The sequence below is a fragment of the Streptomyces sp. NPDC043861 genome (assembly GCF_056435905.1).
Genome location: NZ_JBWKDP010000003.1, coordinates 594,987 through 684,756, shown reverse-complemented (window position 1 = coordinate 684,756; position 89,770 = coordinate 594,987). Strand labels below are relative to the sequence as shown.

80 protein-coding genes, 1 tRNA gene and 4 pseudogenes (1 of these 85 running past the window's edge) are annotated in these 89,770 nt (G+C 70.0%); 32 read left to right on the top strand and 53 right to left on the bottom strand.

Annotated elements, in window-relative coordinates:
- Positions 1 to 321: 321 nt before the first annotated feature.
- The 4 genes from nhaA to AC068D_RS10745 all read left to right on the top strand — a co-directional run bounded on the left by nhaA (position 322) and on the right by AC068D_RS10745 (position 3,589).
- Positions 322 to 1,719 carry a Na+/H+ antiporter NhaA gene (gene nhaA, locus AC068D_RS10760; protein ID WP_478822590.1) on the top strand — a complete coding sequence of 466 codons (1,398 nt, stop codon included), beginning with the start codon at positions 322 to 324 and terminating at the stop codon, positions 1,717 to 1,719.
- Between the two features lie 42 nt (positions 1,720 to 1,761).
- On the top strand, positions 1,762 to 2,277 hold the full coding sequence (locus tag AC068D_RS10755; protein ID WP_478822589.1) for a phage holin family protein: 516 nt from the start codon (positions 1,762 to 1,764) through the stop codon (positions 2,275 to 2,277).
- Positions 2,274 to 3,236, top strand: coding sequence for an alpha/beta fold hydrolase (locus AC068D_RS10750; RefSeq protein ID WP_478822588.1), 963 nt, complete (start codon positions 2,274 to 2,276; stop codon positions 3,234 to 3,236). Before AC068D_RS10755 ends, AC068D_RS10750 begins: the two co-directional genes overlap by 4 nt.
- A 176-nt stretch (positions 3,237 to 3,412) precedes the next feature.
- Entirely contained in the window at positions 3,413 to 3,589 is a 177-nt protein-coding gene (locus AC068D_RS10745) for a hypothetical protein (protein ID WP_478822587.1), read from the top strand.
- A 100-nt stretch (positions 3,590 to 3,689) separates the two neighbouring features.
- Here the strand turns inward: AC068D_RS10745 and AC068D_RS10740 are convergent, their stop codons facing one another.
- From AC068D_RS10740 to nth, 3 genes are all read right to left on the bottom strand, one after another.
- Complete coding sequence (locus AC068D_RS10740; protein WP_478822586.1) at positions 3,690 to 4,889, bottom strand: MarP family serine protease; 1,200 nt, start codon at positions 4,887 to 4,889, stop codon at positions 3,690 to 3,692.
- Between the two features lie 114 nt (positions 4,890 to 5,003).
- Positions 5,004 to 5,699, bottom strand: a complete 696-nt coding sequence (locus AC068D_RS10735) for an NUDIX hydrolase (RefSeq protein ID WP_478822585.1) — start codon at positions 5,697 to 5,699, stop codon at positions 5,004 to 5,006.
- 79 nt (positions 5,700 to 5,778) lie between these two features.
- Positions 5,779 to 6,747, bottom strand: coding sequence for an endonuclease III (gene nth / locus AC068D_RS10730; protein ID WP_478822584.1), 969 nt, complete (start codon positions 6,745 to 6,747; stop codon positions 5,779 to 5,781).
- Between the two features lie 283 nt (positions 6,748 to 7,030).
- Here nth and AC068D_RS10725 point away from each other — a divergent pair, with 283 nt between their 5' ends.
- On the top strand, positions 7,031 to 7,705 hold the full coding sequence (locus AC068D_RS10725; protein ID WP_108150862.1) for a Crp/Fnr family transcriptional regulator: 675 nt from the start codon (positions 7,031 to 7,033) through the stop codon (positions 7,703 to 7,705).
- 118 nt (positions 7,706 to 7,823) lie between these two features.
- Here the strand turns inward: AC068D_RS10725 and AC068D_RS10720 are convergent, their stop codons facing one another.
- The 5 genes from AC068D_RS10720 to AC068D_RS10700 all read right to left on the bottom strand — a co-directional run bounded on the left by AC068D_RS10720 (position 7,824) and on the right by AC068D_RS10700 (position 11,382).
- Positions 7,824 to 8,708 carry a prohibitin family protein gene (locus AC068D_RS10720; RefSeq protein ID WP_478822632.1) on the bottom strand — a complete coding sequence of 295 codons (885 nt, stop codon included), beginning with the start codon at positions 8,706 to 8,708 and terminating at the stop codon, positions 7,824 to 7,826.
- A gap of 117 nt (positions 8,709 to 8,825) precedes the next feature.
- Complete coding sequence (locus tag AC068D_RS10715) at positions 8,826 to 9,656, bottom strand: MBL fold metallo-hydrolase (RefSeq protein ID WP_478822583.1); 831 nt, start codon at positions 9,654 to 9,656, stop codon at positions 8,826 to 8,828.
- A complete protein-coding gene (locus tag AC068D_RS10710; protein ID WP_478822582.1) occupies positions 9,653 to 10,528 on the bottom strand; it encodes an NUDIX hydrolase in 876 nt (291 codons plus the stop codon). Before AC068D_RS10710 ends, AC068D_RS10715 begins: the two co-directional genes overlap by 4 nt.
- 219 nt (positions 10,529 to 10,747) lie before the next feature.
- Positions 10,748 to 11,215 carry a RidA family protein gene (locus tag AC068D_RS10705; protein ID WP_478822631.1) on the bottom strand — a complete coding sequence of 156 codons (468 nt, stop codon included), beginning with the start codon at positions 11,213 to 11,215 and terminating at the stop codon, positions 10,748 to 10,750.
- A gap of 8 nt (positions 11,216 to 11,223) precedes the next feature.
- Positions 11,224 to 11,382, bottom strand: a complete 159-nt coding sequence (locus AC068D_RS10700; protein ID WP_003967454.1) for a Sp36 family protein — start codon at positions 11,380 to 11,382, stop codon at positions 11,224 to 11,226.
- A gap of 163 nt (positions 11,383 to 11,545) precedes the next feature.
- Here AC068D_RS10700 and bagA point away from each other — a divergent pair, with 163 nt between their 5' ends.
- Positions 11,546 to 12,520, top strand: a complete 975-nt coding sequence (bagA, locus tag AC068D_RS10695) for an ATPase BagA (RefSeq protein WP_478822581.1) — start codon at positions 11,546 to 11,548, stop codon at positions 12,518 to 12,520.
- Positions 12,517 to 13,839: an ATPase BagB gene (gene bagB / locus AC068D_RS10690; RefSeq protein ID WP_478822580.1), complete on the top strand. Its 1,323-nt coding sequence runs from the start codon at positions 12,517 to 12,519 to the stop codon at positions 13,837 to 13,839. The genes bagA and bagB overlap by 4 nt, the downstream gene beginning before the upstream one ends.
- 384 nt (positions 13,840 to 14,223) lie before the next feature.
- Here the strand turns inward: bagB and AC068D_RS10685 are convergent, their stop codons facing one another.
- Positions 14,224 to 14,568: a WhiB family transcriptional regulator gene (locus AC068D_RS10685; RefSeq protein ID WP_177149633.1), complete on the bottom strand. Its 345-nt coding sequence runs from the start codon at positions 14,566 to 14,568 to the stop codon at positions 14,224 to 14,226.
- A gap of 370 nt (positions 14,569 to 14,938) precedes the next feature.
- On the opposite strand from AC068D_RS10685, the gene AC068D_RS10680 reads away from it, so the two are divergent.
- Positions 14,939 to 17,212 (top strand): transglycosylase domain-containing protein, encoded by a 2,274-nt coding sequence (locus AC068D_RS10680; protein WP_478822579.1) that lies wholly within the window; start codon positions 14,939 to 14,941, stop codon positions 17,210 to 17,212.
- 204 nt (positions 17,213 to 17,416) lie between these two features.
- Here AC068D_RS10680 and AC068D_RS10675 read toward each other — a convergent pair whose 3' ends face one another.
- Positions 17,417 to 17,881, bottom strand: a complete 465-nt coding sequence (locus AC068D_RS10675; RefSeq protein WP_478822578.1) for a GatB/YqeY domain-containing protein — start codon at positions 17,879 to 17,881, stop codon at positions 17,417 to 17,419.
- 278 nt (positions 17,882 to 18,159) lie between these two features.
- Between AC068D_RS10675 and mptB the strand changes: the two genes are divergently transcribed.
- The 4 genes from mptB to AC068D_RS10655 all read left to right on the top strand — a co-directional run bounded on the left by mptB (position 18,160) and on the right by AC068D_RS10655 (position 22,007).
- A complete protein-coding gene (gene mptB, locus AC068D_RS10670; protein WP_478822577.1) occupies positions 18,160 to 19,605 on the top strand; it encodes a polyprenol phosphomannose-dependent alpha 1,6 mannosyltransferase MptB in 1,446 nt (481 codons plus the stop codon).
- On the top strand, positions 19,602 to 20,948 hold the full coding sequence (locus AC068D_RS10665; protein ID WP_478822576.1) for a glycosyltransferase 87 family protein: 1,347 nt from the start codon (positions 19,602 to 19,604) through the stop codon (positions 20,946 to 20,948). The genes mptB and AC068D_RS10665 overlap by 4 nt, the downstream gene beginning before the upstream one ends.
- Positions 20,831 to 21,769: a metallophosphoesterase gene (locus AC068D_RS10660; RefSeq protein ID WP_478822575.1), complete on the top strand. Its 939-nt coding sequence runs from the start codon at positions 20,831 to 20,833 to the stop codon at positions 21,767 to 21,769. Before AC068D_RS10665 ends, AC068D_RS10660 begins: the two co-directional genes overlap by 118 nt.
- Before the next feature lie 164 nt (positions 21,770 to 21,933).
- Positions 21,934 to 22,007: transfer RNA gene (locus AC068D_RS10655), tRNA-Pro, on the top strand.
- A 77-nt stretch (positions 22,008 to 22,084) separates the two neighbouring features.
- Here AC068D_RS10655 and AC068D_RS10650 read toward each other — a convergent pair.
- The 6 genes and pseudogenes from AC068D_RS10650 to AC068D_RS10625 all read right to left on the bottom strand — a co-directional run.
- Positions 22,085 to 22,945, bottom strand: a pseudogene (locus tag AC068D_RS10650) (tyrosine-type recombinase/integrase); the annotation flags it as partial.
- A 62-nt stretch (positions 22,946 to 23,007) separates the two neighbouring features.
- On the bottom strand, positions 23,008 to 24,822 hold the full coding sequence (locus AC068D_RS10645) for an FG-GAP repeat domain-containing protein (RefSeq protein ID WP_478822574.1): 1,815 nt from the start codon (positions 24,820 to 24,822) through the stop codon (positions 23,008 to 23,010).
- On the bottom strand, positions 24,711 to 25,733 hold the full coding sequence (locus tag AC068D_RS10640) for a hypothetical protein (protein WP_478822573.1): 1,023 nt from the start codon (positions 25,731 to 25,733) through the stop codon (positions 24,711 to 24,713). The genes AC068D_RS10645 and AC068D_RS10640 overlap by 112 nt, the downstream gene beginning before the upstream one ends.
- 274 nt (positions 25,734 to 26,007) lie before the next feature.
- Positions 26,008 to 26,325, bottom strand: a complete 318-nt coding sequence (locus tag AC068D_RS10635) for a hypothetical protein (protein ID WP_478822572.1) — start codon at positions 26,323 to 26,325, stop codon at positions 26,008 to 26,010.
- A 93-nt stretch (positions 26,326 to 26,418) separates the two neighbouring features.
- Positions 26,419 to 26,754 carry a hypothetical protein gene (locus tag AC068D_RS10630; protein WP_478822571.1) on the bottom strand — a complete coding sequence of 112 codons (336 nt, stop codon included), beginning with the start codon at positions 26,752 to 26,754 and terminating at the stop codon, positions 26,419 to 26,421.
- A 689-nt stretch (positions 26,755 to 27,443) separates the two neighbouring features.
- Positions 27,444 to 27,710 carry a hypothetical protein gene (locus AC068D_RS10625; RefSeq protein WP_478822570.1) on the bottom strand — a complete coding sequence of 89 codons (267 nt, stop codon included), beginning with the start codon at positions 27,708 to 27,710 and terminating at the stop codon, positions 27,444 to 27,446.
- Between the two features lie 136 nt (positions 27,711 to 27,846).
- On the opposite strand from AC068D_RS10625, the gene AC068D_RS10620 reads away from it, so the two are divergent.
- Complete coding sequence (locus AC068D_RS10620) at positions 27,847 to 28,242, top strand: hypothetical protein (protein ID WP_478822569.1); 396 nt, start codon at positions 27,847 to 27,849, stop codon at positions 28,240 to 28,242.
- A 487-nt stretch (positions 28,243 to 28,729) separates the two neighbouring features.
- On the opposite strand, the gene AC068D_RS10615 is transcribed toward AC068D_RS10620, so the two are convergent.
- Complete coding sequence (locus AC068D_RS10615; RefSeq protein WP_478822568.1) at positions 28,730 to 28,894, bottom strand: hypothetical protein; 165 nt, start codon at positions 28,892 to 28,894, stop codon at positions 28,730 to 28,732.
- A 113-nt stretch (positions 28,895 to 29,007) separates the two neighbouring features.
- On the opposite strand from AC068D_RS10615, the gene AC068D_RS10610 reads away from it, so the two are divergent.
- Both AC068D_RS10610 and AC068D_RS10605 read left to right on the top strand, forming a co-directional pair.
- Complete coding sequence (locus AC068D_RS10610; RefSeq protein WP_478822567.1) at positions 29,008 to 29,349, top strand: hypothetical protein; 342 nt, start codon at positions 29,008 to 29,010, stop codon at positions 29,347 to 29,349.
- A gap of 943 nt (positions 29,350 to 30,292) precedes the next feature.
- Positions 30,293 to 31,195 carry a hypothetical protein gene (locus AC068D_RS10605; RefSeq protein WP_478822566.1) on the top strand — a complete coding sequence of 301 codons (903 nt, stop codon included), beginning with the start codon at positions 30,293 to 30,295 and terminating at the stop codon, positions 31,193 to 31,195.
- A gap of 231 nt (positions 31,196 to 31,426) precedes the next feature.
- Here AC068D_RS10605 and AC068D_RS10600 read toward each other — a convergent pair whose 3' ends face one another.
- Positions 31,427 to 31,834 carry a hypothetical protein gene (locus tag AC068D_RS10600; RefSeq protein WP_478822565.1) on the bottom strand — a complete coding sequence of 136 codons (408 nt, stop codon included), beginning with the start codon at positions 31,832 to 31,834 and terminating at the stop codon, positions 31,427 to 31,429.
- Between the two features lie 361 nt (positions 31,835 to 32,195).
- On the opposite strand from AC068D_RS10600, the gene AC068D_RS10595 reads away from it, so the two are divergent.
- Positions 32,196 to 32,744 carry a hypothetical protein gene (locus AC068D_RS10595; protein ID WP_478822564.1) on the top strand — a complete coding sequence of 183 codons (549 nt, stop codon included), beginning with the start codon at positions 32,196 to 32,198 and terminating at the stop codon, positions 32,742 to 32,744.
- Positions 32,745 to 32,845: 101 nt separating this feature from the next.
- Here the strand turns inward: AC068D_RS10595 and AC068D_RS10590 are convergent.
- The 3 genes and pseudogenes from AC068D_RS10590 to AC068D_RS10580 all read right to left on the bottom strand — a co-directional run.
- Positions 32,846 to 32,995 (bottom strand): annotated as a pseudogene (locus tag AC068D_RS10590) (SDR family oxidoreductase); the annotation flags it as partial.
- A gap of 45 nt (positions 32,996 to 33,040) precedes the next feature.
- The gene (locus tag AC068D_RS10585; protein WP_478822563.1) at positions 33,041 to 33,511 is read right to left on the bottom strand and encodes a GNAT family N-acetyltransferase; all 471 of its coding nucleotides are present in this window, start codon (positions 33,509 to 33,511) and stop codon (positions 33,041 to 33,043) included.
- Between the two features lie 168 nt (positions 33,512 to 33,679).
- Positions 33,680 to 34,420 (bottom strand): SDR family oxidoreductase, encoded by a 741-nt coding sequence (locus tag AC068D_RS10580; RefSeq protein ID WP_478822562.1) that lies wholly within the window; start codon positions 34,418 to 34,420, stop codon positions 33,680 to 33,682.
- A 202-nt stretch (positions 34,421 to 34,622) separates the two neighbouring features.
- Here AC068D_RS10580 and AC068D_RS10575 point away from each other — a divergent pair, with 202 nt between their 5' ends.
- Positions 34,623 to 36,449, top strand: a complete 1,827-nt coding sequence (locus AC068D_RS10575) for a S9 family peptidase (RefSeq protein WP_478822561.1) — start codon at positions 34,623 to 34,625, stop codon at positions 36,447 to 36,449.
- Between the two features lie 178 nt (positions 36,450 to 36,627).
- Positions 36,628 to 37,377, top strand: a complete 750-nt coding sequence (locus AC068D_RS10570) for an SURF1 family protein (protein ID WP_478822560.1) — start codon at positions 36,628 to 36,630, stop codon at positions 37,375 to 37,377.
- A 510-nt stretch (positions 37,378 to 37,887) separates the two neighbouring features.
- Here AC068D_RS10570 and AC068D_RS10565 read toward each other — a convergent pair.
- From AC068D_RS10565 to AC068D_RS10545, 5 genes are all read right to left on the bottom strand, one after another.
- Positions 37,888 to 39,309 (bottom strand): hypothetical protein, encoded by a 1,422-nt coding sequence (locus AC068D_RS10565; protein WP_478822559.1) that lies wholly within the window; start codon positions 39,307 to 39,309, stop codon positions 37,888 to 37,890.
- Positions 39,306 to 40,019, bottom strand: a complete 714-nt coding sequence (locus tag AC068D_RS10560) for a SigE family RNA polymerase sigma factor (RefSeq protein WP_478822558.1) — start codon at positions 40,017 to 40,019, stop codon at positions 39,306 to 39,308. Before AC068D_RS10560 ends, AC068D_RS10565 begins: the two co-directional genes overlap by 4 nt.
- Positions 40,020 to 40,297: 278 nt before the next feature.
- A complete protein-coding gene (locus AC068D_RS10555; RefSeq protein ID WP_478822557.1) occupies positions 40,298 to 41,416 on the bottom strand; it encodes an aspartate-semialdehyde dehydrogenase in 1,119 nt (372 codons plus the stop codon).
- Positions 41,413 to 42,693 (bottom strand): aspartate kinase, encoded by a 1,281-nt coding sequence (locus tag AC068D_RS10550; RefSeq protein WP_478822556.1) that lies wholly within the window; start codon positions 42,691 to 42,693, stop codon positions 41,413 to 41,415. The genes AC068D_RS10555 and AC068D_RS10550 overlap by 4 nt, the downstream gene beginning before the upstream one ends.
- A gap of 321 nt (positions 42,694 to 43,014) precedes the next feature.
- The gene (locus AC068D_RS10545; RefSeq protein ID WP_478822555.1) at positions 43,015 to 44,043 is read right to left on the bottom strand and encodes a YncE family protein; all 1,029 of its coding nucleotides are present in this window, start codon (positions 44,041 to 44,043) and stop codon (positions 43,015 to 43,017) included.
- Between the two features lie 55 nt (positions 44,044 to 44,098).
- Between AC068D_RS10545 and AC068D_RS10540 the strand changes: the two genes are divergently transcribed.
- The gene (locus tag AC068D_RS10540; RefSeq protein WP_478822554.1) at positions 44,099 to 45,097 is read left to right on the top strand and encodes a LysR family transcriptional regulator; all 999 of its coding nucleotides are present in this window, start codon (positions 44,099 to 44,101) and stop codon (positions 45,095 to 45,097) included.
- On the opposite strand, the gene AC068D_RS10535 is transcribed toward AC068D_RS10540, so the two are convergent.
- The 4 genes from AC068D_RS10535 to AC068D_RS10520 form a co-directional block, all read right to left on the bottom strand.
- On the bottom strand, positions 45,071 to 45,814 hold the full coding sequence (locus tag AC068D_RS10535) for a hypothetical protein (protein ID WP_478822553.1): 744 nt from the start codon (positions 45,812 to 45,814) through the stop codon (positions 45,071 to 45,073). The genes AC068D_RS10540 and AC068D_RS10535 overlap by 27 nt on opposite strands.
- A 418-nt stretch (positions 45,815 to 46,232) precedes the next feature.
- Positions 46,233 to 46,901, bottom strand: coding sequence for a DUF5063 domain-containing protein (locus tag AC068D_RS10530; RefSeq protein ID WP_478822552.1), 669 nt, complete (start codon positions 46,899 to 46,901; stop codon positions 46,233 to 46,235).
- Positions 46,894 to 47,493, bottom strand: a complete 600-nt coding sequence (gene recR / locus AC068D_RS10525; RefSeq protein ID WP_351571506.1) for a recombination mediator RecR — start codon at positions 47,491 to 47,493, stop codon at positions 46,894 to 46,896. Before recR ends, AC068D_RS10530 begins: the two co-directional genes overlap by 8 nt.
- Before the next feature lie 55 nt (positions 47,494 to 47,548).
- Positions 47,549 to 47,890, bottom strand: coding sequence for a YbaB/EbfC family nucleoid-associated protein (locus AC068D_RS10520; RefSeq protein ID WP_262006490.1), 342 nt, complete (start codon positions 47,888 to 47,890; stop codon positions 47,549 to 47,551).
- A gap of 326 nt (positions 47,891 to 48,216) precedes the next feature.
- On the opposite strand from AC068D_RS10520, the gene AC068D_RS10515 reads away from it, so the two are divergent.
- On the top strand, positions 48,217 to 48,996 hold the full coding sequence (locus tag AC068D_RS10515; RefSeq protein WP_478822551.1) for an SLATT domain-containing protein: 780 nt from the start codon (positions 48,217 to 48,219) through the stop codon (positions 48,994 to 48,996).
- Positions 48,997 to 49,059: 63 nt separating this feature from the next.
- Here AC068D_RS10515 and AC068D_RS10510 read toward each other — a convergent pair.
- From AC068D_RS10510 to AC068D_RS10490, 5 genes and pseudogenes are all read right to left on the bottom strand, one after another.
- A pseudogene (locus AC068D_RS10510) lies at positions 49,060 to 50,916 on the bottom strand (hypothetical protein); the annotation flags it as partial.
- 336 nt (positions 50,917 to 51,252) lie between these two features.
- The gene (locus AC068D_RS10505; protein ID WP_478822630.1) at positions 51,253 to 51,903 is read right to left on the bottom strand and encodes a hypothetical protein; all 651 of its coding nucleotides are present in this window, start codon (positions 51,901 to 51,903) and stop codon (positions 51,253 to 51,255) included.
- Between the two features lie 80 nt (positions 51,904 to 51,983).
- Positions 51,984 to 54,431, bottom strand: coding sequence for a dolichyl-phosphate beta-glucosyltransferase (locus AC068D_RS10500; protein WP_478822550.1), 2,448 nt, complete (start codon positions 54,429 to 54,431; stop codon positions 51,984 to 51,986).
- Positions 54,428 to 55,108, bottom strand: coding sequence for a GntR family transcriptional regulator (locus tag AC068D_RS10495; RefSeq protein WP_478822629.1), 681 nt, complete (start codon positions 55,106 to 55,108; stop codon positions 54,428 to 54,430). Before AC068D_RS10495 ends, AC068D_RS10500 begins: the two co-directional genes overlap by 4 nt.
- 78 nt (positions 55,109 to 55,186) lie before the next feature.
- Positions 55,187 to 56,542: an aminotransferase class III-fold pyridoxal phosphate-dependent enzyme gene (locus AC068D_RS10490; RefSeq protein WP_478822549.1), complete on the bottom strand. Its 1,356-nt coding sequence runs from the start codon at positions 56,540 to 56,542 to the stop codon at positions 55,187 to 55,189.
- A 187-nt stretch (positions 56,543 to 56,729) separates the two neighbouring features.
- On the opposite strand from AC068D_RS10490, the gene AC068D_RS10485 reads away from it, so the two are divergent.
- From AC068D_RS10485 to AC068D_RS10475, 3 genes are all read left to right on the top strand, one after another.
- Complete coding sequence (locus AC068D_RS10485) at positions 56,730 to 57,359, top strand: DJ-1/PfpI family protein (protein WP_478822548.1); 630 nt, start codon at positions 56,730 to 56,732, stop codon at positions 57,357 to 57,359.
- Positions 57,356 to 57,847, top strand: a complete 492-nt coding sequence (locus tag AC068D_RS10480; RefSeq protein WP_478822547.1) for a MarR family winged helix-turn-helix transcriptional regulator — start codon at positions 57,356 to 57,358, stop codon at positions 57,845 to 57,847. Before AC068D_RS10485 ends, AC068D_RS10480 begins: the two co-directional genes overlap by 4 nt.
- A 284-nt stretch (positions 57,848 to 58,131) precedes the next feature.
- A complete protein-coding gene (locus AC068D_RS10475; RefSeq protein ID WP_478822546.1) occupies positions 58,132 to 59,718 on the top strand; it encodes a right-handed parallel beta-helix repeat-containing protein in 1,587 nt (528 codons plus the stop codon).
- A gap of 260 nt (positions 59,719 to 59,978) precedes the next feature.
- On the opposite strand, the gene AC068D_RS10470 is transcribed toward AC068D_RS10475, so the two are convergent.
- Positions 59,979 to 61,103 (bottom strand): CapA family protein, encoded by a 1,125-nt coding sequence (locus tag AC068D_RS10470; protein WP_478822545.1) that lies wholly within the window; start codon positions 61,101 to 61,103, stop codon positions 59,979 to 59,981.
- A 211-nt stretch (positions 61,104 to 61,314) separates the two neighbouring features.
- Here AC068D_RS10470 and AC068D_RS10465 point away from each other — a divergent pair, with 211 nt between their 5' ends.
- Together AC068D_RS10465 and sigJ are read left to right on the top strand one after the other, a co-directional pair.
- Entirely contained in the window at positions 61,315 to 62,130 is an 816-nt protein-coding gene (locus AC068D_RS10465; RefSeq protein ID WP_478822544.1) for an SCO4651 family lipoprotein, read from the top strand.
- A 542-nt stretch (positions 62,131 to 62,672) separates the two neighbouring features.
- Complete coding sequence (gene sigJ / locus AC068D_RS10460) at positions 62,673 to 63,557, top strand: RNA polymerase sigma factor SigJ (protein WP_478822543.1); 885 nt, start codon at positions 62,673 to 62,675, stop codon at positions 63,555 to 63,557.
- A 224-nt stretch (positions 63,558 to 63,781) separates the two neighbouring features.
- Here sigJ and AC068D_RS10455 read toward each other — a convergent pair whose 3' ends face one another.
- From AC068D_RS10455 to AC068D_RS10440, 4 genes are all read right to left on the bottom strand, one after another.
- A complete protein-coding gene (locus tag AC068D_RS10455; RefSeq protein WP_478822542.1) occupies positions 63,782 to 65,428 on the bottom strand; it encodes a right-handed parallel beta-helix repeat-containing protein in 1,647 nt (548 codons plus the stop codon).
- A gap of 254 nt (positions 65,429 to 65,682) precedes the next feature.
- Positions 65,683 to 67,515: a right-handed parallel beta-helix repeat-containing protein gene (locus AC068D_RS10450; RefSeq protein WP_478822541.1), complete on the bottom strand. Its 1,833-nt coding sequence runs from the start codon at positions 67,513 to 67,515 to the stop codon at positions 65,683 to 65,685.
- Between the two features lie 351 nt (positions 67,516 to 67,866).
- Positions 67,867 to 68,751 (bottom strand): glycoside hydrolase family 19 protein, encoded by an 885-nt coding sequence (locus AC068D_RS10445; RefSeq protein ID WP_478822540.1) that lies wholly within the window; start codon positions 68,749 to 68,751, stop codon positions 67,867 to 67,869.
- Positions 68,752 to 69,331: 580 nt separating this feature from the next.
- Positions 69,332 to 70,249: a LysR family transcriptional regulator gene (locus AC068D_RS10440; RefSeq protein ID WP_478822539.1), complete on the bottom strand. Its 918-nt coding sequence runs from the start codon at positions 70,247 to 70,249 to the stop codon at positions 69,332 to 69,334.
- Between the two features lie 72 nt (positions 70,250 to 70,321).
- Between AC068D_RS10440 and AC068D_RS10435 the strand changes: the two genes are divergently transcribed.
- Together AC068D_RS10435 and AC068D_RS10430 are read left to right on the top strand one after the other, a co-directional pair.
- Positions 70,322 to 71,053, top strand: coding sequence for a maleylpyruvate isomerase family mycothiol-dependent enzyme (locus AC068D_RS10435; RefSeq protein WP_478822538.1), 732 nt, complete (start codon positions 70,322 to 70,324; stop codon positions 71,051 to 71,053).
- 197 nt (positions 71,054 to 71,250) lie between these two features.
- Positions 71,251 to 71,877 carry a hypothetical protein gene (locus AC068D_RS10430; RefSeq protein WP_478822537.1) on the top strand — a complete coding sequence of 209 codons (627 nt, stop codon included), beginning with the start codon at positions 71,251 to 71,253 and terminating at the stop codon, positions 71,875 to 71,877.
- 286 nt (positions 71,878 to 72,163) lie between these two features.
- Here AC068D_RS10430 and AC068D_RS10425 read toward each other — a convergent pair whose 3' ends face one another.
- From AC068D_RS10425 to AC068D_RS10410, 4 genes are all read right to left on the bottom strand, one after another.
- Positions 72,164 to 73,054 (bottom strand): GNAT family N-acetyltransferase, encoded by an 891-nt coding sequence (locus tag AC068D_RS10425; protein WP_478822536.1) that lies wholly within the window; start codon positions 73,052 to 73,054, stop codon positions 72,164 to 72,166.
- 112 nt (positions 73,055 to 73,166) lie between these two features.
- Positions 73,167 to 73,547 (bottom strand): ArsR/SmtB family transcription factor, encoded by a 381-nt coding sequence (locus AC068D_RS10420; protein WP_478822535.1) that lies wholly within the window; start codon positions 73,545 to 73,547, stop codon positions 73,167 to 73,169.
- Positions 73,548 to 73,745: 198 nt separating this feature from the next.
- Entirely contained in the window at positions 73,746 to 74,120 is a 375-nt protein-coding gene (locus AC068D_RS10415) for a hypothetical protein (RefSeq protein ID WP_478822534.1), read from the bottom strand.
- Between the two features lie 488 nt (positions 74,121 to 74,608).
- Positions 74,609 to 75,892, bottom strand: a complete 1,284-nt coding sequence (locus AC068D_RS10410) for an adenylosuccinate synthase (RefSeq protein WP_478822533.1) — start codon at positions 75,890 to 75,892, stop codon at positions 74,609 to 74,611.
- Between the two features lie 142 nt (positions 75,893 to 76,034).
- On the opposite strand from AC068D_RS10410, the gene AC068D_RS10405 reads away from it, so the two are divergent.
- Positions 76,035 to 76,844: a diacylglycerol kinase family protein gene (locus AC068D_RS10405; RefSeq protein ID WP_478822532.1), complete on the top strand. Its 810-nt coding sequence runs from the start codon at positions 76,035 to 76,037 to the stop codon at positions 76,842 to 76,844.
- Positions 76,845 to 77,076: 232 nt separating this feature from the next.
- Here the strand turns inward: AC068D_RS10405 and AC068D_RS10400 are convergent, their stop codons facing one another.
- Both AC068D_RS10400 and AC068D_RS10395 read right to left on the bottom strand, forming a co-directional pair.
- Positions 77,077 to 78,162: a DNA polymerase III subunit beta family protein gene (locus AC068D_RS10400; protein WP_478822531.1), complete on the bottom strand. Its 1,086-nt coding sequence runs from the start codon at positions 78,160 to 78,162 to the stop codon at positions 77,077 to 77,079.
- Positions 78,163 to 78,230: 68 nt separating this feature from the next.
- Positions 78,231 to 78,743, bottom strand: a complete 513-nt coding sequence (locus AC068D_RS10395; protein WP_478822530.1) for a GbsR/MarR family transcriptional regulator — start codon at positions 78,741 to 78,743, stop codon at positions 78,231 to 78,233.
- 90 nt (positions 78,744 to 78,833) lie between these two features.
- On the opposite strand from AC068D_RS10395, the gene AC068D_RS10390 reads away from it, so the two are divergent.
- Together AC068D_RS10390 and AC068D_RS10385 are read left to right on the top strand one after the other, a co-directional pair.
- Positions 78,834 to 79,745: an ABC transporter ATP-binding protein gene (locus AC068D_RS10390; protein ID WP_478822529.1), complete on the top strand. Its 912-nt coding sequence runs from the start codon at positions 78,834 to 78,836 to the stop codon at positions 79,743 to 79,745.
- Positions 79,742 to 81,391 (top strand): ABC transporter permease, encoded by a 1,650-nt coding sequence (locus tag AC068D_RS10385; RefSeq protein ID WP_478822528.1) that lies wholly within the window; start codon positions 79,742 to 79,744, stop codon positions 81,389 to 81,391. Before AC068D_RS10390 ends, AC068D_RS10385 begins: the two co-directional genes overlap by 4 nt.
- A gap of 154 nt (positions 81,392 to 81,545) precedes the next feature.
- Here AC068D_RS10385 and AC068D_RS10380 read toward each other — a convergent pair whose 3' ends face one another.
- Together AC068D_RS10380 and AC068D_RS10375 are read right to left on the bottom strand one after the other, a co-directional pair.
- Positions 81,546 to 83,018: an MDR family MFS transporter gene (locus AC068D_RS10380; RefSeq protein ID WP_478822527.1), complete on the bottom strand. Its 1,473-nt coding sequence runs from the start codon at positions 83,016 to 83,018 to the stop codon at positions 81,546 to 81,548.
- A 5-nt stretch (positions 83,019 to 83,023) separates the two neighbouring features.
- Positions 83,024 to 83,596, bottom strand: a complete 573-nt coding sequence (locus tag AC068D_RS10375) for an NADPH-dependent FMN reductase (protein WP_478822526.1) — start codon at positions 83,594 to 83,596, stop codon at positions 83,024 to 83,026.
- 112 nt (positions 83,597 to 83,708) lie between these two features.
- Between AC068D_RS10375 and AC068D_RS10370 the strand changes: the two genes are divergently transcribed.
- Positions 83,709 to 84,500, top strand: a complete 792-nt coding sequence (locus tag AC068D_RS10370) for a TetR/AcrR family transcriptional regulator (protein WP_478822525.1) — start codon at positions 83,709 to 83,711, stop codon at positions 84,498 to 84,500.
- Positions 84,501 to 84,617: 117 nt separating this feature from the next.
- On the opposite strand, the gene AC068D_RS10365 is transcribed toward AC068D_RS10370, so the two are convergent.
- Positions 84,618 to 85,850: a cytochrome P450 gene (locus AC068D_RS10365; RefSeq protein ID WP_478822524.1), complete on the bottom strand. Its 1,233-nt coding sequence runs from the start codon at positions 85,848 to 85,850 to the stop codon at positions 84,618 to 84,620.
- A gap of 109 nt (positions 85,851 to 85,959) precedes the next feature.
- Between AC068D_RS10365 and AC068D_RS10360 the strand changes: the two are divergent.
- Positions 85,960 to 86,166 (top strand): annotated as a pseudogene (locus AC068D_RS10360) (universal stress protein); the annotation flags it as partial.
- A gap of 30 nt (positions 86,167 to 86,196) precedes the next feature.
- Here AC068D_RS10360 and AC068D_RS10355 read toward each other — a convergent pair.
- From AC068D_RS10355 to AC068D_RS10340, 4 genes are all read right to left on the bottom strand, one after another.
- Positions 86,197 to 86,856: a response regulator gene (locus AC068D_RS10355; RefSeq protein ID WP_478822523.1), complete on the bottom strand. Its 660-nt coding sequence runs from the start codon at positions 86,854 to 86,856 to the stop codon at positions 86,197 to 86,199.
- On the bottom strand, positions 86,853 to 88,211 hold the full coding sequence (locus AC068D_RS10350) for a sensor histidine kinase (RefSeq protein WP_478822628.1): 1,359 nt from the start codon (positions 88,209 to 88,211) through the stop codon (positions 86,853 to 86,855). The genes AC068D_RS10355 and AC068D_RS10350 overlap by 4 nt, the downstream gene beginning before the upstream one ends.
- Positions 88,212 to 88,295: 84 nt before the next feature.
- Positions 88,296 to 89,132 (bottom strand): SDR family oxidoreductase, encoded by an 837-nt coding sequence (locus tag AC068D_RS10345; RefSeq protein WP_478822522.1) that lies wholly within the window; start codon positions 89,130 to 89,132, stop codon positions 88,296 to 88,298.
- Between the two features lie 66 nt (positions 89,133 to 89,198).
- On the bottom strand, positions 89,199 to 89,770 hold the 3' portion of the coding sequence (locus AC068D_RS10340) for an alpha/beta hydrolase (protein ID WP_478822521.1). The gene runs 328 nt beyond the window's last position; 572 of the gene's 900 nt are visible here — the last part of the coding sequence; its start codon lies off the right edge, out of view — the gene reads right to left on this strand; its stop codon occupies positions 89,199 to 89,201.

Sequence of the window (89,770 nt, the reverse complement as noted above, 5' to 3'; positions counted from 1 at the left end):
CCGCCAACTCGGCGACATCACCACCCTCACCGACACCTCCGTCATGAACCTCATCCAATCCAAACTCCCCACCACACCCCCCAACGACTGACCCCAGGTCCACGTACGGCACGGGGCACCCGGCAGCAACGAGCCGGGTGCCCCTTTTGCGCTTAATGTGAAGATCATCGGATGCACCTTGGTCACCCGGCTACGTTCTTAGGTAAAGTAATGACCGCATCAACAGCGCAACAAGAGAACCGCCACACGAAGACCTAGGTGCGCCGGGAAGTCTGGTCGGCATGTGCTCAGCCATGCCCATCACACCGGAGGTCCCCGCTCGTGGCAGCGCCCAGCCGCACTCCCCACAAGTTCCTCGGACGTCTCTCCCTCCCCGAGCGGACGTTCGTCGGGGACGCACTGCGCACGGAGACGGTCGGCGGCGTCCTGCTGCTTCTCGCCGCAGTCGTCGCGATCATCTGGGCGAACAGTCCCGTGAGCGCGAGCTACAAGACCGTGAGCGACTTCCACCTGGGCCCGGCCGCACTCGGCCTGGACCTGTCCGTGGAACACTGGGCCGCCGACGGGCTGCTCGCCGTCTTCTTCTTCGTCGCCGGTATCGAACTCAAGCGTGAGCTGGTCGCCGGTGAACTGCGCGACCGCAAGGCCGCGGCCCTGCCGGTCGTCGCAGCGGTCTGCGGCATGGCCGTCCCCGCTGTCGTCTATACCCTCGTCAACGTCACGGGCGGCGGCTCCCTGGACGGCTGGGCGGTGCCCACCGCCACCGACATCGCCTTTGCACTCGCGGTGCTCGCGGTCATCGGCACCTCGCTGCCGTCCGCGATAAGAGCCTTTCTGCTCACCCTCGCCGTCGTGGACGATCTCTTCGCGATCCTGATCATCGCGATCTTCTTCACCAGCGATCTCAACTTCGCCGCGCTCGGCGGCGCGGTCGTCGGGCTCGGCGTGTTCTGGCTGCTGCTGCGCAAGGGCGTACGTGGCTGGTACATCTACGTTCCCCTCGCCCTCGTCGTCTGGGGCCTGATGTACAACAGCGGCGTCCACGCGACCATCGCCGGTGTCGCCATGGGCCTGATGCTGCGCTGCACCCGGCGCGAGGGCGAAACGCACTCCCCCGGTGAGCACATCGAGCACCTCGTACGGCCCCTCTCGGCCGGACTCGCCGTACCGCTGTTCGCCCTGTTCTCCGCCGGTGTGAGCGTGTCGGGCGACGCCCTTCACCAGGTCTTCAGCAGGCCCGAGCCCATCGGTGTCGTCCTCGGACTGGTGGTCGGCAAGACCGTCGGCGTATTCGGCGGCACCTGGCTCGCAGCCCGGTTCACCAGAGCCGAGCTCAACGAGGATCTGGCCTGGCCCGACGTCTTCGCCGTGGCATCGCTCGCCGGCATCGGCTTCACGGTCTCCCTCCTCATCGGCGAGCTGGCCTTCGCCGGGAACGCCGCACTGACGGACGAGGTCAAGGCCTCGGTGCTCATGGGCTCGCTCATCGCCGCCGTGGTCGCGGCTGTGCTTCTGAAGCTGCGGGTACGCAAGTACCAGGCACTGTGCGAGGAGGAGGAGCGCGACGAGGACCACGACGGCATTCCCGACGTGTACGAGCAGGACAATCCGGAGTACCACCTGCGGATGGCCGCGATCCACGAGGAGAAGGCCGCGGAGCACCGGCGCAGGGCCGAAGTGGCGGGGGCATCGCGCGACGACAGCCACCGTCCGGCATGATCTGACAACGGATCCGAAGCAGACATGATGAGGGAGTCAGCGATGAGCGACCCCGGCAAGCGGTCGGCGACTGCCGCCCGCGCCGTCGAAGCAGCAGGTGACACGGTCGGTCCGGTCCGGTTGATCGGCCCGGACCGCACCCTCGGCCAGCTGGTCGCCACGGCGACGGCCGAGATGTCCGCACTGGTGCACGACGAGATCGCCCTGGCCAAGGCGGAGATCCGGCAGGACGTCAAGCGCGGAGTGACGGGCGGGGCATCGCTGACCATCGCGGGCGTACTCGCGCTGTTCTCGCTGCCGGTGCTGAGCTTCGCGGCGGCGTACGGGATCCACAATCTCGGTCTCGGGCTGGCCTGGTCCTTCCTGATCGTGGGTGTGGCCTTTCTCCTGGTGGCAGGGCTGGCGGCGCTGCTCGCCATGACGAAGTTCAAGAAGGTCAAGCCGCCGGAGAGGTCGATGGCCTCGGCCAAGCAGACCGCAGCCGTGCTGGGGAACGTCAAACCGCACCCCCGTCAGGACCAGGACTCGGCCGTCGTTGTGGCACGCTCATCTGCATGACGGTCCCTGATACGAGCTCCGGCGGCACCGGAAACGGCAACGGCGCGGGCACTGGCGGCCCGGTACGGATCGATGGTCCCTGGACCCATCGCGACGTGGCGGCCAACGGTGCGCGCTTCCATATCGCGGAGCTGGGCGACGGGCCGCTGGTGCTGCTGCTGCACGGCTTTCCGCAGTTCTGGTGGACATGGCGGCATCAGCTGACGGCCCTCGCCGACGCCGGGTTCCGGGCGGTGGCGATGGATCTGCGGGGAGTGGGCGGCAGCGACCGTACGCCGCGGGGTTACGACCCCGCGAATCTCGCCCTCGACATCACCGGCGTCGTGCGGTCCCTCGGTGAGCCCGACGCAGCACTCGTCGGCCATGACCTGGGCGGCTATCTCGCCTGGACCGCCGCCGTGATGCGCCCCAAGCTGGTGCGCCGGCTCGCGGTCTCCTCGATGCCGCATCCACGCCGCTGGCGCTCGTCGATGCTCGGTGACTACGCACAGAGCCGTGCCGGCTCCTACGTCTGGGGCTTCCAGCGGCCGTGGCTGCCGGAGCGTCAGCTCGTCGCGGACGACGCCGCGCTCGTGGGCACGCTCATCCGGGACTGGTCGGGGCCGCGACCGCCGGAGGACGACGCGGTCGAGGTGTACCGGCGGGCGATGTGCATTCCGTCGACCGCGCACTGCTCGATCGAGCCTTACCGGTGGATGGTGCGTTCGATGGCCCGTCCGGACGGCATCCAGTTCAACCGTCGGATGAAGCGTCCGGTACGCGTGCCGACGCTCCATCTGCACGGCTCCCTCGACCCGGCGATGCGCACCCGCAGCGCGGCGGGCTCGGGCGAGTACGTCGAAGCGCCGTACCGCTGGCGCCTCTTCGACGGGCTCGGTCACTTCCCCCATGAGGAGGATCCGGTGGCCTTCTCCACGGAGCTCATCAACTGGCTCAAGGATCCCGAACCCGACCGGTGACCTCACCCGTTGCGCCCCGCGGTACCCCCCGCACGGCGTAACCGGACCGGCGTGTCGGGTCGATGACACGTGTGGCACCGAACGGGCGTACGACGAACGGGCATTGCCTGGCGCATAGGCCAATTGGCGGGCCCCGATGCGGTTACCGACCTTGGGGCACGGGCACACGTCGGGGTATGGGCTGGACGCACGACTACGGTGACACAGCAGGCAACTCCCGCTCGGCCTCCGCGCCGATCAGCTACGAGAGGGGCGGCCCGCAGACACAGGGCCATCCCCGGCTCGGGATTCCCCGTATCCTCCGCCGCCGGGCCCGCTGGGTCTCGGCGCGGCTGCGCCATCCCCGCGGCTGACGGCGCCGACGGCGCACCCGACGAGGTCCGCCGGACGCCGACCGTCGGCGTCCGGCGGCGTCCGGCGGACACTCCTTACGGCGTCACAGGGCCAACGGCGTCACAGGGCGCAGCCCTGGCTGTCGACCTGCTGATTGGCCGTGGCACCGAACTCGATGTCGTCGCGGATCTCGTCAGCGGTCAGCGCATAGCCGGTGCTGGCGTCGTCGAGCGACCGGGCGAAGATCACTCCGTACACCTCGCCGTCAGCGGTGAGCAGCGGACCGCCCGAGTTGCCCTGGCGCACCGTCGCGAACAGTGAGTAGACGTCGCGACGCACCTCTCCGCGGCGGTAGATGTCGGGACCGTTGGCGTCTATCCGGCCGCGGACGCGTGCGGAACGCACGTCGTACGAACCGTTCTCCGGGAAGCCTGCGACGATCGCGCTGTCGCCGGTGCGGGCGTCGGTGCCCGTGAACCGGAGCGCCGGGGCCTTGAGGTCCGGGACGTCCAGGACGGCGATGTCGCGCTGCCAGTCGTAGAGGACGACCTTGGCGTCGTACCGCTTGCCCTCTCCCCCTATCTGGACGGTCGGCTCGTCGACTCCTCCGACGACATGGGCATTGGTCATGACCCGGCGCTGGGAGAAGACGAAGCCGGTGCCTTCGAGAACCTTGTTGCAGCTCGGTGCGGTGCCGACGACCTTGACGATGGACCGCTGGGCGGCCGCCGCCACCGGGCTGTTGACGAGCGCCGGGTCGGGAGCGCGGACCTCGGTGATGGGCTCGTTGGCAAAGGGGCTGAAGACCTGGGGGAAGCCGTTCTGCGCGAGCACCGAGGAGAAGTCGGTCGTCCAGGTGGACGCCTGGGCGGGCATCACGCGGGAGACGCCGAGGAGGACCTTGGAGTTCCGGACCTCCTTGCCGAGCGTCGGCAGTGAGGTGCCGGCGAGGGCGGAGCCGATCAGCCAGGCGACGAGCAGCATCGCGACGACGTTGACCAGGGCGCCGCCCGTGGCGTCCAGTGCGCGAGCAGGCGACCACGTGATGTAGCGGCGGAGTTTGCTGCCGAGGTGGGTGGTGAAGGCCTGGCCGACGGAGGCGAAGACGATCACGATCACGATCGCGACCACTGCGGCTGTCGTGGAGACCTCGGCCTCGTCGGTCAGCTGGTCCCAGAGCACCGGGAGCAGATAGACGGCGATGAGTCCGCCGCCGAGAAAGCCGATCACCGACAGGATGCCGACGACGAAGCCCTGGCGGTACCCGACGATCGCGAACCACACAGCGGCTGCCAGCAGCAGGATGTCCAGCACGTTCACCGTCGTCAGCCTCGCAGATTCATCGTCCGGCGCTCCGTCCGGCCAGGGGTTCGTCCCGGGAAAGGTGGGGAGTCCCGGGGGTGCGGCCCCGGAGTGACCATGAGGGCAACGGTCTCATGACCGCCAGTCGAGCGGGACCTGCTTCCCCCGGTCCCAGGGGTGCTCCCAGCCGGCGAAGTGAAGGAGACGGTCGATCACTCCGGCGGTAAAACCCCAGACCAGAGCCGATGCGACCAGAAATGCGGGGCCTCGGTGACCGCTCGGATGAACGGTTGTCGCACGATTCGCCGGGTTCGTGAGATCCGCCACGGGAACCGTGAAGACCCGGGCGGTCTCGGCAGGGTCGACGGCCACGACCGGGCTGCGGTCCCGCCACCAGCCGAGTACGGGTGTCACGACGAAGCTGCTCACGGGGATGTAGAGGCGGGGCAGCACCCCGAAGATCTGGACGCCCGAGGGGTCGAGCCCGGTCTCCTCCCGGGCCTCCCGGAGGGCGGCCCGGAGCGGGCCGCTGGTGGCCGGGTCGCCGTCCTCGGGGTCGAGGGCGCCACCGGGGAAGGACGGCTGGCCGGCGTGTGAGCGGAGGCTGCCGGCACGCTCCATGAGCAGCAGCTCGGGGCCTTGGGGGCCTTCCCCGAAGAGGATCAGCACGGCGGACTGCCGGCCGCCACCGCCCTCCGGCGGCAGGAACCGGCTGAGCTGTTCCGGGGCGATGGTCCTCGCGGCCCGGTCCACCGGCACCAGCCAGTCGGGCAGGCCGTCGCTCGTCACGACCAGCTCGCCGTCGTTCATCTCATCCGTGCGTGTCATGGGCACCCCCGTCGTGTGCAACGCGTGTGGCGACCGGGATCGTTCCAGCCTTCCCCGGATGTCCGCGACCGCCGCGCGGTCATGAGGCCCCCAGGGGAGGAGCGGGCTTGCCGGGATAGTCCGCCGGGGGGTTCAGCCGTTGGCCCGGGTAGCCGCCCATCTCGTACTTCAGGAGTTTCTTCGCCTTCTCGGGGTCCGTCTCGCCCTCGCCGTACGCCGGGCACAGATGGGTGATGGGGCAGGCGCCGCAGGCGGGCTTGCGGGCGTGACAGATACGGCGGCCGTGGAAGATCACACGGTGGGAGAGCATCGTCCACTCGTTCTTGGGGAAGATCGCGGCGATCTCGGCCTCGATCTTGACCGGGTCGTCCTGCTCCGTCCACTTCCAGCGCCGGGCCAGCCGCATGAAGTGCGTGTCGACGGTGATCCCGGGCACGCCGAACGCATTGCCGAGCACGACGAAGGCCGTCTTGCGGCCCACCCCGGGGAGCGTGACCAGGTCCTCGAGCCGGCCGGGGACCTCGCCGCCGAAGTTGTCCCTGAGGGCCGTGGAGAGGCCGATCAGGGACTTCGCCTTGGCCCGGAAGAAGCCGGTGGGCCTGATGACCTCCTCCAGTTCCTCCGGGACGGCCGCGGCCATGTCCTCGGGCGCCGGGTACTTCGCGAAGAGGGCAGGGGTCGTCTGATTGACCCGCAGATCGGTGGTCTGGGCGGACAGAACCGTGGCCACGAGCAGCTGGAAGGGGTTCTGGAAGTCGAGCTCGGGATGGGCGTACGGGAAGACCTCGGCCAGCTCTCGGTTGATCCGGCGGGCGCGGCGCACCATCGCGAGCCGTGATTCCGGCTTCGCCGCGGCCTTGGCGGCGTTCGCGGGCTTCGTCCTGGCGGGCCTGGCGGCCTTCGACTCAGAAGCGTCGGCAGCCGTGGCTCCCGCAGCCTCGGCCGGCTTGCCGGACTCGGTGTCCTTGGCAGGGTCCGGCGCGGCGGACGAGCTCGACGAAGCTCGGGAGACCTTCCTTTTCACCCCTTTTGCAGATTTTGTCGGCATTGGTGGAACCTGTTCGCCCACAGCGGAATCCTGCTGCCCTGACACTCTTCCGGCCCCCTTGGCCTGCGCTCTCACCGGCGAATTGGACACCCGGCCAGCCTAAGGGCCGCCACCGACATCTGCCCCGGGCCCTGCCGATCGCCACCCGAATCCACCCCTGGCGCACAACCGGACACGCCGGTGCGTCAAACTTGTGTTGGACCCTTGTGATCGATCGCACTGTTTTTCTGTGCGGCATCATGGGGACCACCGTCCCCTGAGCAGGTCGACAAGGAGAGAACTCGTGGACGACGTTCTGCGGCGCGCCCCGCTCTTCGCGGCGCTCGATGACGAGCAGGCCGCGGAGCTCCGCGCCTCGATGAGTGAAGTGACGCTTGCCCGCGGCGACGCGCTCTTCCACGAGGGCGACCCCGGCGACCGCCTCTACGTGGTCACCGAGGGCAAGGTCAAGCTGCATCGCACCTCCCCCGACGGCCGCGAGAACATGCTGGCGGTGCTCGGCCCCGGCGAGCTGATCGGCGAGCTGTCCCTGTTCGACCCGGGCCCGCGCACGGCCACGGCGTCCGCCCTCACGGAGGTCAAGCTCCTCGGCCTCGGCCACGGCGATCTGCAGCCCTGGCTGAACGCACGCCCCGAGGTGGCCACCGCCTTGCTGCGTGCCGTCGCCCGTCGGCTCCGCAAGACCAACGACCAGATGTCCGACCTGGTCTTCTCCGACGTCCCGGGCCGCGTCGCCCGCGCGCTTCTCGACCTGTCGCGGCGCTTCGGCGTGCAGTCGGAGGAGGGCATCCATGTCGTCCACGACCTGACCCAGGAGGAGCTGGCCCAGCTCGTCGGCGCCTCCCGCGAGACCGTCAACAAGGCGCTCGCCGACTTCGCCCAGCGCGGCTGGCTGCGCCTCGAGGCGCGTGCCGTGATCCTGCTGGACGTGGAGCGCCTCGCCAAGCGCTCGCGCTGAGACGTATGCACTGAGACGTACGTGTGAGTCGTCGATGTGAAGGGCCGCCCCGGACGATCCCGGGGCGGCCCTTCATCTCCTCAGGCGCCGTACGGGCGCACGGCGTGCGACTCCCGCGTCAGTTCTTCGTGCCGTCCACGATCAGCGGGTTCCCGCTGCCGCCGCCGCACGGGACCGCGTACACCGGGTTCTTCGCCGAGGCGTCCTTGTAGGCGTCGATGCACTGGTTCATCAGGACCTTGTCCGTCAGCGAATCGTTGAGGATCCTGTTCGCCTTGGCGATGCCCTCCGCCTCGATCCGGCGCCGCTCGGCCTCGGCCGTCGCCGTACGCGCCGCCTCGGTCGCCCGTTCCGTGGCCTGCTGCTGCTGGATCTTGCGGTCGATCTGGTCCTGGAGACGGTCCGACGGCTTCACATTGCGCAGGTTGACCGCGGTGACATCGATACCGCGCGGAGCCAGGCGCTCCTTGACCAGCTCACCGATCTCGGTGTTGATCTTCTCGCGGGCCGAGGCATAGCCCTGCTCGCTCGTGTAGCGGGCGAAGACATTGCGGACGATCTCCCTGCTGTCCGGGTAGACCAGTCGCTGCTGGATGGCGTCCTCGCTGCCCGCGAGCTTGTAGAGCTCCACCGCCTTGGACGGGGTCACCGCCCACTTGACCGTGACCTCCGCGTACATCACACCGCCCTGGCTGGAACGCACCTCGACCACGTCCTTGTCGGAGAGGTTGAGGTCGACCGGGCGGGTCGAGAACGTCGTGACGTTCGTGAAGGGCGACTTGACGTGCATACCGGAGGTCATGGGCGAGCCGACCTTGCCGAAGGCGACCGGCACGCCCACCTCGTACGCGCTCACGACGTAGACCATGCTGGCTATGCCCATGAACAGACCTGCGATCAGGGCGCCCGCCGCTCCGATCTTGAGACCGCGGCGTTCACCGCCGCGGGCGACGAAGTACATCACCACAGCGGCGACGACGAGCAGGATGGACAGGACGAGCACGGGTTCCCCCCAGGACGAACGCATACGCAAGGCCGAAAGTAAGCGGAGCGTAAAGCACAGGGGGGCGCGGTCGGGAGCCGGGGTGGCGCCCGGGTCCCGGGCCCGGCGGGACGACCCTCAGATCAGTCCGTGTTCCCGCAGATACTCCAGCTGGGCCTGCACCGAGAGCTCGGCCGCGGGCCACAGGGACCTGTCCACATCGGCGTACACATGGGCCACCACTTCGGCCGCCGTGCCACGGCCGCTCTCGACCGCCGTCTCGACCTGGGCGAGGCGGTTGGCGCGGTGGGCGAGATAGAACTCGACGGCGCCCTGAGCGTCCTCCAGAACCGGACCATGGCCGGGGAGCACCAGCTGGACCCCGTCGTCGACGGTCAGCGAGCGCAGCCGGCGCAACGAGTCGAGATAGTCGCCGAGGCGGCCGTCGGGATGGGCGACGACCGTCGTGCCACGGCCGAGGATCGTGTCGCCGGTCAGCACGGCCCGGTCGGCGGGCAGATGGAAGCAGAGCGAGTCGGCGGTGTGGCCCGGTGTGGGGACGACCACCAGCTCGAGGCCACCCAACCGGATCGTGTCACCCGCCGCGAGCCCCTCGTCCCCGAGACGCAGTGCCGGGTCGAGGGCGCGCACCTTGGTGCCGGTCAGCTCGGCGAAACGGCCGGCCCCTTCCGCGTGGTCGGGGTGCCCGTGCGTGAGCAGCGTCAGGGCGATCCGTTTTCCCGCCTTCTCGGCGGTCGCGACGACGTTCTGCAGGTGTATGTCGTCCAGTGGACCGGGGTCGATGACGACCGCGAGCTCGGAATCCGGCTCGGAAAGGATCCAGGTGTTGGTCCCGTCCAGGGTCATCGCGGACGCATTGGGGGCCAGCACGTTGACCGCCCGCGCCGTCGCCGGACCGGAGACGACCGCGTCGCGCGGCTGGCCGGGAAGGGCCGCGGCATCGCTCATCGTGGGTCTCCCGTCGGTCCCGTCGGAATGTGCTTGGTGAACTCGTCGTGGCCGGGCCAGCTGAGGATCAGCTCGCCCTCCTCCAAGCGTGCCTGAGCGAGGATCGGAGCGAGATCCTGCTCGGCGGCCCCCGCAAGAGCCTCCGCGGCGGCGCCGTATCTCCCGAGCACCCGAAGCGTGGCGATCGTGGGCGGCATCATCAGCAGCTCGCCCTTGTCGTACCCGGCGGCGGCCTCCGCCGGTCTGATCCAGACCGTGCGGTCGGCCTCCGTCGAGGCGTTCCTGGTCCGCTGGCCCTCGGGGAGGGCCGCGACGAAGAACCAGGTGTCGAAGCGCCGCGGCTCGAACTCCGGGGTGATCCAGCGGGCCCATGCACCCAGCAGATCCGAGCGCAGCACCAGTCCGCGGCGGTCCAGGAACTCGGCGAAGCCGAGCCCCCGATCGACCAGGGCCGCCCGGTCCGCCTCCCAGTCGTCGCCGGTGGTGTCACCGACCACGGAGTCCGGGGTCTCGCCGGCGAGCAGAACGCCCGCCTCCTCGTACGTCTCGCGGACCGCCGCGCAGACGATGGCCTGCGCGGACGCCTCGTCCTCGACCCCGAGACGCCGCGTCCACTCGGTCAGTGACGGTCCCGCCCAGCGGACCGGACGGGAGTCCCGCTCGTCCACGCCACCGCCCGGATAGACGTACGCGCCCCCGGCGAACGCCATGGAGGCTCGGCGGCGCAGCATGTGCACATGCACGCCCTCTGGTGTGTCCTTGAGCAGCATGACGGTCGCCGCCCGCCTGGGGGTGACGGCGGTGAGTTCACCGGCGGCGAGCGCCCGGATCCGCTCGGGCCATTCGGGTGGGTACCACTGACCATTGGACATGGGCGGATGCTATGCGTTCACGCGTGGATGTTCGAGGGGTGGCCGAGGCCCCGTGGGTCTCGGCCACCCCTCGCATCCGCCCGGGCCGTCCGGTGTCCGCCGTGGAGACGGACGGCATGCCGACGAGCGGCCGGCGCCGATGGCCCGCCGGCCGGAAAAGGTTCACCGGCTCGCGGAGTCCGGCACGGTGCATCGCAACCTCGCCGGACCGGCGCTTCGTCAGCTCTGGACGAGCTCCACCTGGATCTCGATCTCGACCGGCGCGTCGAGGGGCAGCACCGCCACGCCCACCGCGCTGCGTGCGTGCACGCCCTTGTCGCCGAGCACCGCACCGAGCAGCTCGCTGGCGCCGTTGATGACGCCCGGCTGACCGGTGAAGTCGGACGCCGACGCGACGAAACCGACAACCTTGACCACACGGGCCACACGGTCCAGGTCACCGGCGATCGACTTCACGGCGGCCAGCGCGTTCAATGCGCACGTGGCGGCCAGCTTCTTGGCCTCCTCGGCGGTCACTTCGGCACCGACCTTGCCGGTGACCGGAAGCTTGCCCTCCACCATCGGGAGCTGGCCCGAGGTGTAGACGTACGGGCCGGACTGCACGGCCGGCTGGTAGGCGGCCAGCGGCGGCACGACCTCCGGCAGCGTCAGGCCGAGTTCGGCGAGCTTCGCCTCCACGGCGCTCACTGCGGTCATCAGGCCTTCTCCCGCTTCAGGTAGGCCACGAGCTGCTCGGGGTTGTTCGGCCCGGGGACGACCTGGACGAGCTCCCAGCCGTCCTCGCCCCAGGTGTCCAGGATCTGCTTGGTCGCGTGCACGAGAAGGGGCACGGTCGCGTATTCCCACTTGGTCATGGAGCCGACTGTAGCCGCACAGCAGGACGGCACCGCGACACGGTCGGCGCGGCACCGCGACACGGTCGGCACGGCACCGCGGCGCGATCCGGGAGGGGCTGGTGACGCAGCCCGCACGCCACCTCGTGCGTAGCCCGCGGGCCGACTGGTTAGGCTCGAAGGCGTGAGCAGGCTTCAGGTCGTCAGCGGCAAGGGCGGTACCGGTAAGACGACGGTGGCCGCAGCCCTCGCGCTCGCCCTCGCGACCGAGGGGAAGCGCACCCTCCTCGTCGAGGTCGAGGGCAGGCAAGGCATCGCGCAGCTCTTCGAGACGGAGGCGCTGCCGTACGAGGAACGGAAGATCGCCGTCGCCCCTGGCGGCGGCGAGGTCTTCGCGCTGGCCATCGACGCCGAGCGCGCTCTCCTCGACTACCTCCACATGTTCTACAAACTCGGCTCAGCGGGCCGCGCGCTCAAGAAGTTGGGCGCCATCGACTTCGCGACGACCGTCGCCCCGGGGGTCCGGGACGTGCTGTTGACCGGAAAGGCCTGCGAAGCCGTACGCCGCAGGGACAAGAAGGGGCGGTACGCCTACGACCACGTGGTCATGGACGCTCCGCCCACCGGCCGGATCACGCGCTTCCTGAACGTCAACGACGAGGTGGCGGGCCTGGCGAAGATCGGCCCCATACACAATCAGGCGCAGGCCGTCATGAGGGTCCTCAAGTCCCCCGAGACCGCAGTGCACTTGGTGACCCTGCTGGAGGAGATGCCGGTCCAGGAGACCGCGGACGGCGTCGCGGAGCTGCGCGACGCGGACCTCCCCACCGGCAAGGTGCTCGTCAACATGGTCCGGCCGCACATCCTCGACGAGGAGGCGGTCCGTGCCGCCGCCACGGCCGCCCGGCGCAAGGACATCGCCAAGTCGCTGACCTCGGCGGGTGTGACCGGCGGGGCCAGGCTGGTCGGTTCGCTGCTCGAGCAGGCCGCCGAGCATGCGCAGCGCGTCGAGCTGGAACGCGAGCAGCGGGCGGTGCTCCGTGCGCTGGAGCTGCCCACGTACGAACTCCCCCTGCTCAGCGAGGGGGTCGATCTGGCCGGGCTGTACCAGCTGGCGACCGAACTGCGGAAGCTCGGTGTGAACGGGGAGAACGGATGACGCCGCCCATGACGCATGGCATCGCTCTGCAGGACACGCCGCTGCTGGACATCGACCCGCTGCTCGACGATCCGGACACCCGGATCATCGTGTGCTGCGGCGCCGGCGGTGTGGGCAAGACGACGACCGCTGCAGCCCTGGGGGTACGGGCGGCCGAGCGCGGCCGCAGGGCGGTCGTTCTCACCATCGACCCGGCGCGTCGGCTGGCCCAGTCGATGGGCATCGATCTGCTCGACAACACCCCGCGCCAGGTGGACGGCGTCAAGGGCGACGGCGAGCTCCACGCCATGATGCTCGACATGAAGCGCACCTTCGACGAGATCGTCGAGGCGCACGCGGACCCGGCGCGGGCCCGCGCGATCCTGGAGAACCCGTTCTACCAGTCCCTGTCGGCCGGTTTCGCGGGCACGCAGGAGTACATGGCGATGGAGAAGCTGGGGCAGCTGAGGGCGCGCGACGAGTGGGACCTCATCGTGGTGGACACTCCCCCGTCCCGCTCGGCCCTGGACTTCCTGGATGCGCCGAAGCGCCTCGGGTCGTTTCTGGACGGCAAGTTCATCAAGCTTCTGATGACCCCGGCGAAGATGGGCGGCCGGGCCGGGATGAAGTTCCTGAATGTCGGTATGTCGATAATGACCGGCACGCTCGGGAAGCTGCTGGGCGGTCAACTGCTGCGTGATGTACAGACCTTCGTGGCCGCCATGGACACGATGTTCGGCGGCTTCCGCACCCGCGCGGATGCGACCTACCGACTGCTGCAGGCCCCCGGCACGGCTTTCCTCGTGGTGGCCGCCCCGGAACGGGACGCGCTGCGCGAGGCGGCCTACTTCGTGGAGCGGCTGGCGGCGGAGGAGATGCCGCTGGCCGGGCTGGTCCTCAACCGGGTCCATGGCAGTGGCGCCGCTCGGCTCTCGGCCGAGCGTGCGCTCGCGGCCGCAGAAAATCTTGACGAGGGTCGCATTGTGGATCAGGGGGCCGGGAAGGCTGGTGTTCGTGACTCCACGGGCTCCTCTCCCACCTCTCCCGCCGTGGGGTCCGGGCCGGAATCCGCACCCGAGGCGAAGTCCGAGCTCGACGGCACCGAAGATCGCGTACTCCCGCCCACGTCACAGCTGACCGCCGGTCTGCTCCGCCTGCATGCCGAACGCATGCAGGTGCTCGCGCGTGAACAGCGAACGCGCGATCGCTTCTCCGCACTCCACCCCGAGGTTCCGGTGGCCGAAGTGGCCGCCCTGCCGGGCGATGTGCACGACCTCTCGGGGCTTCGGACCATCGGTGAACGGCTCGCGGCCGGTGGTTCTCCGGCCGGAGTCGCGTAACGCCCGCGGCACGACGTGCTTCCCGGGCCGCACCGACGTCGCACGACGCGCCGTACCCGCGCGATGTGCGAAGGTCACGTGTGATGCCACCGGCCGCGCGCCGTGCCGACGTCACGGCCCCGGTTCGTCGACGACGTGCGCATCACGCGTGCCTGTTCATGGTCGACGCGGGTCGCGCGAGACCTCGCGGGCCCGTCGGCGATGCCCTCGCCGGCACCTCATCGGGCCTGCCGGGCCTCTCGGGCTTGTCGACATAGTGATTCGGCGCACGTCTTCGCCGTGGCGGGGTCGCCACAACGCGCCCCGCGTCACCGCCCTCGCCGTACGACACCGCCGCGACGACGCCGCCACGAGTGCCGATGCCCGACTTCGACCGCGACCCGGCTAGCCCACTGCCGCGTATGTCTCGTACGTCTCGTCGTCGTCCAGGCCCACGGGCAGGATGCCCGCGCTCCGCTCGTACTCGGTACGTGCGGTCTCGAGCAGCCGACGCCAGGAGGTGACCGTGGGGCGCCTGCGCAGCAAAGCGCGCCTCTCCCGCTCGGTCATTCCACCCCATACGCCGAACTCGACACGATTGTCGAGCGCATCGGCCAGGCACTCGGTCCGCACCGGGCATCCGGTGCACACCGCCTTGGCCCTGTTCTGCGCCGCTCCTTGTACGAACAGTTCATCCGGATCGGTAGTGCGGCAGGCTGCCTGCGCACTCCAGTCGGTTACCCAGCCCATGCCGGCGCCGTCCTCTCCCGAATCGAGGCTCCCCCACGGCGGTAGCGGCATATTCACCGCTGCCAGTTGAGGACGTTACGGAAGGCGGGCACAGCGCAACACCCCCTTCGGGCCCAATCTTGAATGGCCCGAACGGACTATGCGTACGCGGCAGATCACCCAGGGGAGTGACCTGAGGGCATACGTGACAAATCCGGCAATTCAGAGCAGTTGAGTTCAGGCAACGGGGAGATCGCCGCCTGGGAATGTCTCAAGGGAGTAGCCGGGTGCCGCGGGGTATTGATACGCAACCGCACTGCTGTGACAGTTGGGAGCAGCTTAGGCCAAGGCCTATACGCATGTCCGGCGAATGAGAACGTAGGCTGCCCCCATGGCAAACAAGCGCTCGGGCGGAGGTCTGACCGGGACCCAGCAGGCCGCCAAGTTCCTCGGTGTCAGCGTGCTCTCCGGAGCAGTGCTGGCGGGCCTCGCCCTGCCCGCCGCCGGCGCACTGGGGCTCGCGGCCAAGGGCACGGTCGAGGGATTCGACGAGATTCCCTCCAACCTCAAGACTCCCCCGCTCAGCCAGCGCACCACCATCCTCGACGCCAACGGTGGCCCGATCGCCACCGTCTACTCGCGTGACCGCACGGTCGTCCCGCTCAAGGACGTCTCGCCGAACATGCAGAAGGCGATCGTCGCGATCGAGGACGCCCGCTTCTACGAGCACGGGGCGGTCGACCTCAAGGGCGTACTGCGCGCGCTCAACCGCAACGCGCAGGAGGGCGGTGTCGCGCAGGGCGCGTCCACCCTCACCCAGCAGTACGTGAAGAACGTCTTCGTCGAGGAGGCGGGCGACGACCCCGACAAGGTCGCCGAGGCCACTCAGCAGACGATCGGCCGCAAGGTCCGCGAGCTCAAGTACGCGATCCAGGTCGAGGAGGAACTCGGGAAGAAGAAGATTCTCGAGAACTACCTCAACATCACCTTCTTCGGTCAGCAGGCGTACGGCGTCGAGGCAGCGGCGAAGCGCTACTTCTCGAAGTCCGCCAAGGACCTGAAGCTGGAGGAGGCGGCACTGCTGGCAGGCATCGTCCAGTCGCCGAGCCGCTACGACCCGGTCAACGACAAGGAGGAGGCCACCAAGCGGCGCAACATCGTGCTGCAGCGGATGGCCGACATCAAGAGCATCTCGCGGGAGGAAGCGGACCGGGCGAAGGCGACACCGATCACGCTGAAGGTCAGCCGTCCGAAGAACGGCTGCATCACCGCGGTCGACGGCGCCGGCTTCTTCTGCGACTACGTACGCAAGACCGTGCTCTCCAACCGCACCTTCGGCAAGACGAAGGAGGAGCGGCAGAAGCTGTGGAACCTGGGCGGTCTGACCATCAGGACCACGCTCGACCCGCGGGCCCAGGAGGCCGCCAACGAGGCCGCCACCTCGAAGGTCAACAAGGACGACAAGGTCGCGGCGTCGGTGGTGCAGGTCGAGCCCGGCACCGGCAAGATCCTGTCGATGGGTCAGTCCCGCCCCTACGGCCTGGACCAGAAGCGCCATGAGACGGTGCTCAACCTCGCCGTCGACAGCAGGATGGGCGGCACCACCTACGGCTTCCAGGTCGGCTCGACCTTCAAGCCGATCACCGCGGCGGCGGCACTGGAGAAGGGCCTGAGCCCGGCCCAGTCCTTCTCCAGCGGCTGGAAGGTCTCGCTCCCCATGAGCTCCTACACCGATTGCTCGGGAGCCCCGGCCGGCGGCGGCACCTGGCCCGTGCAGAACGAGCTGAAGACGGAGACCGGCTCCTGGGACATGACGAGCGCGCTCGGCAAGTCCATCAACACCTACTTCGCCATGCTGGAGCAGATGGCCGGGCTGTGCGAGACGGTCGAGATGGCGAAGAAGGTGGGCTACAAGACCGGCGACGGCAAGAAGATCGAAGAGGCCCCGTCGATCACCCTGGGCGCCGAGGAGAGCACTCCGCTCTCGATGGCGACCGTCTACGCCACCTTCGCCAACCGCGGCACGTACTGCACGCCGATCGCCATCGCGTCCATCACCACGGCACAGGGCGAAAGCCTCAGGGTGCCGAAGTCCAAGTGCTCGCAGGCGATGAGCGAACAGACCGCGGACACGATCAACCAGATGCTCAAGGGCGTCGTCGAGGACGGCACCGGTACCCGGGCCGGTCTCAGCGACCGGGACAACGCGGGCAAGACCGGCACCACGAACGACCGCAAGGACGCCTGGTTCGTCGGCTACACCCCGAACCTCTCCACGGCGGTGTGGGTCGGTGACGACGTCGGCGAGAAGACCCCGATGTACAACATCCGGATCGGCGGCGAGTACTACGACAAGGTCTGCGGTGGCTGCCTTCCCGGCCCCATCTGGAAGATCGCGATGACCGGAGCACTGGACGCCTCCGAGACCCCGTCCTTCAACTCCGTCTCCGTGCCCCGCGGCGCGAGTGACGAGGGCGACGAAGGGGACGAGGACAGGGATCGGCGCAGGCACCGCGACAGGGACGGCGACGACGGCGGCGACCCGGGCACGCCCTTCCCCGGTATCTCCCTCCCGCCGGGCTTCATCGGCGGGACGGACGGGGGCCGCTCCAACGGCGGCGCGGCCAACGGCGGCCCCAGCGCGGGCCTGGGCGGACGGAACTGACGCGCTCTTTGGGGCAAGCGGATTCCGGCCCGCTCCCCGGCGAAGGACACCGGCCGAGAGGGCACGGCGGCCTCTGAAACGGACGACCGTGAACCGGATGACGGTGAACCGGATGACGGTGAACCGAGAACGCCGGCCCCGTGGTTCCACGGGGCCGGCGTTCGCCGTATGTCCGCCGTCCGCGCCGGAGTCCCGGCGCCGGACTCAGCCCGCCAGCAGCTTCTTGACCGCCGCGGCGACCCGGCCGCCCTCTGCCCGGCCGGCCACCTTCGGGTTCACGATCTTCATGACCGCGCCCATGGCCCGGGGGCCCTCGGCACCCGCAGCCCGTGCCTCTTCGACGGCCTGGGCGACGACAGCGTTCAGCTCGTCGTCCGACAGCTGCTTCGGCAGATAGGCGTCGAGGATCTCGCCTTCCTGCTTCTCCCGGTCCGCCTGCTCGGCGCGACCGCCCTGGGCGAAGGCCTCGGCCGCCTCGCGGCGCTTCTTCGCCTCCTTGGCGATCACCTTCTGCACCTCGTCGTCGGAGAGCTCACGCGCTTCCTTGCCCGCGACCTCCTCTTTGGTGATCGCGGCGAGGGTCAGCCGGAGCGTCGAGGAGCGCAGTTCGTCGCGCGCCCTGATCGCCTCGGTGAGGTCTTCCTGCAGCTTGGACTTGAGCGTGGTCATGCCTCGATTGTGGCAGGTACGCGGCGGCCGCCGCCCGCGCATTTCGTCCGGGGCGGCCCGGCGGGCGACCCGGCCCGGCGCGGTGCCCCGACCCGGCCCTTCAGGGCGAACCGGCCCTGACGGCCGCGTGGGCGGGTGACCGACGCACCCCGCAGTCCCCTGCTGAGAGCTGCGGCACACCTCGGGTCCACCTCCTGTAAGGCACCTGACACCGCGCGGCCGTTCCGGAGTGGCGCACACGTCGACTCCCGGCCATCGTCCGTTGACAGCCTGCCCACATGCCGGTCGTCCTCCGTGTTCCGCTCGGCCTCCGCCATGCCCGGGTACTGGGGCTGGCCGGTTCGGCGCTGCTGGCCGCCTGCGGGGTGGCCGTCGGAGCCGTACCCGTACGAGAAGCACTCGCACCCGGTTCCGGGGTGGCCGCGCTCGGGCTGGCCGGCGCGTACTTCGGTCTCGTCCTGCTGATCTCGGGCTGGGCGCTGCTCGGCCGGGACGTCCGCGGGCCGGAGCCACCGGGCCCTCGGGCGCTGCTGCTGACGCTCGCCCTGTGGGCCGCACCGCTGCTGACCGCGCCGCCTCTGTTCAGCCGGGATGTGTACAGCTATCTCGCGCAGGGAGCGATGGTCGAGGCACAGATGGATGTGTACACGCACGGCCCGTCCCGTCTCGGCGGGCCGTTGCCCTCCGAGGTCGCTCCGGTCTGGCAGCACACCCCGGCCCCGTACGGCCCGGTCTTCCTCGCCTGCGCGGGGGCGATCGCCGGGCTCGCGCGGACCGAGGTGTCCACCGGCGTCCTCGGCATGCGGCTGGTGGCGCTGCTCGGCGTCGCACTGATGGTGCTGTCGCTGCCGGAACTCGCACGGCGCTGCGGCGCCGACCCGCGCACCGCGCTCTGGCTCTGCGCGCTGAATCCCCTCCTGCTGCTGCACCTTGTGGCCGGTGCCCACAACGATGCCGTGATGCTGGGTCTGCTGGGTGCCGGGCTGATCGCCGCGCTGGGACGGTGGCCGCTCGTCGGAGCGGTTCTCGTCACTCTCGCCGCGCTGGTGAAAGCTCCCGCCGCACTGGGACTGCTCGCGGTCGCCCTGCTCCGGGGGCGGCGGCTGAGCGGCCGGCTGCCCCGGATGCGGGCGGCACTCGCCGTCGGCGTGACATCGGCCGCCACGACGGCGGTGACAACCGCCCTGACCGGGACCGGCTACGGCTGGACCGCCACGCTCGACACCCCTGTCTCGCCGGGGAACTGGTCACTGACCTCATCACTCGGCCGGGTGACCGGCGCCGTGCTGACGGGTGCGGGCAGCGGCCTCGCGGAATTCGCGATCCCGGCCTGGCACTCGGCCGGCATCACGGCTACGGTGCTGGCCATGATCGCCTTCTGGCGGCGGCACCCGGGCCGCCCGGTCTACGCGCTCGGCCTGAGCCTGGCCGCAGTCGCTGTTCTCGGACCGGCGATACGTCCTTGGTACGTCCTGTGGGGCCTGTTCCTGATCGCAGCCGCGGCGCCGAGCAGCGCGAAAGGACTGCGCCGGAGCGGGGCCGTCGCCAGCGGGGTGCTCGCCCTGGCCGTACTGCCAAGCGGATTCGCACCCGACCGCGCGCAGTTGCTGCTCGCGACCGGAGGCGGGGTGACCGCGGTGCTCGTGCTGTGGTGCACGTACCATGTCGCGGCCCGTATCTCCGCAGGACGGGGTCGTACGGAACTGATGGGGAGCGCTGCGTGAAGCCACCGACCACGGCCCTGGGCAGGGTCTCCACCGCCCTGGGGCTGGCGACTGCGATCACGGCCTTCCTGATCTTCGTACCGTTGCACCGCAACTGGTTCGACCTGCACGTCTACTACGGCGCAGTCGGCTACTGGGCGGACGGCGGCCGGATCTACGACTACCTCAAACCGGGCACCCACTACGGCTTCACTTACCCGCCCTTCGCGGCACTCGTCATGCTGCCGATGGCGCTGGTCGGCTGGTACGGCGCCATAGCCATCAGCCAGCTGCTGAACCTCGCGGCGACAGCAGCCATCCTCTACATCTGCGCCGATGCGACGATCCGCCGGGAGCGCTGGACCCGGTGGTTCGCCTATGCCGTGCTGGGCTGCCTCTTCGTCTGGCTCGAGCCGGTGCGCGACACCGCGAGCTACGGCCAGGTCAATCTGCTGCTCCTGGCACTCGTCCTGGGCGACGCCTGGCTGCTGACGTCGGACACCGCCCGGGCACGCCGGCTGGACCGGTTGGCGGGCCTCGGCATCGGCCTCGCCGCCGCCATCAAGCTCACTCCCGCGATCTTCATCGTCTATCTGCTGGTCACCCGCCGCCTGCGCGCGGCCGGGGTCGCCACGGCGGTCGCCGGCGGTGCCGCCGCGGTCGCCGCCTGGGCGGACCGGGAGGCGTCACGGACGTTCTGGACCGAGGCGATGTGGAACACGGACCGCGTCGGTTCGCTCGCGTTCGTCTCCAACCAGTCCTGGCAGGGCATGCTCGCCCGGCTCAGCGAACCCTTCGCCGAGCCCAGCCGCGCGGTCTGGGCCATCGGCGTGGTGGTCCTGCTGGGCCTGTGGGTCTGGCGGGCGCGGCGCGCGGTGGCGGCGGGCGACGAGCTGGCCGGCTTCGCGCTGACCGGCATCACCGCCTGTCTGGTGAGTCCCGTCACCTGGGTGCACCATCTGGTCTGGGTCATCCCCGCACTCACGGTGCTCGCGGACGCCGGACTGCGCTCGGCACGGGACGGGAAGCGGCGCAGGCAGCTGCTGTGGTGGGCGGGCGGGAGCTACGTCCTGCTGTGCAGCAGCATCGTCTGGCTGTGGCGGATCAACCCAGGCGGCGCACCCGGTTTCATCGGCAGCAATGCATACGTGTGGATCTCGTTCGGCCTGCTCCTGCTGCTGCCTTTCCGCGCCGGGCGGGACGGGGAGGCGTATGAACACACAGGCCCGTCTGCGACGATGGGCACATGCGCGCACGCTACGGTGTCCCCTTCAAAATCACGGCAGGAGTCGCGGCCGTCGGTGCCGTCGGCCTCGCCTACGCCGCCGGATTCGAAACCCGCTCCTTCCGCCTCCGGCGTGTGACGGTCCCCGTCCTGCCACGGGGGATGCGTCCACTGCGCGTACTGCAGGTCTCCGACATCCACATGGTCAGAGGCCAGCGCAAGAAGCGCGCCTGGCTGCAGTCGCTCGCCGGCCTGCGGCCCGACTTCGTCGTCAACACGGGCGACAACCTGTCGGATACGGACGGCGTGCCCGAGGTCCTCGACGCTCTCGGCCCGCTCCTCGAGTACCCCGGCGTCTATGTCTTCGGGTCCAACGACTACTACGGCCCCAGGCTGCGCAACCCCGCCCTCTATCTGCTCGAGAAGGCCCAGGGCCGCCACGGCCTCAATGGGAACGCGCCGGCGGTCGGCGTCGTCCACAATCCGTGGGAGGACCTGCGCGACGCCTTCGATGCGGCGGGCTGGGTGGGTCTGAGCAACGCGCGCGGCCGCCTCAAGCTGGACGGCCTCGAGCTGGCCTTCACCGGTCTGGACGACCCCCACATCAAGCGCGACCGCTACGACCGGGTCGCGGGCGGCACCGAACCCGACGCCGACTTCTCCCTGGCCGTCGTCCACGCCCCCTATCTGCGCGCCCTGGACGCCTTCACCGCGGACGGTTACCCGCTGATCCTGGCCGGGCACACACACGGCGGCCAGCTGTGCATCCCCTTCTACGGCGCCCTGGTCACCAACTGCGACCTCGACACGGACCGCGTCAAGGGCCTCTCCACGCACGAGGCAGCCGGTCTGGTCTCCCACCTCCACGTCTCGGCCGGCTGCGGCACCAACCGCTACACCCCGGTCCGCTTCGCCTGCCCCCCGGAGGCGACCCTGCTGACCTTGACGGAACGCGTCTGAGGCACACGACTACGCGGGCCCGTGCCCTGAGCCCGCGGGGCCACAGCCGCCCGCGGCGGCCCCGACCTGCGACGGCGAGGCTCCCGAGTGCCACGAAAACCGGATTTCGTCTCCGGGCGCCGGTGGGCTAAAGTAAACGACGTCGCCGCGAGAGCGGATGACATCGGGGTGTAGCGCAGCTTGGCAGCGCGCTTCGTTCGGGACGAAGAGGTCGTGGGTTCAAATCCCGCCACCCCGACAGAGAAACACCAGGTGAGGCATCTACTGAACTCAGTAGATGCCTCACCTGCTTCGTTTGCATGTCTATCTGTGTGACTACGGCTCCGGATCCCGCTTGAAGATGCCGTCCATCACCACGGCGCCAGTCTGGATCACGGGCCGGATCTGCTTCCGGTAGACCTCCTCAGTCACGGCCGTACCGGAGTGGCCGACGAGGCGGGAGATCTCCTCCAGCGGGACGCCACGGTCGGAGAGCAGGGACACGAAGCTGTGCCGGGGCTGCCGGGGCGTCCAGTCGTCAGCATTGATCCCCTCGGCATCCTTGAGCGCCTGGCGGAAGGCGCGGCGAACGTTGGTCGCGTCGAGAGGCTTGCCGACGGCCGAGGAGAAGACGAGCCCTTCCTCCCAGCAGTCGCCGGCGGCGAGCCGTTCCCAGCCCTGGTCTTCGAACTGCTGGCACAGGACCTCGACGCAGCGTGCCGGCAGAGCGGGCGTTCGCCGGGACTTCCGGGTCTTCGTGTCCCCGCCACGACGGACCGAGCGCCACACCGCGATGTGCGGAGGCTGCGGCGGATCGGCGTTCGGCTTGCCCTTCAGAAAGACGTGGTCCCAGGTAAGCGCGCGCAGCTCCTCGGTGCGAGCACCGGTCAGCAGGGCGACGACGATGTACGTGTGCATCGAGGTCCCCTCGGCCGCCTTGAGCACCGCCTCCGCCTGAGCGAGGGCGAGTGCCTTGGACGGACGCCCCGCCTGGCCCTGGGGTACCGAGCACAGCTCGACGACGTTGCGCTTCACCTTGTCCCGAGCCATGGCTCGCTTGACCGAGCGGTTCAGGCACGAGTGGACCGCCTGCAACGAGCGGGTGCTGAGGGTCTGCGCTTTGGTCGCCAGCCGGCGGTCGACATCTTCCGCACTCAGATCGCGCAGCTTCCGGGCGCCGAGAGCCGGGATGACGTGCTACGAGGGACCAGGTCAGGGATGCGCTCCCCAACCTGGTCCACGGCGTCCGCGTTGGCGCTTTAGAAAATGCCCTTGTAGCCCTGCCAGCCGGTGGCGATCTTCACCCGGGCGGCGAAAGCGCCGGTGCCCGTGCCGTTGTAGCGCCACAGCACGCCCGCAGTGTCGCGGGCCACCAGATCCGCCTTGCCGTCACCGGTGATGTCACCGACACCCACGACCGCGTTGTAGATCTGCCACCCGGTGCCGACCTTCACCCGCGCGGCCAGCGTGCCCTTGCCCGTGCCGTTGTACCGCCACAGCACACCAGCCGCGTCTCGCGCCAGCAGATCACCGGCCTTGTCGGCGTTCAGATCGCTGACACCCACGATCGTGTTGTAGATCTGCCACCCGGTGCCGACCTTCACCCGGGCCTTGAACGTGCCCGCGCCGCTGTCCGCGTACAGATAGAGTTCACCCGCCGGCGTGCGCGCCAGCAGATCCGCACGTCCGTCACCCGTCAGATCACCCGGCGAGGTCAGCACGTTGTAGATGTTCCAGCCGGTGCCCAGCGCGGTGTACGGGGTCGTCGGCTCGAGCGCCGCCCCACAGGCCGGCTTGTACAGCCGGAGGGTGCCGGTACCGCTGCTCACCCGGACGAGGACGTCGTTGCAGCGGTCCCCGCTCAGGTCCCCCATGGGTACCGGAAGGGTGCTCGTCGCCCAGCCGCTGCCGCTGACCTTCCCGGAGAACGTGCCCTTGCCCGTGCCCTGCTGGAACGTCAGCGCACCGGAGGAGTTGAGGGTGAGCAGGTCGCCGATGCCGTCCCGGCCCGCGTGGTCCCGGAGTACCGGTGCCGCAAGGGAGCCTGCGGTGAGGATGTGGATGCGCTCGCCGGCGTCCACGAACGCCACCCGGCTCCCGTACGGGTCGAGGGTCCAGCGGATCCGGCGGTCCGAGGTCGCGTCCTCCGGCCAGAGGTTGGACGGGGCGGGCAGATCGGCCACGTCGCCGGTTACCGCCTTCCCAGATCCGACGTCGGTGCGGACCAGCTTGCCGCGGGCGTTGTCGTGGCGGACCAAGAACCCGTCGGCCAGCAGCGCGTCACCCGTTGGAACGGCCACCGACCGCCCTCGGGAGCGGTCGAACACTCCGGCCTTCTTCTGCGTGGAGCAGGCCCAGTACACAAAACGGCCGTTGACCTGCAGCTCGCTGGGCACGCACGCCGAACCGACGTTGACATCGACCGCCGGGTCGGTCGATCCGAGGCGGCTCATCGACAGGTGCCCTGCGGTGGACGTCGTGGTCCACAGCTGCCCGTCCCATAGGGCCGCGGCGTTCGCCGTGCGTGTCGAGACGACCTTGTTCTGCGTCCAGTCGACGAGGAACTGCTTCCGGTTCGCACCGCCGGACAGAAGGGCGTACCGCCCCTCCGCTGCCTCCACCGTGCCGTAGAAACCCGGCACCGTCAGTGTCTGGACCTCACCCGTGGGCGTACGGCGGTGCACCCACTGGGCGCCGTCCAGGCCGGAGTAGACGACGGACCCGTCACCGGCCCCGACCAGCCGGATGCAGCCGTAAATGAACACACATGGCTTCAACCATCCGCCAGCCTGCTGGACCGGCCCCACCTGGGGGACCGCGTCAGCGGACACCGTACGCGTGTTGAACATGACGTCGTAGGCCGGGGAGGAGGTCTGATCGGTCCAGGCCAAGGTGCCGTTGGCCAGCGATAGCCCGTCCACGGGCGCGGGCACCGGCGGCAGGTCCATCAACTCACGGTCCACTATCTGGCCGTCCGATGCCTCGGAGAGCCGGTGCACGCCCCAGTCCGCCTTGTCAGGACCGCCGACCACGACGGCCGATCCGTCCGCCGACTGCCAGATCCAGCCGTCCATTTGCGGAAGCAGCGTGCGCCACTCTCCGGCGTCGGTGAGGGCCTGGTGAGCACAGCGCGGGTCTCGTCGCCGTACGTGGCAACCACGACGTCGTCACCGACGACCGTGAAGTCGCCTTTCCCCTGGGTGCCCTCCCCCGGAACCGCGGTCACCGGCCCGTCGAGGGCGTCACGGCGCAGCAGCTGCGCGCCGCTCCCCGGATACCACCAGCCGACGTAGTCCTCGCTCAGCACGGGTATCCGAGACGAGCGATAGTCGTAGGGGCTGAATACCTTGGCCCAGGTTCCATCGCGAACGTCGACGAGTACGAGCTGATCGAGGAACACTTTGGGGTCCTCGGTCGGCACGCGGTAGCGCATGAGCAGCGAGCGGTCGTCACGCTCGCTCACCGCGAGGAGCTTCGCGTCGGCGGGCCAGCCGCTCAGCACCGTATCGCTGGTGCCGCCCCCGGCGGTCGCCTTCAAAAGGTGCACTTCCCGCACGTTGGCGGAGTTGCCGAGGTAGGCGACGACGACCCCCTCACCCGCCGTACCTGCGGGGCTCAGCCCGGTGGGGACGGTCACCGTGCCCCTGTCCGCACCAGAGCCCATCGCCCGGAACCGGAAGAGGCGTCGCCCCTCGGCGTCGCTTGACATCGTGTACGTGGAGTCCGACTGCGCAAGGGAGTCGGGTTGCGGGGTGCCGACGAACTCAGTCACATCCCTGGTCAGGCCCGACGCATAGCCGGTCCACCGCAAGCCGACAGAGCCCTCCGGGCTCGACAGCACACCGGTATCGCCAAAGCCTCTGAACACCGGGTTGCGCGTGGCGGACCGGTCCGCGGCAGGCAGAACGATCTCGCCCCCGCTGGCGGCCAGCGCCGTCCCGGCAGGCACGACGACCAGAGCGCCCGCAGCAAGGGCGACAGCCACGGCCGCGGCCACACCCTTCCGGCCGAGCAAACGACGTCGTACGACCCTGTAACCCTGCACGGAACCCCCCGGTCCCTCGCCCCCGACGGCCGTGTCCCCCCAACCGCCGCGGATGACCTGTCCTTGTCATGCGCGACGGGAGCGTACCAGCGTCCGGTATTCCAAGATCTTCCGACTCACGGCTCGCCCCTAAGCGCTCGCTCCACAAGTCGCCCTGAGGCTGGTGCGCGAGGACACCCCCGCCCTCTCCGGCGGCGAGGCCCAGCGCCTCAAGCTAGCGGAGACCGGCTTCGATCTCGTACTGCCGGATCAGCTCCTGATAGTCGGCAGGGTCCACGTCATCGTGCAAGGTGACGTTCGCGCCCTTGGCGACGGTGGCGATCTCGCCCAGCAGCCGGTTGGCCTCTTCCTCGGTGGCGTAGAGCCCGACATTGATCTGCGTCCCGACTGCGGCGGTGGCCCAGGGGACAGGGCAGGGCGGCGCGTGGTCAGGGACCGGGCACAGGATCAACGAGATGACTTCCTGCAACTCCTGCGCGTCCTTGCCTGCGGGAACGTGGATCTCGTAGACGCGCCTGCTCTGGCCGATCATAGGAGCCTCCTTCCCCCCAGGATATGGGCGGGACAAGGGATGCGCCGCCGAAGATCCCGCCTTTGCGATCTCCGGGCGCGGCGCCCGTGCGGGTCAGCGACGGTAGCTTTCCAGGGTGCGGCAGTGTCGCTTGTAGCTGCCCTTCTCGACGGGGATGTTGCGCTTGGCGGTGTTGACGGCCGCTTGCTCGGTAGGGCCGTTGCCCCATGCGGTGCGCTTGGTGTAGGTGTGGCCGTTGCGGACGATGTCGCATTTGACCTTGGCGTGCCATTGCTTGCTGATGGCCGGGTCGAGCTGGGCGATGGAGTGGTGCTGAGCGGAGCTGTCCACGGTGGCAGCCGAGGCACCGGAGGTGAAGAGCCCGAAGGTCGCCGCAAGTACAGCCGCTCCTACGGCTGCGCCCCGGGCCAGGGTGATGAACTTGTTCATGAAGACATTCCCCCTCAAATTCGTTGGACGATCCGGACGAAACAGTCTCGGGCTGGTGTCGCCACTGGCGTCACCGAGAGTCACACCCTCCACGGAACCGGCTCGCGCTGCCGAATCGGCCGATTCCACGCCGCGGCATTTTGGGAACCCTCCAGCGAGTCGGTCACCGCCGTCGCCGCGAGGCTGCTGTCGGTCGCGACTGTGGCCATGCGCAGGCCACCCCGTTGTTCTGCGCATGGGGGACTGTCCGGCGAGAATCGAAGCGTTTCGATTGACACACGTGTTCATATTAGCCGTCAAGTCCGCTACACAAGAGCGTAGTTGGCAACCTGGCGCGTGTCGGCATGCTCCGGCGGCCGGGCGACGAGGTGATGGTGTGCGCATGGCCACCCAGCCGGGCACCGCAGTGCGGAGGTTCTGCGGGCGCGGGCATCGAGCGGGATGATGCGTCGACGCTCCATCAGGCAGCCGTTAGGGCCGACGGGTCGGCAGGTCGACTGATGGACAGCCTTGAGGGCCACCCGGACCATGCCCGGCTCCTTCAAGCAGCAGCGGACAAGGCCGCACGAGCTGCGAACAGCATGGGGAACGGTCCCGCCACCCCGATACAGGTCAGAGGCCCATTCGCTTGATCGCGAATGGGCCTCTGACGTGCTCGGGGAGCCAAACAGGGGGCCAACCGAATTTCATCAGGCCACCGCGTCGGCCTCTTCCTGATCACCGGCGAAGATCTCGTCCATCGCTTCGGCCCCCCGTGTGATCACCGGACGGAGCTGCTTGCGGTAGATCGCTCTGTGCTCGCCTGACGCGTGTTGGTGACCACGGTCTGCGGTGAAGCAGCGGATGTAGAGGGTGACCCCGGCGTGCCGGCCGACGGCGTCGATGAGCTGGTATCCCGTGGTGGCGGCCGGTGCAGTTCCGCCGCCTCGGGGGCGATGGCCAATGCCGTGCGCCATGCTTCGAAGTCGCCCAGCGTGTTGGGCCCAACGGTGTGATCCAGGCGGCCCGCGTCAGCGACTTTTCTGATATTGATCATTGCTGATCAAAAAAACGTCACACGGAGTCAACGTCCGTGTGCGAACAGGGGGTTACATGAAGACGCCATCGCGTTCCCGTCTGCTGCTCAGCACGCTTGCAGGACTTGGGCTGATCCTTGGGATGCAGGGACAGGCTCACGCGTCGACGGTGGTCCAGCTCAACGTCGACGGCGGATGGGGCATCTGGAACGACGACCCGTCCCGCGACGGGCCCGGCGACTCGATCCGCGCGTGCGACATCGCGGCGGACGGATGGGCGATCGAGGTGCGGCTCGACTACGACCGTGACGGTTACTCGGACCGGACGGTCAGTACCCGCGGCCACAGCTCCTACTACTGCACTCCCTGGAAGGGCGGTGACCTTCCGGAGGGCGGGACCTTCGCCGTGGCAGTCCTCCAGGTGAAGGGCAACACCATTGGCGAGATATTCAAGGGGTCCGTACGCACGTAGTCCGTCCCCCGGGCCGCCGTGGCCACCGGGCAGCCGAACCGCCCGGTGGCCACGGCGCGTACCGCGGCGCGGTGGTTCACACCACCATCCCCAGTCCGGCGGTCGAATCCCACGGCCGGAGTGGGCACTCATGCGGCACGGGAGAACCCGGGCGCGAGGGTGGCCACATTGCCGCTTCCTGTGCGCCGACGTTGCGCCGATTGGTTATCGCTCTCGGGCATGTCCTCAAGCGGATGCCACCGCAAACCGAGAATGCCGGAAGGGCCCGCACTGATTTACGGTGCCTCACTCGATCGGTTTGCAAGGAGCGCCCATGCGTCCTGAGCACAGGACCAAGTTTCGATTCTCGACCCCTGCCGCGCAAGGGAGGGCGGTACGCCGTTGACGCCATGGCATGGGCTGACAGCCTCGCGCTGCGAATCCCTTTTGCCTACGGCGCCATTGGCCAACCCGGTCTCGCACCGCCGGTAGTCGGCTGAAGTGGAGTTCACCTGCGACGTGAGTCCCACCTGACCTGCTTGGCGCTGGTGTCGGCATCTTCCCAGCGGATGATGATGTCCAGGTCGCTGAACCTCTGCTGGCCAGCGGCGTCCTGCCGTGCGAATCCCGCCGATGCGTAGAACTGGCCGTTCAGATCCTCGTGAAGGCACAACTTGGCACAAAACCCGCCGCACGTTGAAGCCTGCACGACATCAGGACGCGGAAGGGTGCCCTCCCCAACAGCGGAAGGGCACCCCCAAGAGGTCAGCGGTGGTCGTAGCGGTCGTGACCCCAGCGGTAGCCGTGGTGGTGGTGGTGACCGTGGTGCCGGTGGTCCCCACGGTGGTGACCGTGGTGCCGGTGGTCCCCACGGTGGTGACCGTGGTGCCGGTGGTCCCCACGGCGGTGGTCCCCGCGGTGCCGGTGGTCCCCGCGGCCGTCGCGGTCGCCGCGGTGGTGGCCCCAGCGGCCGTCGCGGCCGTCGCGGTCACCGCGGTGGTCGCCCCGGCGGCCGTCGCGGTCACCGCGCCTGTGGTCGTCACCGCGGTCGTAACCACGGTCGTGCGCGGCATGGGATGCCACCGAAGGCGCGGTGGCGGCGCTGGCGCCAGTGGCACCGCCCAGTAGGACGGCGGCCGCGACGCCCAGCGCGGCGGCAAAACGGGAAACGCGCATTCCGTGCTCCTTTCACGGCAGGTGCCTGATGCGCCTGCCTGGATCGGACTCGTCGATGTTGACATCCGAAATTCACCGTTAAGTCCGAGCCATTACGAAAAGGCACCTCATATAACGAAAAATCATTTGGCCGGGAACCGGTGCCCGGCGTGTTGGCGTCACGCGCGCACGCCTACTGGTGCCCCCGCTCCGTCCATCGGGGTGAACTTGCGCCACATGATCTTGCAAAGCTCGTTCCCCTGCCATCCACCTCTTCACGAGCGCCTTCACCAGCAGCGGCCCACGCCCCGACTCGTCCTGCAGCCCCGGTCCGGCACATGCCGAAAGGCATCAGCACCCGTGGACCATCGGTGGACAGGAAGCGGTCGAGCAGGCAGAGGCAGCCCTGTGATCAGCAGCGAAGTACCGCGACCACCGCGACCGCAGCCGACCCGCCACCGGCCGCAGGCACCGATGACCGGCCGGGCCTCCGCCGAGTCGGTCACGTGGTCGGGTCGTTCGACGTCGGTGGGCCGTTCGACATCGGTGGGTCGCTCTCGATCGGTGGGGAGCGTGGAGGCGACACCCTGGGCGTGGGGGCGTCGGCAGCGCGGTGACCGCATGCCGGTGGTGACGCCTATCCCACCCGAGCAGGACGGCATCGGCGGCATCGAAGCCTTCGGAGCGCGACGCCCTCGGAGATCTCGGCGTCCTCGGGAGCACCAGTCCCCGAAGTAACTCGACAAGCCTGCACACGTCTGGACAACCTGCCGCAATTCGCCCGCGCCGCGATACGGTGTTCCCGCGTTGTTCCCGCGTTTCGCAACGATCCGCGCCATCGGCCGCACCACCCTGGCAGAGCGCCAGTCCTGAAATCCGCGAGGTCGCCGCATGATGCCGATCCGATCCAGCAGCGATGGCTGACGCGGCCTCACGCGCCGAGCAGCGGGCCGCACTTGTGCGGGACGACGCGGCGGGACGCTACGCGCTGGCGCAGGAGTTCTACCGGCTCGCCGCAGGACCTCGCCACCGGTACGGCCATGCCGAGCTGAGCTTCATGCCCTGGTCACTTGCGCGCGGCGTGCTCGCGCCGGAAACCTCCGACCCGCCGGGCAGCCCCTGGTGGCGCGCCGTCAACGAACGGCTGCTGCGGGACAAGACCGAGGCACACCTGCTGTGTGCCGGGGGCACGGGCACAGCCGGCGCCCGCAGCGTCGAGTACTGGGTGGACTTCATCCGCACGCCCGAGCCCGGCCGTTGGTACCGCGCGCACAACGCCAGCATCGTCGCGGGCTACTTGCAGCACGAGGATCTGGCCGCCGCCGAGCTGCAAGTGGAGCGGTTCATGATGAATGTCGCGCTGCTCCGCGTCCTGTTCACTCACGCGATGCTCGCCCAGCCGCGACTCGCGCTCGGCCGGCTGTCCGCCCTCGGCCCCCTGATGGCCGACCCGCGCCACCGGACCGTGAAGATGTATCTCGACCTCGGCCGGTCCTTCCCTTCTGTGTATCCCGTGACGGCGCCCGTCGAGGGAACCATCCTCGACGAACACACCCTCGCCCGCATGCTCGACTACGGGGTGATCGCCCCACGGCTGCCTGCGCTCTACGAGCTCTCGGCCGCATTGCTGGACGAGGCGCGGCTCCCAGCTCTGCTGGACGACGGTGTCCCGGCCTACGCATGGCCGCACGCGGACCGGCCGATCTGGTACATCGGCAACACGGGCCCGCACCTGCGGGCCATTGCCCGCGCCACTGGCGTGCGCCTGCTCTGGGAACCGTCACCCCTCGCCCGCGCGCGCCGCAGGCCGCACCGGTGACGGCGCTGCTCCGCAGCGGGGCCCACAGTGCGTACACCGAACCGGTGGGACGTCGTGGTCACCCGGCTGCCGGGGGCACCGCCCCGCAGCCGAAACGCTGCGGGGCGCAGGGAGGCAGAAGGCGCCTGCCCACTCCGGAAGGCCGCCACTCCGGTCACCGTCTCAGCACCTCATGGCGCGGTGGTCAGCATCCGCCCCGGCGACCAGAGGTGCTCGTCACGAAGTGTGCGGTTACGGGACGACGTAGGTGCCGCACTTGATTGCCACCCAGGCACGGCTACCGCGGTGATTCACGGGAAGCCAGGTGTTGTACGACCGGCCCCCGGTCGTGCAGGTGTAGCTGCCGCCCTGAATCGCGCCGCTGCAGCTGGAGATCCAGCAGTTGATGGAGTCGTGGCCGCTCGAACCCGGGCAGCTGCCATTGCGGTTGTACAGAGTCCGCAGGAGGGATGACGAAGTGGTCGCTGCTGAACGGACATTGAGCTTGCAGTAGACCATGTCGGGGGCGGCGTAACCGGTGGCGGCAGCGGACGCCTTTGCGATTGCGGCCGAGGCGGGAGCGGCGGTGGCGGTGCCGGCCATGCCCACGACGGCGAGAAGGATTCCGGAGAAGAGAGCCAGGAGGCGCGTGATGCGCACGATTCGGTCCTTTCGATCAAATGTACTTCCGGGTCGACGGGGAGTCGGGATCGGACACGACTCAGCCGGCGGCATCCTCGCCTGGTTTCGAGAACAGTGATGGATGCGCCCGGCGCGCAAAGCCCCCCATGCCCCGTGACACGGTTGTCCTCCCTGACGGGAGGTCATGCCCCCATATCTTCGCATGTGTTCACATGGATTCGATCTTCAGCCCGGAGAGCCGAACAGACCACGCTCGATCGGGTGTCGCTGCACAGCGGCCGTCGGCGGACTCGGCCCCCGTGTGACAGTTGCATCGCGAGGCTGCCCCACGAGTGTTGCCGGGCTTCCACCGGGGACCAGAGGTTGCCATGATCCCCTCATGGCTGACAGAAACGAACCCGTGTACGAGGCCCATTACGGGTGGGACCTCAAGACCACCGGCGCCGTGGCGGTCTCCGCACTGTTCACCGTGGCACTGCTGCTGCCCGACATTCCGCTGCTCGCACGGATTCTCGGACTGCCGCTGTTCGGTGTGGGCGGGCTGCTCATGACGTACATCGCGATGAGCCGCAAGGTGGCTCTGCGTGTGGACGAGACAGGTGTGCTGCTGGGCGGAACCCCTGTCCGCTACCGCACGACCACGGCTCACGTCCCGTGGCAGGACATCACCGCCGTCGTGTGCTGGCGGCAACCCCCGCCTGCGAATCTGCCGTACGTGGGTGTGTCCAGGAGGCCGGGCGCCGCCTCCCTGCCCGGCCCCGGGCAGGGACGCAAGGCTCATACCGCCATGCAGTTGCTCGTGCCGCATGTGCCCGCCGACGTGGTACTGGCATCCCGCGCCGTGAACGGTTGGAGACTCGACCGGCACCGACTGGCAGCAGCAGTCGCGCACTTCGCCCCGGGAACTCCGGTCACCGACATCCGCTAAGGGCTGTCCCGGGAGGTGTCCGGGCCGACTCCGGTCCGATGCCGCGGACGGGAAGTCGGCCCTTGCGCGGCCTTGCGCGGCTCGTGCTCGGCCCGTACGGCTCAGCGGCCGCCTGCGACTCCGAGCACAGTGCCGGTGGTGAACGAGGCATCCGCCGAGAGCAACCAGGAGACGGCTCCCGCGATCTCGGCAGGCTCGCCGGGTCGTCCGAGGAGGATCACGACGGCGACCTTGGCCGGCCGGTCGGGGTCCCCCATCGCGGCGCGCATATGAAGCAGATCCCGACGGTCGAACGCTCAGACCAACTCCAGTTCGCCCACTTTCTCGTCCCCGCTCGTCTCTCCTGTCAGCCGGAACCCGAGCCCCAGGTAGAATCTCTCCGGGCCGTCCTCACCCGGGTGCCAGGTGGTGGTCAGTCGGGTGCCGCCACGGCGGCGGATCTCGGCGGCCACGCACTCGACCGCGAAGCGGCCGTGCCCACGACCTTGTTCCCCGGCCGCGATGTTGAGGCGCCAGAGGCCGGAGCGCAGGTCGGTGCCCTTGCCTTCGCCGGTGAAGTCGATGTCGAAGAACGCCATGAGGAATCCGACGGGCCGGTCTCCGTCGAGGATGAGACGGGGCCAGGCCGTGTCCGGATGCACATAGGCCTCGGCGAGGGACTTCACGACGGGAGCGACCAGGTGCTCCTGGTCCGGACGCACCTTCAGGCCGATCGCGACGTCGAAGTTGTCGGGGGTGATCTTCTCCAGGCGGAGGGCGGTCGTCATACGACAACCGTAGCCTTGTGGATCAAGCGGATTTCGGGCTCGGATTCCTGCGGCATGCGAAGGCCGACGGGCTCGGCAGGCGCCTCGCGGAGGGATGAAGTCGTAGCAGCCGTCATGACGAGGGACGGCCCGACCCCGCCGCGCGCGGCGGGGCCAGCCTGGTCCTGCTCAGCGGCCGCCGGCGACCCTCAGAACCGTTCCCGTGGTGTACGAGGCATCGGCCGACAGGAGCCAGGAAACGGCGCCGGCGATCTCCGCAGGTTCGCCCGGTCGTCCGAGCGGTGTCAGGGCGGCGATCCTGGCAGGCCGGTCGGGGTCGCCCATCGCGGCATGCATGTCGGTGGTGATGGTGCCGGGGGCGACCGCGTTGACCCTGATGCCGTCCGGCCCGAGTTCCTTGGCGAGGCCGACGGTCAGGGCATCGGTGGCGGCCTTGGTCGCCGCGTAGTGGACGTATTCCCCGGGGCTGCCGAGGGTGGCGGCCGCGGACGAGACGTTGACGATGGCCCCGTGGCCCTGCGCCGCCATGTCCCTGGCTGCTCTGCGACAGCACAGCAGGTAGCCGAGCAGGTTCACGTCCAGGACCCGTCGCAGGTCCTCGGTGCGGGCATCGGCGAGCGAGGTGAGCGGGCCGGTGACGCCGGCATTGTTGACCAGGCCCGTGACCGCCCCGAGTTCGGCTGCCGCGACGTCGAACAGCCTCTCCACGTCGGCCTCTTCGGAGGTGTCCACCCGCACCGTCACACAGCGTGCTCCCGCCGCGCGTACACCGTCCGCGGTCGCCTCGGCGGCTGCGTCGTTGCTGACGTGTCCCAGGGCCAGATCGTGCCCGTCTGCCGCCAGCCGGAGACACGTCGCCGCGCCGATGCCCCGGCTGCCGCCCGTGACGATGGTGACCGGACGTGGCACGCGTGGCCTCCTGCGTTCGCTCCTGTGTGCACCGAACCCGCTCGGGAGTGCCGACGAATCCGTTCCATCACGGTATCGGCCACGCCACGCGTGCACGGCCGCGCCCCCGTGCGGCCCGACGCACCGCCGTCCTCACGGGCGGCAGGGAAGTTATCCACAGGCTGCGGACGACGTGAACGCATTGTGGGCGGCTCGGCGCAGAATGGGGGGCATGACTGAGATCACCGAGTCCACGCCGCAAGCCGTGCCGGACGCCGCGTCGGACATTCCCGCCTGGGAGCGGCGTTTCCGGGCACCGCGCGTCTCCCTGCCCGACTGGGCAGAGGACGCCCCCGACCGCTCGCTCTTCGTGTCGAACGCGACGGGGACGTACGAGCTGTACGCATGGGACCGCGCGAGCGGCGAGCAGCGTCAGGTGACCGACCGGCCGAACGGGACGACGGACGGTGTGCTCACGCCCGACGGCGAGTGGATCTGGTGGTTCGCGGACCATGACGGTGACGAGTTCGGGATGTGGATGCGTCAGCCCTTCGGCGGTGGGGCCGATGAGCCCGCGGCGCCCGGGCTCGAGGCCTCGTACTCGGCGGGGATGGCGCTCGGGCGGGACGGCACGGCGGTGGTGGGCCGCTCGACGGACGAGGCCGGGACGACGATCCATGTCGTACGGCCCGGGTGGAGCCCGGTCGAGATCTACCGGCATCGCGAGTCGGCATGCGTCGGCGATCTCTCCCACGACGGGACGCTCATCGCGGTCGAACACACCGAGCACGGCGACGCCATGCACTCGGCACTGCGCGTCGTCCGGCTCGACGGCACGACGGTGGCCGAGCTGGACGACACCAAGGACGGCTCGGTGGAGCTGGGCCTGGAGGTGCTCGGTTTCGCACCGATCGACGGGGACACCCGGCTGCTGGTGGGGCACCAGCGGCGCGGGCGTTGGGAGCCGATGCTGTGGGACGCGGCATCCGGCGAGGAGACCGACCTGGCGGTCGAACTGCCCGGCGACGTGAGCGCCGAGTGGTATCCCGACGGCTCGGCGCTGCTGATCGGGCACAGCTTCGAGGCCCGGAGCGAGCTGTGGCGCTTCGACCCGGCGACGCGAGCGCTGACGCGGGTGGAGACACCGGCGGGGACGGTCTCGGGTGCCACGGCCCGGCCGGACGGGACGGTGGAGTACGTGTGGTCGTCCGCCGCACACCCGCCGAAGGTGCGTTCCACGACCGGACGGGACGTGCTGGACCCTCCGGGGATGAAGGCCCCGGGGTCCGTAGGTGTGGAGGACGTCTGGGTGGAGGGGCCGGGGGGACGGATCCATGCGCTGGTCCAACGGCCGGAGGCAGAGGGCCCCGTCCCGACGATCTTCGAGATCCATGGCGGTCCGACCTGGCACGACAGCGATGCGTTCGCGGCTGGACCTGCGGCATGGGTGGACCACGGTTATGCGGTGGTCCGGGTCAACTACCGGGGTTCGACCGGGTACGGCCGGGAGTGGACGGACGCGCTCAAGCACCGGGTCGGGCTGATCGAGCTGGAGGACATCGCAGCGGTCCGCGAGTGGGCGGTGGCCTCGGGACTGGCGGATCCCGCGAAGCTGATTCTCGCGGGTGGCTCGTGGGGCGGCTATCTGACGCTGCTCGGGCTGGGAACACAGCCGGACGTCTGGGCACTGGGCCTGGCCGCGGTGCCGGTCGCGGACTATGTCACGGCCTACCACGACGAGATGGAAGCCCTGAAGGCGATGGACCGCACCCTGATGGGCGGCACACCGGAGGAGGTCCCCCAGCGGTACGAGGCGTCGTCGCCGCTGACGTACGTGGACGCGGTGAAGGCGCCGGTCTACATCTCGGCAGGCGTCAACGACCCTCGCTGCCCGATCCGCCAGGTCGAGAACTATGTGGACCGGCTGGCAGCCCGTGGCGCCGTACACGAGGTGTACCGGTACGACGCGGGGCACGGCTCGCTGGTGGTCGAGGAGCGGATCAAGCAGGTGCGGCTGGAGCTGGACTTCGCCGCCAGACATCTGGGGTAGCCGCCGGACCACTGTCCGGTCCTCTGGGGTTGCCAGGCCGCGGCCGGGATCCGGCGGCCCTGAGGACCGGTTCGGCGAGCGCCCCGGGCAGACCGCAAGGGGGACCCCGTCAAGAACGGCGGTCCGGGGAGGAGGCCCCGAGGACCGGGGCAAGCAGGGCGTTCCGTACCGTGGAGGGGTGTACCGGTTCCTGCTGACGCCCCGCTGGTGGGGGATCAACGTCTTCGTCGCGCTGAGCATTCCGTTCTGCATCTTCATGGGGACGTGGCAGCTCGGCCGTTTCGAGGACCGCGTCGACACGCACAAGGCCGCAGAACGGCGGCCCGAGCCGGGCAAGCAGGCCGCCGCGCCGCTCGACCGGCTGCTGCCCGTCGACCAGGAGACCTCGGGCCGGCATGCGACGGCCACCGGCCGGTACGGCGAGCAGTTCCTCGTGCCGGACCGGCAGCTGGACGGAAAGCGCGGCTCGTATGTGCTGACGCTCCTGCGCACCGGCAGCGGCAAGGCGCTGCCCGTCGTCCGGGGCTGGCTGCCCGCCGGGGCCGAGGCGCCGGCCGCACCGGCCGGCGAGGTCACGGTGACCGGTGCCCTGCAGGCGTCGGAGACAGCGAGCAGCGACGGGGTGCGCACCGCGGGCGGACTGCCGCGCGGCCAGCTGGCCATGATCAGTGCAGCCTCGCTGGTCAACTTGGTGCCGGACGATGTGTACGACGCGTGGATCACGCTCACCACCGCTCCGGACGGGATGACGCCCGTGCCCGCTGCGGCGCCGCAGGGCAGCACACTCGATCTGAAGGCGTTCCAGAACCTCGGCTACACGCTGGAGTGGTTCGCCTTCGCGGGCTTTGTGCTGTTCATGTGGTTCCGGTTCGTACGGCGTGAGGCGGAGGCGGCGAAGGACGAGGCGCTCGGCCTCGACACCGCCTGAGCCGGCCCTCGCCCCCGCGCAAGTCCTCTGCACCGCCCGGCCGGATTTCCCACCGGCTGACCTTCAGCACCGCCTGCCACGGCCCGCGGCGAGCCACGGGCCACCACGGTCCGGTCTCACCCCTCCCCCGTCGAACGGGCGCAGCGGGGCACACATGACGGCATCGCCCACGGTGGGACACACGGGTACCGTCCACAGCGCGCCCGCCCCGCACTCCGGCGCTACAAGGGCAAGGGAGGGGCGGCGAGATCGCGGACGAGCCGCGACAGGGGTCCCGGGCCAGGCCGACAGCGAGGGCCGCGGGCAAGGGCCCGGTGGCCAAGCCACGGGCGGGCCCCGGCGGCAGGGGGCTGGGGCCTCTCGTTTGGATCTTGCCGGGCTAGTGCTGTGACACGCACGCTCGCCGCGTTGTCGCCGGTCGCCCACGCTCCGCGTGGGCTCCCTCCTCCGCCTTGCGATCCCACGCACCGGACCCCGCTCACCGGTCCAGCCCGATCCAAACGAAAGACCCTAGGACGCGTCCAGGACGCCTGTGCGGTAGATGGTGCCGGCGCAGGCGTTCGGGATCGTCGCCTCGGCCTTCGCGGCTCCGGCTGCCGGGGTGTGCGAGACGGAGATGCTGCCGTCCGCCGTTCCACCGTCCTCGGAGCCGAGCTGCGGACTTGCGTCCGTCGCCGTCGCCGTACCGTCGGTCGTGCCCGACGAACCGCCGTCCGATGGCGTCGGTTCCGGCGAGGCTCCGGTCGTGGGGCAGGTCTCGGACGGGACGAAGGCGAACTTCACCTCGTACGACGTCGACGGCTCCAGCAGCACCGCGCCGGCCTGGGCACCCGGGTCGGGCAGTCCGGTCGCGGCGTCGCCGCTGGTGTGGTCGACCACGCTGATCTTCGCGGCGTCGGCGGCGCCCACCGCCTGGAAGTCGACCGAACCGGCGCCGGTGACCGCACAGCCGACGGCTGAGACGTTGGCGATCCGGAACGTGCCGTACACCTTGCCATCGGCGTCCGGCGCACTGAGCTCCGTCCCGTCGACACCCAGCTGAGCGGCTTCGCAGGTGGGCGTCTCGGCGGGGATGGCGTCCGCGGCATCGACCGGGGCACCCGGTGATTCGGATGCCTTGTCGCTGCCCGGCTCGTCCGACTTCTCCGGTCGCTCGGGCTCGCCCGGGATGCCGGGCAGCCGGTCGGTGGGGCTGTCGGTCCCGCCCTCGCCGGTGTTGCCGTCGGTCTCGGTGCCGGTGCCTCCCTGGGCCTGCTCCCCGTGCCCCGCGTTGACGGGCTTGGCCGTGGAGAGGCCTCCGGTGTTCGCGACATGGACGAACGCTGGAACCGCCGTGCCGAGCAGGATCACCGATGCGGCCACGCCGACGAGGGCCTGGCGCTTGCGGGCCCGTCGGGCGGGCACGGCCCTGCGGAGGTGGTCCAGGGCGCCTTCGGAGGGTGTGAGGTCCTCGACGGCACCGTGCAGCATCCGTCGCAGGGCCAGCTCGTCGCCGTCGAAGGCGTCACCTTCGAAAGCGTCTCCGCCGAAGCCGTCACTGCCGAAGCCGTCACTGCCGAGCGCGGCCGCGAGGGCGTCAGCACCTGCACCGGCGGTTCCACCGGCCGCGGCTCGACCCGTAGCGCCTGCGCTGTCCCGTGTGCCCCCTGGGCCATCCATGGCGCCCCGGGCCGCGTCGCCCTCCACGTCCGTGCCGGCGCCTGCTTCCGTTCCCACGGTGCGGTGGTGCGGCGTGTTGCCGTCGTCGCGGCCGCCGTCCCGTCCGCTGTCAGGCCTTTCGTGCATACCGTCCAGTGGCCCGTTGTTCACAATTCCGTTCCCAGTCCGGTCGTTCAACGGCCCGTCCGGCCCGTACAGCTCAGTTTCCTGCTCACGATCCTGCCGGGCCTCGATGTCCGGCTCAAGTTCGTGCTCGTGCTCACGCCCGTTCATGCCGAGGCCCCCATGGCGACGCGCAGTGCCGCGATGCCACGCGATCCGTACGCCTTCACCGAGCCGAGGGATATACCCAGTGTGTCGGCGACCTGAGCCTCCGTCATGTCCGCGAAGTATCGCAGGACCAGGACCTCGCGCTGGCGTCGCTGGAGCCCGCGCATCGCCTTGATCAGCGCGTCCCGCTCCAACTGGTCGTACGCGCCCTCCTCGGCGCTCGCCATGTCCGGCATCGGCTTGGAGAGCAGCTTCAGCCCGAGTATCCGGCGGCGCAGTGCGGAGCGCGACAGATTGACGACGGTCTGCCGGAGGTAGGCCAGGGTCTTCTCCGGGTCCCGGACACGATTGCGCGCCGAGTGGACCCGGATGAAGGCCTCCTGGACGACGTCCTCGCAGGATGCGGTGTCGTCGAGCAGCAGGGCCGCGAGGCCGAGCAGCGACCGGTAGTGGGCCCGATAGGTCGCGGTGAGATGGTCGACGGTGGTACCAGCGGCCATCGTCTCTTCAGCGCTCTCGCGCTGCGACGGTATGCGGGTGGGGCGTGCAGCAGGCATAGGAGCGATCACCGGCATGCCGCCGGCCGCACGGGGCCGCCGGAGTGGTCGCACTGCAGCGCCGCGTACCGGTGCGGCACCGACGGCGCGGGTCGGGAGCACGGCTGTGCCGCCGCCGACCGGGACCACCGCTGTGATTTCGAGTACCTCTGCCACGCCTGTTGGACACGCTGCCCCCCGTCAGGGTTGTACGCGCACACCACCGCAATTGACGATGCACCGTATGCCCTCATGCGTACCCGCTCTTCCCGAATGCCCCATATTTCGCGGCACCACGAAGGGGCGACCGCAAAGACGCTCCCCGCCGGACCACCGGTTGCGGAATGGCGGGAAAACATCGTCGAACATGCCATCACCCCAGTACAAGTGGTACATGCAAGCGACTTGCTCACAGGGTGTTCACAGATCCTACAAAGGGTCGTGAGGAGCGGCGCTCAGTATTCTCCCGCAGACGTCCCGCCCGGGGCGCGATCCCGCCCTCCGGCGGCGTCGCCGGGGGTCCCGGTGAGGGTTTTCGCGAGGGCCTCGGCGATCTGCGCGGTGTTCAGCGCGGCACCCTTGCGCAGGTTGTCGCCGCACACGAAGAGGTCGAGGGCACGACTGTCGTCCATGGCCCGCCGCACCCTTCCCACCCAGGTCGGATCGGTTCCCACCACGTCGGCCGGCGTGGGGAACTCGCCGGTCGCGGGATCGTCGCACAGCACCACACCCGGCGAGGTGGCGAGGATCTCGTGGGCCCTTTCGACGCTCACCTCGCGCTCGAAGCGGGCGTGCAACGACACGGAGTGCGCTGTGACGACCGGCACACGGACACAGGTCGCGGAAACGCGGAGTTCGGGCAGATCGAGGATCTTGCGGGTCTCCGAGCGGATGGCGAGCTCCTCCGACGACCAGCCGTCCTCCGCGAGCAGCCCGGACCACGGCACCACATTGAGCGCCATGGGGGCGGGGAAGGGCCCGACGCCGTCGCCGACGGCACGCCGTATGTCACCGGGGCCCGTACCCAGTTCCGTGTCCGCGACCAGCGCCAGCTGCGAGCGCAGCGCTTCGACACCGATCTGTCCCGCACCGCTCACGGCCTGGTACGCGGACACGACGAGCTCGTCGACCCCGAACTCGGCGTGCAGCGCACCGATCGTGACGATCATGGCCAGCGTCGTGCAGCCGGGGCTCGCAACGATGCCGCGCGGGCGGACCCGTGCGGCATGCGGATTGATCTCGGGCACGACCAGGGGAACATCCGGATCGAGCCGGAATGCGGACGAATTGTCCACGACCACCGCGCCCTTGGCGACGGCGACCGGCGCCCAGTGCGCGGCCACATCGGCCGGCACCAGGAACAGCGCCACGTCGATCCCGGTCAGCGACTCCTCGGAGAGCGCGACGACCTCGGTCCGCTCGCCGCGCACGGTCAGCTTGCGGCCGGCCGAGCGCGGCGAGGCGATCAGGCGTATCTCGCCCCAGATGTCCGCGTGCTGCGACAGGATCTGGAGCATCACCGCGCCGACGGCCCCGGTTGCACCGACGACCGCCAGCGACGGCTTGCGGTTCACCGTCCGGTGCCCCCGTAGACGACCGCCTCGTCGGAGTCACTGTCCAGACCGAAGGCGGTGTGGACGGCGCGGACCGCCTCGTTGACGTCGTCCGCACGCGTGACCACCGAGATACGGATCTCGGAGGTCGAGATCAGCTCGATGTTCACACCGGCGTCCGAAAGCGCCTCGAAGAACGACGCGGTGACACCGGGGTTGGTCTTCATTCCGGCGCCGACCAGCGAGATCTTGGCGATCTGGTCGTCGTAGCGCAGCGACTCGAAACCGATGGCGGTCTTCGTCTTCTCCAGCGCGTCGATCGCCTTGCGTCCCTCGGTCTTCGGGAGGGTGAAGGAGATGTCGGTCAGACCCGTGGACGCGGCGGAGACGTTCTGCACCACCATGTCGATGTTGATCTCGTTGTCCGCGATGGCGCGGAAGATCGCGGCCGCCTCGCCCGGCTTGTCCGGGACGCCGACGACGGTGATCTTCGCCTCGGAGGTGTCGTGGGCGACACCGGAGATGATGGCCTGCTCCACCTTGCGGGCTCCTTGCTCGGAGTGCGGTTCATTGCTGACCCAGGTGCCCTGCAGCCCCGAGAAGGACGAGCGGACGTGGATCGGGATGTTGTAACGGCGTGCGTACTCGACGCAACGGTGCAGCAGCACCTTGGAACCGGAGCTGGCGAGCTCCAGCATGTCCTCGAACGAGATCCAGTCGATCTTGCGGGCCTTCTTCACGACCCGCGGGTCGGCGGTGAAGACGCCGTCGACGTCGGTGTAGATCTCGCAGACCTCGGCGTCCAGTGCCGCGGCCAGCGCGACGGCGGTGGTGTCCGAGCCGCCACGGCCGAGAGTGGTGATGTCCTTCTTGTCCTGGGACACACCCTGGAAGCCGGCGACGATGGCGATGTTGCCCTCGTCCAGCGCCGTACGGATCCGGCCCGGCGTGACATCGATGATGCGCGCTTTGTTGTGGACCGAGTCGGTGATGACGCCTGCCTGGCTGCCCGTGAACGACTGGGCCTCGTGGCCCAGGTTTTTGATCGCCATGGCCAGCAGGGCCATGGAGATCCGCTCTCCGGCGGTCAGCAGCATGTCGAACTCACGCCCGGCAGGGATCGGGGATACCTGCTCGGCGAGATCGATCAATTCGTCCGTCGTGTCGCCCATCGCCGACACCACGACGACCACCTGGTGGCCGTTCTTCTTGGCATCGACGATCCGCTTGGCGACGCGCTTGATGCCTTCGGCATCAGCAACGGAGGAACCTCCGTACTTCTGCACGACAAGGCCCACGTGCGCTCCTCGCTCGGTCTCTGCCGCAGTCGTTACTGCGGTCGGCTCAGTTTAACGAGCGGGCCGGGAACGCCCCCTGTGTATCGCATCGTGAGATGTCCCGCTCACGAACCGAATACCCGCGAGTCCCACGCTTTCCGCGGGCGGGGCGCTCCTGGCCGCTCCAAGTTCGTGTCTGCCCGTTGCCCGCGCGGACACGCCGAATGTGGCGTCCCTCACGTCGGCCGGGGTGAAGGCGACGTCACCGCGGACGGACGCGTCCCGGGTGTCCACCGCGCCGAGCCACGCCCGGCGCCGCCGGGCCGCGCCCCGCCCCCGGCATCAGCGCGGTCCGGGGGCGGGAATGTATGCCAGCCCGTGCGCTCCCGGCTCCCCGGCCCGCCCGATGTGCAGTGTTGTGATCACGTCGAACCGCTCGAGGTCCACCACCGTGACCGTGCTGCTCGCGACATTGGCGACATAGCCGGTGGACCCGTCCGGCGAGGACGTGATCGTCAGCGGGAACGCGCCGGTCTCCACCCGGCCCAGCTCCTCGACCCCTCCGGGCGCATGGATGCGAAGCAGTCCGCCGAGCTGGGTGCCGAGGAGCGATCCGCCGGGCGCACCGATGCGCTGTTCGCCGGCGAGGACCAGACCGCGGACCGTGACATGCACCGGGAAGACCTGGCCGTCGGCCGGGAGGGTACGGACGATCCGCCGCGTCCGCGTGTCGATGACCCGTACCCCCGCGTCGGGCACCGGTCCGGGGGCGAACTCCCCCTTCGGTGCGGCCACATACACCTGCCGGCCGTCGGGCGACACGGCGATGCCCTCGCTGCCCGGCACCGCGATCCGGTCGAGGAGTTCGCCCGATTCCAGGTCCACGACCCCGACGAACGGCGCTTCCTTGTTGGCGACGTAGGCGTGGCGGCCGTCCGGCGTGAGGGCGAACCAGTGCGGACCGGGCGCCATCACCGGGATCCGGCGCACCGGCTTGCGGGTGGCGAGGTCGACGGCAACGAGACCGCCGGGAACATCGGGGCCGTTGCCCTCGACGCTGACATGGAGGAGGCCGCGCGCCGCGTCGAGGGCGATGCCGTGCGGCCCGTGTTCCGGGGAGAGGTCGACGACATCGACGAGACGGCAGGCGTCCGGGTCGACGACCGCGAGCTCATGGGCACGGCCGCTGTTGGCGTGGTAGTAGCCGGAGCGGTAGGTGATGGTGCAGTAGAGCAGCCTGCGGGCAGCGTCGAAGCACAACTCATGGGGTTCGCTGGGAAGTTCGAGGGTGCCGCGCTGCTCGTAGGTCCCGGCGTCGAAGAAGGTGACGGTCGGCCCGCTCTGGCTGACAACTGCGAGTGTGTCGTTCATGGCAACAGCCTTCTGCGGCACCCCGATTCACTCCAGTGCAATGTCGGCAAGGAGTATGTGCGCCGGACGCAATCCAGCTGGCCGACGCGGAAACGGACGGCCCGACGGTGACGGGGGTCACACCATCGAATCGCTCGATCTGAATCTGCTCGTCACACTCGACGCACTGCTGGAGGAGGAGAGCGTCACCGGCGCCGCCGCCCGGCTGCATCTGTCCGCCCCTGCCGTGAGCCGCGCGCTGGGCCGTGTCCGCGCGCAGCTCGGCGATCCCCTGCTCGTACGGGCGGGACGCGGGCTCGTGCCCACGCCCCGTGCCGTGGAACTGCGTCCGCGCGTGCGCGCCGTGGTCGAGCAGGCGCGCGGGCTGCTGGTTCCGGGGCCGGTCGTCGATCCCGCCACGATGGAACGGCAGTTCACGGTTCAGGCGAACGACATGGTGCTCGCCGGCGTCGGGGCGCGACTGCTCTCCGCCGTCGCCTCCCGGGCGCCGGGCGTCACACTGAGCTTTCTGCCGGAGAGCCTGGAGGGCACGGCGGCGATGCGCGAAGGGCGTCTCGACCTGGAGATCGGGGTGATCGAGCACGGGGACCCGGAAACCCAGGTGGAGTCGCTGGACCGGTCGCGGCTGCTCGGAGCCGTACGGGCGGGGCATCGCCTCGACCAACCCCGGGTCACGGCGAGGATGTTCGCCGCCGCGGGCCATATAGGCATCTCCCGCCGGGGAAAGGTACGCGGTCCGATCGACGAGCGGCTCGGCGCCCTCGGGCTGAAGCGGCGGATCGCCGCGGTGGTGCCCGGTTATGCGACCGCCCTCCTGCTGTGCAGGGACACCGACCTGGTCTGTCTCACTCCCGCCGGTGCCGCCGAGGACCATCTGGCAGCGCTCGGGCTGCGTTCCTTCGAGATTCCACTGGAACTGCCGCCCCTGGTACTCGGGATGGCCTGGCATCCGCGCAACGATGCGGACCCGGCCCATCAGTGGCTGCGGGCGCAGGTCCGCACCGTGCTGTCCGCGTTCGGAACGGCTTCAGCCGCGCACGCCGACCATCAGTGACGTACGCACGGGAACGGCCTGGTCGTACGGGGCGTCCTGGGGTGCGGCGGTGTCCACGAGGGTGACCATCAGCGGCGTCGCGCCGGCCGGGGCATCCGCGGCGGCGCGCAGACGGAAGCGTTCGACGCGGCCCGCCTCGCGGGCGAGCGGGGTGCCTGCGGGTGTGAGCCAGTGGGGCGGGGCGTCATTGGCGACACGGAGGTCGAAGGGGGCCCAACGGCCGCTGACGGGGCTGCGGTGCTCAAGGACGAGGCCGTTCCGCTCGGGGGCGGGTCCCTCGCCCGGCCCTTCCATGATCTCCATCTGGAGGGCGACGGCGATCTCGTCGTAGGCACGCGTGTTGCCGTTGTGGATGTGCACCGTGAACTCCTTGGCCGCGCCGCCCCGTACGAGATCGATGCGGCCGCCCGCGGTGGAGGCGTACATGCTGACGACGGTCGGCCTGGCGGGCGGTGAGGGCTTTGTCGCCGCGGGGACGGGCGGGCCAGGCTCGGTGGGGGTCGCAGTGCCGGTGGCTCCGGCCCCCGGCCCCCGGGCCGGTGATGCCGAGGACACGGGTGGGGACATGGGTGGGGACGTGAACGCCGGGGTGAGGGACGGCGGGTCCGGGACCGCGGCCGCCTTCGTCGGGGACGGGTCGGGGCCGCAGCCGGTCAGCAGCGCCGCGGCGATCGCGGCGACGGCGGTTGCCCTGGGCACGCTGCGCGTACGTCTCACGTGTTCCGCTCCCCGCAGGACGCACCGTGGCGCGTTGAATGTTGAATATCGAAGGACCTTCAACGTACTGCGTGGCCGGGGTCATGGGACCGGGTGGAAGGTATCGCTTCCGCTACGACGGCACCCCTGGTGCGGATGAGTGCGGCACGGCACGCAGGCACAGCCTTGCCGGGCGCGGCCGCACAGAAACAGGGCACCGCGCGGTGGGCGGCACCGCGGGTACTGGTGCACCGTGCGGTGCAGTGCCGGTCGCCGCGCGGTACGGCTCACCGCACCTGCCTCGGTCGCCGCGCGGTACGGCTCACCGCACCTGCCTCGGTCGCCGCGCGGTACGGCTCACCACGGCGGTACGGCTCACCGCACCTGCCGGATTCACGGCCGGTGCGGACTCACGCGCTCGGGTTCACGCGCCCTGAATTCACGGCGCGGTGCGGACCTTGCGCAGCCCCAGCGGCCTGGCGATCTCCTCCGTCATCACCCGGCCCGCCTCCTCCGCGAGGTCGTCCTCGGTGATGTCCTCGTCGGTGTCCAGACCGTCCAGCTCCTGGAGAGGCTGGTCGAGGCGCACATGGGCCACGAGGGACTGGAGGGCGCGCAGAGTCGCCGACGCGGTGGGGCCCCAGTTGGAGAAGTAGGAGAACTGCCACCACCACAGCGCCTCGGAGGTACGGCCGGCACGGTAGTGGGCCAGGCCGTGGCCGAGATCGGTGACGATGTCCGCGAGGTTGTCCGAGATCCGGCACGGCACCGGCGCCTTGCGGGGCTCGTACGGGTCGAAGACCTCCGAGAAGACATCGATCGGGTCCAGCAGGAGCGCATACCGCTCGCGGAGCTCGTCCACGTCCGGGTCCGGGCCCGTGTCCGGCTCGTAGCGCTCGTCCGGGACGATGTCCTCGTGCGCGCCGAGCCGGCCGCCCGCGAGAAGCAGCTGGGAGATCTCCAGGAGCAGGAAGGGCACCGCGCTGTCGGGCTCGTCGCCCCTCGCCACTTCCTTCGTCGCCACGATGAAGCTCTCGATCGAGTCGGCGATCTGGACCGCGAAGTCGTCCGGGTCCTGGGTGGCGGAGTGGAGCGTTGCGTCAGACATCGAGAAGTCGTCTCCCCTCGAAGGCACGCCCGAGCGTGACCTCGTCGGCGTATTCCAGATCGCCGCCAACGGGAAGTCCGCTGGCGAGGCGTGTCACCTTCAGCCCCATGGGCTTGATCATGCGCGCCAGGTACGTGGCGGTGGCCTCGCCCTCGAGGTTGGGGTCGGTCGCCAGGATCAGCTCGGTGACCGCGCCGTCCGCGAGCCGCGCGAGCAGTTCACGGATGCGCAGGTCGTCCGGGCCGACACCCTCGATCGGGCTGATCGCGCCGCCCAGCACGTGGTAACGCCCACGGAACTCACGCGTCCGCTCGATCGCCACCACGTCCTTGGGCTCCTCGACCACGCAGATGACCGCCGGGTCACGGCGTGCGTCCCGGCAGATGTTGCACTGCTCCTGCTGCGCGACGTTGCCGCACACGGCGCAGAAGCGGACTTTGTCCTTCACCTCGAGGAGGGCGTGGGCGAGGCGGCGGACGTCGGTCGGCTCGGCCTGGAGGATGTGGAAGGCGATCCGCTGCGCGCTCTTGGGACCGACGCCGGGCAGCCTGCCCAATTCGTCGATGAGGTCCTGAACAACGCCTTCGTACAACGGAACGCCTCTCCGGGATTGCTTCGATGGTTAAGGTAGTTGGTCCGCCTGCACCTTAGAAGGGCAGACCGGGGATCCCGCCGCCGCCGAGCCCCTGGGCGAGCGGGCCGAGCTTCTGCTGCTGCAGCAGCTGTGCGTTCTCGTTCGCGGCCTGGACCGCGGCAACGACCAGATCGGCAAGGGTCTCGGTGTCCTCCGGGTCGACCGCCTTCGGATCGATGACCAGCGCACGCAGCTCCCCGGAACCGGTCACGGTCGCCTTGACGAGACCACCGCCCGCCTGGCCGTCCACCTCGGTCGCAGCCAGCTCCTCCTGAGCCCGGGCGAGATCCTGCTGCATCTTCTGGGCCTGCTGAAGCAACTGCTGCATATTGGGCTGACCACCACCGGGAATCACGGTCACTCCTGGCATTTCGACGACGGATGTATCGGTAAACCGAGCCTACGTGGTCACGGGGCGGCTCGCCCTGCCCGGTCGGCACCAACTCTTTCGAGTGAGAACGACCGTCCCCCCTCTATCGGATCAAGACGCTCATGCGGGCGGAAATACCGGGATTTCGCCCCCACGGCCCACCATTCGGCGGTAGGAAGACCATGCGCATCAGTTCCCACGCACGCACCCCTTGTCACGCAGGGTTAGCACGGTTACGTACGCAGTCACGCAGAGCTGCCGCGCAGCGCAGTCAGGCAGAGCAGTCACGCAGAGCGCAGAGGAGTGCCCCGGTGAGCCAGCCGGAGATGCAGCCTGGGGGGCCGGCCCGGGAGGAAAGCGGGGTCTCCCGCAGGGGAAGCGCCCGCGAGCGGAACGGGAGCGCCCCGGAGCAGGACGGGCACGGCGATCTCACGGGACGGCCGTTCCCACTGGGGGACTGGGGCGAACCGGCCGAGCGTCTCGACGAGCTGTACCGCTGGGTCGAGACGAATGCGCTGCGCACCGCAGACTGGTATCTCTCCGACCGCGCCCGCAAGCGCCGCTGGGCGCGGGCACTGCGCTCCGGTACGGCCCTGGGGGCGGTCGCGGGCGCCGCGCTGCCGCTCCTGGACCTGACGGATGTGCTGGCCGGCGCCGCGACCTGGGGCTACCTCTCGCTCCTGCTGGCCGCGGCATGTCTGGCCTGCGATCGGTACTTCGGGCTGACCTCCGGCTGGATAAGGGGAGTCGCCACGGCGCACGCGGTGCAGCGCCGCCTCCAGGCGCTCCAGTTCGACTGGGCTTCGGAGAGCGTCCGTGAGGTGCTCGGCCCGACCGAGGGCACCGCGAGCGAGGCGGCCGAGCGGTGTCTCGGCGTGCTGCGCCGCTTCTCGGAGGACATCACCGAGCTCGTACGGGCCGAGACGGCGGACTGGATGGTCGAATTCCGCTCCGGCCCGGCCCCGCTGGTGATGCAGTCGCTCGCCTCACCGCCCCACCGCCAGGAGGGCGGCCACCCCTCGGGCCGTTTCCCCCTCACCCCTCCACCGCGCCCGAACATGCCGCGCCAGCGCCCGCCGGAGCCGCGGTAGCGGGTCCGGCGGGGCGTCGCTGCGACGCGGAGGCGCGGGTCGGGGACCGTGCGTACGGATGCGTCAGCGGGCGACGGCGCCGGTCGGCCTGCTGACCGCCGACCCGCTGAAGTGACCGGTCCGTGCGGCGGTCACCTTGACCGTGATCTTCTTTCCACGCTGGGCCGACTTGAGGACCAGCGTGGACCTGGTCGCGCCCGGTACGGCTGTCCCGTTCGCGTACCACTGATACGTGTACGAGGACGGTGCGGGCGTCCATGTCCCGCGCGACGCGGTGAGCGTGCGGCCCACCCTGGCCGTGCCCGTGATCACCGGCAGTTTGCTCGCTTTGGGGGCGATCCCCTTGGCGATGGTGACCGTGGCGGAGGTCGCCGTGCCGTCGGCGTGCCCGGCGCGTCGGGCCGAGACAGTGACGGTGAGCCTCTTGCTCAGGAGCGAGGCGGGCACGGTGTAGGTGGCGGCCGTGGCTCCCGCGATCGCCGTGCCGTTCGCCTTCCACTGGTAGGCGTACGACGTCGGGGCGGGCGCCCAAGTACCGGAAGCGGCGGTGAGCTTGGCGCCGACCTGCGCGGTACCTGTGATCTTCGGAGCGACGGTGTTCTTCACCGGGATCGGGGCCGGGGAAGCCGTGACGGTGAAGATGCCACGCAAGTACTGCCTCGAACCGGCGTGGACACCGAGGCTCCACGAGCCAGGGGCGACCCCGGCCAGGTCCAGGACGGCGGTCAGCGTCCTGCGGTCGGGCGATACGGAGGTGGTGGTGGCCTCCACTTCGGCGCCGAGCTGGTGGATGTCGACCTTGTCGTCCTGGTGCAGCGCAGTGCCCGTCACCTTGACGGTCACCTTGGTGCCGCTCACCCCGGTGGCCGGGGTCACCGTGCCGACGGTGACCTTCTCCACGCCGCACAGCGCGGACGTGCAGACGAGCTCCGCGCGGTACGAGGTGGCCGCGGCCTTCTCGGGGAGGCCGAGGACCAGGATGCTCGGACTCACCTCCTCACTGAACGGCTCGCTCACGTAGCACTGGTATCGAGCGCCGGATTCCGTGTGGGTCTCGTAGCAGTTGTTCTCGAGGCCGGCGTCGTACAGTGCGGGCACCGCCGTTTCGGTACCCCCGGCCGTATCGGTGACCGGAACATCGAACCGGTCATGGGACGAGGTGGGCAGCGCCGCGCAGATGGCGGTCCGCTGCTCGGTCAGATTGCCGGTGATCGGCCCGTGCCCATAGCTGACATTGGGCACCTTCGTGCACTCGGCCGCCGGGCCCGCAGCCGTGGCGATGCGGAGCGCGTCGAACCGGTAGGAGGCGGCGGCCTTCAGACTCGACGGAACGGCGATGAGCACCTGGTAGCGGGTGGAACCGGTGACCGCACAGGCCCTGTTGCGGAACTGGCAAACGCTCTCGCCCTTCTCGTCGAGGGCCATGACGTTCGCGGTGCCGAGCGCGTCCCGGACGTCGAGGTGCAGCACGTCCTCGGCGTCGGCGGTGGTCACCTGGCGACAGACCAGCACCCCCGGTGCGCCGAGCGCGCCCTCCGTCGACGCGCCGCCGACGGGGCTCGCCGGATTGGCCGCACACCCCTTGACCGCCGTGGTGGCGTCGCGTCGGGTCAGGGTGTACGTGCCAGGGGTGTCCTTGCCGATGACCTGCACGGTGTACGCGACGCCCTGGGTCAGGTAGCAGTTGACCCAACTGACCAGGGCGGACCGGATCGAACAGGCCTCGTTCCCGGATGCGTCGAGGACCGAGACCCGGACCGGAGAGGCGCCGGATTCGGCCCGGAGCTGAAGGGATTCCCCGGTGCCGTGGTCGTCGGCGGCGATGGTGAGGCAGTGCGAGGAGACCCCGCCGCCCGTGCTGATACGCACCGCGGGCGTCGATTCCGTGAAGTCCCCCGCGGGAAAGGCCTGGCAGTCGGCCGTCGCGGAGGCCGGCGAGCTTTCTGCGGACGCCCACGCGGGACCGGAGGGCAGCAGCGTCGACAGCAGGGCGGTGAGTGTGAGCAGGACTGCGCTGAAGGCCACCGGTCTTGTGGCCGTACGCGATCGTCTGGACAATGCGTTCCCCCCGGAGCGGTCGTTTGTCGTGCGATTCGCCGAAATGATCGCACGAGCATGCGACACACGGCCGCGATTATCCACAGGGGGACGCCACCCGCCACCGGTCCACCGGCCGGTGTCGTCGGGCCCCGACCGTCGTCCGGCGTGCGGCGGCCCGCATCAAGCGCGGCGGACCGCCGGTTCACGCGCGTTCGGTCAGCTGAAGATGATCATCGAGCCCTGCCCGAGGCTACGCGTGGCAGCAGCGTGGAGGCCCAGCCAGACGTGGCGTTCGCGGGCGAAGGGGCTTTCGTCGTAGGGGATCGGGCCGGCCGGTTCCTCCAGGGAGGTGGGGCGGGCCGGAGGGGCCGGAGCCTCCGGAGGGTTGGCGGGGTCGATGCCGATCACGGGGGCCACGAACTCGAGTTCGCGCAGGAGGCCCTGCGCGGAGCCCAGAGGGCCGCCGCCTGCGAGGAGTTCCTCGTTGGAGAGAGGTGTCTGGAAGTCGACCGGGACATAGGCACCCGCATGGTCGTAGTGCCAGACCAGATGGGACTGCTGGGCCGTCGACTCGAACATCTCCAGGAGCTGTTCGTAGTCGCCGCCCAGTTCGTCGACCGGCGTCACCGCCAGGCCGCAGAGCTGGAGCAGATACGCCCGGCGCAGGAAGTGCAGGGCGTCGTAGTCGAAGCCGGCGATGGGCGCGACATCGCCCGAGAGGCCCGGCATGTAGGCGAAGACGGGAATGGTGGGCAGACCGGCGTCGGTGAGGGCCTTGTCGTACGTCGCGATCTCTTCGGCGAAGGGGTTGTCCGGGCTGTGGCACAGCACATCGACGAGGGGGACCAGCCAGAGGTCACAGGCCAAGACGAGCTCGCTCTCCATCGGGTTGTACGGATTTGTGCGATGGTCGGGACAGCGTAGTGCTACGGGGCCGACCCGGACAGTCAGCGGTCCGGAGGGGAACCTGGGTGCACGTCCCATACCCAGACACCACCCGTCCACTTCCCCGGTCGGCCGAGCAGTTCCGAGACCGTCGAGTACAGCGCCTTCTGATTGTGCTGAGGGGCCAGCACCACGACGCCCGCCCGCCAGTGGTCCAGGTCCGCCCGGGCCTGGGCCTGCCAGTTGGGGCCTATCTCGGGGATACGGCCGCCGTAACGGATGTCGCGCAGCAGGTTCGAGGTGTGACGCGGCGATGCGCCGTAGATGCCGATACGGTCCGGGCCCCAGGGCCCGTTGAAGTACCCGCCGGGAACACGGAATCCGAGGCCGGTCGCCGACTGCCAGTGCAGGGCCTCCGCGTCGCCCGGGTCGGGCAGCGGCACGGGCACCAGGGACTCCCCCGGCCCGATGTGGTCGAGGTAGGTGCCGTCCGTGATGAACGCAGGTATCTCCGGGCGCTCCCGGACCGGATACGGGGTGGGGACGATCGGTACGAGGGCGATGCCGAGCGCGGCGAGCGCGGCGGCTCGCTCCGAGCGGACCGGTGCCTTCAGCAGGCGGTCCGCCGCGAGCGCCACCAGCATTCCCAGCACCGGTGCGCAGATCATCGCGACCCGCGACTCGATCACCGACTCGAAGAGCGGTTTGTCGGCGAGCCACTTCCACGGGCCGGTCAGCACGGTGTCCGTGTACGGGATGCGGAATCGCGGGCCCAGGGACAACAGACCGGCGGCGATCGCCGTGAACGTCAGCGCCTTGACGACGGCGAGCCGCCACAGCCGCACCGCCACCGCCACCGCGAATGCGATCAGCGGCCAGCCGTAGAAGGCGTTCTGCTCGGTGCGGTTCATGGCGAGCGGGTCGGCGCGGTCGTCCTCCCCCAGCAGCGACCTCCCCGAGAACTCCAGGAAGGCGAGGGGGCTGTTGCCCGCTTTGTCGCCGTGCAGCACGCTGTGGTAGCTCTGCGGACCGAAGAACTGCCACCAGAGGGGGAACGCCACCAGCGGCAGTGCCACCGCTGCGGCGACGGCGATTCCGCGCAGCAGTGGCCGCCAGGCCGTCCGCGCCGCATCGCGGTGCACGAGCCCGTACGACAGCGCGAAGAGCAGCATGCCCATCGCCGCCAGCAGCAGCGGCTCCTCACCGAGGAAGATCTGGTAGGCGGCGAAGAGGCCGAGCAGCACCCCGTCCCTGACCACCCTGCCGCCGTCGCACAGCCGCAGCGCCCGGTCGACGATCAACGGGATCATGAACAGGACGAGGAAGTTGGGGTGCGCGTTGCCATGGGAGATCATCGGCGGCGCGAACGCACACAGGGCCGCCCCGAGCGCCGCCGCCGAGCGGCTGCGCGCCCCCGGCCCGCGCACGAGCCGTCGTGCGATCAGCCAGTACCAGGCGCAGGCGGTCGCCGTCAGGCCCAGGGTCAGGACGAGGGCCCAGGTGACGGTCGGGCCGGCCAGCAGTGTGACGGGGGTGAGCGGGACGGACAGTCCCAGCATCACCGTGTTCGCCATCAGGTTCACGCCGTCGGGGTGGCCCTGCAGCGTGGTGAAGAGCGGATTCCGCAGGCCGGCGACGTTGTCGGCCGTCACCGCGAAGAACCACTCCCACTGGTTCTGGTCCTGCATCGAGTCGGCGAGATAGCCGCGGTCGAGGTCGTACCAGAGGTTCTTGTAGAGCAGCACCGAGGCGACCAGGAACAGCGCGACGACAGCGAGGTCCACCCGCCTGACGGTCCGCCACTTCAGCCGGCCGAGCTCCAGCAGCACCCGCGCGTAGTCCAGGGGCCGCACCTTGGACCCGGCCCGGTGCGACCAGCGCACCGGGACCTCCGTGACCTGCCAGCCGGCCCGCTGGAAGAAGCTCAGCACCTCGACGTCGATGCCCCACCCGTCCAGCCGTGAGTCCGCGAACGCCGTCCGTGCCTTCTCGCCGTCGAAGAGCTTGAAGCCGCACTGGGTGTCGCTGATGCCGGGGACGGCCACGGCCCTTATCAGCCGGTTGCCCATCCGTCCGAGCCACTCCCGCACCGCCCGCTGGTGCACGTCGATACGGGACTCGGGGTGGGCGCGCGAGGCGATGGCCGCGGCGCCGCCCTCCGCGGTGAGCTGTTTGTCGAGCCGGTCCAGCTCGTCGACAGGGGTCGCGAGGTCGGCGTCGGTGACCAGGACACGACGGCCGTACGAGGCGAGGACGCCGAGCCGCAGCGCATGCCCCTTGCCCCGGTTCGGGCCGCCGTTCATGACCTGGATCCGGGGCTCCACGGCGGCGGCTTCCCCGGCCACCCGTGCCGTGCCGTCCGTCGAGCCGTCGTCGACGACGACGATCTCCCACTCGCCCCAGCGTCCGGGATCGGCCTTCAGATGTGCCACGATCGCGTCCAGCGTGGGTCGCAGCCGTGTCTCCTCGTTGTACGCCGGGACGACGACGCTCAGATCCGTCGTGGTCACTGCGTCCGCCGCTCCAACCGGTCCGCCCAGGCCAGGGCGTGGTCGTTGTGCGCCACGATCACCGAGCGCGCGGTCGGGCCGTCGCCGAGGGCGACCGCGTCCGCCAGTTCCCGGTGGCCGTTCCACAGCCAGGTCTTCAGATCGGTCTCGGCGCGCAGATGGGGAACGGCGAACACCCAGGCCTGCATCCGGAGCCGGTGCAGGAAGTCCGCGATGTAGCCGTTGGTCACCAGCGCGCCCAGCTCCCGCCAGAAACGCAGGTCGTAGCCGATGAGGATGTCCAGGTCCCCGCCGCATGCGGCCCGCGATGCCTCTTCGGCCCGGCGGCGTACGGACACGAGGGCCGGGCCGGGGGCCGCGTGGGCGCGCGGCGCGTCGTCGATGCGGAAGATCCCGTCGACGATCAGCGAACGGGCCTCGACCATGCGCCGGAAGTCCGCCACCGTGAACCGGTGCACCTGGAAGCCGCGGTGCTGGACGGAGTCGAGCAGTCCCTGTGCGGTGAGATCGACCAGCGCTTCCCTGACGGGTGTCGCGGACACCCCGTAGGTCGCGGCGATCTCCTTGACCGTGAATTCCTGGCCGGTCTGAAGACGCCCCGCCAGCACTTCGTCACGGAGCGCATCCGCGAGCTGCTGCCGCAGGGTATTGCGCGTCACAGCTGTGCTCGCGGGCATGGTGTCGGCCCCCTCCGTCCGGTTCACGACACCTTAAGCCAGCCGGAGGGGACACCATCTGGTGCGATGCGCCACGTTTTACGCGATGTGCTCGTCCGCGACCGCGAGCGCGGCGTCGAGGGCGGCAAGGCCTTCCTTCGCCTCGGCCTCGCTGACGTTGCACGCGGGGACGGCGTGGGTGCGGTTCATGTTGATGAAGGGCCACAGGCCGTTCTTCTTGCAGGCCGCGCCGAAGGCCGCCATCGGGGCGTTCGCCTCGCCCGCCGCGTTGTACGGGACGAGCGGCTCGTGCGTCTCCCGGTTCCGTACGAGGTCGAGGGCCCAGAAGGCGCCCAGACCGCGCACCTCGCCGACCGACGGGTGGCGCTCGGCGAGCTCGCGCAGGCCCGGACCGAGGACGGTCTCACCGATGTGGGCGGCGTGCTCGACGACCTTCTCCTCCTCCATGGCCTGGATGGTGGCGACGGCGGCCGCGCAGGCCAGCGGGTGGCCGGAGTAGGTGAGGCCGCCCGGGTAGGGCCGCTTGTCGAAGGTCGCCGCGATCTCCGCGGATATCGCGACGCCGCCGAGCGGCACATAGCCCGAGTTCACGCCCTTCGCGAAGGTCATCAGGTCGGGCACGACGTCGAAGTGCTCGGCGGCGAACCACTTGCCGGTGCGTCCGAAGCCCGCCATGACCTCGTCGAGGACGAAGACGATGCCGTACCGGTCGCAGATCTCGCGAACGCCCGCGAGATAGCCGGGCGGCGGGGTCATGATGCCGGCGGTGCCGGGGATGGTCTCCAGGATGATCGCGGCGATGGTCCCCGGACCCTCGAACGCGATGGTGTCCTCCAGATGCGTCAGGGCACGCGCGCACTCCTCCGCCTCGGTCGTGGCGTAGAAGGGAGAACGGTAGAGGAACGGCGCCCAGAAGTGGACGACACCGGCGGAGGCCGAGTCGGAGGCCCAACGGCGCGGGTCACCGGTCAGGTTGATCGCGGTCGAGGTGGCGCCGTGGTAGGAGCGGTAGGCGGACAGCACCTTGGTGCGGCCGGTGTGCAGCCGGGCCATGCGTACGGCGTTCTCGACGGCCTCGGCGCCGCCGTTGGTGAAGAAGATCTTGTCCAGGTCACCGGGGGTGCGCTCGGCGATGAGGCGTGCGGCCTCGGAGCGGACGTCGATGGCGAAGGCGGGCGCGAAGGTCGTGAGCCGCCCGGCCTGCTCCTGGATCGCGGCGACCACCTTCGGGTGCTGGTACCCGATGTTGGTGTAGACGAGGCCGCTGGTGAAGTCGAGGTAGCGGTTCCCGTCGTAGTCCCAGAAGTACGAACCCTCGGCACCGGCGACGGCGAGCGGGTCGATCAGGCCCTGTGCGGACCAGGAGTGGAACACGTGGGCACGGTCGGCGGCCTTGACGGCCGCACCTGCCTGCGGATCGGCATGAGGGGTCATGCCGGACAGGGTAGGGATCCGCGGGCAGGAGCCGACATGGCCACCCTGTCTGTCCTCGGCCGGTTTCATCGGCAGGGTGTCGGGGCCGTGGGCAGGCAGCGGCATGCCTCCCCCTCCTATTGACAGCAAGCTGTCATCATGACAGTCTTCTGTCACAAGCCGGAGACATGAAACCAGGGAGGCCACCATGTCCGCCGAGAGCACCACGACCGCCACCGCCGGCACAGCCGGGACCGTGCATCTCGCCGTCTACGACGCCTTCGCCGACTGGGAGACGGGCCACTCCACCGCCTGGCTCGCCCGCACCGGCTTCACCGTCCGCACGGTCGGACCGGTGGCCGGCGAACCGGTCACCACCATCGGCGGCCTGCGCATCCAGCCCGATCTCGCGATCGCCGACCTGAGGCCCGAGGACAGCGCGCTGCTCATCCTCGCGGGTGGCGACCTGTGGGACAGCGGGGACGAACTCGCCCCGTTCGCACGCAAGGCCCGGGAGTTCCTGGACGCCGGCGTGCCCGTGGCGGCGATCTGCGGGGCGACGGCCGGACTGGCCCGCGAGGGCCTGCTCGACGAGCGCAGGCACACGAGCGCAGTGTCGTTCTATCTCGCGGCCACCGGCTACAAGGGCGGCGAGCACTATGTCGAGACCGACGCCGTCACCGACGGGGACCTGATCACCGCAGGCCCCACCGAACCGGTCGCCTTCGCGCGCGAGATCCTCGGCAGGACGGGTGCGCTCGAGGCCGGGAAGCTGGACGCCTGGTACCGGCTGTTCCACGACTCCGACCCGGCAGCGTTCGAGGAGCTCAACGCATGAGCCGCGAGCAGCAGGACATGCTCAGCTCCACCGCGCTCGGCGTCTTCCGGCTGAACGGCCAGTTCCTCGCCGCCGCGGAGGAACTGGCCCGCCCGGCCGGACTGACCGCCGCCTGGTGGCAGGTGCTCGGTGCAGTACTGACCGAGCCCCTGCCGGTCGCCGGGATCGCCCGCGCCATGGGCATCACCCGGCAGAGCGTGCAACGGATCGCGGACCTCCTCGTGACACAGGGACTGGCCGAGTACGTCCCGAACCCGGCCCACCGCCGCGCCAAGCTCCTGCGCCCCACCGAAGAGGGCAGGGCAGCCATCGACAGGATCGACCCGGGCCATGCGGAGCTGGCGGCCCGTCTCACCGCCCGACTCGGCGAGGAGGGCTTCGCGGAGACGGTGCGGGTACTGGAGCGGCTCAGTGCGGCAATGGACGCACTTCAGACGCAGGACGCACATGAGGTACGGGACACGCCCGGAGCAGGACCGAAAGCCTGACGGGCAATCAACCGGGCCGGGCGGTGGCCGTGAGGGGCCGTCACGCGGGCCGCGGCCTCGGCGGCACGGCCACGAGCAGCGACTTTGCGCAGCAACCCATCGCCCCGCTGAATCCGGGCAGGTCCCGGGCGGACGAGACCTGCCCGGCAGGGACACCGACCGACACTCCCATGACAGACATATTGTCCTATTTATGGCTTTTCTTGTGATTCCATGTGACGCACTGTCGCCCCTTCTGGACAAGGGGCGTGACGGCCTGTCACACAGAAGGAGAGCAACGTCGGATGTCTGGATCACAGGGCACGGGCACCCCGCACCGTCCGAAGACCGCGGCGCTGAGCCGTCACTGGAAGGTCGCCATTCTTGCCGCGGCCGGTTTCGTCACCATGGCCGGCACCACGACCCTCGTCGGTGTCGCGGACGCAGGGGCGACAGAGGCGCAGCAGCCCGCCTCCGTCACGAACATCGGCACGACACACGCGAACCCGGCCGCGGCCCCCGACCGCGACGGCTTCGACCCCGACAGCGGCGACTACTCCGGCTCCAAGGACAAGGGGGACGACCACTCCGGGTCCAAGGGCGACGAGGGCAAGGAAAAGGACCACGGTTCCAAGGACAAGGACAAGGACCACGACAAGGACCACGACAAGAAGAAGTGGGACAAGTCGAAGGACCACGACAAGAAGAAGTGGGAAGGCCACGAGAAGAAGCACGACCGCAAGCACGGCGGGGACGACGACAAGACCGCGTTCGTCGAGTGCGACGTCAACGACCTGCTCCTGGCGATCACCGAGGCGAACGCGGGGGAGGGAGGCAACCACCTCCTCCTGGCCGAGGACTGCACCTACACGCTGACGGCCAACGAGGCCGGCAACGGCCTGCCCAGGATCATTCAGCCGATCACGATCGAAGGCAACGGTTCGACCATCGCCCGCGCGGCCGGCCCCGCCCTGTTCCGCTTCTTCGAGGTCGGAGCCGGTGGCGACCTGAGGCTGCGTGACCTCACCCTCACCCGCGGCAAGGCGGACATCGGGGAGGACGGTGGCGCCATCAGCGTGAACCCTGCGGGCCGGCTCGACCTCGACTCCGTCACCTTCGAGAACAACTCCGTCGAGGACACCGGCAGCAACAACGGCGGTGCCATCTTCAACGCCGGCGACACCGTCATCCGCAACAGCACCTTCAAGGGGAACTCCGCCCTGGACGGATCCGCGGTCTTCAACGCCTCCGGCAGGCTCGAGGTGACCGACTCCGAGCTCTCGAGGAACACCGCGATCGGCGACGGAGCCGTCAACAGCCAGCTCGGTACCAGCACCATCAGCAAGAGCGTGGTCAGCCAGAACTTCGGCAGTGGTCTGGAGGTCAACGAAGGCCTTCTAGTGGTCGAGAAGACCGAGATCACCCACAACACCGACGACGAGACCGGCGCAGGCATCGACCAGGAGCAGGGCGGTCTGCAGGTGCGCAGCAGCACCATCAGCGGCAACACCGCGGTCGGCTCCGGCGGAGGCCTTCAGCTCGACGACAACGCCCTGATCGAGGACAGCAAGATCAGCGACAACACCTCGACCACCGACGACGGCGGCGGCATCCACCTCTTCAACGAGGACCCCGGCGAGGAGGTCTCGATCCGCGACTCCAAGGTCAGCGGCAACCAGGCACCCGGCGACGGGCAGACGGCCGGCGGAATCTTCGTCGACGCGACGAGGGTCCTGACCCTCACCGACACCGAGGTGAGCCGCAACACCTCCGACGTGGCCCCCGGTGGCACCAACAACAACGGCACGGTCATCACCAACGGCCGGGTCCGCCACATCGACAACGCCCCCACCAACTGTGCCGGCGCCACCGTCCCCGGTTGCTTCGGCTGACATCACCCGCCCAGGGCGCCGCACGGCCGCCCACCGCACACCGCCCCGCCCCCGGCCCCCGGCCGGGGGCGGGCGTACGCCCGGACTCCCCTCCGCCCTTACGGTCATCCCGAATGGCGCGGCCGGTCCCCGGCCGGCGCCAGGGAACCGGCGTTGCCGCGGACCGACCCGCACCGGCGGGGCAGCGCCCCGACCACGGCGGTTCGGGCACCCGCGCCGTCAACCCCTCCGGTCGCGGCGGGAACGGAGACCCGTCGCCGTCAACGCCTCGACCAGCGCAGGATCAGGAACCCGTCGTCGTTCAGGTCCGGCTCCACCTGCGTCCCGAACGCGCGGCCTGCCCTGCTGAGAACCTCGCACAGCCATGCCGAGTCCGCGGCCGACGCATGCTCCAGCCGCATCTGCCTGGCCTGCATCGGTGCGAGCCGCAGTGCCGCCAACTCGCCGCTGGCCGCGTCCAGCGAAGGGAAGTACATCAGGCGCAGATCGTCGCGGTAGCGCTCGTAGCCCGAGATTCCCTCGTAGTCGTCGATGAGGTCGCCGCACCCGTAGAGGATCAGCTTGCCCCGGTAGACCTCGATGGGGCGTGGATGGTGGGAGGAGTGGCCGTGGACGATGTCCACGCCCCCGTCGATGAGCCTGCGCGCGAAGGCGGCCTGGCTCTGCGAGACGCCATAACCCCAGTTCGAGCCCCAGTGGATGGACACGACCGCCAGGTCGCCGTCCTGCCGCACCGCCGCCAGGCGCCGGACGAGTGCGTCGGCGCTGCGCGCAGAAAGATCCGGTACGTAGTCGACTCCGGGCCGCCGCTCCCCTGCCGCCCACCGTGACGGGACTCCGGCCGAGGCCATCCCGCACGACAGCACGAGCACCCGGCCGCCGCCCTTCGTGGCCACCGCAACCGGCCGCCGGGCCTCCGCCGCGTCCCGGCCCGCGCCTGCGGGCCCCAGCCCGACCTCCCGCAGCGCCTCGACGGTCTCCTCCAGGCCACGGCGACCGAAGTCGAGCACATGGTTGTTCGCCAGCGCGCAGACATCGGGCCGGGCAGCGGCAAGGAACGGCAGGTTGGCGGGGTGCATCCGATAGGTCACGGCCTTGCCGGGCGCGAAGTCGTCGCTCGTCGTGACGCTGCTCTCCAGATCGATGACGCGGACGTCGGGCCCGATCGCGTCGAGCACGTCCAGAGCGGCTCCCCAGGGCCAGGTGAAATCCACAGGCTGGGGAATCTCCCCGTTGACCGCCTCCGCGAGCGCCACGTAGTCGCGTGCGTCCCGGATGTAGCCCTCCCGCAGCGCGGGGTCACCGGGGTGCGGCAGGATCTGGTCGACGCCCCGGCCCGGCATCACGTCGCCACTGAGGAACAGCGTCACGAGGGCCTGGCCCATGCCGGTCATTTTCCCACCAGAGCGCCGGTCCGACCGCTGCACGCCCGCGTGACCGGTCCGATCCCTGCGGACCGACGGACCCTCCTACGTCCGTCAGCGGTGCCGCGGGGCACCCGATGGCCGTCGCGCGGTGAGGGCGATGTCACTCCCCGCCATTACAGTCCGCAAAAAGCAATCTCACGGATTCACACCAGAGACCAAGGGGCGGGACATGGGGCCGAGGCGACGCATACGTACGGTTGTCACACTGGGGGCCGCGGCCGTCGTGCTGACCACCGCAGCAGGCTGTGGAGCGCAGACCGTGCGGGACACCGCAAAGGCGGTGAGCGATCCGGAGACCATCGCGGCGGCGCTGGCGCGCGTCACGGACCGGACGGACCGCATCGGATCGGCCGAGGTCGCCTTCAGCACCACCCTGGGGCCGGGTACCGCCCCGGTCACCATGACGGGCACCTACACGTGGGGCAAGGGCGTCGCGTACGACGTGATGATGGACACGGCCGCGGCACAGATGCAGAGCGTGCAGGACGATCCGGAGCTGCGCGCGCTGATGGTCGACGGCGCCTACTACTACAACATGGACCCCCAGCCCAGCGGCCCGCTCAAGGGCAAGCACTGGATGCGCGTCGACGTCTCCGCGATCCTCGGCGAGGAGGGGGCCCGATCGGCCCAGAGCAACGGCGACCCGACCGCCGGGCTGCGCTACATCGGCCTGTCGAAGAACACCGATGACCTCGGCGAGCAGACAATCCGCGGCAAGAAGACCCATCACTACCGGGCCACCCTCGAGAAGAACCAGCTGTCCGGCACCAAGCTGGAGTCGCTGACCGGCTCCGCCGGCTCCGTCACCGTCAACGTCTGGGTGGACGACAACGACCTGCCGGTCAGGGTCGTCCAGGACATCGGGGCCATGAAGGTGTCCGTGGACTTCCTCGAGTTCGGCACGGCCAAGGCCGTCACGGCACCCCCGGTGTCCGACACCGCCGACCTCAGCGACGAGGTCGAGAAGAACGGGCGCAAGGCCTGAGCGCAACCGCACTGCGCCCCCGTTCCCCTCGCGCGAACGGGGGCGCCCCCGCATCGGCGCCATGACCACCCCACAGCCCGGCCGCCACCGACCGCGGCAGCGGCAGCGGCAGCGGCAGCGGTGCACGGATCGACGGCCCTCGGCCCGGGAGAGCACCGGGATCCCCCCGGAACACGTCCCCCTGTCCGTCCCGGAGATCCGGGCCGACAGGCCGGCGATCAAGGACTCGGGAAAGGCACGTACATACGCGCAGGCATATGCGAGGATCCGGGCACAGGCCCTGGCCCCTCGTGAATCGCCGGGCCTCGTCGAGCAGTTGGCAGGAGAGCAGGGATGAGTGACAGCCCGCGCCGGTTCGTGTCCGGCGACGGCGACGGTGACGGCGACGGCAGGGACCGCATCAACGTGGCCTTCGACTGGCGCACGTCCTTCCTCTCCTGGGCGCAGTGACCTCTGGGCCCACACCCAGCACCTCTCACGTCACAGCTGACGGCCGTGGTCCGTCATTGTGTTGACGGACCACGGCAGGAGAATGTGACCGAATGGACGAGATCGATTTTCTGGCCGAGCGCTTCGAGGCCAACCGGGGCCATCTGCGAGCGGTGGCCTACCGGATGCTCGGCTCGTTGACCGAGGCCGACGACGCCGTCCAGGAGACATGGCTGCGCCTCAGCCGCTCGGACACGAGCGAGGTCGCGAACCTGGCGGGCTGGCTGACCACCGTCGTGGGCCGGGTCTGCCTGGACATGCTGCGTTCGCGCACGTCACGGCGGGAGGATCCGCTGGACGTGTACGTACCCGACCCCATCGTCAGCAGCATCGGCGGGACCGACCCCGAGCAGGAGGCGCTCGTCACCGACTCGGTCGGGCTGGCGATGCTCGTCGTGTTGGACACACTGCCGCCGGCCGAGCGGCTGGCCTTCGTCCTGCACGACATGTTCGCCGTGCCCTTCGACGAGATCGCACCCGTCGTGGGGCGTACTCCGACAGCGACGCGGCAGCTCGCGAGCCGCGCTCGGCGGCGGGTGCAGGGGGTGGCGCCGTCGCAGGACACCGATCTCGTCCGGCAGCGGGAGATCGTCGACGCCTTCATCGCGGCTTCGCGCGGAGGCGACTTCGAGGCTCTGGTCTCCCTCCTCGATCCGGACGTGGTGCTCCGGGTGGACGGGGGCGTCCTGGCCGCCGGTGCGTCGAAGGTGGTCCGAGGGGCGGAGACGGTTGCCGGTCAGGCACTCATGTTCCGGCGCTTCTCGCCGTACGCCCGGGCCGTCCTCATCAATGGCACGGTGGGCAGCATCACGGTTCCGGAGGGCAAGGCGTCCGCGATCATGGCTTTCACCATCTCGAACGGCAAGGTCGTCCAGCTCGACATCCTTGCCGATCCGGAGCGGCTGCGCCGGATCGACGTGGCGGCTCTGGACGGCTGAGCGACGACGGCGGACGACGGCCGGACGGAACCGGAAGAGGCGGGGGCGGCGCTGAAGTGGCGCCCCCCGCGGTGGCGTTGAAGTGGCGCCCCGGACCGTGACGGACCGTTGCGCGGGCGGCGCGTTCTCCTCGTCGTGCCCGCACATGGGCCCGCCCCCGGCGGTGTGCCGGGGGCGGGTGGAGTGGGCCATGCGCGGCCTGTGGTGCTGTCGGTCAGGGAATGTCAGCCGAAGCAGCCGGTGACGGTACCTCCGCAGTTGGTGGGGGCGTTGTCGATGATGTGGACCTTGCCGGTGGTGGTGACCGTGCCGGTGTTGTGAACGCCACCGTGCGGATCGTCGGAGAGGTTGTTCTTCACCTCGACGTCGGTGAGGGAGACGCTGTCGCCGGCGCCGACGAAGATGCCGCCTCCGGCGCTGCCGTCGCCGGGCGCCTGGTTGCCGCTGATCTCGGTGTTGCGGATCGCGACCTCCTCACCGGCCTCCAGATCGGTGAAGACCCCGCCGCCGCTGCCGTCCGTGGAGGTGTTGTCGGTGATCTTGCTGTCCTCGATCACCGCGGAGTCCTCGAGTCGAAGGCCGCCGCCACCGGAGTCGGCGACGTTGTCGCTGATCGTGCTCTCGCGCACAGAGAGCGAGCCGCCGTCGTGGAGGATGCCGCCGCCTCGTTCCGCGAAGTTGTGGAGGATGGCGCTCTTCTCGATGTCAACCGTGCCGCTGCCGTTGCTGTAGAGGCCACCGCCGTCAAATGCGTGGTTGCGGCTGATCACGCTCTTCGTGATCCTCAGGGACCCTGCCTGGTTGTAGATGGCGGCGTAGCCATCGGTGGGGTCGGAGGCATTGCCGGTGATCTTGGAGGTGGTGATCTCGAGCCTGCCGGACAGGTTGAAGATGGCGGAGCCGTCATCGGCGGAGTTCGCCCTGAGGGTGCTGCTGCGGATGGTGGTGACGCCTTCGTTGAAGATGGCGCCGCCGTCGTTGTCATTGGCCAGGGCGTCGTCGACCGTGTTGTTCTCGAGGGTCACGGAGTCGAGGTCGAGTCGTCCCGCGGCGTTCACCTTGATGGCACCGCCGTCGTCGCTGCCGACCGTCTTTCCGCGGGTCAGGGTGAGGTCGCGGAGTCTCAGGTCGCCGCCGGCTCCGACCTCGAAGATCCTGAACTGGGCGGCGCTCGCGGCGCGGGCGATGGTGGCGCCGTTGCCCTCGATCGTGACCGGCTGAATGATCCTGGGCAGACCGTTGCCGGCCTCATTGGCGGTGAGGGTGTAGGTGCAGTCCTCCGCCAGACGGAGGCTGCCGCCACCGTTCTCGTTCGCATCGAGGATCGCCAGGATCAGAGCGTTCGTCTCACACTCAACGGACGTCTTCTCGTTGTCCCCATGGCGCGACTTGTGGTCGCGCTTCTTGTCGTGGCCGCCGTACTTCTTCTTGTCGTGGTCCCCGTAGTCCTTCTTCTTGGACTCCTTGCCCTCGTCCCCCTTGGAGCCGTAGTCCTTCTCCTTGCCCTCGTCCCCCTTCGAGCCGTCGTCCTTCCCCTTGCCCTCGTCCTTCTCCTTGCCCTCGTCCCCCTTCGAGCCAGGGTTGCCGGCGTGTTCGGCCCAGTAGTCACCGTCCTGGCTGTCGGGGTCGACGCCATCGCGGGCAGGGGCCGCCGCGGGCGGGTTCGCCCTGACCTTGGCGCCGGTCGGGACGGTGAGGGCCGGTTTCTGCGTCTCGGCCGCTCCGGCGTCCGCAACCGACACGATGGTCGTGGTACTGACCACCGTGGCGAAGCCGGCCGTGGCCAGAACGGCCATCTTCCAGTGACGGCTCAGCGCCGCGGCCTTCGGACTGTGCCGGGTGCGCCCGCCCAGGTCCTGTGATCCAGACATCCGAGGTTGCTCTCTTTCTGTGTGACAAGCCGTCACGCCCCTTACCTGGAAGGGGCGAAAGTGAGCGATATAAAATCACAGGAAAAGCGATATATAGGACAATAAATGTGATGTGGGAGTGTCGGCCTCGACCTTCACGCCGGACCGCAGGGCCCTTCCGGCGCCGTACCCGTACATGGGCCCGCCCCCGGCGGTGTGCCGGGGGCGGGTGGAGTGGGCCATGCGCGGCCTGTGGTGCTGTCGATCAGGGAATGTCAGCCGAAGCAGCCGGTGACGGTACCTCCGCAGTTGGTGGGGGCGTTGTCGATGATGTGGACCTTGCCGTTGGTGCTGACCGCGCCGGTGTTGTGAACGCCACCGTGCGGACTGTCGGAAAGGTTGTTCTTCACCTCGACGTCGGTGAGGGAGACGCTGTCGGCGGCGCCGACGAAGATCCCGCCTCCGGCACTGCCGTCGCCGGGCGCCTGGTTGCCGCTGATCTCCGTGTCACGGATCGCGACCTCCTCACCGGCCTCCAGATCGGTGAAGACCCCGCCGCCGTGGCCGGTTGAGGTGTTGTCGGTGATCTTGCTGCCTTCGATCACCGTGGAGTCCGCGAGGTGAAGGCCGCCGCCGGTTCCCGCGGTGTTGTCCTTGATGGTGCTGTCGCGCACGAAGAGCGAGCCACCGGCGTGGCGGATACCACCGCCGAGCGTCGCGTTGTTGTGGATGATGCCGCTCTGCTCGACCTCCAGCACACCCTCGCTGTGGATGCCGCCACCACTGGCGGCGTGGTTGTCACCGACCAGGCTCCTGCTGATCCTGGCGGTACCGGTGGCCCCGTTGAAGATGGCGCCACTGTCGCTGGCGACGTTGGCAGTGACCTTGGTGCCAATGATCTCCAGCTTGCCCAAGTTGTGGACGGCGGCACCGTCCGCGCTCGAGTTCCTGGTGAGAGTGCTGCTGCGGATGTCGGTGACGCCTTCGTTGAAGATCGCGCCTCCGTTGTTGGTCGCGACGTTTCCTACCGAGTTGTTCTCGAGGGTCACGGAGTCGAGGTCGAGTCGTCCCGCGGCGTTCACCTTGATGGCGCCGCCGTCCTGTGCAGCGGCTGCCTTGCCGCGGGTGAGGCTGAGGTCGTGGAGCTCGAGGTCGCCGCCGGCTCCGACCTCGAAGATCCTGAACTGGGCGGCGCTCGCGGCGCGGGCGATGGTGGCGCCGTTGCCCTCGATCGTGACCGGCTGAATGATCCTGGGCAGACCGTTGCCGGCCTCATTGGTCGTGAGGGTGTAGGTGCAGTCCTCCGCCAGACGGAGGCTGCCGCCACCGTTCTCGTTCGCATCGAGGATCGCCAGGATCAGAGCGTTCGCGTCGCACTCCACGGACGTCTTCTCGTTGTCCCAGTGGCGCTTCTTGTGGTCGTGCTTCTTCTCGTGGCCGCCGTACTTCTTCTTGTCGTGGTCCCCGTAGTCCTTCTTGTCGTGGTCGCCGTAGTCCTTCTTCTTGGACTCCTTGCCCTCGTCCCCCTTGGAGCCGTAGTCCTTCTCCTTGCCCTCGTCCCCCTTGGAGCCGTAGTCCTTCTCCTTGCCCTCGTCCCCCTTGGAGCCGTAGTCCTTCTCCTCGTCCCCCTTCGAGCCGTAGTCCTTCTCCTTGTCCTCCTTGGAGCCGTGGTCTTCCTTCTTGGCTTCCTTGCCCTCGTCACCCTTGGGGGCCGAGGCCTTCTCCTTGGCCTCCATGGGCTTGGAGCCGGGGTGGTTCTCCTTGGCACCGTCCACCTGGGGGACGCCGCCGCCCTGTTCCTCGACACTGTTGCTCGAACCGGGGTTGCCCGCGCGTTCCGCCCAGTAGTCGCCGTCCTGAACGCCGGCGTCCACGCCCTCACCGGCGGGAGCCGCGGCAGGCGCCGGGTTCGTCCGGGTCTTGCCGTCGTCCTTGACTGCGAAGGCGGGTTGCGCCTCAGCCTTCCCGGCGTCCGTGACAGCCACGATCGTCGTGGTGCCGACCATGGTGGCGAAGCCGGCCGCGGCGAAAACGGCGACCTTCCAGTGACGGCTCAGCGCCGCGGTCTTCGGACGGTGCGGGGTGCCTGTGCCCTGTGATCCAGACATCCGAGGTTGCTCTCTTTCTGTGTGACAAGCCGTCACGCCCCTTGCCTGAAGGGGCGAAAGTGAGCACATGGAATCACAGGAAAAGCCGCAAATAAGACAATATGTGAGTTATGGGTGTGTCGGCCGCCCGTCCCATGCCCACGTCCGCCAGGGACCGGACGGAGCGTCGGCCGGACACGGCGTGGGCGGGTGCAGCACGTGGCGGGCCCGAGGCGGGTTCGGGGCGGGCCCGAGGCAGGCGGGGGCAGGCGCGGAGCGCGGTTCAGCGCGGGGCGGGCGAAACGGCATGGGGCAGGATGCAGTGCGGGGCGGGCGGCCCGGGCCGCCCGCCCCGCACGTTCCCGACGGCGTTCAGCAGTACAGATTGCCGCCCGGCGCCACACCCAGGATCTGGGTGAAGCGCTGGTAGTTGTTGACGCGGCTCTGGACCTGCGCCGGGTTCTTTCCATCACATTCGAGGGAGCCGTTGATGGAGCGGATGGTCTGCCCGAAGCCGGCCTGGTTGACCATGGCGTGGTGGCCCGTCATCGTGCCGGGGCCGTTCTGGGTGTTCCAGTACCAGAGGCCGGTCTTCCATGCGACCGCCGATTCCCTCTCGACGCGCCACGGATTGTTCAGCAGGTCGATGCCGAGCGCGTCGCCGGCCGCCTTGTAGTTGAAGTTCCAGCTGAGCTGGATCGGACCACGGCCGTAGTACGCGGCCTGGCCGGCCGGACAACCGTAGGGCTGGCTCCGGTCGCAGTAGTGGGGGTAGTTGGCGGTGTTCTGCTCGACGATGTGGACCAGGCCGCCGGTCTCGTGCGAGACGTTCGCCAGGAAGGCGGCGGCCTCCTGCTTCTTGACCGTGTCACTCCCGGTGTTGGCGAACGCGGGGTACGCACCGAGCGCTGCGGTCAGTCCGCTGTAGGTGTAGAAGGAGTTCCGGCTCGGGAACATCTGGTTGAACTGCGCCTCACTGACGACGAATCCGGAGGGGGCGGGACCCGGGCCGGGGTCGCCGCCCCCGCCGCACGCGCCCTGGTCGGCCCAGACTCCCCACTGACCGGTGGTGCCGGGGGTCTCACCCTGAGTCCACCATTTGGCCTGCCAGTTGTGGCCGCTGTGCGAGGCGACCATGCCGCCGGTGTACACGGACGAGGAATTCCAGGGGGCCGCACAGGCGGCCGCGAAAGCGGTCGAGGCCGGGAGGAGGACCGCGAGCCCAAGCACCGCCACAAAGGCGGCGAGCAAGGTCATGATGCGTTTGGACAACGTTATCGGCCTTTCGCTGTGGGGGAGTTGTGCGGATCGAGGCCAGTGCAATGGCAATGGTCTGTACCTGTCAAGGTCTAGACCAGAACTGTCTCAGAAGCGCCGCCGTCCGGCGGCCGGCCGTGCGCGAGGCCCGGGCGTGCTCCGCCGACGTCGGAGGACCCCGCCCCGACCGGTCCGGTCCGGCTCGTCGGCCGGCGCGGCGGCGGTACGGGCCGCGTGTCTCACGACCGGTCCGGTCCGGCTCGTCGGCCGGCGCGGCGGCGGCACGGGCCGCGTGTCTCACGACCGGTCCGGTCCGGCTCGTCGGCCGGCGCGGCGGCGGTACGGGCCGCGTGTCTCACGCCCGGTCCGAAGGCGGACGCACCGTCGCCGTGAAGGTCATGCACGCGGAGTCGGCCGCACAGCGGGAGTTCCTGCTGCGGTTCGCGCGGGAGGCGGCCGCGCCGGAGCGGGGCGGCAGCACCGGGATCCGCGCGACGGCAGGATGCTGCGCGGGTGGCGGCAGCAGGGAAAACCCGGTCGGCGTTGCCGTCGGGACCGACGGTGAGCGGGGCCGGACCGTCTATCCCGCTCGTTCCCCGGACAGGTCCGGCAGGGCCCCGCGCAGCCGGCAGAGGAGCGCGTCGGCCGCGGGGCTCCGCCCTTCGGACCGCCAGGCGAGGACGACCCGGCCGCGCAGCCGGGGCCTGACGATGCGCCGTGTGCGCAGCCGCGCGTCGGACGGTCCCTCACCGGCCGGCAGCACCGCGACACCGAGGCCCTGCGCGGCGAGCTGCGCGAGCACATGCGGGGCCGCCGCCTCGAAGGCGACACGGGGCCGGAACCCCGCCTGTGTGCAGGCGCGTTCGAGGACGGCACGCACACCGGTGCCGCGTGGCAGGCAGATCAACGGCCGCTCGCGCAGCTCGGCCAGTGGGACGCCTGCGCGGTCGGCCCGGGCCAGGAGCGGATCGTCGGCGGCGACGGCGGCAACCAGGGGCTCGTCGATCACCAGCTGGAACGAGAGGCCGGGCGGAGGCTCCTCGTCGGCCGATCCGAGGAGGGCCGCGTCGAGCTCACCGGTCATGAGCGCGGCGACCATTCGCTCGGAGGTGTCCTCGGTGAGCGCGATCTCCACCTGGGGGTGTGCGTCATGGAAGTCGGCGAGGAGCGAGGCCACGTCGAAGGCGTGGCCCGTGGCGCCGGAGACATGGCCGATCGTCACGCGGCCTCGCAGCAGTCCGGTGAACTCGTCCGCCGTCTGGCGCAGCCTTTCCACGGCGGCCAGCGCGGCCCGGGCGTGCGGCAACAGGGCCCGGCCCACCTCGGTCAAGGTCACCGGCCGACCGGAGCGGTCGAGCAGGGGCTGCCCCAACTCCCTCTCCAGCTGACGGATCTGAGCACTGAGCCCCGGCTGGGCCAGGTGCAGTCGGGCGGCGGCACGGGTGAACCCGCCCTCCTCGACGACGGCGACGAAGTACCGGAGCTGCCGTATTTCCATAACCAATGATTCTAGGCAGCAGCAGAATCAAGTCTTGGACTTATGAACTGCCCTGGCCGCACCCTTGTTCACATGGGTAACAGGATCGAGCACATGGGGAACACCGCTGACCGCACAGGCAAGTTGACCGTCCACGGCGGGAACGCGAGCACGGGGAACGGAACCGACATCAGGGCCGCCATCGCGGCGGAGCGCGGGGAGCTGGCGGATCTGCTCGACGGCCTGGAGGCCGGCCAGTGGGACGCGCCCGCCCTCTGCGCCGGATGGCGGGTGCGTGAGGTGGCGGCCCACATGTCGATGGGATTCCGCCTCTCCCTGCCCGCAACCGTCGCCGAACTCGTGAAGGCACGGGGCAGCCTGCACCGGCTGACCGACCGCGTTGCCCGCAGGGACGCCGCCGCCCACTCCCCCACCGAACTCGCCGCATTCCTGCGGGACAATGCGCACCACCCCTGGACACCGCCGATCGGCGGGTTCGCGGCGGCACTCGGCCACGACGTGGTGCACGGACTGGACATCACCGTGGCCCTCGGTCTTGACCGGCGGGTTCCCGAGGACCGACTGCGCGTCCTGCTGGACGGCATCCGCCCCCGCACCCTCCGGTTCTTCAACGCGGACATCACCGGGGTCCGGCTGTGTGCCGACGACCTGGACTGGTCCTACGGCACCGGTCGGCCCCTGTACGGCTCCGCCCAGGACCTGCTCCTGGTCGCCTTCGGACGCAAACTCCCGGCAGGCCGGCTGCGGGGCGGGGCGAGCGGACGCTTCACCAGGACCTCATCAGGGATCACCCCAGCGCCCTGATGCTGATCCTCACCGCGCACCGATCAGGAACCGGCCGTACGGCCGCCGGCTCACGCTCTTCCTGGCCGGTTTCACCGCCCGGGGTCGGTGCCGCCCCGGGCAGTGATCGGGACGTCGGCCGCCGGTGGTCGTCCTCGAGCTCGGGCACGCGAAGAAACGGAGTTGATGGACGACCTGGCCGACCTCATAGTGAAGCGATGCTGATCGCGGAAGCGGTGCTGGAGACCTTCGACGCCGCCGAATTCACCCTGTGGCCGGTTGCCGACCTGCCCGCCTACCGCTTTCTGGCTCTTTCCGGCCGGCTGTCGCCGGAGGAGATCGGTACGGCGCTGGCAAGCCTGGCCGCATACAGCTCCGAGGACTCGGACAGTGCGACAGACAGCGCCGGACTCGTCCGCCGGTTGATTGAGGCAGAGCAGGTCATGGTCCTCGGCGGAGTGCGCCTGCGAGACACGGAAACCGGCGTTGTGGCCACCCCCGCATGCTGTTGTGGTCTTGAGGACTGGCGCGACTGGCTGGACATCATGGACGGTGATGAACCCTGGCTCGGCGACTGGCCTGCCCCGCGGATCGAACACAGCGGTCCCATGGTCCGGGTCTGGCCGGCTGACAGTGCGCCGGATCAGCCCACGGCGCAGGCCATCGAGATACCTGTGGTCACATTGCCGGAGGTCCTGGAGACCGTACGGGACGACCTGAGCGGCTTCCTCGTGGTGGTCCGGCAGTGGGCCGACCTGCATGTCCCCGCTCTCGCCCGTGATCTGATCGCCAGGCTCGACGAAGGCCTGGCCATCAGCGCGCCGCTGAGGAGCACACAGAGCTGATCACGCTGGAGGCGGCGGCCGTGCCACCCGAGGCAACCCGGACACGCCGCGCTCCAAGGCCCCCGGCTCCGCCATCTCTCCGTGGGGAGCGGGGGCCATCACGGACGGCCTCATCGTTCCTGGCGCCACCTGACCGTGTAAGCAGGACCCTGTTACTTGAGGCCGCGAGTTCTGTGAGCGCGTGCCGCAGCAGCCGTACCGCCCGGACCGGCGGCGGAACTCTGCTGACAGGTGGGCGGGTGACAGGTGGCGGGGCGAAACGCAGCCGGCGGTGCTCGGAGACTCCTCAGGCGGAGGGGCAGGTGTACGTGTACGTCCGGCCGTACGGGCGGAAGCCCAGTCCTCGGTAGAGCAGTTGGGGAATCGGGTACGCCGCGTCGCCGCGCGGGTACACCACCGCCTGCTGCGCGCCGGCGTCCCGCAATGCGTGCAGCGCCGCCAGACACACCGCACGGGAGAGACCTCTGCGGCGGAAGTCCGGTGCGGTACCGACCGGTTCGATGAGGCCCGTGGCGTGCCCGTCGTCGTACCAGATCAGACAGGAAGCTGCGAAGTCGCCACCCGGCGCCTCGACCACCCAGTCGAGGCCGGGGAGGTACGGCCGCGCCGCCGTCACCGCCCGGTACGAATCCACCGTCACGCCGGTCGAGTTCCACGCGGCCCGGTGCACCGCCACGCGGCGCTCCAGATCCTCCTCACCGCGTACGGGGCGCACGGTGAAGCCGTCCGGGAGTGCGGGGGCGGGAAGGCCGGCCAGGGAACGGACATGATGGGCGAAGTACGGTTCGTCATCGGCCTGCTGTCCATAACCACGGGCGGTCAACGCCGCACGCAGCCGGGTCTGCGCGTCCAGCACGACGATGTCGCGCGGGCCGCTGCCGGGGCCACCGGGATCGACCGTGTCGAACCAGTCGAGGACCTCGTCGATGAGTTCCGGGTGCTCCGGATCCACCTCCAGACGCAGGTCATCGGGGAAGTGTGCCCATCCCCAGGCGACCGCACGGCCGCCGGACTCCCACAACGCGCAGGGCCAGTCCGCCCGTTCCTGCGGGAACATGAAGCGCCCCCAGGCGAGATCGCCCACGTGGTACGTGCTGGCAAGCGACCAGTTCAGCCGTGTGAGCTCCTGCATGGCACGCAGATCGTCCGGGCCCTCGTACGCTCGCCGCACCGTCATACGACATGATCCTGCCACGGCGGCTTACGCTGCGATTGCGTGGCACCGGGTGCACCGGCAGTGCCGGAAGCCCGGTCCGGGTGTCCTCGGGTGTGCGGCCCGGGCAGAGGTCTCAGGAGGACCTGGGGGCCGCCTGAGAGGACAGCGCCGGCTGGGCCAGCGGGACGTCCGCCTGGCGGAGCTCTGCGAGCAGTTCGCTCTGCCCCGCGAGCAGTTCGGTCAGGATCCGCCGGGCCGCACGGAGGAGTTCGGCGACATCGCCGCCGGCAAGGGCGTAGCTGACCGTGGCACCGTCCCGGATGGACACCACGATTCCGGAGCGGCGCAGCACGGCCAACTGCTGGGAGAGGCTGGAAGGCTCGATCTCGATCTCGCTCAGCAGGTCACGCACGGGCACGGGGCCCTGCTGGAGGAGTTCCAGAACCCGTATGCGCACCGGGTGCCCGAGCATGCGGAAGAACTCGGCCTTGGCCTGGTAGAGCGGGACCTGCATCGCGAAATCACTCCTGCCGCGTTCGACGGCCTGTGTCCGGTGCGGCGGCCGCGGCCCGGCCGACGCAGGCGGTGTCGTGCGAACCATCCTCCAGTCTCCCGGCCCCGCACACTCATGGGATTGGCCCGATCTGGATGTGGCAACTTGAAGAAATTTTCAAGTCATGGGTGTGCGGAGGCACGGAAGGAACGGTGCTGCCTAGACCTCCAGATCCGCTTCGATGCGCTTGAGCTGATGACGGGCCATGGCCAGGTTGGAGTTCGTCTTGTCGAGCACGAGGTAGAGGAACAGCCCGTTTCCGCCACGGCCCTTGAGCAGCCGGATGAGGTGGTACTGGCTGCTGAGCGTGATCAGCACGTCCTCGATCTCGTCGTTGAGTCCGAGGTGCTCCATGGTGCGGACCTTGGCGCGGATCACATCCGTGTTGCCCGCCGCGGCCACCGCAAGATCGAGGTCCTTGCCGCCGCCGAGGGTGCCCAGCGCCATGCCACTGGTGTAGTCGACGAGAGCAACTCCCAGACTGCCCTCGATCCTCGTCATCGTCTCCTTGAGGGAGACCTCCACATTCGCCATACGATCCCTGCTCCTCGTCGCAACGCTTGCCCGGGCATCTCCAGCCCGTTCCGTCACGCAGACGCTACGCATTGTGTGCAGCTCTTGGGCGGGAACTGCGTTTACTGGCCGAAGACTTACGGGTCCGCAGTAACATTCGCCGACCTGCCGCCGCTCGGCGGCGCACCACAACGGCTGAGCGTTGAAGCACTCTTCGTGCCGCCCGGCAGTGCGGCGGCGGTTGCTCGCCGCCGCACTGCCGGTGCTCCTTTCCCTGGGCTGCTCGGCCACGGCAGAGAAGCCCCCTCCGTCGCCCACGGCGCCCGCGCCCAGGGCAACCGCATCGCCCCACACCGGCCCCACGGACCGCTCCTCCAGCCCGACATCCGCACGCAGGGGAATCCGCCGGGTGCTGCCGAAGGGGCTGCGGGTGTGCGGGGAGGGCCGAGACGCCGGAGCGGCTCGTGGGACCGGTGTCCCACGAGCCGCTCCTTGCGCTGCCTGCCGTCCTACAGGAAGGAGTTGATCTCGATCGTCTCGGTACGGCCCGGGCCGACGCCGATCGCCGAGATCGGGGCGCCGGACATCTCCTCCAGCGCCTTGACGTAACCCTGCGCGTTCTTCGGCAGGTCCGAGAAGGTCTTCGCCTTGGTGATGTCCTCGGACCAGCCCGGCAGGTACTCGTACACCGGCTTCGCGTGGTGGAAGTCGGTCTGCGAGTACGGCAGCTCCTCGACCCGCTTGCCGTCGATCTCGTACGCGACACAGACCGGGATCTGCTCCCAGCCGGTCAGCACGTCCAGCTTGGTCAGGAAGAAGTCGGTCAGGCCGTTGACGCGGGTCGCGTAGCGGGCGATGACCGCGTCGAACCAGCCGCAGCGGCGGTCACGGCCGGTGGTGACGCCACGCTCGCCGCCGATGCGGCGCAGTGCCTCGCCGTCGTCGTCGAAGAGCTCGGTCGGGAACGGACCGGCCCCGACGCGGGTGGTGTACGCCTTGAGGATGCCGATGACACGGCTGATCTTCGTCGGGCCGACGCCGGCACCGGTGCAGGCACCGCCGGCGGTCGGGTTCGAGGAGGTGACGAAGGGGTACGTGCCGTGGTCGACGTCGAGCAGGGTGCCCTGGCCGCCCTCGAAGAGGACGACCTTGCCCTCGTCGATGGCGTTGTTCAGGATCAGCGTGGTGTCGGCGACGTACGGCTTGATCTGCTCCGCGTACTGGAGCATCTCCTCGACGATCCCCTCCGCCTCGATCGCGCGGCGGTTGAAGACCTTGGCGAGGAGCTGGTTCTTCTGCTCCAGCGCCGCCTCGACCTTCTGCGTCAGGATCGACTCGTCGTACAGGTCCTGGACCCGGATGCCGACGCGGTTGATCTTGTCCGCGTACGTCGGCCCGATGCCGCGGCCCGTGGTGCCGATCTTGCGCTTACCGAGGAACCGTTCCGTCACCTTGTCGAGGGTGACGTTGTACGGGGTGATGAGATGGGCGTTTCCGCTGATCAGGAGCTTGGACGTGTCCACGCCGCGCTCGTTCAGCCCGCTCAGCTCGGAGAGCAGGACCGCCGGGTCGACGACGACTCCGTTGCCGATGACCGGGGTGCACCCCGGCGAGAGGATTCCGGAAGGGAGGAGGTGGAGCGCATACTTCTGGTCGCCGACCACGACCGTGTGGCCGGCGTTGTTGCCGCCCTGGTAACGCACCACATAATCCACGGATCCACCGAGGAGGTCGGTGGCCTTTCCCTTGCCCTCGTCACCCCACTGAGCACCGAGCAGCACAAGTGCGGGCACAGGCGTACACCCCTTCCGGGCGGGGCATGTCCAAGGTCAGGGGGCTGAGCCGCCAACCCGGTGTGCCCCGGAATAGACGAAGCCCCTGGCGCAATAGCGCAAGGGGCTCTTGCACAAAGATGCTACCCGAGGAAGGACCGAGGTGTCGGCTCACGACCAGCTCCTGGTGGTCATCGACCCGGTCGCCCGCCGTATTGACGGCGAGTCCGTTCGAATCGTGAAGGATGTGCTGTGCGCCGGGGCTGCGGCGAAGATCTGCCTGCCCGACGGGCACGAGGAATTTTCCCGGGCCCTGGCCAGGAGGGGTTCACGGAGCCCTGTCGTGGTCGGTGACGACCGTGCGCTGCTGCGCGCCGTCGACGCCCTGCACCGGGGACGGGAGCTCGCCGACGGTGCACTGTCGCTGGTGCCCGTCGGGAGCGGTGCGTCGGTGGACCTGGCCAGGTCGCTGGGCGTGCCGACGGACGCGGTGACCGCGGCGAGGGCGGTGCTGGACGGAGTGGCCCACTCGCTGGATCTGCTGGTGGACGACAGCGACGGGGTGGTGCTGGGTCATGTGCGTATCCCCGCATCGGCGTCGCCGTCCTCCATCCCGCAGACGGCATCGGTCTGGCACACCTGCCGCTCCCTGGTCCGCACCCTCGTCCGCCCCGCGCCCGCAGGGCCGGCGACGCGCACCCACCGTCTCCGTGTCGAGGCGGACGGCGTCCGCCTCAGCGATCTGGACGACCCGGTCGAGGATGTCCGCGTCCGCGCGGCCGACGGCGCCGCCGAGGTGACGATCCTCCGCCACGCCGGCGAGGAGGTCCTCCACACCCTGGCCGAGACGGTGACGGTGTCCGGTCCGGATTTCCGCTACCGCGCGGACGCGCGGATCACCGGTCCGGTCCGGCACCGGACCTGGACCCTCCGCCGCAGCGCATGGTCGCTGACCCTGCCGGCCGCCTCGTAGGGACTGTCCCGTGGATCACCGTCCACGTCCGGCCCCGCCGGGGCATCCACCCCCCGGCCCGGACATCCGCCGTCGCGCGGACGCGCGGACCACCGTCCGCTTCCCCGGTCAGGCCCGGTCGGCGGGCACGTCCGGCGGACGCCGGACGCCGGACGGAGTGGCGCCGGACCGAGTGGCGCCGGCACCCGTCGGCCACGCGCACCCGGACCGCTCATCCGTCCAGGCGGACCGCTCATCCGTCCAGGCGGACCGGCATCAGCAGCGAGAACGCGTCCTCGGTGGCGGGCCGACGGATCGCCAGGGGCGCGGTGGGACCGCCCACTTCCAGCAGCAGCCGGTCGTCGGCACCTGCCGCGAGGGCCTGCAGCAGGAAGTCACGGTTGACCGCGACATGGTCCTGCCCGTCGGAGCCGTCATCGGACACCACGACCGTGCCGTCGGCCGTCAGCGTGAGCACCGTGAGGTCGAACGGGACGCCGTCCTGCTCACGCACCTCGCCCTCGCGGACGGGCCCGGTCTGCACCGCCGCACGGAGTCCGGGGACATCGACGGTGACTCGTCGTCCCGCCGGAAGGCGTACCAGGCGCCGATAGTCCGGGAACCCATGGCCGAGGCTCCGGCCGGCCGCCTGACGGCCGTCCGTCTCCAGGGTCACCCGCTCGCCCTCCACCGTGAACAGCGCGGTCCCCGCCTCGTCGCCCAGCAGCGCCCGCATCGCGTCGACGAGCGCCGTGGGGACCGTGACCTGCACACGGGAGGCGTCATGGCCGTCGGCCACGGTTCGGGCGACAGCCATCCGGTAACGGTCGGTCGCCACGACATGGAGCGTCCCGCCCTCGATGTCGAAGAGCACACCGGCGAGCATCGGCAGCTCGGCGCCCCCGCCGGCGGCGAATCGGACGGCGTCCAGCGCCGCGGCCAGTTCCGCGGCCGGGACGGTCACACGGGCACTGATGGGGTGGGACGGAGTCATGGGGTTCTCCCTGTGTTCGAGTAGCGCTCGGACCGTGGAGAACTCGCTGCGGGCATCGGACAGCCCGAGCTCCAGGCGGCTCAGATGCGCCTCCAGGAGCTTCCGCACGAGTACGGTGTCCCCGCCGGACCAGCCGGCCAGCACCAGACGGATGTCGGTCAGCGGCATGCCCACCCGGCGCAGCCGGGCCAGCAGCCGGGCCTCCTCGAGCTGCCCGGAGCCGTACCACCGGTAGCCGCTCACCGGATCCACCCGGGCGGGAACCAGCACACCCGCGCCGTCGTAGAACCTCAGGGTGCTCGCACCCAGGCCGCTGTCCCGGGCCATTTCGCCGATGCTTCGCATCTCTTCCTCCACGACCAGGACTCTGGGCCTTCCACCAGGTCGAGGGTCAAGCCCGGGCATGCGAGCGGTCAGCCGGCGCCGAAGACGCGCTCGCGGTGTTCGCGCCAGCGGTGCATCATCCCGGCCAGCTCCTTCTCCATGAACTCGAAGAACTCGAGCGTCTCGGCGAGTCTGCGCCCCGCCGGGGTCTGCGGACCGAGCTTGGTGACGCCTTGGCGGAAGGTGCTCTCCCAGCGCTTGAGGACGTTGTCGCGGTTGGTCATGGCCTCGTACCACTGGTTGCTGTGGACGCGGTAGCGGTCGCGGCGTGAGCCCGGTTCGCGTTCGCGGGAGACCATGTCGACCTGGGAGAGATAGCGGATCGCTCCGGAGACCGCGGCCGGGCTGACCTTGAGCTGCTCGCCCAGCTCCGCGGAGGTCATGACGCCGTCGTCGCTGGCGAGGATCGCGGCGAAGACACGGGCAGGCATGCGGGTCATGCCCGCCTCGACGAGCTGCGCGGCGAACCGTTCGACGAAGTCGGACACCGCCTGTTCGTCACGGCCCCCGCCTGCGTCGTACGCGGTCTGCTCGGTCACCACCGGATCATCTCCCTGTCTCACCGCACCCGTGCCGAGTTTATACGCTTCCTTAACTTCACAAGTTTGTGAAAGTAGCGTACGTTCCGAATCATGACGAAGGCAATCACGGTCGCCGGACTGCACAAGTCGTTCGGGCGTACCTGCGCGCTGGACGGACTCGACCTCACGGTCGGGGCAGGTGAGGTCCATGGCTTCCTCGGCCCCAACGGCGCCGGGAAGTCCACCACCATCCGGGTCCTGCTGGGACTCCTGCGTGCCGACTCCGGCGCCGCACAGCTGCTCGGCCGCGACCCCTGGACGGACGCTGTCGAACTGCACCGCAGGGTCGCCTACGTCCCCGGCGATGTGACGCTCTGGCGCAATCTCTCCGGCGGCGAGGTCATCGACCTGTACGGCCGGCTGCGCGGAGGGCTCGACAAGGCCCGGCGGGCCCGGCTGGTCGAACGCTTCGAGCTCGACCCCACGAAGAAGGGCCGTACGTACTCCAAGGGAAACCGGCAGAAGGTCGCCCTGGTCGCCGCTTTCGCGTCCGACGTCGAGCTGCTCGTCCTCGACGAGCCGACGAGCGGCCTCGACCCTCTGATGGAGGAGGTCTTCCAGAGCTGTGTGGCCGAGGAACGCGAGCGCGGCAGGACCATCCTGCTCTCCAGCCATGTGCTGAGCGAGGTCGAGGCCCTGTGCGACCGGGTCAGCATCATCCGCAAGGGCCGGACCGTGGAGAGCGGCTCGCTCGCGGAGCTGCGCCATCTGACCCGTACCAGCGTGCGCGCCGAGCTCGCGGGCGCTCCCAACGGACTCGCGCAGCTGCCCGGCGTGCACGACCTCGACATCCGGGGCCGGCACATCAGGCTCCAGGTCGACACCGACAAGCTGGACGCGGTGCTGCGCTCGCTCACCGATTCGGGTGTGCGGTCGCTGACCAGTACCCCGCCCACTCTGGAGGAGCTGTTCCTCCGTCACTACCAGGACGACGTGCGTGCGGAGGGGGCGATGGCGCGATGACCGCAGCAGCGCGGGCCGGTGCGGTGCATGTCCCACGGACCGGCGGGAGCCGGCCGTTCGCCGGCACCGGCACACTGCTCAGGCTGGCCCTGCGCCGGGACCGGATCATGCTGCCGCTCTGGGTCGTCGTGGTCGGCGGGATCGTCGTCAGCGGCGTCGGCTCGCTGGAATCCCTGTACGACACCGCCGCCGAACGGGCGCAGCTCGCGGAGTCGATGTCCGCCAACACCTCGCTCAGGAGCATCTACGGGCCGGTGTTCGCCGACAGCATCGGGGCACTGGTCGCCTGGCGGTTCGGTGTCTTCGCGGCGGTGCTCGCGGCGGTGATGAGTCTGGTCGTCGTCGTGCGGCACACGCGCGAGGAGGAGGAAACGGGCCGTCAGGAGCTGCTGTCGTCGGCGATGGTGGGCCGACGGGCACCGCTGACCGCCGCGCTGCTCACCGCGGTCATCGCCAACACGGCGGTCGCGCTGCTGGTCACGGCCGGACTGACCGGGAAGGGCTCCGCGGGCGCGATCGCCCTCGGGCTCGCGATCGGCGGGACGGGCATGCTGTTCGCCACGACGGCGGCGATCATCGCGCAGCTGACGGAAAGTGCCAGGCTCGCCAAGGGCATGACGGCGGGTGTACTCGGGGGGGCGTTCGTGCTGCGGGCGGCCGGTGACGCGGGGGCGGCCGGGGGACCCACCCGGGCCGGCGGCCTGGGGGGCGGCGGCTCCCTGCTGACCTGGCTGTCGCCGGTCGGCTGGGCCGAAAACGTACGGGCCTTCGCCGGCGAACGCTGGTGGGTGCTGCTGCTGATCACCGCTGCCGTCGGTGCCCAGGGCCTCGTCGCGTACGCCCTGGCAGGCAGGCGCGACATCGGCATGAGCTTCCTGCCGACCCGGCCGGGCCCTGCCGAGGGAAGGATCGCGACGGCCGGCGGGCTCGCGTGGCGGCTGCAGCGCGGCACCCTCTTCGGCTGGAGCGCCGGCTTCCTGCTCGCCGGGATCGTGTTCGGCGGGATGGCCGGCGGCGCGGCCGACATCGTCGGCGACAACGAGCAGGCCAGGGAGATCTTCCAGCGGATGGGCGGGCAGTCGGCGCTCACCGACGCCTTCCTGGCCGCGATGGCCGGGCTGTTCGGGATGGTGGCCGCGCTGTACGCGGTCGGATCCGTTCTGCGCCTGCTCGGCGAGGAGACCTCGGGGCGTGCCGAACCGGTCCTCGCGAACGCCGTCGGCCGGGTCCGCTGGGCCTGGGGGCATCTGGCCGTCGCCTTCGGCGGCGCCGTGCTGATCATGCTCCTCAGCGGCGTCGGCATGGCTGTCGGTCATGGCGAGGACCTGACGGCGATCCTCGGCGCGGTGCTGGTGCAGGTGCCGGCGGTCTGGACGCCTGCGGCCCTGGCCCTGCTGCTCTACGGCGTCTTCCCCAGGGCGGCGACGGCGGCGTGGGGCGTGGCGGGTCTGAGCCTGGCGCTCGGCTGGATCGGCCCGGCCCTCGACCTGCCCCGGGCGGTCCTGAACCTCTCTCCCTTCGGTCACCTCCCGAAGCTCCCGGGACCCGTCATGGACTGGCCCCCGGTCCTGTTCCTGACGGCCCTGGCGGCCGGGCTGGCCGTGGCGGGCCTGAGCGGACTGCGCCGCAGGGACCTGACGACCTGAGGTCCGGCGCCGGAGCCGAGGTCCGAGGGGCCGAGGGCCGGGGGCCGGGGGCCCGTCCCCTCGGACCCGGCCCCCGGCCCCCGCCCGCCCCGCCCCGCCCGGCACACGGCCGGGGCGGCCGGGGCGGGCGGGGCGGGCGGGCACAAATCCGCCGTCAGATGCCCGGTACCCCCTCCGTGGCGGAGCGGGGCGCCGCGTCGCGCTCCGGTCGCGGTGCGGGCGGTCCGGAGGATCCGCTGCGCAGTGGGGTCTCGCGGACCCACCAGGAGCACACGAAGACCACGGCCGAGAGCACGGCCGCGCCGGCCACCACGGCGTGCAGTCCGTCCGTGACGCCGTCCGCGGTGATCACTGCGGACGGCGCCGACCCGGCGGTTCCCGCCCGGCTCGCGAACACCGCGCCGAGCAGCGCCACTCCGAGCGAGCCGCCGATGGTGCGCAGGAGGGTGACCGTACCGCCGGCCGCTCCCATGTCGCGTGGCTCGGCGCTGCCCATGGTGATGATCATGGTGCTCTGCATCACGAACCCCAGACCCGCTCCGACGACGACGGTCAGCGCGGACGCGAGGGCCCTGTCCGTGTCCGTGCCGAGCAGCAGGAGGAGCAGCGCGCCTGCGGTCGTCACTGCGCCGCCCACGATCGGGTAGACGCGGTAGCGGCCGGTGCGGCCGATCAGCCGGCCGGTGACGAGCTGCACGGCGAGCATGCCGAACATCAGCGGCAGCACCAGCAGCCCGCTCTCCGTCGACGAGGCGCCGCGCGCCGACTGCAGGTAGAGCGGCAGATAGGTGGTGAGCGCGACCATCACCGCACCGGTCAGAAAGCTGAGCACCTGCGCGAGGGTGAAGTTGCGGTCGTGGAAGAGACGGGGCGGGATGACGGGCTCCACCGCCCGCCGCTCCACCCGTACGAACCACGCCAGGCTCCCCACGGCCACCGCGCCGAGCCCCAGGATCTGCGGCGACAGCCAGCCGTACGAGGTGCCCGCCCAGGTGCCGAGCAGTGTCAGCGCCAGGATCCCCGTACTGAGCAGCAGCGCACCCGCGACGTCGATCCGCGCCCTGATGCGCTCGCCGCACAGCGGTACGGCCACGGCCACGATGACCAGCGCAAGGGCACCGAGCGGCACATTGACGTAGAACGTCCAGCGCCAGCTCAGACGATCGGTGAGCAGCCCGCCGATCAGGGGGCCGCCGACAAAGGCAACCGGCATGATCACGCCGATCATCGACTGGACCCGGCCGCTCTCGCGCGGTGGGACGAGTACGCCGATGATCGCCAGGGCGCCGACCATCAGCCCGCCCGCCCCGAGGCCCTGCACCCCACGGAACACGATCAACTGCGGCATGGACCCGGCCAGCCCGGAGAGCACGGACCCGACCAGGAAAAGCACGATCGCGCACATGAACGCGCCCTTGCGGCCGTACAGATCACCGAGCTTGCCCCAGATCGGAGTGGCGACGGCGGCCGTGAGGAGATACGCGGTCACCACCCAGGACAGCCCGTCGAGCCCGCCGAGATCACGCACGATCACCGGCAGCGCCGTGCCCACGATCAGGCCGTCCAGCATGGCCAGGAACATGCCGAGGAGCAGACCCAGGATGCCGAGTGGCTTGAGCGCGGCCACGTTCGTCAGGCCCCGTACGGGCGGACCGCCCTCGCCTCGCGGAGAGCGTGCGCCCACCAGGCGAGCTGGTCGAGCATCCCCTTGGCCGCGGCGTCGCTCGCCGGGTTCACCGCCTTCCCCGCCTCGTCGAAGCACTGCCAGGCGCCGTGGAAGCTGACGGAGTCACGGATGGTCACCGCGTGCAGCTCGGCCATGACGCCTCGAAGGTGCTCGACGGCGCGCAGACCGCCGGAGACGCCTCCGTACGAGACGAAGGCGACCGGCTTCGCGTGCCACTCCTGGTTGTGCCGGTCGATGGCGGCCTTCAGCGGGGCCGGGTAGCTGTGGTTGTACTCCGGCGTGACCATCACAAACGCGTCGGCCTCGGCCAGCCTGGGCGAGAGGGCGGCGAGTTCCTCCTCGACACCGGGCGCGGGGGCCCCGCCGAGAGCGGGCAGCGTGGCCAGATCTATGTGGTCGACGACCATGTCCTCGCGCTCCGCAAGGTGGCCGAGCAGCCAGTCGGCGACGACCGGGGCGAAGCGCCCCTCGCGGGTGCTGGCAACGATGACCGCGATCCGAAGGCGGTTCTCGGGCATGGGTGGTCCTCCTCGTAACAGGGTTCGGCACAAGATCGACGTATACACCGTATCGACTTGCGTACAACGTACACAAGGAGTGTACGTCGTCCACTCCTGATACGTTGTACACATGGCTCGGGCCGACCGAAATCAAGACAGGGACGATCAGGACAAGCACGATCGGGACGCGGACGACGGCAGGGACAGGGACCGGAAGAAGTCCTTGTGGGAGCGGCTCGAGCACCCGGCGCCCGCTCCGCGCGCATCGCTCACGCCCGCCCGGATCGCTGTCACAGCTGTCCGGATCGCCGACGCCGAGGGCCTCGGCGCCGTGACGATGCGCAGGCTGGCCACGGAACTGGGCGTCGCGCCGATGGCGGCGTACCGCTATGTGTCCGGGAAGGACGACGTCCTCGAGCTGATGGTCGACCAGGTCCATGCCGGCCTGACGACGCCGCAGAGTACGGGTGACTGGCGCGGGGCGATGCGCAGCCTCGCCATCGGCACCCGCGAGCTGGTGCTCGCCCACCCCTGGCTCGCCGACCTCACCTCCCAGCAGGCGATCGTGAGTCTGACCCCGAACCGGTTCGCCGTGCTGGAGCAGGCACTGGCGTCGCTCGACGGGCTCGGCCTGGACGAGGACGCGATGATGGCCGTCTTCAGCACGGTCAACTCCTACGCGCAGGGCGAGGCATACGCCGAGGTCGCGGTGCGGAGGATGATGGCGGGACAGGGCTGGTCCAGCACGGAGGACGTGCGCCACGCGCTGGCCCCGCAGATGACGTATCTCATGGGCACGGGGCGCTATCCGACGTACGCGCGCTATTTGCGGCAGGCAGCCCACAAGGACGACCCGAAGTGGCGGTTCGAGACGGGCCTCGCATGCGTACTGGACGGGATCGCGGCCCGCATGGGGATCTAGTGCTGTGACCCGGGGGTGCCCTGTCGATCGCGCAGGGCCCGGCGGCCCTGCGCATCAGCGGGGTCGGCGCGATCCCGCCCCGACCCACGGAGCACCGTGGCCCCCACCCGCCACGGACTACAGCTCGACGAGCAGCTCCCGTACCCCCCGGATCACGAAGCCCGGCTTCCACTCGGGCTCCGCGGCGAGCCGCATCGCCGGCGCCTCCCGCAGCAGTTCCCCGAAGGACGCGGCCAGTTCGACACGGGCGAGTGGTGCACCCAGGCAGTAGTGGATGCCGGCGCCGAAGCTGATGTGGGGGTTGTCCGGGCGGGAGAGGTCCAGGGTGTCGGGGCGGTCGAAGCGGGCCGGGTCCCGGTTGGCGGAGCCGAAGAGCAGCGCGAGCTCGGAGCCGCGGGGGACGACCGTGCCGTCGATGTCGATGTCGTCGAGCACCCAGCGCTCGAAGAGCTGGAGCGGGGTGTCGTAGCGCATCAGTTCCTCCACAGCTGTGGACAGCAGGGAGTGGTCGGCGCGCAGGGCCGCCAGCTGTTCCGGGTGGCGAAGGAGCGTCCACCAGCCGTTCGCTGTGGTGTTGACGGTCGCCTCGTGGCCGGCGTTCAGCAGCAGAACACAGGTGGACACCATCTCCTGCTCGCTGAGCCGGTCGCCCTCGTCGTGCGCCGCGATCAGCGCCGAGATCAGATCCTCGGCGGGGGCCTTGCGCCGCTCGGCGATCAAGTCCCGCAGATACGCCGAGAACTCGAGCGAGGCACGAACGGCACGCGCAGCCGTCTCCTCGGACGGATTCAGCTCGTACATCCCGCAGATGTCCGCCGACCAGGGCCGCAGCGGGCCCCGGTCCGCCTCGGGAATTCCCAGCATCTCCGCGATGACGGCGACCGGCAGCGGCTCGGCGACCTCCGCGAGCAGATCACCGCCGCCCTGCTTCACCAGCTTCCTCACCAGCTCCGCCGCCAGCCGTCGCACCGTCGGCTCCAGCGCCTGCACGGTCCGCGGCGTGAACGCCTTGGTCACCAGCCGCCTGATCCGGGTGTGGTCGGGGGCCTCGAGGTCCAGCAGCCCGTGGTCGTTGAGTGTGTGGAACGGCTCGTGCGCGGCCGGCGGGGGCGTGCGCCCGAACTCCTCATGGGTGAAGCGGTGCAGATACGTCCGGCCCAGACGCCGGTCACGCAGCAGAGCCGACACATCCGCGTAGTGCGGCACGAGCCACTGCCGGGTCGGCTCGAACCAGTGCACCCTTCCCCGTGCGCGGAGCTCCGCGTAGGCGGGGTAGGGGTCGGCGGCGAACGCGGGTGACCAGGGCTCGAAAGGGAGGGCGGGGGCCGAGGGGGCGGATGCTGCGTCCATGCAGGGACGCTACCGGCCGGTGGGGCCGCGCGGCAGTGGGGCGGCGGGCCTGGTTCGATGGGAGGACGCGTCCCGCTGCGACACGGGCGCGGCCGAGCCGCACCCGGAGGAACGGATCCTGAACACTGCTGCCGCGGAGGCCGACCTGCTCGTCGTCGCCCGTGACGGCGACCGCGGCCGTCCGGGGCCCCACAGCCTGGGCCCGGCAGCCCGGTTCGTCGTCGATCACGCACCCTGCGAGGTCCTGCTGGTGTGGCCGCAGCACCCGCCCGGCCCGCCGACCATGCCGCCGCCGGCGCCGCTGCCGCCTCACTGACCGGGTGACCGCCGCTGCCGGGCACCGCTGTCAGGACGGCGTGACCAGCCTCGCCTCGTAGGCGAACACCGCCGCCTGCGTCCGGTCCCGCAGGCCCAGCTTCACCAGGATCCGGCTGACATGGGTCTTGATCGTGGACTCGGCGACGACGAGATGCGAGGCGATCTCCGCGTTCGACAGGCCCTGCGCGATCAGCACCAGAACCTCCGTCTCCCGCTCCGTGAGGTCGCCGATCTGGGCCAGCGCAGGGGTCCGGGGTGCCGTGGAGATATGGGAGAACTCGGTGATCAGCCGGCGTGTGACCGTGGGCGCGAGCAGCGCCTCGCCCGCCGCCACGACCCGCACACCGTCCGCGAGCTGCCGCGCCGAGGCGTCCTTCAGCAGAAAGCCGGAGGCTCCCGCACGCAACGCCTGGTACACGTACTCATCGAGATCGAAGGTCGTCAGGACCAGCACCTTCGCGTCCGCGTCCGCCGCGACGATCTCCCGGGTCGCCTCGATGCCGTTGAGCTCCGGCATCCGGATGTCCATCAGCACGACGTCCGGGCGCAGGGCGTTGACCTGCGCGACCGCCTCCCGGCCGTTGACCGCCTCACCGATCACCTCGATGTCGGGCATCGCGTTCAGCAGCACGGAGAAGCCCTCACGGACCATCGCCTGGTCGTCGACGATCAGCACGCGGATGGTCATACGGTCTCGTCCTTCACGACAGGGAGGAACACGGCAACCTCGTAGCCGCCGTCCTGAGTCTGATCCGCGGTCATCTCACCGCTCAGCATCGCCACCCTCTCCCGCATACCGGTGATGCCGTGGCCCGCGCCCGGCGAAGGCTTGACCAGCCCCTGTGCCGGGCCGTTGACGATCCGCAGACCGAGGCCGCCGAGCACGTACGACACCTCGACCTTCGCGGGCGCACCGGGTGCGTGCCGCAGCGCGTTGCTCAGCGCTTCCTGGATGATCCGGTACGCCGACAACTCCACGCCCTGCGGCAGTTCGCGCACCGCGCCCGTGATCGCCAGGTCCACGTCGAGGCCCGCGTCGCGCACATTGCCCAGCAGCCTGTCCAGGTCCGCGAGCGTCGGCTGCGGCGCGTCCGGGGCCTCGTAGTCCTCGGCCCGTACGACGCCGAGGACCCGGCGCAGCTCGGTGAGCGCCGCCACCGCGTTCTCGCGGATGGTGGCGAAGGCCTGCTCCAGCTCCGGCGGCGGGTTCTCCACCCGGTAGGGCGCCGCCTCCGCCTGGATGGCGACGACCGACATGTGGTGCGCCACCACGTCGTGCAGCTCACGGGCGATGGTGGTGCGCTCCTCCAGCAGGGTGCGCCGATCGCGCTCGACGGCGGTGACGCTCTGCTGCACGGCGACCTCCTGCTGCGCCTGCCGGCGGACGTGCAGCACGGTCACGACGAGCAGGGACATGGCGGAGAGGGTCAGCATCGCCGGGGTGTCCGTGCTGTAGTAGTCGCTCCTGCGCAGCACGGTGTCGGCGAACGTCCCGTACACGCCGGTCAGCACCCACATCCAGGCGGCGGCGCGGGGCCGGGTCCGGGCGGCGACGACGGTGAGCACCACCAGGTGGGCGATGAAGGAAGGCACCGCCCAGGGCCAGTCCTCCCACCCCGAGACGAGCGCGGAGACGAACGGGGTGGAGGCGAGCGACAGCCAGAACGCGGCGACAGGCCTGACCAGCGTCATCACGACCGCGGCCGCGGGTACGAGGGTCGCGAGCGCGAAGACATCGCTGCGGCCGGTGCCCACACCCGTGGCCACGGTGTAGCCGGCGCTGAGGGTGATGAACGCGGCGAAGCCCACCAGCGCGTGCCTGCTCCACACGGCACGGGCCCGTATTCGCCGCCCCGGAAGCCGACGTATCACCGGGCCGTCCGGTGCCGCCGGCGGCAGGGGCCGGTAGGCGAGGGCGTCCTGGAAGAGATCCCTGCGCAGCCCCTTGAGCGCGCCCTGGACCAGGCGGAACTCGGGGCTGCGGCTCTTGGCGTCGGCGAGCGTCGTGCGCTGCGTGGTCTCCGTGTCGGTCACACCAGTCAAGGTAAGGGGGCGGACGGACGCGGTCGTCACCTTGGATGCGGATCCTTCCGCGTCCGTCTCAGGTACTACGCGTGTCCTTCCTGGTCAGGCCCGGAATGCGGCCGCATGCTCGGCCGCCCACCCGGCGAAGTCACGGGCAGGGCGGCCGGTGATCCTTTCGACGGTGTCGACGACCGTACGGCCGACCTCCGGGGTGTTTCCGTACGCCTCGAGCAGGAAGCCGATCACCTCGTCCGGATGGCCCGCCGCCCGCCACTGCTCGACGGCCTGCTCCTCGGTCAGTTCGACGAGCTCGACCGGGCCGCCGCGGGCCGCGGCGACCGCGGCCACCTTGTCGGCGACCGTGAGCAGCTCGGGTCCGGTGATCACGTACTGCCGGCCGCCGTGCCCCTCCTCGGTGAGCGCGACCGCAGCGACCGCGCCGATGTCGCCCTCGTGGACCATGGCACTGAGCCGGCCGATGAACGGCTCACGGACCTCGCCCCCGGTCACGATGCCGGGCGCCCACTCCAGGGCGTTGCTCATGAACTCGACCGGCATGAGCACGGTCCAGTCCAGTCCGTCATCGGCGCGTACGGCGTCCTCCAGCAGGGAAGGGCCGCCGCCGTGCAGCACGGTGACGCGGCGGACACCCGCCGCGCGGGCGAGCGCAAGGATCTCCGGGCCGGTCTCCAGGGGAGTGAAGTACGGCCCTCCGAAGGTGATCAGATGCAGACCGGTGACACCGTCGAGCGCCGGGGCCAGGGTCGCGGGGTCCATGAGGTCCCCCCGGACGACCTCGACGCCCTCCGGGAAGGAGGCCTTCGCGGGGTCACGGGTGAGGGCCAGGACGGTGTGGCCGCGACCGAGCAGTTCGGCGACGACCTGGCGGCCGACGGTTCCGGTGGCGCCGGTGACAAGGACCTTCTGCGTGTTCGTCATGGGAACAAACGTAGAAAGCCTTGCGGTCAGCTTCGGTCCGCATTCAGTCCGTGCCTCGCCTCCGGTTCACCAGGCGAGCTGGGCGATCTCCTCGGCCACCACCGCGCAGGCGTCCGCGGCCGGATCGATCAGCGGGAAGTGCCCGACGCCCTCGAGCAGCGTGAAACCGACCGTCTCGCCCGCCTTTGCCGCCGCGTCGACGTACGAGTCGGCGACTGCCTGGGGCACCACGATGTCACTGCGGCCCTGGACGACGGTCGTCGCGATTCCCGTGGGCAGCAGCATCGCGGGATCGGCGCATCCCAGCCGCTCCCCGAACTGCGCCGCGCCCAGGAGCTGTTCCACCGCGCCGCCGCACACGAACAGCTCGGCCGCACGGCCGAGATCCGCCACGGGGGCGAGCGCGACGACGCCACGGAGCGTCGGAGGGGCAGGCAGCCGCCATCCGGACGGGGCGTCCGCGGGAAGCACATGCCGGGCGGCGGCCCACAGCGCGAGGTGGCCGCCCGCCGAGTGGCCGGTGACGACCGTACGGCCCGGGTCCGCCTGCGGCAGCACCGCGGCGGCAAGTCCGGGCAGCGCGTCCAGCGCCGTCGCGACATCGTCGAACGTCTCCGGCCAGCGTCCGGCCACCGGGC

What these genes read in the sequence shown, in the direction of transcription:
- AC068D_RS10755 (WP_478822589.1), top strand. Translation starts at nt 1,762, where the DNA reads ATGAGCGACCCCGGCAAGCGGTCGGCGACTGCCGCCCGCGCCGTCGAA.
- AC068D_RS10750 (WP_478822588.1), top strand. Translation starts at nt 2,274, where the DNA reads ATGACGGTCCCTGATACGAGCTCCGGCGGCACCGGAAACGGCAACGGC.
- AC068D_RS10745 (WP_478822587.1), top strand. Translation starts at nt 3,413, where the DNA reads ATGGGCTGGACGCACGACTACGGTGACACAGCAGGCAACTCCCGCTCG.
- AC068D_RS10735 (WP_478822585.1), bottom strand. Translation starts at nt 5,699, where the DNA reads ATGACACGCACGGATGAGATGAACGACGGCGAGCTGGTCGTGACGAGC.
- nth (WP_478822584.1), bottom strand. Translation starts at nt 6,747, where the DNA reads ATGCCGACAAAATCTGCAAAAGGGGTGAAAAGGAAGGTCTCCCGAGCT.
- AC068D_RS10715 (WP_478822583.1), bottom strand. Translation starts at nt 9,656, where the DNA reads ATGAGCGATGCCGCGGCCCTTCCCGGCCAGCCGCGCGACGCGGTCGTC.
- AC068D_RS10710 (WP_478822582.1), bottom strand. Translation starts at nt 10,528, where the DNA reads ATGTCCAATGGTCAGTGGTACCCACCCGAATGGCCCGAGCGGATCCGG.
- AC068D_RS10700 (WP_003967454.1), bottom strand. Translation starts at nt 11,382, where the DNA reads ATGACCAAGTGGGAATACGCGACCGTGCCCCTTCTCGTGCACGCGACC.
- bagB (WP_478822580.1), top strand. Translation starts at nt 12,517, where the DNA reads ATGACGCCGCCCATGACGCATGGCATCGCTCTGCAGGACACGCCGCTG.
- AC068D_RS10685 (WP_177149633.1), bottom strand. Translation starts at nt 14,568, where the DNA reads ATGGGCTGGGTAACCGACTGGAGTGCGCAGGCAGCCTGCCGCACTACC.
- AC068D_RS10680 (WP_478822579.1), top strand. Translation starts at nt 14,939, where the DNA reads ATGGCAAACAAGCGCTCGGGCGGAGGTCTGACCGGGACCCAGCAGGCC.
- AC068D_RS10675 (WP_478822578.1), bottom strand. Translation starts at nt 17,881, where the DNA reads ATGACCACGCTCAAGTCCAAGCTGCAGGAAGACCTCACCGAGGCGATC.
- mptB (WP_478822577.1), top strand. Translation starts at nt 18,160, where the DNA reads ATGCCGGTCGTCCTCCGTGTTCCGCTCGGCCTCCGCCATGCCCGGGTA.
- AC068D_RS10660 (WP_478822575.1), top strand. Translation starts at nt 20,831, where the DNA reads ATGCGCGCACGCTACGGTGTCCCCTTCAAAATCACGGCAGGAGTCGCG.
- AC068D_RS10645 (WP_478822574.1), bottom strand. Translation starts at nt 24,822, where the DNA reads ATGGACGGCTGGATCTGGCAGTCGGCGGACGGATCGGCCGTCGTGGTC.
- AC068D_RS10635 (WP_478822572.1), bottom strand. Translation starts at nt 26,325, where the DNA reads ATGATCGGCCAGAGCAGGCGCGTCTACGAGATCCACGTTCCCGCAGGC.
- AC068D_RS10630 (WP_478822571.1), bottom strand. Translation starts at nt 26,754, where the DNA reads ATGAACAAGTTCATCACCCTGGCCCGGGGCGCAGCCGTAGGAGCGGCT.
- AC068D_RS10625 (WP_478822570.1), bottom strand. Translation starts at nt 27,710, where the DNA reads ATGGCGCACGGCATTGGCCATCGCCCCCGAGGCGGCGGAACTGCACCG.
- AC068D_RS10620 (WP_478822569.1), top strand. Translation starts at nt 27,847, where the DNA reads ATGAAGACGCCATCGCGTTCCCGTCTGCTGCTCAGCACGCTTGCAGGA.
- AC068D_RS10605 (WP_478822566.1), top strand. Translation starts at nt 30,293, where the DNA reads ATGGCTGACGCGGCCTCACGCGCCGAGCAGCGGGCCGCACTTGTGCGG.
- AC068D_RS10595 (WP_478822564.1), top strand. Translation starts at nt 32,196, where the DNA reads ATGGCTGACAGAAACGAACCCGTGTACGAGGCCCATTACGGGTGGGAC.
- AC068D_RS10585 (WP_478822563.1), bottom strand. Translation starts at nt 33,511, where the DNA reads ATGACGACCGCCCTCCGCCTGGAGAAGATCACCCCCGACAACTTCGAC.
- AC068D_RS10575 (WP_478822561.1), top strand. Translation starts at nt 34,623, where the DNA reads ATGGGGGGCATGACTGAGATCACCGAGTCCACGCCGCAAGCCGTGCCG.
- AC068D_RS10565 (WP_478822559.1), bottom strand. Translation starts at nt 39,309, where the DNA reads ATGAACGGGCGTGAGCACGAGCACGAACTTGAGCCGGACATCGAGGCC.
- AC068D_RS10545 (WP_478822555.1), bottom strand. Translation starts at nt 44,043, where the DNA reads ATGAACGACACACTCGCAGTTGTCAGCCAGAGCGGGCCGACCGTCACC.
- AC068D_RS10540 (WP_478822554.1), top strand. Translation starts at nt 44,099, where the DNA reads ATGTGCGCCGGACGCAATCCAGCTGGCCGACGCGGAAACGGACGGCCC.
- AC068D_RS10530 (WP_478822552.1), bottom strand. Translation starts at nt 46,901, where the DNA reads ATGTCTGACGCAACGCTCCACTCCGCCACCCAGGACCCGGACGACTTC.
- AC068D_RS10495 (WP_478822629.1), bottom strand. Translation starts at nt 55,108, where the DNA reads ATGCCCGCGAGCACAGCTGTGACGCGCAATACCCTGCGGCAGCAGCTC.
- AC068D_RS10490 (WP_478822549.1), bottom strand. Translation starts at nt 56,542, where the DNA reads ATGACCCCTCATGCCGATCCGCAGGCAGGTGCGGCCGTCAAGGCCGCC.
- AC068D_RS10485 (WP_478822548.1), top strand. Translation starts at nt 56,730, where the DNA reads ATGTCCGCCGAGAGCACCACGACCGCCACCGCCGGCACAGCCGGGACC.
- AC068D_RS10480 (WP_478822547.1), top strand. Translation starts at nt 57,356, where the DNA reads ATGAGCCGCGAGCAGCAGGACATGCTCAGCTCCACCGCGCTCGGCGTC.
- AC068D_RS10475 (WP_478822546.1), top strand. Translation starts at nt 58,132, where the DNA reads ATGTCTGGATCACAGGGCACGGGCACCCCGCACCGTCCGAAGACCGCG.
- AC068D_RS10470 (WP_478822545.1), bottom strand. Translation starts at nt 61,103, where the DNA reads ATGGGCCAGGCCCTCGTGACGCTGTTCCTCAGTGGCGACGTGATGCCG.
- AC068D_RS10465 (WP_478822544.1), top strand. Translation starts at nt 61,315, where the DNA reads ATGGGGCCGAGGCGACGCATACGTACGGTTGTCACACTGGGGGCCGCG.
- sigJ (WP_478822543.1), top strand. Translation starts at nt 62,673, where the DNA reads ATGGACGAGATCGATTTTCTGGCCGAGCGCTTCGAGGCCAACCGGGGC.
- AC068D_RS10455 (WP_478822542.1), bottom strand. Translation starts at nt 65,428, where the DNA reads ATGTCTGGATCACAGGACCTGGGCGGGCGCACCCGGCACAGTCCGAAG.
- AC068D_RS10450 (WP_478822541.1), bottom strand. Translation starts at nt 67,515, where the DNA reads ATGTCTGGATCACAGGGCACAGGCACCCCGCACCGTCCGAAGACCGCG.
- AC068D_RS10445 (WP_478822540.1), bottom strand. Translation starts at nt 68,751, where the DNA reads ATGACCTTGCTCGCCGCCTTTGTGGCGGTGCTTGGGCTCGCGGTCCTC.
- AC068D_RS10440 (WP_478822539.1), bottom strand. Translation starts at nt 70,249, where the DNA reads ATGGAAATACGGCAGCTCCGGTACTTCGTCGCCGTCGTCGAGGAGGGC.
- AC068D_RS10435 (WP_478822538.1), top strand. Translation starts at nt 70,322, where the DNA reads ATGGGTAACAGGATCGAGCACATGGGGAACACCGCTGACCGCACAGGC.
- AC068D_RS10430 (WP_478822537.1), top strand. Translation starts at nt 71,251, where the DNA reads ATGCTGATCGCGGAAGCGGTGCTGGAGACCTTCGACGCCGCCGAATTC.
- AC068D_RS10425 (WP_478822536.1), bottom strand. Translation starts at nt 73,054, where the DNA reads ATGACGGTGCGGCGAGCGTACGAGGGCCCGGACGATCTGCGTGCCATG.
- AC068D_RS10420 (WP_478822535.1), bottom strand. Translation starts at nt 73,547, where the DNA reads ATGCAGGTCCCGCTCTACCAGGCCAAGGCCGAGTTCTTCCGCATGCTC.
- AC068D_RS10415 (WP_478822534.1), bottom strand. Translation starts at nt 74,120, where the DNA reads ATGGCGAATGTGGAGGTCTCCCTCAAGGAGACGATGACGAGGATCGAG.
- AC068D_RS10400 (WP_478822531.1), bottom strand. Translation starts at nt 78,162, where the DNA reads ATGCGAAGCATCGGCGAAATGGCCCGGGACAGCGGCCTGGGTGCGAGC.
- AC068D_RS10390 (WP_478822529.1), top strand. Translation starts at nt 78,834, where the DNA reads ATGACGAAGGCAATCACGGTCGCCGGACTGCACAAGTCGTTCGGGCGT.
- AC068D_RS10385 (WP_478822528.1), top strand. Translation starts at nt 79,742, where the DNA reads ATGACCGCAGCAGCGCGGGCCGGTGCGGTGCATGTCCCACGGACCGGC.
- AC068D_RS10375 (WP_478822526.1), bottom strand. Translation starts at nt 83,596, where the DNA reads ATGCCCGAGAACCGCCTTCGGATCGCGGTCATCGTTGCCAGCACCCGC.
- AC068D_RS10370 (WP_478822525.1), top strand. Translation starts at nt 83,709, where the DNA reads ATGGCTCGGGCCGACCGAAATCAAGACAGGGACGATCAGGACAAGCAC.
- AC068D_RS10365 (WP_478822524.1), bottom strand. Translation starts at nt 85,850, where the DNA reads ATGGACGCAGCATCCGCCCCCTCGGCCCCCGCCCTCCCTTTCGAGCCC.
- AC068D_RS10355 (WP_478822523.1), bottom strand. Translation starts at nt 86,856, where the DNA reads ATGACCATCCGCGTGCTGATCGTCGACGACCAGGCGATGGTCCGTGAG.
- AC068D_RS10345 (WP_478822522.1), bottom strand. Translation starts at nt 89,132, where the DNA reads ATGACGAACACGCAGAAGGTCCTTGTCACCGGCGCCACCGGAACCGTC.